At 65.7% G+C, this 115343-nt stretch carries 98 protein-coding genes, 1 pseudogene and 2 riboswitches (2 of these 101 running past the window's edge); of the genes and pseudogenes, 65 read left to right on the forward strand and 34 right to left on the reverse strand.

Annotation, left to right across the window (positions count from 1 at the left end):
- The 11 genes and pseudogenes from KYT87_RS01970 to KYT87_RS02020 all read left to right on the forward strand — a co-directional run.
- On the forward strand, positions 1-32 hold the final stretch of the coding sequence (locus KYT87_RS01970; RefSeq protein WP_120153622.1) for a fumarylacetoacetate hydrolase family protein. Its footprint begins 880 nt before the window's first position; only the last 32 of its 912 coding nucleotides appear in the window; its start codon lies beyond the left edge, outside the window; it ends in the stop codon at positions 30-32.
- Between the two features lie 48 nt (positions 33-80).
- Positions 81-1274 carry an ABC transporter substrate-binding protein gene (locus KYT87_RS01975; RefSeq protein WP_219991611.1) on the forward strand — a complete coding sequence of 398 codons (1194 nt, stop codon included), beginning with the start codon at positions 81-83 and terminating at the stop codon, positions 1272-1274.
- Complete coding sequence (locus KYT87_RS01980) at positions 1271-2185, forward strand: branched-chain amino acid ABC transporter permease (RefSeq protein ID WP_046806597.1); 915 nt, start codon at positions 1271-1273, stop codon at positions 2183-2185. The genes KYT87_RS01975 and KYT87_RS01980 overlap by 4 nt, the downstream gene beginning before the upstream one ends.
- Complete coding sequence (locus tag KYT87_RS01985; protein ID WP_046806596.1) at positions 2182-3168, forward strand: branched-chain amino acid ABC transporter permease; 987 nt, start codon at positions 2182-2184, stop codon at positions 3166-3168. The genes KYT87_RS01980 and KYT87_RS01985 overlap by 4 nt, the downstream gene beginning before the upstream one ends.
- Complete coding sequence (locus KYT87_RS01990; RefSeq protein ID WP_046806595.1) at positions 3158-3928, forward strand: ABC transporter ATP-binding protein; 771 nt, start codon at positions 3158-3160, stop codon at positions 3926-3928. Before KYT87_RS01985 ends, KYT87_RS01990 begins: the two co-directional genes overlap by 11 nt.
- Positions 3915-4607 carry an ABC transporter ATP-binding protein gene (locus KYT87_RS01995; RefSeq protein WP_046806594.1) on the forward strand — a complete coding sequence of 231 codons (693 nt, stop codon included), beginning with the start codon at positions 3915-3917 and terminating at the stop codon, positions 4605-4607. The genes KYT87_RS01990 and KYT87_RS01995 overlap by 14 nt, the downstream gene beginning before the upstream one ends.
- Before the next feature lie 74 nt (positions 4608-4681).
- Positions 4682-5443 (forward strand): GntR family transcriptional regulator, encoded by a 762-nt coding sequence (locus KYT87_RS02000; RefSeq protein ID WP_219992583.1) that lies wholly within the window; start codon positions 4682-4684, stop codon positions 5441-5443.
- On the forward strand, positions 5436-6320 hold the full coding sequence (locus tag KYT87_RS02005) for an alpha/beta hydrolase (protein ID WP_219991612.1): 885 nt from the start codon (positions 5436-5438) through the stop codon (positions 6318-6320). The genes KYT87_RS02000 and KYT87_RS02005 overlap by 8 nt, the downstream gene beginning before the upstream one ends.
- 11 nt (positions 6321-6331) lie before the next feature.
- Positions 6332-7246, forward strand: coding sequence for a LysR family transcriptional regulator (locus tag KYT87_RS02010; RefSeq protein ID WP_046806592.1), 915 nt, complete (start codon positions 6332-6334; stop codon positions 7244-7246).
- Between the two features lie 160 nt (positions 7247-7406).
- Positions 7407-8399 carry a tripartite tricarboxylate transporter substrate binding protein gene (locus KYT87_RS02015; protein WP_120153628.1) on the forward strand — a complete coding sequence of 331 codons (993 nt, stop codon included), beginning with the start codon at positions 7407-7409 and terminating at the stop codon, positions 8397-8399.
- A gap of 52 nt (positions 8400-8451) precedes the next feature.
- Positions 8452-9393, forward strand: a pseudogene (locus KYT87_RS02020) (succinylglutamate desuccinylase/aspartoacylase family protein); the annotation flags it as partial.
- Between the two features lie 64 nt (positions 9394-9457).
- On the opposite strand, the gene KYT87_RS02025 reads toward KYT87_RS02020, so the two are convergent.
- The 3 genes from KYT87_RS02025 to KYT87_RS02035 all read right to left on the reverse strand — a co-directional run bounded on the left by KYT87_RS02025 (position 9458) and on the right by KYT87_RS02035 (position 12574).
- Positions 9458-9976, reverse strand: coding sequence for a lipocalin family protein (locus tag KYT87_RS02025; protein ID WP_046806589.1), 519 nt, complete (start codon positions 9974-9976; stop codon positions 9458-9460).
- 85 nt (positions 9977-10061) lie between these two features.
- Positions 10062-11633, reverse strand: a complete 1572-nt coding sequence (gene gshA, locus KYT87_RS02030; RefSeq protein ID WP_219991614.1) for a glutamate--cysteine ligase — start codon at positions 11631-11633, stop codon at positions 10062-10064.
- Between the two features lie 32 nt (positions 11634-11665).
- Positions 11666-12574, reverse strand: a complete 909-nt coding sequence (locus tag KYT87_RS02035; RefSeq protein ID WP_082134598.1) for an alpha/beta hydrolase — start codon at positions 12572-12574, stop codon at positions 11666-11668.
- A gap of 43 nt (positions 12575-12617) precedes the next feature.
- Between KYT87_RS02035 and KYT87_RS02040 the strand changes: the two genes are divergently transcribed.
- Positions 12618-13190, forward strand: a complete 573-nt coding sequence (locus KYT87_RS02040) for a hypothetical protein (RefSeq protein ID WP_046806586.1) — start codon at positions 12618-12620, stop codon at positions 13188-13190.
- Here the strand turns inward: KYT87_RS02040 and KYT87_RS02045 are convergent.
- Positions 13180-13542, reverse strand: coding sequence for a helix-turn-helix transcriptional regulator (locus tag KYT87_RS02045; protein WP_082134597.1), 363 nt, complete (start codon positions 13540-13542; stop codon positions 13180-13182). The two genes, KYT87_RS02040 and KYT87_RS02045, sit on opposite strands and share 11 nt — an antisense overlap.
- A gap of 119 nt (positions 13543-13661) precedes the next feature.
- On the opposite strand from KYT87_RS02045, the gene KYT87_RS02050 reads away from it, so the two are divergent.
- Complete coding sequence (locus KYT87_RS02050; protein ID WP_046806585.1) at positions 13662-14558, forward strand: AEC family transporter; 897 nt, start codon at positions 13662-13664, stop codon at positions 14556-14558.
- A 22-nt stretch (positions 14559-14580) separates the two neighbouring features.
- Here the strand turns inward: KYT87_RS02050 and KYT87_RS02055 are convergent, their stop codons facing one another.
- Positions 14581-15588, reverse strand: coding sequence for an Ldh family oxidoreductase (locus KYT87_RS02055; protein ID WP_046806584.1), 1008 nt, complete (start codon positions 15586-15588; stop codon positions 14581-14583).
- A 150-nt stretch (positions 15589-15738) separates the two neighbouring features.
- A riboswitch (SAM riboswitch) is annotated at positions 15739-15820 on the forward strand.
- Here KYT87_RS02055 and KYT87_RS02060 point away from each other — a divergent pair.
- From KYT87_RS02060 to KYT87_RS02070, 3 genes are all read left to right on the forward strand, one after another.
- Positions 15810-17096 carry a homoserine O-acetyltransferase gene (locus KYT87_RS02060; protein WP_219991615.1) on the forward strand — a complete coding sequence of 429 codons (1287 nt, stop codon included), beginning with the start codon at positions 15810-15812 and terminating at the stop codon, positions 17094-17096. It overlaps the preceding riboswitch by 11 nt.
- Positions 17093-17707 carry a methionine biosynthesis protein MetW gene (gene metW / locus KYT87_RS02065; RefSeq protein ID WP_219991616.1) on the forward strand — a complete coding sequence of 205 codons (615 nt, stop codon included), beginning with the start codon at positions 17093-17095 and terminating at the stop codon, positions 17705-17707. Before KYT87_RS02060 ends, metW begins: the two co-directional genes overlap by 4 nt.
- A 143-nt stretch (positions 17708-17850) precedes the next feature.
- A complete protein-coding gene (locus tag KYT87_RS02070; protein ID WP_255594141.1) occupies positions 17851-19065 on the forward strand; it encodes a muropeptide transporter in 1215 nt (404 codons plus the stop codon).
- A gap of 71 nt (positions 19066-19136) precedes the next feature.
- On the opposite strand, the gene KYT87_RS02075 is transcribed toward KYT87_RS02070, so the two are convergent.
- Entirely contained in the window at positions 19137-20006 is an 870-nt protein-coding gene (locus KYT87_RS02075; protein WP_046806582.1) for a universal stress protein, read from the reverse strand.
- Between the two features lie 234 nt (positions 20007-20240).
- On the opposite strand from KYT87_RS02075, the gene KYT87_RS02080 reads away from it, so the two are divergent.
- Positions 20241-20879: a trimeric intracellular cation channel family protein gene (locus KYT87_RS02080; protein WP_046806581.1), complete on the forward strand. Its 639-nt coding sequence runs from the start codon at positions 20241-20243 to the stop codon at positions 20877-20879.
- A gap of 150 nt (positions 20880-21029) precedes the next feature.
- Positions 21030-21731 carry a GntR family transcriptional regulator gene (locus KYT87_RS02085; RefSeq protein ID WP_255444675.1) on the forward strand — a complete coding sequence of 234 codons (702 nt, stop codon included), beginning with the start codon at positions 21030-21032 and terminating at the stop codon, positions 21729-21731.
- Positions 21732-21768: 37 nt separating this feature from the next.
- Here the strand turns inward: KYT87_RS02085 and KYT87_RS02090 are convergent, their stop codons facing one another.
- Positions 21769-22200: a VOC family protein gene (locus tag KYT87_RS02090; RefSeq protein ID WP_046806579.1), complete on the reverse strand. Its 432-nt coding sequence runs from the start codon at positions 22198-22200 to the stop codon at positions 21769-21771.
- A 148-nt stretch (positions 22201-22348) separates the two neighbouring features.
- Between KYT87_RS02090 and KYT87_RS02095 the strand changes: the two genes are divergently transcribed.
- Positions 22349-23236, forward strand: coding sequence for a LysR substrate-binding domain-containing protein (locus tag KYT87_RS02095; protein ID WP_189371578.1), 888 nt, complete (start codon positions 22349-22351; stop codon positions 23234-23236).
- Between the two features lie 76 nt (positions 23237-23312).
- Here KYT87_RS02095 and serA read toward each other — a convergent pair whose 3' ends face one another.
- The 8 genes from serA to phoB form a co-directional block, all read right to left on the reverse strand.
- Complete coding sequence (serA, locus tag KYT87_RS02100; protein WP_046806577.1) at positions 23313-24509, reverse strand: phosphoglycerate dehydrogenase; 1197 nt, start codon at positions 24507-24509, stop codon at positions 23313-23315.
- A gap of 97 nt (positions 24510-24606) precedes the next feature.
- Positions 24607-25062: a DUF411 domain-containing protein gene (locus tag KYT87_RS02105; protein ID WP_219991617.1), complete on the reverse strand. Its 456-nt coding sequence runs from the start codon at positions 25060-25062 to the stop codon at positions 24607-24609.
- 119 nt (positions 25063-25181) lie between these two features.
- On the reverse strand, positions 25182-26144 hold the full coding sequence (locus KYT87_RS02110; RefSeq protein WP_370638744.1) for a copper resistance protein B: 963 nt from the start codon (positions 26142-26144) through the stop codon (positions 25182-25184).
- 3 nt (positions 26145-26147) lie between these two features.
- Positions 26148-27971, reverse strand: a complete 1824-nt coding sequence (locus KYT87_RS02115) for a copper resistance system multicopper oxidase (RefSeq protein WP_219992584.1) — start codon at positions 27969-27971, stop codon at positions 26148-26150.
- A gap of 124 nt (positions 27972-28095) precedes the next feature.
- Complete coding sequence (locus tag KYT87_RS02120) at positions 28096-29511, reverse strand: heavy metal sensor histidine kinase (protein WP_219991619.1); 1416 nt, start codon at positions 29509-29511, stop codon at positions 28096-28098.
- Between the two features lie 135 nt (positions 29512-29646).
- Positions 29647-30333, reverse strand: coding sequence for a heavy metal response regulator transcription factor (locus KYT87_RS02125; RefSeq protein ID WP_219991620.1), 687 nt, complete (start codon positions 30331-30333; stop codon positions 29647-29649).
- A gap of 155 nt (positions 30334-30488) precedes the next feature.
- Entirely contained in the window at positions 30489-31796 is a 1308-nt protein-coding gene (gene phoR / locus KYT87_RS02130) for a phosphate regulon sensor histidine kinase PhoR (RefSeq protein ID WP_046807661.1), read from the reverse strand.
- 12 nt (positions 31797-31808) lie between these two features.
- On the reverse strand, positions 31809-32507 hold the full coding sequence (gene phoB / locus KYT87_RS02135; protein ID WP_006227196.1) for a phosphate regulon transcriptional regulator PhoB: 699 nt from the start codon (positions 32505-32507) through the stop codon (positions 31809-31811).
- A gap of 163 nt (positions 32508-32670) precedes the next feature.
- On the opposite strand from phoB, the gene ubiE reads away from it, so the two are divergent.
- The 6 genes from ubiE to rfaE2 all read left to right on the forward strand — a co-directional run bounded on the left by ubiE (position 32671) and on the right by rfaE2 (position 38600).
- Positions 32671-33447, forward strand: a complete 777-nt coding sequence (gene ubiE / locus KYT87_RS02140) for a bifunctional demethylmenaquinone methyltransferase/2-methoxy-6-polyprenyl-1,4-benzoquinol methylase UbiE (protein WP_046807660.1) — start codon at positions 32671-32673, stop codon at positions 33445-33447.
- 177 nt (positions 33448-33624) lie between these two features.
- Positions 33625-34626 carry a Tim44 domain-containing protein gene (locus tag KYT87_RS02145; protein WP_046807659.1) on the forward strand — a complete coding sequence of 334 codons (1002 nt, stop codon included), beginning with the start codon at positions 33625-33627 and terminating at the stop codon, positions 34624-34626.
- A gap of 187 nt (positions 34627-34813) precedes the next feature.
- The gene (locus KYT87_RS02150) at positions 34814-35452 is read left to right on the forward strand and encodes an SCP2 domain-containing protein (protein WP_120153647.1); all 639 of its coding nucleotides are present in this window, start codon (positions 34814-34816) and stop codon (positions 35450-35452) included.
- 3 nt (positions 35453-35455) lie between these two features.
- Positions 35456-37009, forward strand: coding sequence for a ubiquinone biosynthesis regulatory protein kinase UbiB (gene ubiB / locus KYT87_RS02155; RefSeq protein WP_046807657.1), 1554 nt, complete (start codon positions 35456-35458; stop codon positions 37007-37009).
- 182 nt (positions 37010-37191) lie between these two features.
- Positions 37192-38070 (forward strand): ferritin-like domain-containing protein, encoded by an 879-nt coding sequence (locus KYT87_RS02160; protein ID WP_046807656.1) that lies wholly within the window; start codon positions 37192-37194, stop codon positions 38068-38070.
- A gap of 41 nt (positions 38071-38111) precedes the next feature.
- Positions 38112-38600, forward strand: a complete 489-nt coding sequence (rfaE2, locus tag KYT87_RS02165; RefSeq protein WP_219991621.1) for a D-glycero-beta-D-manno-heptose 1-phosphate adenylyltransferase — start codon at positions 38112-38114, stop codon at positions 38598-38600.
- A gap of 113 nt (positions 38601-38713) precedes the next feature.
- On the opposite strand, the gene KYT87_RS02170 is transcribed toward rfaE2, so the two are convergent.
- From KYT87_RS02170 to KYT87_RS02195, 6 genes are all read right to left on the reverse strand, one after another.
- Entirely contained in the window at positions 38714-40045 is a 1332-nt protein-coding gene (locus KYT87_RS02170; protein WP_046807654.1) for a TolC family outer membrane protein, read from the reverse strand.
- A gap of 79 nt (positions 40046-40124) precedes the next feature.
- Complete coding sequence (locus KYT87_RS02175; RefSeq protein WP_046807653.1) at positions 40125-40805, reverse strand: protein-L-isoaspartate O-methyltransferase; 681 nt, start codon at positions 40803-40805, stop codon at positions 40125-40127.
- Between the two features lie 180 nt (positions 40806-40985).
- Positions 40986-41828, reverse strand: coding sequence for a bifunctional hydroxymethylpyrimidine kinase/phosphomethylpyrimidine kinase (thiD, locus tag KYT87_RS02180; protein ID WP_046807652.1), 843 nt, complete (start codon positions 41826-41828; stop codon positions 40986-40988).
- A complete protein-coding gene (locus KYT87_RS02185; RefSeq protein WP_046807651.1) occupies positions 41825-42634 on the reverse strand; it encodes a thiazole synthase in 810 nt (269 codons plus the stop codon). The genes thiD and KYT87_RS02185 overlap by 4 nt, the downstream gene beginning before the upstream one ends.
- Before the next feature lie 302 nt (positions 42635-42936).
- Positions 42937-44019, reverse strand: coding sequence for a cobalamin-binding protein (locus KYT87_RS02190; RefSeq protein ID WP_255593832.1), 1083 nt, complete (start codon positions 44017-44019; stop codon positions 42937-42939).
- A 52-nt stretch (positions 44020-44071) separates the two neighbouring features.
- Positions 44072-46111 (reverse strand): TonB-dependent receptor, encoded by a 2040-nt coding sequence (locus KYT87_RS02195; protein WP_104144786.1) that lies wholly within the window; start codon positions 46109-46111, stop codon positions 44072-44074.
- Between the two features lie 100 nt (positions 46112-46211).
- A riboswitch (cobalamin riboswitch) is annotated at positions 46212-46413 on the reverse strand.
- A gap of 156 nt (positions 46414-46569) precedes the next feature.
- Here KYT87_RS02195 and metH point away from each other — a divergent pair.
- The 3 genes from metH to KYT87_RS02210 all read left to right on the forward strand — a co-directional run bounded on the left by metH (position 46570) and on the right by KYT87_RS02210 (position 53695).
- Positions 46570-50343: a methionine synthase gene (gene metH, locus KYT87_RS02200; RefSeq protein WP_046807666.1), complete on the forward strand. Its 3774-nt coding sequence runs from the start codon at positions 46570-46572 to the stop codon at positions 50341-50343.
- 464 nt (positions 50344-50807) lie between these two features.
- Entirely contained in the window at positions 50808-51260 is a 453-nt protein-coding gene (cynS, locus tag KYT87_RS02205; RefSeq protein ID WP_219991622.1) for a cyanase, read from the forward strand.
- Positions 51261-51385: 125 nt separating this feature from the next.
- Positions 51386-53695, forward strand: coding sequence for a tryptophan 2-monooxygenase oxidoreductase (locus KYT87_RS02210; RefSeq protein WP_219991623.1), 2310 nt, complete (start codon positions 51386-51388; stop codon positions 53693-53695).
- Between the two features lie 121 nt (positions 53696-53816).
- Here KYT87_RS02210 and iaaH read toward each other — a convergent pair whose 3' ends face one another.
- Positions 53817-55295 (reverse strand): indoleacetamide hydrolase, encoded by a 1479-nt coding sequence (iaaH, locus tag KYT87_RS02215; RefSeq protein WP_219991624.1) that lies wholly within the window; start codon positions 55293-55295, stop codon positions 53817-53819.
- Positions 55296-55509: 214 nt separating this feature from the next.
- Between iaaH and KYT87_RS02220 the strand changes: the two genes are divergently transcribed.
- Genes KYT87_RS02220 through KYT87_RS02235 form a run of 4 tightly spaced genes read left to right on the forward strand, consistent with a single transcriptional unit; the run spans position 55510 to position 60171 of the window.
- The gene (locus KYT87_RS02220; RefSeq protein ID WP_219991625.1) at positions 55510-56238 is read left to right on the forward strand and encodes a FadR/GntR family transcriptional regulator; all 729 of its coding nucleotides are present in this window, start codon (positions 55510-55512) and stop codon (positions 56236-56238) included.
- A 29-nt stretch (positions 56239-56267) separates the two neighbouring features.
- A complete protein-coding gene (locus KYT87_RS02225) occupies positions 56268-57305 on the forward strand; it encodes an L-idonate 5-dehydrogenase (RefSeq protein WP_219991626.1) in 1038 nt (345 codons plus the stop codon).
- A gap of 59 nt (positions 57306-57364) precedes the next feature.
- A complete protein-coding gene (gene manD, locus KYT87_RS02230; protein WP_046807817.1) occupies positions 57365-58576 on the forward strand; it encodes a D-mannonate dehydratase ManD in 1212 nt (403 codons plus the stop codon).
- The gene (locus tag KYT87_RS02235) at positions 58564-60171 is read left to right on the forward strand and encodes a mannitol dehydrogenase family protein (RefSeq protein ID WP_219991627.1); all 1608 of its coding nucleotides are present in this window, start codon (positions 58564-58566) and stop codon (positions 60169-60171) included. The genes manD and KYT87_RS02235 overlap by 13 nt, the downstream gene beginning before the upstream one ends.
- A gap of 92 nt (positions 60172-60263) precedes the next feature.
- On the opposite strand, the gene KYT87_RS02240 is transcribed toward KYT87_RS02235, so the two are convergent.
- Positions 60264-61034, reverse strand: a complete 771-nt coding sequence (locus KYT87_RS02240; protein WP_104144779.1) for a class I SAM-dependent methyltransferase — start codon at positions 61032-61034, stop codon at positions 60264-60266.
- A gap of 93 nt (positions 61035-61127) precedes the next feature.
- On the opposite strand from KYT87_RS02240, the gene KYT87_RS02245 reads away from it, so the two are divergent.
- Entirely contained in the window at positions 61128-61958 is an 831-nt protein-coding gene (locus KYT87_RS02245) for a helix-turn-helix transcriptional regulator (RefSeq protein ID WP_120153664.1), read from the forward strand.
- 30 nt (positions 61959-61988) lie between these two features.
- Here KYT87_RS02245 and mutY read toward each other — a convergent pair whose 3' ends face one another.
- Entirely contained in the window at positions 61989-63068 is a 1080-nt protein-coding gene (gene mutY, locus KYT87_RS02250; RefSeq protein ID WP_219991628.1) for an A/G-specific adenine glycosylase, read from the reverse strand.
- 173 nt (positions 63069-63241) lie between these two features.
- Between mutY and KYT87_RS02255 the strand changes: the two genes are divergently transcribed.
- Positions 63242-66853, forward strand: coding sequence for an indolepyruvate ferredoxin oxidoreductase family protein (locus KYT87_RS02255; protein WP_120153668.1), 3612 nt, complete (start codon positions 63242-63244; stop codon positions 66851-66853).
- A 514-nt stretch (positions 66854-67367) separates the two neighbouring features.
- Here KYT87_RS02255 and glpK read toward each other — a convergent pair.
- Both glpK and KYT87_RS02265 read right to left on the reverse strand, forming a co-directional pair.
- Positions 67368-68888, reverse strand: a complete 1521-nt coding sequence (glpK, locus tag KYT87_RS02260) for a glycerol kinase GlpK (protein WP_046807373.1) — start codon at positions 68886-68888, stop codon at positions 67368-67370.
- The gene (locus tag KYT87_RS02265; protein ID WP_370512782.1) at positions 68875-70257 is read right to left on the reverse strand and encodes a DHA2 family efflux MFS transporter permease subunit; all 1383 of its coding nucleotides are present in this window, start codon (positions 70255-70257) and stop codon (positions 68875-68877) included. The genes glpK and KYT87_RS02265 overlap by 14 nt, the downstream gene beginning before the upstream one ends.
- A 171-nt stretch (positions 70258-70428) precedes the next feature.
- On the opposite strand from KYT87_RS02265, the gene KYT87_RS02270 reads away from it, so the two are divergent.
- The 4 genes from KYT87_RS02270 to KYT87_RS29960 all read left to right on the forward strand — a co-directional run bounded on the left by KYT87_RS02270 (position 70429) and on the right by KYT87_RS29960 (position 73147).
- The gene (locus KYT87_RS02270; protein ID WP_046807375.1) at positions 70429-70617 is read left to right on the forward strand and encodes a DUF3460 family protein; all 189 of its coding nucleotides are present in this window, start codon (positions 70429-70431) and stop codon (positions 70615-70617) included.
- 17 nt (positions 70618-70634) lie between these two features.
- Entirely contained in the window at positions 70635-71525 is an 891-nt protein-coding gene (locus tag KYT87_RS02275) for a ScpA family protein (protein WP_046807376.1), read from the forward strand.
- 36 nt (positions 71526-71561) lie between these two features.
- Positions 71562-72416 (forward strand): pantoate--beta-alanine ligase, encoded by an 855-nt coding sequence (panC, locus tag KYT87_RS02280; protein ID WP_219991629.1) that lies wholly within the window; start codon positions 71562-71564, stop codon positions 72414-72416.
- A gap of 128 nt (positions 72417-72544) precedes the next feature.
- Complete coding sequence (locus tag KYT87_RS29960; RefSeq protein WP_304505146.1) at positions 72545-73147, forward strand: response regulator transcription factor; 603 nt, start codon at positions 72545-72547, stop codon at positions 73145-73147.
- Positions 73148-73233: 86 nt separating this feature from the next.
- On the opposite strand, the gene KYT87_RS02290 is transcribed toward KYT87_RS29960, so the two are convergent.
- Positions 73234-74001 (reverse strand): copper resistance protein NlpE N-terminal domain-containing protein, encoded by a 768-nt coding sequence (locus KYT87_RS02290; protein WP_046807378.1) that lies wholly within the window; start codon positions 73999-74001, stop codon positions 73234-73236.
- A gap of 205 nt (positions 74002-74206) precedes the next feature.
- Between KYT87_RS02290 and KYT87_RS02295 the strand changes: the two genes are divergently transcribed.
- The 7 genes from KYT87_RS02295 (at position 74207) to KYT87_RS02325 (ending at position 85677) form a co-directional block, all read left to right on the forward strand.
- Positions 74207-75070, forward strand: a complete 864-nt coding sequence (locus KYT87_RS02295) for an A24 family peptidase (RefSeq protein ID WP_219991630.1) — start codon at positions 74207-74209, stop codon at positions 75068-75070.
- A 23-nt stretch (positions 75071-75093) separates the two neighbouring features.
- On the forward strand, positions 75094-75711 hold the full coding sequence (coaE, locus tag KYT87_RS02300; RefSeq protein ID WP_104144771.1) for a dephospho-CoA kinase: 618 nt from the start codon (positions 75094-75096) through the stop codon (positions 75709-75711).
- 69 nt (positions 75712-75780) lie between these two features.
- On the forward strand, positions 75781-76533 hold the full coding sequence (gene zapD / locus KYT87_RS02305; RefSeq protein WP_219991631.1) for a cell division protein ZapD: 753 nt from the start codon (positions 75781-75783) through the stop codon (positions 76531-76533).
- A gap of 137 nt (positions 76534-76670) precedes the next feature.
- Positions 76671-77945 carry an MdtA/MuxA family multidrug efflux RND transporter periplasmic adaptor subunit gene (locus KYT87_RS02310; RefSeq protein ID WP_219991632.1) on the forward strand — a complete coding sequence of 425 codons (1275 nt, stop codon included), beginning with the start codon at positions 76671-76673 and terminating at the stop codon, positions 77943-77945.
- Positions 77946-77957: 12 nt separating this feature from the next.
- Entirely contained in the window at positions 77958-81056 is a 3099-nt protein-coding gene (locus KYT87_RS02315; RefSeq protein WP_219991633.1) for an MdtB/MuxB family multidrug efflux RND transporter permease subunit, read from the forward strand.
- Positions 81053-84166 (forward strand): multidrug efflux RND transporter permease subunit, encoded by a 3114-nt coding sequence (locus tag KYT87_RS02320; protein ID WP_219991634.1) that lies wholly within the window; start codon positions 81053-81055, stop codon positions 84164-84166. Before KYT87_RS02315 ends, KYT87_RS02320 begins: the two co-directional genes overlap by 4 nt.
- Entirely contained in the window at positions 84163-85677 is a 1515-nt protein-coding gene (locus KYT87_RS02325; protein ID WP_219991635.1) for an efflux transporter outer membrane subunit, read from the forward strand. The genes KYT87_RS02320 and KYT87_RS02325 overlap by 4 nt, the downstream gene beginning before the upstream one ends.
- 12 nt (positions 85678-85689) lie before the next feature.
- Here KYT87_RS02325 and KYT87_RS02330 read toward each other — a convergent pair whose 3' ends face one another.
- From KYT87_RS02330 to KYT87_RS02355, 6 genes are all read right to left on the reverse strand, one after another.
- Positions 85690-86355, reverse strand: coding sequence for a TetR/AcrR family transcriptional regulator (locus tag KYT87_RS02330; RefSeq protein ID WP_219991636.1), 666 nt, complete (start codon positions 86353-86355; stop codon positions 85690-85692).
- 141 nt (positions 86356-86496) lie between these two features.
- Entirely contained in the window at positions 86497-87459 is a 963-nt protein-coding gene (locus KYT87_RS02335; RefSeq protein ID WP_219991637.1) for a Nudix family hydrolase, read from the reverse strand.
- Complete coding sequence (locus KYT87_RS02340; protein WP_006217204.1) at positions 87452-88318, reverse strand: ATP-binding protein; 867 nt, start codon at positions 88316-88318, stop codon at positions 87452-87454. The genes KYT87_RS02335 and KYT87_RS02340 overlap by 8 nt, the downstream gene beginning before the upstream one ends.
- A 6-nt stretch (positions 88319-88324) precedes the next feature.
- Positions 88325-89551 (reverse strand): bifunctional glutamate N-acetyltransferase/amino-acid acetyltransferase ArgJ, encoded by a 1227-nt coding sequence (gene argJ, locus KYT87_RS02345; RefSeq protein WP_219991638.1) that lies wholly within the window; start codon positions 89549-89551, stop codon positions 88325-88327.
- Between the two features lie 145 nt (positions 89552-89696).
- On the reverse strand, positions 89697-90737 hold the full coding sequence (locus KYT87_RS02350; protein ID WP_046807389.1) for a hypothetical protein: 1041 nt from the start codon (positions 90735-90737) through the stop codon (positions 89697-89699).
- Between the two features lie 61 nt (positions 90738-90798).
- A complete protein-coding gene (locus tag KYT87_RS02355; protein WP_046807390.1) occupies positions 90799-91293 on the reverse strand; it encodes a MarR family winged helix-turn-helix transcriptional regulator in 495 nt (164 codons plus the stop codon).
- Positions 91294-91561: 268 nt separating this feature from the next.
- Between KYT87_RS02355 and KYT87_RS02360 the strand changes: the two genes are divergently transcribed.
- The 17 genes from KYT87_RS02360 (at position 91562) to KYT87_RS02440 (ending at position 111476) form a co-directional block, all read left to right on the forward strand.
- Positions 91562-92725, forward strand: a complete 1164-nt coding sequence (locus KYT87_RS02360) for an ABC transporter substrate-binding protein (RefSeq protein WP_120153687.1) — start codon at positions 91562-91564, stop codon at positions 92723-92725.
- 131 nt (positions 92726-92856) lie between these two features.
- Positions 92857-93777 (forward strand): branched-chain amino acid ABC transporter permease, encoded by a 921-nt coding sequence (locus KYT87_RS02365; protein ID WP_046807392.1) that lies wholly within the window; start codon positions 92857-92859, stop codon positions 93775-93777.
- Entirely contained in the window at positions 93777-94742 is a 966-nt protein-coding gene (locus KYT87_RS02370; RefSeq protein ID WP_219991639.1) for a branched-chain amino acid ABC transporter permease, read from the forward strand. The genes KYT87_RS02365 and KYT87_RS02370 overlap by 1 nt, the downstream gene beginning before the upstream one ends.
- Positions 94739-95530 (forward strand): ABC transporter ATP-binding protein, encoded by a 792-nt coding sequence (locus tag KYT87_RS02375; protein WP_219991640.1) that lies wholly within the window; start codon positions 94739-94741, stop codon positions 95528-95530. Before KYT87_RS02370 ends, KYT87_RS02375 begins: the two co-directional genes overlap by 4 nt.
- Positions 95530-96234 carry an ABC transporter ATP-binding protein gene (locus tag KYT87_RS02380; protein ID WP_046807400.1) on the forward strand — a complete coding sequence of 235 codons (705 nt, stop codon included), beginning with the start codon at positions 95530-95532 and terminating at the stop codon, positions 96232-96234. Before KYT87_RS02375 ends, KYT87_RS02380 begins: the two co-directional genes overlap by 1 nt.
- 252 nt (positions 96235-96486) lie before the next feature.
- On the forward strand, positions 96487-98475 hold the full coding sequence (gene siaA, locus KYT87_RS02385; protein ID WP_219991641.1) for a biofilm regulation protein phosphatase SiaA: 1989 nt from the start codon (positions 96487-96489) through the stop codon (positions 98473-98475).
- A gap of 24 nt (positions 98476-98499) precedes the next feature.
- Positions 98500-99039 (forward strand): biofilm regulation protein kinase SiaB, encoded by a 540-nt coding sequence (gene siaB, locus KYT87_RS02390; RefSeq protein WP_046807395.1) that lies wholly within the window; start codon positions 98500-98502, stop codon positions 99037-99039.
- A 40-nt stretch (positions 99040-99079) separates the two neighbouring features.
- Positions 99080-99457, forward strand: a complete 378-nt coding sequence (gene siaC / locus KYT87_RS02395) for a biofilm regulation phosphoprotein SiaC (protein ID WP_104144762.1) — start codon at positions 99080-99082, stop codon at positions 99455-99457.
- Positions 99454-100254, forward strand: coding sequence for a biofilm regulation diguanylate cyclase SiaD (gene siaD, locus KYT87_RS02400; RefSeq protein WP_104144761.1), 801 nt, complete (start codon positions 99454-99456; stop codon positions 100252-100254). The genes siaC and siaD overlap by 4 nt, the downstream gene beginning before the upstream one ends.
- Positions 100255-102870, forward strand: a complete 2616-nt coding sequence (locus KYT87_RS02405; protein WP_046807398.1) for an EAL domain-containing protein — start codon at positions 100255-100257, stop codon at positions 102868-102870. It abuts the gene before it with no gap.
- Positions 102871-103623: 753 nt separating this feature from the next.
- Positions 103624-105975, forward strand: coding sequence for a bifunctional salicylyl-CoA 5-hydroxylase/oxidoreductase (locus tag KYT87_RS02410; RefSeq protein ID WP_120153697.1), 2352 nt, complete (start codon positions 103624-103626; stop codon positions 105973-105975).
- Positions 105972-106763 (forward strand): SDR family NAD(P)-dependent oxidoreductase, encoded by a 792-nt coding sequence (locus KYT87_RS02415; RefSeq protein WP_046806570.1) that lies wholly within the window; start codon positions 105972-105974, stop codon positions 106761-106763. Before KYT87_RS02410 ends, KYT87_RS02415 begins: the two co-directional genes overlap by 4 nt.
- A 41-nt stretch (positions 106764-106804) precedes the next feature.
- A complete protein-coding gene (locus tag KYT87_RS02420) occupies positions 106805-107662 on the forward strand; it encodes an enoyl-CoA hydratase family protein (RefSeq protein ID WP_046806569.1) in 858 nt (285 codons plus the stop codon).
- Between the two features lie 2 nt (positions 107663-107664).
- Positions 107665-108834, forward strand: a complete 1170-nt coding sequence (locus KYT87_RS02425; RefSeq protein WP_046806576.1) for an acyl-CoA dehydrogenase family protein — start codon at positions 107665-107667, stop codon at positions 108832-108834.
- Between the two features lie 72 nt (positions 108835-108906).
- Positions 108907-110547, forward strand: a complete 1641-nt coding sequence (locus KYT87_RS02430) for an AMP-binding protein (RefSeq protein ID WP_046806568.1) — start codon at positions 108907-108909, stop codon at positions 110545-110547.
- 45 nt (positions 110548-110592) lie between these two features.
- Positions 110593-111018, forward strand: a complete 426-nt coding sequence (locus KYT87_RS02435) for a thioesterase family protein (RefSeq protein ID WP_046806567.1) — start codon at positions 110593-110595, stop codon at positions 111016-111018.
- A gap of 50 nt (positions 111019-111068) precedes the next feature.
- Positions 111069-111476, forward strand: coding sequence for a RidA family protein (locus tag KYT87_RS02440; RefSeq protein ID WP_006217230.1), 408 nt, complete (start codon positions 111069-111071; stop codon positions 111474-111476).
- Between the two features lie 51 nt (positions 111477-111527).
- Here the strand turns inward: KYT87_RS02440 and KYT87_RS02445 are convergent, their stop codons facing one another.
- Entirely contained in the window at positions 111528-112514 is a 987-nt protein-coding gene (locus KYT87_RS02445) for an AraC family transcriptional regulator (RefSeq protein ID WP_046806566.1), read from the reverse strand.
- A 277-nt stretch (positions 112515-112791) separates the two neighbouring features.
- Here KYT87_RS02445 and KYT87_RS02450 point away from each other — a divergent pair, with 277 nt between their 5' ends.
- The 3 genes in view from KYT87_RS02450 to KYT87_RS02460 are tightly spaced (at most 55 nt apart) and all read left to right on the forward strand, a layout consistent with a single transcriptional unit that may run on beyond the window.
- Entirely contained in the window at positions 112792-113970 is a 1179-nt protein-coding gene (locus KYT87_RS02450) for an ABC transporter substrate-binding protein (protein ID WP_219991642.1), read from the forward strand.
- A 55-nt stretch (positions 113971-114025) separates the two neighbouring features.
- Positions 114026-115270, forward strand: coding sequence for a dienelactone hydrolase family protein (locus tag KYT87_RS02455; protein ID WP_046806564.1), 1245 nt, complete (start codon positions 114026-114028; stop codon positions 115268-115270).
- Positions 115271-115279: 9 nt separating this feature from the next.
- A protein-coding gene (locus KYT87_RS02460; protein WP_046806563.1) for an aromatic ring-hydroxylating dioxygenase subunit alpha crosses the window boundary here: on the forward strand, positions 115280-115343 show its 5' portion. 1280 nt of this gene lie beyond the right edge of the window; only the first 64 of its 1344 coding nucleotides appear in the window; its start codon is at positions 115280-115282; its stop codon lies off the right edge, out of view.

Genomic DNA, 115343 nt, shown 5'->3' on the forward strand with positions numbered 1-115343 from the left:
GCACGCTGCGCCATCCGGTCGTGGCGGTCTAGCTCACGCCCGGCCGACGAGGCGGGCAACGCAGTCTTCAAGGGGAAAACATGATCAAGAAACAGAAACTGGGCGGTATTGCCGCCGCGTTGTCCGTCGCGCTGGGCGCGGCCTTGTCGATGAGCGCCGCGCGCGCCGCCGACCCCGTCAAGATCGGCTTCATCGCCACCTTGTCCACGCCGGCCGGCTACATCGGTGAGGACGAGCGCGATGCCTTCAACCTGGCCATCAAGCAGGGCGGCGGCAAGCTGGGCGGCGTGCCGGTGCAATTGGTGATTGAAGACGACGGCCTGAAGCCCGCCAACGCCAAGCAGGCGGCGGACCGCTTGATCCAGTCGGGCGTGAAGCTCTTTACCGGCGTCAACTTTTCCAACGTGCTGGCCGCCGTCGTGCCCAGCGTGGTGAAGTCGGGCGGGTTCTACGTCAGCCTGAACCCGGGGCCATCGAACTTTGCCGGCGAGAAATGCGACGCGAATTATTTCGTGGCGTCCTACCAGAACGACGCCTTCCACACGGCGGGCGGCGTGGCGGCCAATGAACTGGGCTACAAGCGCGTGGTGCTGCTGGCGCCCAACTACCAGGCGGGCCGCGACGCCATCGAAGGCTTCAAGCGCACCTACAAGGGCGAAGTGGTTGCCGAGATCTACACCAAGCTGGATCAATCGGACTTTTCGGTGGAGCTGGCGCGTGTGCGCTCGCTGTCGCCCGATGCCATCTATCAGTTTCACCCGGGCGGCACCGGCATCAACTTCGTCAAGCAGTACGCGGCGGCGGGCCTGAATAAAAGCATCCCGATGCTGATGCCCAGCTTCTCGATGGACGCGCGCATGATCCAGGCCACCGGCGACGCATCGCTGGGCTCGTACACCACCGGCATCTGGTCGCAAGACTTTGACAACGCGCCATCGCAAGCCTTCGTGAAAGCCTTCAGGGAAGCCTACGGCCGCGTGCCGACGGACTATGCGATGCAGGCGTACGACACCGCGCAGCTGATCGGCGTGGGCCTGAAAGCCACCGGTGGCGACTTGTCCAAGGCGGACGCCTTTCGCGCCGCGCTGCGCAAGCCCGACTTCACGTCGCTGCGCGGCAAGTTCAGCATGAACACCAACCAGCATCCGATTCAGGACCTGTACTTGATGCGCATCGAGAAGGACAGCGCGGGTGTGCTGGCGCCGCATCTGGTGCGCAAGCTGGTGGCCGACGATAAGGACGCCTATGCCCAATTTTGCAAGTTGCCATCATGACGCTTCTGTTCGAACAGCTGCTTAACGGCTTGCAGTTCGGCGCCATGCTTTTCATGCTGGCGGCCGGGCTGACGCTGATCTTCGGGATCATGGGCGTGGTGAACCTGACGCACGGGTCCTTCTACATGGTGGGTGCGTACTGCGCGGCCTACGCCATCGGCACCACGGGTTCGTTTCTGGCGGGCGTGCTGGCCGCGTTGCTTGGCGCGGGGCTGTACGGCATATCGGTCGAGGTGCTGGTGATCCGCAAGCTGTACAAACGCGATCACCTGTATCAGGTGCTGGCCACGTTCGGGCTGCTGCTGTTTTCGAACGAGGCCGTCAGCCTGATTTTTGGCCGGCGTCCGCCGCTGGTGGGCATCCCGTCTTTCCTGGAAGGCGCGGTGACGCTGGCGCCCGGTTTTCAGTATCCGGTGATCCGCCTGTCGTTCATCGCCATCGGCGCGCTGGTGGCGGTGGGACTGTGGTGGCTGGTCAACCGCACCCGCATCGGCATGCTGATCCGCGCGGGCGCGGATGACCGCGAAATGGTCGACGCGCTGGGCGTGGACATTCGCAAGCTGTACACGCTGGTGTTCGGCCTGGGCGCGTTGCTGTGCGGCCTGGCGGGCGTGATGGCGGCGCCGCTGCTGGCCGTGGAAATCGGCATGGGCGAACGCATCCTGATCACCACGTTCGTGGTGATCGTGATTGGCGGGGTCGGCTCGGTGCGCGGCGCGTTGGCGGGTGCCTTGCTGGTGGGCATGGTAGACAGCCTGGGGCGTGCGTTTCTGCCGCAGTTGCTGTCCAAGATGTTCTCGCCCGCCACGGCGGACCCCTTGGCCGCCGGCATGGCGTCGGCCAGTATCTATGTGCTGATGGCGATCGTGCTGATCGCCAAGCCCGGTGGCTTGTTCCCGGCGCGAGGATGATGATGGCAAAGACACTTTCCAATCGCGCCCGCTGGGGCCTCGCCGGACTGACGGTATTGATCCTGCTGCCGGCCGGTGCGCTGGCGTCGGGCTCGCCCTTCTTGATCGGTGTGGTGACGCGGTTTCTGATCTACGGCCTGGCCGCCGTCAGCCTCGACCTGGTGATCGGCTACGGCGCCATGGTCAGCTTCGGCCACGCCATGTTCTTCGGCCTGGGCGGGTACGCGGTGGGCATCATCGCGTTCCACACGGCCGAAGCGGGGCCCATCTTCGGCTGGGCCGGCAGCAATGCCGCGCTGGTCGTGTGGCCCATCGCGCTGGCGGTGTGCGCGTTGGCGGGCTGGGTGTTCGGCTACCTGGCACTGCGCACGCGCGGCGTGCAGTTCATCATGATTACGCTGGCATTCGGGCAGATGGTGTATTTCATCCTGGTGTCGCTGCAATTCTATGGGGGCGACGACGGGCTGATGATTCCGCAGCGCAATGTGCTGCCCGGCATCAACCTGGAAAGCCCGCTGGTTTTTTACTACGTGTGCCTGGCGCTGCTGACGGCGTGGACGCTGCTGTGCATTCGCGTCACCAATTCACGTTTCGGCATGGTGTTGCAGGCGCTGCGCCAAAGCGAACGGCGCGCCCTGAACCTGGGGGTGGCGCCCACGCCGTATCGCCTGAGCGCGTTTGTGCTGTCGGCGGTGGGCACCGGGCTGGCGGGCGTGCTGTGGGCAAACTATGCCGGGCTGGTTACGCCCGACATGGCCGCGTGGACCAAGTCCGGCGAACTGATGGCGATCGTGATACTGGGCGGTGTAGGCACGCTGCTGGGGCCGATCGCGGGCGCGGCCGTGTTCCTGGGCCTGGAACAGATGCTGTCGTCGCTGACCGAACATTGGCTGCTGTACATGGGGCCGATCCTGGTGCTGGTGGTGCTGTGGGGCCAGAAGGGGTTGTTCGGAAAATTGCTGGAGACGCGCCATGCCGACTGACGCGCAAGACTGCCTGTTGCGGCTGACTCAACTGCGCAAGGCCTTTGACGCGGTGGTGGCCACCAATGGGGTGGACCTGGATGTGCGGGCCGGCGAGATCCACGCCATCATCGGCCCCAACGGCGCGGGCAAGTCCACGCTGATCGCGCAGATCTGCGGCGAAATCCGGCCCGATTCCGGCACCATTCATCTGGACGGGCGCGACGTCACCGGGCTACGCGCGTTTGAACGCGCGCGACTGGGGCTGGGGCGGTCGTTTCAGATCACCGAGCTTTGCCACGAATACACCGCGCTGGAAAACGTGATCCTGTCGCGCATGCTCAAGGGCGGACGCGCGTTCGGCGCGTGGTCCGACCCGCGCCGCGACGCGGGTTTGAAAGCCGAAGCCATGCAGTGGCTGACGCACGTGGGCCTGGCCGAGCGCCGCCATGTGCGGTCCGCCGATTTGGCGCACGGTGAAAAGCGCCAGCTGGAATTGGCGGTGGCGCTGGCGCGGTCGCCACGGTTGTTGCTGCTGGACGAGCCGATGGCCGGCATGGGCCCCGAGGAATCGGCCCGCATGACGCGGCTGCTGCAAGGCATGAAGGGCGACTACGGCATCTTGCTGGTGGAACACGATATGGACGCCGTCTTTGCGCTGGCCGACCGCATCAGCGTGCTGGTCTACGGCCGCGTGGTGTTCAGCGGGCCGCCCGACGAGGTGCGCCGCCATCCGGAGGTGCGCGCGGCCTACCTGGGAGAAGAACATGTTGAAGGTTGACGGCCTGACGGGCGGCTACGGGTCCAGCAAGGTGCTGTTCGGCATGTCGTTCGAAGCCAGCGAGGGCGAAGTCATTTCGCTGATCGGGCGCAACGGCATGGGCAAGACCACCACGGTCAAGACCGTGATGGGCATGCTGCCGGCGACCGGCGGCGCGGTGCAGTTCCGGGGGCAGACGCTGGGGCGGTCCGCGCCCAGCACGGTCGCGCGCCTGGGGGTGGGGCTGGTGCCGGAAGGGCGGCGGGTGTTCGGGTCGCTGACGGTGCAGGAAAACCTGGTGGCCACCGCGCGCGCCGCGCCGGGCGGCTGGGACCTGGACCGCGTGTTCACGCTGTTTCCGCGCTTGAAAGAGCGGCGCGCGCAGTCCTCGCGCACGCTGTCGGGCGGCGAACAGCAGATGCTGGTGGTGGGCCGCGCGCTGATGACCAACCCCAAGCTGCTGATCCTGGACGAAGCCACCGAAGGGCTGGCGCCGCTGATCCGCCAGGAAATCTGGCGGTGCCTGCGGGCATTGAAGTCCGAAGGCCAGACCATTCTGGTCATCGACAAGAACCTGCCCGAAATGGCAACGCTGGTCGACCGCCATTACATCGTCGACAAGGGCCGCGTGGCCTGGTCGGGCAAGCCGGCCGAGCTGTCGGCGCAGCCCGAGCTGGCGCAGCGTTATCTGGGAATATGAGGCCGCCGCGCGCGAGTAGAATGAGCCGCCTGTGCGCGGATCGGCGGACGCGCCGCTGACATCTGGAGAGCATGTTGAAGCCAAGAATCAAAGCTTCCCGCCAGGACGATCCCGGATCGGACGGGAACGCCGACGTTGAAGACATCACGCTGTCCGAGCAGGTCTACCGCCTGCTTCGACGCGACATCATGAGCGGCGCCTTCGCGCCCGGCCAGTCGCTGCGGCTGGAATTGCTGCGGCAGCGCTACGGCAGCAGCTTTTCGCCGATCCGCGAAGCGCTGAACCGCTTGCGCAGCGAACGCATGGTCGTGAACACCACGTCGCGCGGGTTCAGCATCGCGCCCTTGTCGGTCGACGAAATGTGGGACGCCTGTGAAACCCGCATCCTGATCGACTGCGACGCGCTGCGGCGGTCGCTGGCCAACGCGGACGACGCCTGGGAAACGCGGCTGGTGGGCGCGTATCACGCGCTGACGTTGGCGGCCCAGCGCGCCGGCCAGGCCCCCGCGCCGTCCGACGAACTGGAAGAACTGCTGGAAGCCCGCCACCTGGATTTCCATCACGCCTTGATCGGCGCCTGCCGCTCGCACTGGCTGCTGGACCTGTCCACCCAGCTGTATGCGCAAACCGAACGCTACCGGCGCCCGGCGCGCGCGGGCGCCACCGCCTACGGGCCCGAGCGCAACGTTGACGACGAGCATCGCCAGCTGCTGGACGCCGCGATATCCCGCGACGTCGAGCGCTCGGTGGCCATGCTGGCCGCGCACTACCGCAAGACCGCGCAATTCATCGAACGGATCATTTCACAGCCCGACCCCCAGGCACGACATGCATAAGCCCGACATCGACCTTTTCTTTCCCACCATCGCCGAACGCGAGGTGCAATACAACGCGCGTGAATCGGTGGCGGACTTTGATGCCTGCGTGCGCCGCTACGCGGAGTCGTCCGCGCGCGTGCGCTCGCGCCGCCCGGCCGTGCTGGACCTGCGCTACGGCATGGGCCAGGACGAACGCCTGGACCTGTTCCTACCTGCCGCGGCGCGGGCGCCGGCGCCGGTATTCGTCTTCATTCACGGTGGCTACTGGCGCGCCCAGCGCAAGGAAGACGCGCCGGTCATGGCCGAGGCCTTCAACGCGGCGGGCGCAGCCGTGGCCACGCTGGAATACACCTTGGTGCCCGAAGCCACCCTGGGCGAAGTGGTGCGCGAAGTGCGCAGCGCGGTGGCCTGGCTGTACCAGAACGCGGCGGCCTATGGCGTGGACCCGGAACGCATCTACGTGGGCGGCAGCTCGGCCGGCGGGCACCTGGCCGGCATGCTGGTCGCGCCCGGCTGGCCCGCGCGTTATGGCGTGCCTGACGACATCATCAAGGGCACGCTGGCCTTGTCCGGCCTGTTCGACCTGCGCCCGCTGTGCGACATCCTGCCCAATACCTGGCTGCGATTGACGCCCGAGCAGGCCGCGCATCAAAGCCCCATCTTCAACCTGCCCGAGCAGGCCGGCCCCATGCTGCTGGCGGTCGGCGGGCTGGAAACACAGGGCTTCAAGAACCAGACGGCGGCATTTGAAGCCGCCTGGAATGCGGCGGGTCTTGCGTCCACGCGCATTGCCACACCGCACTGCAACCACTTCGACCTGGTCAATGAACTGGAAGACGCGGACAGCCCGCTCACCCGCGCCACCTTGGCGATGATGGGGCTGGGCGATCGCTGACGGCGTTGCAGATGGCGGACCTGAAACTTCTTGAAGACTTGATCGCGCTGGCGCGCACGGGCAGCTTCGTGCGCGCGGCCGAGCTGCGCCATGTGACGCACCCCGCGTTCGGCCGGCGCATCCGCGCGCTGGAAGCCTGGGCCGGTGCGCCGCTGGTCGAACGCCAGCACCTGCCCGTGACGCTGACCGCGCAAGGCGAGGCGCTGCTCAAGACGGCCACGCAGGTGGTCGAACAGATGGGCTTGGTGCGCCATCGCATCCGCAGTTCGGGCGCGGGCGGCGAGGCGGTGCTGCGCATTGCAACCGGCCGCAGCCTGGCGCGTACGCTGGTGGCCGACTGGATCGCCCGGCTGCGTCACCGCGCGCCCAAGGTGCTGACCGAGGGCACGCAGGTTGAGTTGTCCACGGGCCAGGCAAAAGACCTCGTGGTGCGCCTGGAGCAGGGCAAGGTGGACTTGCTGTGTTGCTACGAACACCCGGCGCTGTCGGTGCCGCTGAGCCCAGCGCGTTATCGCTACATGACGCTGGCCACCGACAAGCTGGTGCCCGTCAGCCAGGCGGACGCGCGCGGCCGCGCACGCTACGCGCTGAAAGACGGCGGCCCCGCCGTGCCGCTGATCACCTACACAGGCGGGCTGGCAATGGAACGCATCGTGGGCGACCGCCTGGAAACCACGCCGTACGCGTTGACGCCGTTCGTGCGCAGCGACTCGCTGGACGCGGCGCATGGCGCGGTGGCCAAGGGCTTGGGCGTGGCGTGGCTGCCATGGTCGATGGTGGCGGCCGATTGCCGTCGCGGCGCCTTGGTGGCCCTGGGTGGGCGCAGCGAAGAGATCGCCTTCGAGGTGCGGCTGTATCGGCCGCGCGCGCGCCTGACGGATCTGGCGGAGGCGGCCTGGGAGGCCACGGCGAACCGCAAGGCCTGAGGCCGGCATCGTGCCAGGCAAGCTTGCAGGCTGGGCAGGATAAGCACGGGCATGTGCCGTTTCGGCACGACGGTCTCACACGGCCGCCGCGAAAATACCAGCCTATACCTCCAACGAGACGGCCACGCCGTCCACCCCTCAGCACCCCAAGGAAGAAAACATGAAGTCCGTACTGCATCCGCTGCGCGCAGCGCTTGTTGCGTTTTGTGCCGCCTCGGCCGTGGCAACCGCCCCGGCCGCCTTCGCCGCCGATTACCCGGCCCGCAGCGTGTCGCTGGTGGTGGGCTATCCCGCCGGCGGCAGCCTGGATCTGACGGCGCGCCTGTTGGGCGAAGAGCTGGGCAAGCGCCTGGGCCAGACCGTCGTGGTTGAAAACGTGGGCGGCGCAGGCGGCACCATCGGCGCTCAGCGCGTGGCACGCGCCGCGCCGGACGGCTACACGATTTTCCTGGGCTCCACCAACGAAATGGTGATTGCCCGCATGATCAACACGGCGGTCAAGTACGACAGCGCCAAGGACTTCACGGCCCTGGGGCTGGTGGCCTCGCAGCCCATGCTGCTGGCGGCCAGCAAGAATTCCGGCGTCAAGACGGCCGCTGACTACCTGCAAAAGCTGCGCGGCGCGGAGCCGGGCACGTTCAACTACGGCTCGTCCGGCGTGGGCACCACGCTGCATCTGGCCGGCGAAATGATCAACCAGGCCACTGGCACGCGCGCCGAACACGTGCCGTATCGCGGCGTGTCGCCGCTGGTGACGGACCTGATGAGCGGCCAGCTGGACTACGGCATGCTGGTGCTGTCCTCGGGCCTGCCGCAGGTGCGCAGCGGCAACATCGTGGCGCTGGGCCTGACCGAGAACAAGCGTTCGCCGGCCGCGCCGGAAATCGCGCCGCTGGCCGCCACGCCCGGCTTTGAATCCGTCGACATCAACCTGTGGTTTGCGCTGTACGGCCCCGCCGGCTTGCCCGAGCCGGTTGTGGCAAAGCTGCGCACCGTGCTGGACGAAACGCTGAAGTCCGAATCGTTCCGCAAGAAGATGCAAGAGGCGGGCGGCGAAGTGGCCCAGCCGGGCGTCGACCTGGTGGCCTACCAAGCCGAAGAAACCAAGAAGTACGGCGCGCTGGTCAAGGCCGCCAAGATCGAAGCGCAGTGATCGGCCCCCAGTAATCGACCCCCAGCACCTACGTCAGAAAGCGGATCTCACCATGCAATTTCAGCTTCCCGTTCCCGACCTCGCCGCCGAACGCGCGGGCAATACCGATACGCCGGGCGTCTGGCATTTTGATTCCGGCGTGCCGGGGCGGGCGCTGATGGTAAGCGCGCTGGTGCACGGCAACGAACTGTGCGGCGCGTGGGCGCTGAAGGATCTGCTGGCGGCCGGCGTGAAGCCGCGCCGGGGCAGCCTGACGCTGGCCTTCTGCAACCTGGACGCGTTTGATCGCTTCGATCTGGCCAAGCACGATGCCTCGCGCTTCGTTACCGAAGACATGAACCGTGTCTGGAGCGCCGAGCGCCTGGACAACCCCACCACCGCCGACCGCCAACGCGGCGCGGCGCTGCGCCCCTGGGTGCAGCGTGCGGACTGGCTGCTGGATCTGCATTCCATGCACGAGCCGGGCGCGCCCTTGTTGTTGACGGGCGTCTTGCCGCGCAACATCGCACTGGCGCGCCGCCTGAAGGCGCCGCAGCATGTGATCGTGGACGCCGGCCACAAAGACGGTGTGCGCATGCGCGACTTTGCGCAGTTCGGCGATGCCGCGCGCGACGACGCGTGTGCCTTGCTGATCGAATGCGGTTTCCATGGCGAGCTGGCCTCGCGCGATGTCGCGCGAGACATGGTGGCTCGCATGTTGGTGGAATCCGGCGTGGTGGACGCGGCCGATGTGCCGGCCGGCTGGCTGCTGCCCGATCCCGATACCCAACGCGTGCTGGAAGTGACGGACGCCGTGGTGGCGCCGTCGATGGACGTGACGTTTGCGCAACCCTGGACAGGCCTGGAAACGCTGGCGCAAGCCGGCTCGGTGATCGGCTGGGCAGATGGCCAGCCGATCGTGACGCCCTATGACAACTGCACGTTGATCATGCCGTCGCTGCGCCAGCTGAAGCCCGGCGTGACGGTGGTGCGTCTGGCCCGCGACTACGCGGGCTGATCGCCGAGCCGCGCCAAGTAGGGCGACTCTTGGCGGGAGCCGGCGCTAGCCGGCGTTCTGCTTATTTCTGCGGGGTGTACCGCAGTTCGTCCAGCTCGTAGCCCTGCGCCTTCGCGGCAGCCAGCGCCTTGTCCAACTCTTCCTTGGGCAATTGCGGCGAGCGCGACAGAATCCACAGGTACTTGCGGTCGGGCGTACCCACCACGGACCAGCGGTATTCCGGGTCCAGGCCGATCACCCAGTAATCGCCCTTGAACGGCTTGAAGAAGGTGACTTCAAGCTTGGCGTTGTTGCTGCCTTCAACGACGGTGGCGGTGCCGGATGCGGAGTCGATATCGCCGTCCTTGGTGCGGCAGCGATTGTTCACGCCGATGGTGCCGTCGGGGTGCGCGGTGTATTCGGCGGTGGTATCGCCGACGCAATTGCGCTGGAAGAACATGGGGAAATTGGCGATTTCGTACCACATGCCGACATAGCGTTTCAGGTCCACCGAATCCACGGTCTGCATGGGCGGCGGCGCGGCATGGGCGATGCCCACGCTGGCTGCCAGGGCCATCAGGAATGTTGCGGTGCGGCGCATTGAAAAACCTCCAGAGTGAGACTGACCGAAGCGCGGCGCTTGCCCGTCAGGCAGGCGCCGCGTACGCAAACCCTAACGATACGCCTTATTTACGCGGGGCCTTCAGGGCCTCGTGGTAGCGCGCCACGTAGGTCGCGAAGTCCACTGTGTCCGACTGCTCGATGCGCTGCTGCTCTTCGGTGGACTGTGTTGCTGCCTGTTGATAGGCCGCCGCCAGATCCGACGGCAAGGCTTGTGCGCGCAGCGTGTCCGCATGCTTGCGGCTTTGCGCCAGCGAGTAGTCGTGAAACGACAGGCCGCTTTGCGTCAGCGACTGCAACAGGCGCGCGGACGGCGTGGCCTCGGGCTGGTCCAGCTTGACGCGCTGCGCGGTCAGCGCATCGGCGTAGGCAGTGCCGCCCAGGGCCGAATCAAACAGCGCGGCGTACGGCGCGATCTGGTCCAGCAATTCGTGGCCCCATTCTTTCAGCGCCACCGGCTTGCCTTCGCGGTCCAGCATCAGGCCGGGCTTGCGGCCTTCTTTGACGACGGTGGAAAAGTTGTCGGCGCTGCGCTGACAGTAGCCGTTGGCGGGAAAGAACGGGCTGTCCGATGCCGTGCAAAACAGCAGGAACGCGTCGACAAAGCGGCTGGTGTCGGCGTCGATGCCCACGGGCGATTCGGGGTCGATATCCAGGCAGCGCACTTCCACGTATTGCACGCCGCGTTCCGCCAGGGCGGTGATGGGGCGTTCGCAGCGGCCGGTGGCACGCTTGGGGCGGATGCTGGAGTAGTACTCGTTTTCGATCTGAAGCACGTTGGTGTTCAGCTGGATCCATTCGCCATTGCGATGCGTGCCGATCTTCTCGTAGTCGGGCCACGTTTGCGTCACGGCGTCGTACAGCCGGCCCAGGAAGGTATCCAGGTCGTTGTAGCAAAGCTTGAGCTGCGACTGCGCCTTGTTCTGATAGCCCAGGTCGCTCATGCGCAGGCTGGTGGCGTAGGGCAGGTACAGCGTGTGGTCGCCCAGGCGTTCCAGCGGGTGGTCAGGGCCATTCAGGAAGTCGCTGGACAGCGCGGGCGCCGCGCCAAACAGGTACATCAGTAGCCAGGAATAGCGCGTGAAATTTCGGATCAGCCCGATATAGCCGCGCGAACGGCGGTCTTGCGCGGAACCGGCTTGCGTGTCCAGCACGGACCACAAATCTTCGGACAGCGAGAAGTTGTAGTGCACGCCGGCGATGCATTGCATCCGCTTGCCGTAGCGCTCGGCCAGGCCGCGGCGATACACGTGCTTGAGCATGCCGGTGTTGGACTTGCCGTACCAGGCGATAGGGATGTCGGCTTCGGCCGGCAGCGTGGCCGGCATGGACTGGTTCCAGATCAGCTCGTGATCCAGCACGCTGTACACGTGGCGATGGGTGTTGGTGAGCTCGGTCAAGAGCGCATCGACGTCGGTGTGCGTGCCGGTGATCAGCTCAAGCAGGGATTCCGAGTAATCGGTGGTGACGTGTTCATTGGTCAGCGCCGAACCCAGGCCGGCCGGGTGGGGCGTGCGCGACAAAATGCCCTGCTCGTCCACGCGCAGGCCTTCTTTTTCAATGCCTCGCAACGTCTGGGTCAGCAGCGAGCGGTTGGCCTCTAGGCGGGAGAGGCGGTTGGCGGCGGTATCAGTCACGGATTCTTCTCGTTTGGGTCTGTCGCGGGATTTTACGGGGTGCCGGCCTCCTGTGCCGAGGGAGTCAGTACTGGGGGCAGGGACAATGCCTGCGCCGTGCGCGCCAGCCATTCGTCCAGGTCAGCATAAACCGGATCAGAAATTGGGGCCGTTTCATTGAAAATTTCGTGCCAGGCGGTGTCGTACCAGCGCAGGGTCAGCAATTGCGCGGGCGCGCGCTGGGCGAATTGGCGGCTGCCTTCGGCGGCCACGATGGAATCGTCGCCGGCCACCATCAACAGGGTGCGACAGGGCAGAAGATCGGCTTCACGCAGCGATTCCCGGCCGCCTTCGTCGACAAAGCGGGCCAGCCGGCCGGTCATGCGCCGGCGCACCAGCGGGTCGGATCGGTAGGCTTTGACGACGGCCCGGTCGTGCGAGATGCGGGCGGGCGCCAGGCCATGGGGCACGCGCAGGTCGGGCGCATGCAGCGACATCCAGGTGAGGGTGCGGCGCACCCACATCGGCACATTCACGACGAAAGGCGGCGAGCTGAGCACCAGCGCGTCCAGCTCGGCCAGGCGCCGCAGGGCGATGCGCACCGCCACCAGCGCGCCCAGGCTGTGGGCCAGCACAATGGGCGGGCGGCCTTGCAGCGCGGTCCAGGCGCGAAGGCGGTCGACGGCGTCCACGACCAGGTCGTCCTGGTGGGCCAGGGTAGCGGCCGGGCCGCCCGAACGCCCATGGCCGCGGTGATCGTGCGCGCCCACGGTCCAGCCGCGCGCGGCCAGCCAGCGGGCCAGGCGGTCATAGCGGCCGGCGTGTTCGCTCAGGCCGTGCATCAGGTACACGCTGGGCGTGCCTGGCCCGGTAACAGGGGGCGGCACATTGGGCGCGGCGGGCCAAAGATAGTTGGCCAATGGCGTGCCGTCGGGCGCGGGGGTGATGGAAATCGGCGACAATTTCAGCATTCCTCGAAATGAATGGGCCGTCGGGTCTACGGTAATGACGATTTCATCGCTGTTTCGTTTCATGTTCAAGAAAGCCGGCCTGTTTGTGGGGTTGGCCTTGTTGGTTGCCGCCTGCTCGCCCCGTTACAACTGGCGCGAAGTGGACGTGGCCGACGGCCACGTGCGCGCGGCATTCCCCGACCGGGTCTCGACCGATACCCGGGACTTGCGCCTGGACACCCATACCCTGCGTTTTACCCTGTCGAGCGCAACCGTGGGCGAGGCCGTGTTCGCGGTGGGCTCGGCCCCGCTGCCGCCGGACATTGCCGCCGACCCGGCCGCCAAGCAGGCGCTGGGCATGGCGCTGATGCATTCGCTGTACACGAATATGCAGGCCCCGCCGCCCACGGAATGGCCGGCTTATGGGCAGGACTTCGAAGTGCACGGCAAGGCCATGGGCAAGCCCGGCTGGCTGGTGGCCAAGGTCTGGGTCACCGACACCATGCTGATCGAGGCCGTGGCCGCCGGCACCCAGGAAAGCCTGCCCGCCGAACGCGCGCGCGAATTCCTGAGATCGGTGGTGGTCAACCCCGGCAAGCCGGGCCCGGCCAACCCGGTTACTCGATGACGCTGTCCAGCAGCCCGTGGCGCAGGGCCACCACCACGGCCGTGCGGCGCCCGCGTACGCCCAGCTTGGTGCAGGCGTTGCGCAAATGGAAATTCACGGTGCTTTCCGCGACGTCCAGGATGCGGCTGGTTTCCCAGCTGGTCTTGCCCGCCGCCGCCCAATACAGGCACGCCGCCTGGCGGTCGGACAGCGCTTTGTAGGGGGGCAGCTTGCCCAGCGAATGCATCGCGGGCATCGGCGGCCCCAATGATGATAGCGGCCCGCCGCGCTGGGCCAGGTCCGGATGGAAGGCGCACAAGCGCTGGAATGCGGATGATCCTCGAAGCGCGGCGAAGCGAAGCGGTGCGGTCATGGTGGCCCGGGGCAGTGCCCCCTTGTAGTGAAGTTGCTGCATGCTGCGGCCCGCGCGGCGGCCAAGCAAGCATTGATGCTTTCGCGCATTGATCCACTTATCTTTGACGGAATAGTTGTATGTTGGCCATCGCCCAGTTCTACCTGTCAGCCATCGTGCTGATGCTGCCTCTGTTGTCTTGCGTGGGCATCGGGGTGCTGTGGGGCAAGCGCGATATCCCCTTTGGCGGCGCGTTCATCACCACATTGGTGACGTCCGTGACCACGCCTGCGCTGGTGTTCCATACCTTTGTGACGACGCACCTGGATGACCGCGCGCTGGCGGATGTGGCGATCGCCACCGTCGCGGCGTTGCTGCTGTGTGCGCTGGTCGGCGCGCTGCTGCTCAAAGTGTGGAAGCTGCCGGTGCGCACCTTGCTGCCCACGGCAAGCCTGCCCAACGCCGGCAACCTGGGCCTGCCTATCTCTCAGTTGGCGTTCGGTGACGCGGGCCTGTCGGTGGCGGTGGCGTTCTTCGCGGTCAATTCTTTCGTCATGCACACCATTGCCGTGCGGCTGTTGCCGGGCGTCAATACCAAGGGCAGCTGGAAAAGCCCCATTTTGCTGGCCTCGGTGGTGGCGGTGGCATTGCGGCTGCTGCATGTGCCGGTGCCCGCCTGGGTCATTGATACGGCCCATATGCTGGGCGCGGTGACCGTGCCCTTGATGCTGTTGAGCCTGGGCCACGCCTTGGCCCTGATCCCGTCCAACGGCCTGCGCGACGGCGCCAAGGTGGCCGCGATACGGCTGGTGGTGGGCTTGGCGGCGGGGTTGGCCGTGGTGTGGGCGCTGGACCTTGAGCCCGTGCTGGCCGGCGCGCTGACCTTGCAGATGGCCATGCCGTGCGCGGTGGTCAGCTACATGTACGCCAAGCGCTACACGACGCTGGGCGACACGGCGGCGGGCGCCGTGCTGGTGTCGACCGTGGTGTTCCTGCTGCTGGCGCCGCTGATGCTCTGGTTCACCCACGGCGCCTGACGACGCAATACCCGCCGGGCAGTCAGGCCACGCCGGCCATGTCGCGCAGTTGCGCCATCAGCGGGTCAGGAACGTCCACGCCGTGCTTGATCGCTTCGTCGCGCAACTTGCGGCGGCGGTCGCCCGGCAGGCGCACGCCATCATCTTCCAGCATGGCGTCCACCAGCGTTTCGACACGTTCCAGATAGGCGTTGTTGCCCGCCAGCGCGCCGGGGTCGATCGCCATGAACGCCTGCCCCAGTTGAGCGGGGCCGCCGGCATCGACGAAGAACGATTCGGTTTCGAAACCGAAGTGCGCGCCCGTCAGCGCGCAGGCCAGCAATTCCACAATCAGCGCCAGCATCGCGCCCTTGACGCCACCCGCGGGCAGCATGCTGCCGGCCAGCCCGGCCTTTGGATCGGTAGTGGGTTCGCCATTGGCGTCCAGCGCCCAGCCCAGTGGAATGGGCTGGTTGTCGCGCGCGGCGATCATCAGCTTGCCGCGCGCCACTTGCGACAGCGACAGGTCGATGACCAGTCGGGCGCCATTGCGGCGGGGGAAGATCGCGGCGATGGGGTTGGTGCCGAACAGCGGCCGCTTGCCGCCCCAGGCGGGCATGGCGGCTGGCGAATTGCTCAGCGCCAGCGCCACCAGCCCGGCGTCCGCCAGCGCCTCCAGGTGATAGGCCGCTTCGCCAAAATGGTGGCTGTTGGCCACGCCGATGAAGGCGATGCCATGTTCGCGGGCGCGCACGGCCGCTTGCTCGACGGCCATCGCGCAGGCCGGAAATGCCAGCCCCGAGCCCGCATCGATCAGCGCCGCGCCGCCGCGTTCGTGCACGATGCGCGGCACGGCCGAACCGATGGCGCGCCCCGCGCGCAAATGCCCCGCGTAGAACGGCACGCGCGACAGGCCGTGCGAACTGATGCCCTGGCTTTCCGCGAAAACCAGGGCGCGCGCGGTGCTGTCGGCCATGGCCGGGTTGGCCCCAGCGGCAGCCAGCGCGGCGGCGGCCAGGTGTTGCAGTTCGTCCAGATAGATGTGAGCCATATCCTTCCTGTCAGAGGGGCGATTCGCGCGCCCGCGTAACGAAGGCGGGCAGGGGATGTCGCGGATAACACGCATTTTCGCACCAGGCCGGCGCCCTTGCAGCATCTGCCGGCAATGCTAGAATTCCTGTCGCTGCACCCAATGCAGCATCCATATTTCGGCGCCGATTTGCCTGATCCGCTTGCGGGCGCCTTCCAATAAATCCAGCTAAAGAGGTCCGTATGACCACTCCTGCCCAACATTTGGCCGGTGATTCGGCCGCTGATTTGGCCGCTGATCCGGCCAGCGGGTTCGCTCCCGCCACCGTCACGACCTCCGACACCGTTGATCCCGGTTCCGTCGGCCTGGTCGCACCCACCTTCATCCGCTTCGATGAACCGCTGCCGTTGCTTAGCGGCCAATCGTTGGCTGCCTACGAACTTGCCGTGGAAACCTACGGCACGCTCAACGCGCAGCGCACCAATGCCGTGCTGATCTGCCACGCGCTGAACGCGTCGCACCACGTCGCCGGGCAAGCGGCCGACAACCCCAGCGATGTGGGCTGGTGGGACAACATGGTCGGCCCCGGCAAGCCGGTGGACACCAATATCTACTTCGTCATCGGCGTCAACAACCTGGGCTCGTGCTTCGGTTCGACCGGGCCGGCCAGCATCAATCCGGCCACGGGCAAGCCCTGGGGCGCGGCGTTTCCGGTGCTGACAGTGGAAGACTGGGTACGCGCCCAAGCCCGCGTGGCCGACCACTTCGGTATCGAACGCTTTGCCGCCGTGATGGGCGGATCGCTGGGCGGCATGCAGGCGCTGAGCTGGGCCATCACCTTGCCCGACCGCGTGGCCAACTGCGTGGTGATCGCCAGCACGCCGCGCCTGTCGGCGCAGAACATCGGCTTTAACGAAGTGGCGCGCCGCGCCATCATTACCGACCCGGATTTCCACGGCGGCGACTACTACGCCGAAGACACGGTGCCGCGCCGGGGCCTGTCGGTGGCCCGCATGATCGGCCACATCACCTACCTGTCCGATGACGACATGGCCGAAAAATTCGGCCGCGCCCAACGCGCGCCGGCCGAAAACGGCGCCTACCACTACGGCTACGACGTCGAATTCGAAGTGGAGTCTTACCTGCGTTATCAGGGCGAGAAGTTCACCCGTTATTTCGACGCCAATACCTATCTGCTGATCACGCGGGCGCTGGATTATTTCGACCCGGCCCGCACCACGGGCGGCGACCTGGCGCGCGCGCTGGCGCCTGCCAAGGCCGATTTCCTGTTGGTGTCGTTTTCGACCGATTGGCGTTTCCCGCCCGAGCGATCACGCGAAATCGTGCGCGCGCTGCTCAAGAACGCCAGCCCCGTCACCTACGCCGAAATCGATGCGCCGCACGGGCACGACGCCTTCCTGCTGGAAGACGCCCGCTATCACGCGGTGGTCCGTGGCTACTACGAACGCATCGCGCGCGAACTTGGCCTGACCGCTGACGCCGCGCAGACCGAAGGACGCACCGAATGAATCCCGTGACCCCCCGCTATGCCCATGCCGCGCTGCGGCCTGACCTGGCGCGCATCGCCGGCTGGATCGAACCGGGCAGCCGCGTCCTGGACCTGGGCTGCGGCGACGGCGCGCTGCTGGCGCACCTGCGCGACCACTGCCAGGTGCGCGGCGCGGGCGTTGAACTGGACGACACCTGCGTGATCGCGTGCGTGCGGCGCGGGGTGGAAGTCATTCAGCAGAACCTGGAAGACGGGCTGGCGCTGTTTGACGACAAACAGTTCGATACCGTGGTGTTGTCGCAGACCTTGCAGTCCATGCACCGCACCGAACACATCCTGCGGGAAATGGCGCGCGTGGCGCGTCACGGCATCGTGTCGTTTCCCAACTTCGGCTACTGGCCGCATGGCTGGGCCATCTTGCGGGGGCGCATGCCGGTCACCGGCCAGATGCCCTATCAGTGGTACAACACGCCGAACATCCACCTGTGCACGCTGCGCGATTTCGAACAGCTGGCTGGCGAACTGAACCTGCGCATTCTTGAACGCGCCACGTTCAACGAAGGCCACGAGGTCAAGCTGTTTCCCAGCTGGCGCAGCACGCTGGCGGTGTACCGTTTTGCCACGCCCTGACATTCCGACACCGATCCTCCTGACGGCGCGCGGCAACAGGCCCTAAAATGCCGCAAGCCCGCGACGCAACGCCTGTTGCGCCGTGCGGCGCGTTTCAGGAGACCGTCATCACCGCTGTATCCAACGTCTATACCAGCCCCCGCGTGGCCCCCTTGCTGGTCCTGGGCTTTGCCAGCGGACTGCCCTTGGCGCTGACCGGCGGTACCTTGCAGGCCTGGGCCACGGTCGAAAACGTGCCGCTGCAGGAAATTGGTTTCCTCACGCTGGTGGGCACCGCCTACACCCTCAAGTTTCTTTGGGCTCCCTTCGTTGACCGCTATGTGCCGCCGCTGCTCGGCCGGCGGCGCGGCTGGATGCTGGTGACGCAGCTGTTGCTGGCCATCACCATCATGGCAATGGGCGCGCTGTCGCCGTCCAACGCCTTGATGCCGCTGGCTTTGCTGGCGGTGGTGGTCGCTTTCCTGTCCGCCACGCAGGACATCGCGTTCGACGCTTATTGCACTGACGTGCTGCGCAAGGAAGAACGGGGCGCGGGCGCGGCCGTGAAGGTGATGGGCTACCGGCTGGCGATGATCGCCTCCGGCGGGCTGGCGCTGATCCTGGCGGACCAATGGATCGGCTGGGGCTACACCTATGTCCTGATGGGTGCGCTGATGCTGCTGTGCGCGGTGGCCACGCTGCTGGCGCCCGAGCCCGAGCACGTCGCCCACGCGCCTCGTACGCTGGGCGCGGCCATTGGCGAGCCCCTGCACGAATTCTTCACGCGCCGCGGCGCGCTGGCGATCCTGCTGCTGATCGTGCTGTACAAGCTGGGCGACGCGTTCGCGGGTGCGCTGTCCACCACGTTCCTGATCCGGGGCGCGGGCTTCACGCCTACCGAGGTCGGCACCGTGAACAAGGTGCTGGGCCTGGCGGCCACCATCGTGGGGGCGCTGGCGGGTGGCTCGCTGATGGCTCGCTGGGGCTTGTATCGGTCGCTGATGGCCTTCGGGCTGTTGCAGGCGGTGTCGAACCTGGCGTATTGGCTGATCGCGGTCAGCCCCAAGAACCTGTCGCTGATGGCGGCTGGCGTCGGCATTGAAAACCTGTGTGGCGGACTGGGCACGGCTTCGTTCGTGGGCTTGTTGATGGCGCTGTGCCAGCGCCGGTTTTCGGCGACCCAGTTTGCGTTGCTGTCGGCGCTGTCGGCCGTGGGCCGTACCTATCTGGCGGGGCCGCTGACTCCGCCGCTGGTCGAGCGCCTGGACTGGCCGGGGTTTTTCCTGCTGACGGTGCTGATCGCGCTGCCGGGGCTCGTGCTGCTGCATAGGCTGCGCGGCACGATCGACGCGATGGAAAAGCAGGGCGACCAGGCCTGAAGGCAGGCCTCAGCCCATGAAAAAGGCGGCGCACCAGGCGCCGCCTTTTTATTGTCGACCCGCGTTCGGCGTCAGTCTTCGTCGTGCAGGCGGACGATCAGCACGTCGCTGGGCAACGATTCCAGCAGGCGTTCGGCCACGCTGCCGATGGCGGTGCGCAGGATGCCGGTGCGGCCATGCGTGCCGGTCACGACCAGGTCCGAGCGGTGGTGGAAGGAATATTCCGACAAGACCGTCTCCGGCTGGCCCGCTTCCAGCACCACCTTGGGCGGCGTCAGCCCCGCCAGTTCCGGCGTACTGGCCGTGAACTCGCGCGCGCTTTGCTCGGCTTCCTGGTGAAAGCTGCGCGAGACGGCGTCTTCGGGGGTGTGCTTGCCCTGGAACGGCACGTCATACGCGTGGAACAGCGTCAGGTTGGCGTTGGGCACCAGTTGCAGCGCCGCGCGCAACGCATGGCGCGAGCCGTCGGAGAAGTCAGTGGCGACCAGCACGTCGCGGTACGGCCGACGCGGCCGGGTCTTGACCACCAGCACGGGCTGGCGCGCCTGGCGCACCAGCTTTTCGACGGTGGTGCCCAACAGCAGCCGACCCAGCGTTTCGTCGCGCGCGGTGCCGGTGACGATCAGCGAGCAGCCAAAGCTGTCGGCCGTTTCCGTGATGTGCGCCAGCGGATCGCCCGACACCACTACCACTTCGGTCGGCACATCGGCGGCGGCCAGGTCTTCCGCCAGCTCACGTTCGGCCAGGGCCTTGTGGTCGCTGGACAGCCGCCGCCAGACCGGGGTGGTCAGGCGCGCCGAGTTGGCATGGTTCTCCATGACGTGCAACACGATCAGTTTGGTGCCCAGTTCTTTCGTCAACTGCAAGGCACGGTCCAGGGCGCGATCGCCGCGCGCGCTCAGGTCCGTGGCCAACAGGATGGGGCCGATTTGCTGTGTCATACGTTATCTCCCGGTTGTAGCCAGAGTGGCGACTCCCGCGTCCGCCAGCCTGGCAGGTACCTCCCTTGCGGGGGCAATGCCCCATTGTCTCGCCGCGACGCGGACTGGGGATTGATCGATATCAACGCACGGACCAGCGTAAGCGATGAGGTCGGGCGCCGCAATGGCCGCTTGCGCGGGGTCAGGCTCAATACAATGGGCGGGTTACATCACCGGCTTTCTTGATTCTTCCCCATGCTTTCTGACATTTCCCCCTTGTTGCTGCACACGTTGTACCTGGTCGCCATCGTGGCCGAGGCGATGACCGCGGCGTTGTCGGCCGGCCGGCGCGACATGGACTGGATGGGGGTGTGCATCATTGCGTGCGTGACGGCGCTGGGCGGCGGTTCGCTGCGCGACGTCTTGCTGGGGCATTACCCGCTTACCTGGGTCATCCACCCGGAGTATCTGTGGATGACCGGCGGCGCGGCGATTCTGACCGCCCTGATCGCGCCGGTGATGCGGCGCCTGCGCAGCCTGTTCCTGCTGGCCGACGCGCTGGGGCTGGTGGCGTTCACCGTGATCGGTTGCCAGGTGGCGCAGATGATGCAGCTGCCGATCACGGTCGTGCTCATCAGCGGCATGATCACCGGGTGCGCGGGCGGGGTGCTGCGCGACGTGCTCTGCAACGAGGTGCCGCTGCTGTTTCGCAAGGAGCTTTACGCCAGCGTGTCCGTGGTGACCGGGGCCTTGTATCTGGGCGGGCAGTCGTTGGGGCTGTCGGCCAACGCGGCCGTGCCGCTGGCGCTGGCGGCGGGCCTGGCCCTGCGCCTGCTGGCATTGCGCTTTAACTGGCAGATGCCCAAGTTCGTGTATCGCGACGACTGGGACTGAGCCTGCCGCAGTGCTCGCCGCAGTGCCTCAGGTTCCGCCTACCGGGGGGCCGCGCCGGGCCTCTGCAACAATTTTCTTATTTGTGTTTCAATAAATTTCTAGTATCTTTCGGTCTCTCAACACATGCCTCGGGCAGTCAAGGGGAGCCGATTGGACGTAAAAGCGCCCGCCACGATTCCGTATTTTCTTCAGGAACAGATTCGTGAATTGATAGTGGACGGCACTATCCGGCCCGGTCAGCCCTTGCGCGAGCAAGAGCTGGAACAGCGATTCGGCACCAGCCGCAGCCCCATCCGCGAAGCCTTGCGGCTGCTGGAATTGGGCGGCCTGGTCACGCATATCCAACGCAAGGGCTTTCGGGCCACGCTCTATACCGAAACGCAAATCCGCCATCTGTACCAGCTGCGCGCCGAGCTTGAGGCCTATTGCCTGCGGCAATTGGCCGACATGGACGACCTGGCGCCGCTGGTGGCCGAGCTGCGCGGCTACGACGAGGCCATCGCCACATCGATGGCCAAGCAAGACGCGCGCGCCTGCATCGCCGCCGCGCGCGAGTTCTATCTGGCTTGCGCCCGCTACACCGGCAACACGCCGCTGACCAGCATGTTGAGCAAGCTTTACGAGCAGGTCGAGCCGCTGCGATTCCTGCTGGCCCGCCGCTCGATGGAAAACCACACCATCCAGTCGTACACCCACGGCATTACGCTGGCGCTGGCCAACCGCGATGTGGACCGCGCGGCCCAGCTCACGCGCACCTATGTGCACGAAGTGCTGCCCAGCATTATCGAGGCGTATCTCGAAGCCGCCGAACAGGCCGCGCAAGAGGCAAACCCGCGTTATCGCAGCGCGTAAACCGGCCGGTCAGGCCGGTTGCGCGCGGTCGGCGGAATTACTTGGCGAACAGCGAATCCATGTTCTTGAACGCCTTGAATTCCAGGGCGTTGCCCGACGGATCCAGGAAGAACATCGTGGCTTGTTCGCCGACTTCGCCCTTGAAGCGGATGTAGGGCTCGATGACGAATTCCGTGCCCGCGTCGATCAGGCGCTTGGACATGGCTTCCCACTGCTCCATCGACAACACCGCGCCGAAATGGCGGACCGGCACGTTGTGCGAGTCCACGGCGCTGGTCGCGTTGTGGCCGCATTCGCTGGGGGCCAGGTGGGCAACGATCTGGTGGCCGTAAAAGTTGAAGTCGATCCATTCGGGCGAGCTACGGCCCTCCGGACAGCCCAGCTTTTCGCCGTAGAAGGCGCGGGCTTCGGCCAGGTCGCGGACCGGAAAGGCCAAGTGGAACGGCGGCAGGTTGGTTTGGGCGGTCATGAAAACTCCGGGTCATTCAAAAAGTCGGACTGCGGATCCCCGCAGGGTGCAGCGTGCTGTATTTAGCACCAGCGCCTAGTTTAGGGATTGTTTTTTTGATTGAAAAACGATATTTTTTGTGCCTTAGACCCAAAAAAATTGATTGTTCGTGATCAAAGAATTCAAGACCTTCATTGCCGTGGCCCGGGATGGCACTTTCACCGGCGCCGGCACGCACCTGGGTTTGACGCAGTCCGCCGTCAGCGCCCAGATCAAGCGGCTGGAGGAATATCTGGGGGTGGCGCTATTTGACCGGGGCGCGCGCGCGGCGGTGCTGAACGCCCATGGCCGCGAGATGCTGCCGCAGGCCGAAGAACTGGTGGCCATGGCCGAGCGCCTGGTCACCACGGCCGGGGCGGGACACGTGAGCGGGTCATTGCGCATCGGCGCCATCGCCTCGGTGCAGCACGATTTGCTGGTGGACGCGCTGGGCCGCTTTCGGGCGGTGTATCCCGACGTGCGGGTGCGCATCGTGCCCGGCGTTTCGCTGTCCCTGCTGGGTCAGGTGGACGCGGGCGAAGTGGACATGGCGGTGCTGATCCGCCCGCCCTTCGCGTTGCCGCCCGAGCTGGGTTGGCAGCGCCTGCTGAGCGAACCCGTGGTGCTGGCCATGCCCGAGGCCATGCCGCTGGCGCCGTGGCGCGATGTGCTGGCCACGCAGCCTTTCATCCGCTACGACCGGGCGTCGTTCGGCGGGCGCGTGGTGGATATCTTTCTGAAGAAACACCGCATCAATGTGCACGAGGCCGTCGAACTGGACGAGATTGACGCCATCGCCAACCTGGTGCGGCACGGCCTGGGCGTGGCGCTATTGCCGCAATTGCGTGGCCTGGATCTGACGGGCTTGCGGCTGGTGCCGCTGGAGGAACATGCGTTTCACCGGGACATCGGCATCATCGGCCGCCTGCCTTTCGACAGCGGCAGCGTGCGCGAGAAAATGGCGGAATGCCTGGTGGCGGCCGCGCAGACCCCAACACAGCCACCGCCACGATCCTGAGCGCGCAATAAAAAAGCGCGTGGCCCGAACCGCGTACTTTGCGGACCGGGCCACGCGCCTGTCGGGCTTTACTGCCTTACAGCCGGTCGCAGCGGACCGTGATGGGGTGGCTGCGCAGCGTCGTCATGACGATGTCATCCACCTGGCCTTCCACGTCGGTGATCACGTAGCCGATCTGACCCTTGGTTTGCAGCGTCTGGCTGACGATGTTCAGCCCGTGTTGCGCCATCAGGTTGTCCAGCGTGCCCAACGCGCCCGGCGCGTTGCGGTGCACGTGCAGGATGCGGGTGGCGCCGGCCGGTTCCAGGTACGGCAGTTCGGGGAAGTTGACCGCGCCCTTGGTGGTGCCGGCTTGCAGGAAACGCACCAGTTTTTCAGCCACTTCGCGGCCGATGTTCTCTTGCGATTCCTGCGTGCTGCCGCCGATGTGCGGGGTCAGGATGACGTTGGGCATGCCGATCAGCGGGCTGGCCAAGGGCTCGTCCGCGCTCTTGGGTTCGGTCGGGAACACGTCCAGCGCCGCCCCGGCCAGATGGCCGGACTTCAGCGCCGCGTGCAGCGCATCGATGTCCACCACGGCGCCGCGCGAGGCGTTGATCAGGATGGACCCGCGACGCATGCGCGCGATGGTTTCCGCGTTCATGATGTTTTCGGTCGACTTGCCGCCCGGCACATGCAGGGTGACGACGTCGGCCTGTTCCAGCAGCTCGTTCAGCGTGCCGGCGGGGCGCGCGTTGCCCAGCGGCAGCTTGGCTTCGACGTCGTGATAGACGACGCGCATGCCCAGGCCTTCGGCCAGCGTGCTGATCTGCGAGCCGATGTTGCCGTAGCCCACGATGCCCAGCGTCTTGCCACGGGTTTCAAAGGCGCCCGCGGCGCTCTTGTCCCAATGGCCCAGATGCACGCGGGCATTCTTTTCGGGGATACGGCGCAGCAGCAAAATGGCTTCGCCCAGCACCAGCTCGGCAACCGAGCGGGTGTTGGAAAACGGCGCGTTGAACACCGGGATGCCGCGCTGCATGGCCGCGTCCAGGTCGACCTGGTTGGTGCCGATGCAAAAGCAGCCCACCACGCGCAGGTCGGGGCTGGACAGCAGGGCGGCATCCAGGTGCGTGCGAGAACGGATCCCCGCCACCTGCGCGCCGCGCAGGGCGTCGTGCAGCTGCGACGCCGGCAATGCGGCGGCGTGCGTGACGATATCGGTGTAGCCGGCGGCTTCGAAGACCGCGCGGGCGCTCGGATGGATGTTCTCGAACAGGACGATTTTTGCCATGACTGCCAGGGGGTGGTGAGAAGTACGTGTTATTTATTGTGGCGCATTTTTGCTGCACTGCAAGGAGTAGCCATTGAGGCGGTGTGGATGAATTGTTTCAACGGTAGGCCTCGTACACCTGCGCGCCGCCTTGCTTGTCCACCAGCAGCACGTCGTGCGGCGTCTTTCGGCCGCCGTATTCGGGGCCGTCCATGCCGGGCGATCCCAGCGGCATGCCGGGGGCGGCCAAGCCGGCCGCGTCGGGCTTTTCCAGCAGCAGGCGGCGCACGTCGCGCACCGGCACATGGCCTTCGACCGCATAGCCGTCGACCATCGCGGTGTGGCACGACCCGTAGTCAGCCATGCCCGCGTTGCGGCGGATGGGGCCGGTGTCCTGCACATCGTGTGTGGTGACGGTGAAGCCGTTATCGCGCATGTGCTTGACCCAGTCTTCGCAACAGCCGCAGGCGGGCGTCTTCCAGACCTCGACCTTGACGGGGCCTTGGGCCATGACGAAGGTCGGCGCGCACAGCGCGGCGGCAAGAACCAGGCGGGTGAGGCGGGAAACGTTCATGATGCTCCGATCGGGAAGAGAAATGAAAAATAGGCGCCGCGACCATCACGCTGGCCGTCACCGTGACCGTGATGATGACTGTGATGGTGCCGGCAGCGGCGTTGATGCGGCCACGGCCGTCAAAACCAGAATCGCACGCCGGCCATCAGCGCAGTCTGCGATCGGCTGGCGCCTGCGTCGGACGCGTAGCGCGCTGTCTGGCCGAACTTCCGGTCAAAGGATACGCCGATATACGGGGCGAATTCGCGTGTGACTTCGTAGCGTAGCCGGAACGACAGCGAGCCTTCGGACAGCCCCGAACCGATGCCGCGCGCGGGGTCGGACTTGCCGTACAGGCTGGCTTCGAGTTCGGGCGTGAAGATCAGTCGTTGCGTCAACAACAGGTCGTACTCTGCTTTTAGCGCCAGTGCCGTGCGACCCGACGCGCCCACGTAGGCGGTGGTTTCCAGTTCGATGTTGTAGGGCAGCACGCCTTCGATGCCGATGGCGGCCCAATTGCGCTTGGGGCCGGTGCCGATGTCTCGGCGCGCGCCCAGTTGCAGGTCCCAGAACGGCGAGACGGCGTGGCTCCAGAACGCTTCGACTTTACCGTCCGAGCCCTCGCCGTTCTCGCGTTCGCCTTCCGATTTGACCAGCAGCCGGTCGGTGGCCGTGCCGAACCAGAAGCGCCCGTCCCATTGCAGCGTGTTCTGGCCATCGCGGTTGCGTGACACGCCGAATTTGTCGAACAGCACCTGCCAGGCCGGCATGTCGTCCATCATGTGCGGGTGTATGCCGTAGCTGTCGTAGCCGCGTTCGGCCGCCCCAGCGGGGGCCGCCCCATCGCTGGCAGGCAGGCTGCCCACGGGCGGCGCGGCGGGGGCCGTCGGGGCGGCTTGGGGGGGGCCGTCGTGCTCCATGTCGCCATGGTCCATGTTGCCGTGATCCGTTGCGGCGGGGGCGGGCGCTTGCGCCGCGCCGTGATCCATGCCGGAATGATCCATCGCGCCATGATCGACATCGGCGGATTGGGCCGAGGCGACCGTCGTGGCCAGCGTTATCGACAGGGCGCACAGGCCCATCAGAGAGGTAAGGGGTCTCATCATTTACTCCACCACGACCGCTCTGAACATGCCGGCCTCCATGTGATACAGCAGGTGGCAGTGATACGCCCAGAGTCCGCGCGCGTCGGCGCTGACGCGGTAGCTCAGGCGCTGCGCCGGGTTCAGCGTGATGGTGTGCTTGCGCACCTGGAACGCGCCGTCGGGCGATTCCAGGTCGCTCCACAGGCCGTGCAGATGGATGGGGTGCGTCATCATCGTGTCGTTGACCAGCACGAAGCGCACGCGTTCGCCGTAGCGCAGCAAGATGGGTTTGGCGTCCGAAAACTTCACGCCGTTGAACGACCACATGTAGCGTTCCATGTTGCCCGTCAGGTGCAATTCGATTTCGCGCGACGGCGCGCGGTTGTCCTCGGGAGGATGCACCGAGTGCAGGTCCGCGTAGGTCAGCACGCGGCGGCCGTTGTCGCGCAAGCCCACGCCAGGGTCGTCCAGGCGCGTGGATACGACGTCCGGCAACATGGAATTGCCCACGCCGCGCTCCGTCGGGTACGGGTGTTTGACCTGCACCATGCCACCTTGCGCGGATGGCGTGGCTGGCATGGCATGCGTGGCGTCCGTGGCTTCCGTGGGGTGCTTGGCGTGCGCGTCGCCGTGATCCATGGCGCCGTGGCCCGACGCACCGGTGTCAGCGGGCACATCACCCGGCGCGCCATGCGCCATGCCCATGTCCATCATGCCCAGCCATTGCACGCGGTCCAGTTGCGGCACCTCGGCCTGCATGCCGGCACGCGGCGCCAGCGTGGCGCGCGCATAGCCCGAGCGGTCCATGGCTTGCGAGAATATCGTGTAGGCCCGCGCGTCCTTCGGTTCCACGATCACGTCATACGTTTCGGCCACCCCGATGCGAAATTCCTCGATGTCCACCGGCCGCACGTCCTGTCCGTCGGCGGCCACCACCGTCATTTTCAAGCCGGGAATGCGCACATCGAAGTACGTCATTGCCGATCCATTGATGAAGCGCAGCCGGATGCGTTCGCCCGGATTGAACAGGCCCGTCCAGTTGCCGGCGGGCGTCGCGCCGTTGGTCAGGAACGTGTAGGTGGCGCCCGACACGTCGGCCAGGTCCGTGGGGTTCATGCGCATCTGTTCCCACATCAGGCGCTCGGACAACGCGGGACCCCAGCCCCGGCTTTGCGCGTCGGCGGACAAACTCTGCACGCTGGGCTGGATGCCGTTGTAGTAGTCGGGCATCACGCGCAGCTTATTGAAGACGCGCATGGGATCTTCGTCCGTCCAGTCCGACAACAGCACCGTGTAATCGCGGTCCGCGGCGATGGCGGGCGGATGGTGAGGGTCGATGACAATCGCGCCGTACAAGCCGGTCTGTTCCTGAAAGCCCGAGTGGCTGTGATACCAGTACGTGCCGCTTTGGCGCACGGGAAACCGGTAGGTGAAAGTCTGGCCGGGGTCGATGCCGCCAAAGCTCAGGCCGGGTACGCCGTCCATGTCCGACGGCAGCAGAATGCCGTGCCAGTGGATCGACGTCTGTTCACGCAGCCGGTTGGTCACATGCAGCGTGACGGTGTCGCCTTCGCGCCAGCGCAGAAGCGGCGCGGGCAATTGGCCGTTGACGGTGGTGGCGCTGCGGGACGCGCCGGTGAAGTTCACCGGCGTCTCGCCGATTTCCAGATGGAACTCGGTGCCGCGCAGTTCGGTGGCGGCAGGGCCGGTGGAGGCCGCCAGCGCCGAGCGCCAGGCGCCCAGCGACGCCAAGGCGCCACCGGTGGCAAGGCCCTGTACAAAGCGGCGGCGCGAGAGAGCCGCGCGTGGGGCGGCGAAGGGCGTGTCGTGGCCGATACGCGGCATAGCGTCTTTCACAAGAATCCTTGATGGAATGACCGTGATGACACTGTAGGAAGGCGGCGGTGACCCGATCCTGTCGCGTAGATTACGTTTTTGTAATGTTCGACGTCCCGCCCGGCGGATACTGCTACGCCACGTCGTGCGGGAAATCGGACCGGAAGGCCCCCGGTCCACGCAGCGTGATGCCCACCACCGTGCCGTTGGCGTCCGACGTTGCGTCGACGTCGCCGCCGTGCATGCGGGCGATGGCGCGCACGATGGCCAAGCCCAACCCGTGGCCTTCGCTGCGCGGGGCGCGGCTTTGGCCCGACCGGAAGAACCGGTCGAAGATGCGGGGCAGGTCGGCGGCAGGAATCGGGGTGCCGGGGTTGCACACTTCGACCCTCGCGCCGCCCGGCACGGCCGAGCACAACACCACGATGTCCCGGCCGGCCGGTGTGGCTTTGATCGCGTTGGCGATCAGGTTGGCCAGCGCGCGGCGCACCAGCCCGGCGTTGGCCACCACCTTGGCATCGCCCTCGCAACGCAGATGCACGCCTTGCTCTTCCAACATCGCTTCGTAATAGTCCGCCACGCGGCGCGCCTCGGCGGCCAGCGATACCGGCGCCAGGTCGGCGGCCAGTTCGCCACGGTCGGCGCGGGCCAGAAACAGCATGTCGTTGACCAGCGTTTTCAAGTCTTCCAGTTCTTCCAGGTTGGATGCCAGCGCGTCGCGCAGTTCGGCGGCATCGCGTGGCGAGGACAGCATGACCTGGGTGCCGTTAATGAGCGTGGCCAGCGGCGTACGCAACTCGTGCGCCACGTCGGCGTTAAAGCCTTCCATCTGCTGGTAGGCCGCTTGCAGCCGTTCCAGCGTGCGGTTGAACGATATGACCAGATCATGCAGTTCGCGGTCGGTGTCGGCCAGCGGCAGCCGATGCGCCAGGTTGTCGGGCTGGATACGCGCGGCCTGCTCGGACAGGCGTCGGGTGGGCGCCATGCTGCGGCGCACCGCCCAGGCCGCCAGCACGACCGTCGCGCCGACCCACAGCGCGCAGATCAGCACCAGCGCGGTGCCGTAGGCGTACAAAAATTGCCCGCTGGTGCGGGTGCTGACGGCCACCGTCAGGTGGGCGCCGGGCAGGATGCGGTCGTTCATGGCCACGCGCAGGCCACGCATGCGGCCGCCGTCGGCGCTTTGCAGCACCACCTGCCGGCCGTCCACCGTTTCCAGCGTGTCGGGCGGCGGCCCGCCGTAGACGGCATGGCCTTGCGCGTCCACGATCCAGATGCCCAGCTGGCCCTGCCCGGCGCGCATCTCGTCGAAGGTGGCGGCCAGGTCGTGCAGGCCGCTGGCGCTGTTCTGCATGTCGATCAGGTGGTCGATCAGTTCAAGCTTGCCGCTGACCTCGGTAATTTCCTGGCGTTCCACTTCACGCTTCAACGCCCAGAACAAGGTCGCGCCCGCCAGGCTGGAAACCAGCAAAGCGATGGCGCCCAGCAGCAGCGTCAGTCGCGCCTGCATGGAGCGGATGCGGGGCGGGCGAGAGCGGGGCGGCTTCATGGGGGTGGCGTCATGCGGGCAGCGTTATCGGGCTAGCGACATGGGGCAGCGACATGGGGCAGCGACATGGGAGCAGCGATATGGGAGCAGCGACATGGAGGCAGCTTCATCGGCGCGGCCACTGGGCAGCCCGCGTCATGCCGACAGTGGCGGGTGGCGCGATTCCAGCACGTAGCCCATGCCGCGCACCGTGTGCAGCAGCTTGGTGTCGTACGGGTCGTCCAGCTTGCCGCGCAGGCGGCGCACCGCGACGTCGATCACGTTGGTATCGCTGTCGAAATTCATGTCCCACACCTGTTCGGCCAGCGTGGTGCGCGACAGCACCTGGCCCTGGCGGCGCAGCAGCAGCGCCAGCAGGCTGAATTCCTTGGCGGTCAGGTCCAGCCGGCGGCCGCCGCGTTGGGCGCGGCGGCTGGCCAGGTCCAGCTCCAGGTCGGCCAGCCGCAGCAGCGTGGGTTCTTGCGCGCGGCCGCGGCGCAGCAGCGCCTGCACACGCGCCAGCAGTTCAGAAAAAGCAAAGGGCTTGACCAGGTAATCGTCGGCGCCGCCTTCCAGGCCGCGCACGCGGTCTTCCACCGCATCGCGTGCGGTCAGCATCAGGATGGGGGTGTTTTTGCGAACCCGCACGGCCGCCAGAATGCCGAAGCCGTCCACGCCGGGCAGCATCACGTCCAGCACGATCAGGTCGTAGTCGCCTTCCAGCGCCAGATGCAGTCCGTCCACGCCAGTGCGCGCCAGGTCCACGACATGGCTCTGCTCCGACAAGCCCTTCTTCAGGTAGTCGGCCAGCTTGGGTTCGTCTTCGATGACCAGGATGCGCATGGCCGGGAATTTACCACCCGCGCCCCACCCGCGCGGCGCCCGCGCGGGGCCGAAAGGCCGGGCGCTGGCCGTGGCGCTGGGGAAGACGGGGGCGATCCGGCGCCCGCCGTGCGCGTCTACGCCGGGTCGTCGGCCCGGCGTCGGCGACGCGCCTTCTATGCCGCTTCGCCGATCGCGATGCGCTCCGGCGGAAAACGCAGGGCGAACACGCTGCCCTTGCCCGGTTCGCTGGTGATCAGCAGTTCGGCGTCGTGGCGCATGGCGATGTGCTTGGTGATCGCCAGCCCCAGGCCGGTGCCGCCCACCGCGCGCGAACGCCCGCGGTCCACGCGATAGAACCGTTCGGTGAGTCGGGGCAGGTGGCGGGCCGGGATGCCGATACCGGTGTCCTGCACGCTGTAGCGCGCGCCGCCATCGGCCTCGCGTTCCCAGCGTACGGTGATCGTGCCGCCGTCCGGCGTGTAGCGCACCGCGTTGGTCAGCAGGTTCGATAGCGCCGAGGTCAGTTCGGTTTCCGCGCCCAGCACGTCCAGCGTGTCGTCGATATGCCATTCCAGCACATGGCGGCCGCCCGACAGCGCCTCGATCTGCTGGCGCGCCTTTTGCAGCAGCGCGCCCATGTTGATGGCGCGCGGGTCGCTGCCCGGCGACGATTCCAGCGTGGACAAGGTCAGCAGGTCTTCCACGATGGCCTGCATGCGCTGCGCTTGCTCATGCATCATGTCGATGTACTGCGCGCGCTGTTCTTCGGGCAGCGCGTCAGCCGGCATGTCGCGCAGCGTTTCCAGAAAGCCGGCCAGCACGGTCAGCGGCGTGCGCAGCTCGTGCGACACGTTGGCCACGAAATCGCGGCGCGTCGTTTCCAGGCGCTCGATCTGCGTGACGTCGCGGGTAATAAGCAGCCGCTGATTGCTGGCGTAGGCGGTCAGCTGCATCATCATCAGCCGTTCCTGGCCTTGCTGGCCCAGGCGCACCAGGATGGGCTCTGGCCAGGCCGGGCGATGCGCGTATTCCACGAACTCGGGCGCGCGCAGCAGGTTCAGCAGGTTGTGGCCCCGATCCGCCGGCAGCCGCAACCCCAGATGCTGGCGCGCCATGCGGTTGCACCAGTCAATCTGAAAGTCTTCATTCAGCGTGACCGCGCCGTCCGGCAAGGCCTGGGCGGCGGCCAGCATGCCTTGCATGGTGTCGCGGGTTTCGGCCAGTTCCCTGGCGCGAGCGCGGGTATAGCGGTAAAGGGGAGCAAGGATGTCGTCCCATGGCCCGACCGAAGCGGGGGGAGAGGTGTCCGGGTGATTGGCCCAGTGGGATACCAGCGTCAGGCGCCAGCTGCGCCAGAGCAACATGGAGGTCAGCGCGGCGCAAAACACCAGCCAGCCCCAAGGATCTCCTATGAGCCATTGCGCCAGTAATGCAATCACCGCCCACAGGGCGACCAGGAAAAGTGTGCGCAGCCAGATCATCGTGCGGCAGTTTTACCGCGTGGGCAGCTGTGCCGTAAACCGGTAACCGCTGCCGCGCACCGTTTCGACGTGCGCGTCGTGGCCGCTGGGTTCCAGCGCCTTGCGCAGGCGGCGAATGTGGACGTCAACGGTGCGTTCTTCAACGAACACGTGGTCGCCCCAGACCTGGTCCAGCAGTTGCGAGCGCGAGAACACGCGTTCCGGGTGCGTCATGAAAAAGTGCAGCAGGCGGAATTCGGTGGGGCCGATCTGTAGCGACTGGCTGTTGCCCGACAGGCGGTGCGTGACCGGGTCCAGCTTCAGGCCGCCCACGTCGATGACGTCGTCGGTCAGCTGCGGCGCGCGGCGGCGTAGCACGGCCTTGATGCGGGCCATGAGCTCTTTGGGCGAGAACGGCTTGGTGATGTAGTCGTCGGCGCCGGCTTCCAGGCCGTCGACCTTGTCTTGCTCGGAGCCCTTGGCGGTCAGCATGATGACCGGGACGGCGCGGGTACGCTCGTCGTTGCGCAGCTTGCGCGCCATCGCCAGGCCGGAAGTGCCGGGCAGCATCCAGTCCAGCAGTATCAAGTCAGGGAGTTCGGCGCGGATAAGGGTCTGAGCCTGGTCGGCGTCGAAGGCGCGCAGCACTTTGTGCCCCGCGAAGGACAGGTTGACGGCGATCAGTTCCTGGATTGCGGGTTCGTCTTCGACGACGAGGATGGTGCTGGACATGGCGAATTTGGCACGCTTCTGAGCGCCGGCGCGGCGCGAACATTGCGATAGTATGGCCGCAATATTTCAGGTATGTGACCGCAGGGCGTCCCGCAGGCAGGTTCTTCGCGCCGCCGCTGGGGGCCGATAGGCTACCATTGCCACGATATATCGGGAATTCACCATGCAAAACCCCTCCGAATCGCAACATTCCGCGCAGGACAACGCCCAGTCCACGCATTTTGGCTTTCAAACGGTGCCTGAAGGCGAAAAGGCCCGCAAGGTTGCCGAAGTCTTCCATTCGGTTGCCCAGCGCTACGACGTCATGAACGATTTCATGTCGGCCGGCCTGCACCGCGTCTGGAAAGCCTTCACCATTGGCCGCGCCGCCATCCGCCCCGGCATGAAGGTGCTGGATATCGCGGGCGGCACGGGCGACCTGGCCAAGGCCTTCGCCAAGCGCGCCGGCCCCACCGGCGAAGTCTGGCTGACCGACATCAACGATTCCATGCTGCGCGTGGGTCGCGACCGCATGACCGACGCGGGCCTGTTGCTGCCCACCGCCGTCTGCGACGCCGAGCGCCTGCCGTTTCCCACCGGTTATTTCGACCGCGTCAGCGTGGCCTTCGGCCTGCGCAACATGACGCATAAAGACCGCGCGCTGGCTGAAATGGCCCGCGTGCTCAAGCCGGGCGGCAAGCTGCTGGTGCTGGAATTCTCGCGCGTGGCCAAGCCCTTGGCCCCCGCCTATGACTGGTATTCCTTCAATGTGCTGCCCTGGCTGGGCAAGAAGGTCGCCAAGGACGAGGCCAGTTATCGCTACCTGGCCGAATCCATCCGCATGCATCCCGACCAGGAAACCCTGGCCGACATGCTGCGCAGCGCCGGGCTGGAACGGGTGCAGTACTTCAACCTGACCGCCGGCATCGCCGCCCTGCACGAGGGCGTGCGCCTGGGCTGAGCCCGGCGTGTCCATCGGATGATTTGTCCCCCCACGGGGAACTTGTGGGGCGGCATCTTGTCCGTTATTCTTACGACATTCAGATTACTGTAAGAAAAGTCGCGAATAGGTCCCGCTGTCCGTGGGACTCCTTGCTGCTCGGGGCAGCGGGGGCGCGAGTACGAGGGAGCTAACTCTATGACCAAATTCTGTCTTTCGCGGTTTGTCGCCGCAGCGCTCATCGCCGTTTCCGGCGCGGCGTTGGTGACGGCATCGTTTGATGCCGAAGCCCGTCGTGCGGGTGGCGGCAGCAGCGTCGGCCGCCAATCCTCCAATGTGACCCAGCAGCGCCAGGCCACCACGCCGCCGGCCGCCGCCAACAACACGGCCGGCGCCACCGCCGCCCCGGCAGCCGCCGGTGCAGCCACGGCCGGTGCCGCGGGCGCCGCCGCCAAGAGCGGCGCGTCGCGCTGGCTTGGCCCCATCGCCGGCATCGCCGCCGGCCTGGGTATCGCCGCCTTGTTGTCCAGCATGGGCCTGTCGGGCGCGTTCGCCGAATTCCTCGGTTCCGCGCTGCTGATCGCCGCTGTTGTGTTCGCCGTCATGTTCATCATCCGCCGCCTGCGTGGCGCGGGTCCGCGTACGGCAACGCAAGGCGCGTTCAATGGCGCCAACAACGCACCCGGCCAGCAACAGCAGCCGATGTGGCGTGAAGCGCTCAAGCCCACCGCCGCCGCCGCTCCGGCCGCTGCCGCTGCCGCCCCGGTGGCGCCTCCGGCCGTGCTGCCCAAGGCCGGCGAGGACAACAACTGGTTCGTGCCGGGTGATTTCGACACGCCCGCCTTCCTGAAGCAGGCCAAGGAGCAGTTCGTGCGCATCCAGGCCGTGTGGGACAGCGGCAGCACCGATGGCCTGCGCGACTTCCTGACCGATGACCTGATTACCGAGCTCAAGCCGCAACTGGCCGAGCGCGGCGCAGCGCCCAACAAGACCGAAGTGGTCTTGCTGAACGCCGAAATGCTGGGTATCGAAACCGTGTCCGACGGCCACCTGGCAAGCGTGCGCTTCTCCGGCATGCTGCGCGAGGCCCCGGGCGCCGAAGCCTTCCGCTTCGAAGAAGTCTGGAACCTGTTCAAGCCCGCCAATGGCGGCTGGCTCTTGGCCGGCATTCAACAGATCCCCGTGGATCTGGCCAGCTAAACGCTGTTTGATCGGGGCTGACTCTGTCCTCCGTTGCCGGATGCCCCAGGGCATCCACTCGAACCGGCCCTAGAAGGGCCGGTTTTTCCTTGTCCCGTTGTACTAAACGCGGTCCCATCTAACCCGTTACACTCCCGATTTAGCCACTAATTGCGGCAAGCCCTGCCCCGGGGTGTTGCACACCGTCATGTTGCCTTTTTCCTTCTTGCCCACGCCCTCTCGAATGGCTGTCAGTGCGCTCAACGCCCTGTTGAGGCGCGAAGAATGGGCGCGCGAGCGCTTGGCGCGGCACGCCGGCAAGACGGTGCGTTTTGCGCTGGGTGGCTTCACGCTGGGCCTGACGATCGATAGCGAAGGCCTGGCGTCCCAGGCCGACCCCGCCGTGGTGCCGGATGTGACGCTGACGGTGGCGCCTGAAAAGCTGCCCCTGCCGCGTTTGGGCGCTGACCGTGAAACGCCAGATTTCGCACAGGCCACGCATATTTCGGGCGACGCCGCGCTGGCCCAGGTCGTAGCCGACCTTGCCAAGCAGCTGCGTTTCGATCCCGAAGACGCCCTGGCCCGCGTGGTGGGCGATATCGCCGCACTGCGCATCGTGGGCGGCGCCCGCTCGGCGGCCGATGGCGCGCGTCACGCCGGCAAGCGCCTGGCGGAAAATGTGTCTGAATACCTGGCTGAAGAAAGCGGCGTACTGGTGGGCCGCCCGGCGCTGGAGCAATGGCGCCTGGATCTGGCCGAGCTCACCGCAAGCGCCGACGCCTTGGCGCGTTCGGCCACCGCCCTGCAAACCCGTCTGGCGTCCGCCAGCGCAAAGCGGGGCGCCTGATATATGTTTCCCCTGCTGCGCCTTATTCGCATCATCGTCGTATCGCTGCGTTATGGCCTGGACGAACTGGTCCTGTCCAGCCTGAATCATCCGCTGGCCACCTGCCTGCTGCGCGTCATCCGCCTGGGCACCCGCCCGCGCCAGCCGCGTGGGCAACGCCTGCGCCTGGCGCTGGAATCCCTGGGCCCCATCTTCGTCAAGTTTGGCCAGGTGCTGTCCACGCGCCGCGACCTGATCCCGGCGGATATCGCCAACGAACTGGCCTTGCTGCAAGACCGCGTGCCGCCGTTCCCGTCCGCGCAGGCCGCGGCCTGCATCGAGGCCGCGCTGGGCGCGCCGCCTGAAAAGCTGTTCGCGCAGTTCGACGTGGACCCGGTCGCGTCCGCCTCCATCGCCCAGGTGCACTTTGCCGTGCTGCACGACGGCCGCGAGGTCGCCGTGAAAGTGCTGCGCCCGGGCATGCTGGGCATCATCGAAAAAGACCTGTCGCTGCTCAAGATCGTGGCGCGCATCATCGAGCGCCTGGGCGCCGATGGCCGCCGCCTGAAGCCGCGCGAAGTCGTGGCCGAATTCGACAAGTACCTGCACGACGAGCTGGACCTGGTGCGCGAAGCGTCCAATTGCAGCCAGCTGCGCCGCAATTTCGGCCCGGAATCGGGCCGCGGCGACATGCTGATCGTGCCCGAAGTGATCTGGGAATACACGGCGTCCACCGTGTTCACCATGCAGCGCATGTACGGCATGCCGGTGGGCCAGGTGGAACGCATGCGCGAGGCCGGGATCGACATCCCGACCCTGGCGCGCACCGGCGTGGAAATCTTCTTCACGCAGGTCTTCACCGACGGCTTTTTCCACGCTGACATGCACCCGGGCAACATCTACGTGTCGGATCGCCCCGACACGCTGGGTAGCTATATCGCGCTGGACTTCGGCATCGTCGGGTCGTTGTCCGAATTCGACAAAAACTATCTGGCGCAGAATTTCCTGGCCTTCTTCCACCGCGATTACCGCCGCGTGGCGCAGTTGCACATCGAGTCCGGCTGGGTGCCGGCCGACACGCGCGAAGAAGAACTGGAAGGCGCGGTGCGCGCCGTCTGCGAACCGTACTTTGACCGGCCGTTGTCCGAAATATCGCTGGGGCAGGTTCTGCTCCGCCTGTTCCAGACGTCGCGCCGGTTCAATGTCGAGATCCAGCCGCAGCTGGTGCTGCTGCAAAAGACGTTGCTGAACGTCGAGGGATTGGGCCGCCAGCTCGATCCCGACCTGGATCTCTGGAAGACCGCCAAGCCCTATCTGGAACGTTGGATGCGCCAGCGTGTCGGATTCAAGGGGCTGCGTCAAAGCCTGGAAAAAGAAGCCGTGCAGTGGTCGCAAATGCTGCCCGCTTTACCCAGGCTGGTCCATGACCACCTGAGCCGCCCGAACGTCTCGCCCGCGCTGCTGGCCGAGATGATTCACCTGCGGCGCGCCCAGGAACAGAACAACCGGCTGGTTGCAGCGCTGGTTGGGGTGTTGGCTCTTGCGATCGGGGTCGCAATCTGGGCCTTGACCCGATAGGCGGCGCGATGGTCTAGACGAACTCTGTCATGTTTCATTCATGAAACGGTCATCATAGCTTCGCGGGAAACGGCGAAAAATAGCGCTGCGGTGGATGAAAGCAGCGTCACTCGCCGGAAAGACGCGCGCGCCATTCATTAATTTCTATCGCCCCACAAGCGGGACGAATACAAGGGCAGACCATGCTTTATCCTGAACTCTTCAAGACCATGGAAGCCGTGCGCTGGAACATGGCGCACGACATCCCCTGGGGAGATTTCGATCGCAGCAAGCTCTCTGACGAGCAAGCGCAAACGATCAAAATGAACGCCATCACCGAATGGGCGGCGCTGCCCGCCACGGAGATGTTCCTGCGCGACAACCGCGGGGACAGCGACTTCTGCGCATTCATGTCGGTGTGGTTCTTTGAAGAGCAAAAGCACTCGTTGGTGTTGATCGAATACCTGCGCCGCTTCCGGCCCGACCTGGTGCCCACCGAAGAAGAGCTGCACAACGTGCGCTTTGAATTCGACGCGGCGCCCGAGCTGGAAACGCTGATGCTGCATTTCTGCGGCGAAATCCGCTTGAACCACTGGTATCGTCGCGCTGCCGAATGGCACACCGAGCCGGTCATCAAGGCCATCTACAAGACCGTGGCGCAGGACGAAGCCCGCCATGCCGGCGCGTACCTGCAATACATGCGCCGCGCGCTGCACGACCGTGGCCAGGACACCAGCGAGCAAGCCCGCCTGGCGTTCTCGAAGATCGGCGTGCTGATGGCGTCGGCCGGGCGCACGCAGCAGGCGCTGCACCCGACCAACCTGCACGTCAACAAAGACCTGTTCCCCAACGACACTGTGCAGTCGCGCCTGCCTGAGCCGGGCTGGCTTGAGCACTGGCTGGACACGCAGATCCGCTTTGACGGCATCTGGGAACAGAAGGTGGCCAGCCGCATTCTGCACATCCTGTCCAAGCTGATGGATCGCAGCTTTGAAACGGTGAAGGACCTGAACCGCTACCGCAAGGAAATGACGGCGCTGGTCGTACCGAAGGAAAAGCAGATCATCCTGGGCGGCGCCTGAACGCTAGTTTCGGGCGGTGGGCGCGCGGATATAATCGCCGCATGTCCGCCGCCCGTTTTGAATCCAAAGTCCTGTCCCGCGACGAATGCGTCGCCGCCGTTGCCGCCGGCCGCCTGCCCAGGCCGCTGGTGTTCACCAACGGGGTCTTCGACATCCTGCATCGTGGCCATGCCACGTATCTGGACCAGGCCGCGCAGTTGGGCGCGACCTTGGTGGTGGCGGTGAACACCGATGAATCGGTGCGCCGCCTGGGCAAGGGCGCCGAGCGCCCGCTGAACCGCATGGAAGATCGCGCCGCGCTGCTGGCCGCGCTGGGCTGCGTGACCGTGGTCACGTCGTTTCACGAAGACACGCCCGAAGCGCTGATCGGCCAGATCAAGCCCGACCTGATCGTCAAGGGCGGCGATTACGACATGGAAACGTTGCCGGAAACGGCCCTGGTCAAAAGCTGGGGCGGTCGCGCCGTGGCCATACCGTTCGAATTCCAGCGGTCCACGACGGCGCTGGTGAAAAAGATCCAGGGCGGCTGAGGCCGCGGGGCGTTGAGCCTACGCAGGGCATAAAAAAAGGCGGCTTGTGCAAGCCGCCTTTTTTGTCCGTAGCCCGTAGCCGATCCCACCGCATCCAAGCCCGATCCCCCGCCTCAGCGCGGTTCCCGCAGCAACCGGTTGATCGCTTCCAGATCCGTTTCCGCCAGGATGCCGCTGGTGGCCTTTAGCCGCAGCCCCGACAGCACCGTGCTGTAGCGGGCCAGCGCCAGATCGCGCTGCGTCGCGTACAACTGCTGCTGCGCATTGAGCACGTCCAGATTGATCCGCACGCCGACTTCGTAGCCGGTGCGGTTGGCCTCGACGGCGGCGCGGCTGGATTTTTCGCCGGCTTCCAGCGCCTGGATGCGGGCCAGTCCGCTGGTGACGCCCGTGTAGTACTGGCGCGCGGCCTGGATGGCCTGGCGGCGCGCGGTTTCGAAGTCGTGGCGGGCCTTTTGTTCCAGCTGCACCTTCTCGGTCACCTGGGACGACACACCGCCACCGGAATACAGCGGAATGGACAGCACCACGCCCACCGTGTTGTCGATGGGCTTGCCCGGCGCCGCGTTGCGCATGATGGCGTCACTGGCGCTGCCGCTGGTGGCGCGCAGGTTCAGGGTGGGATAGTGGCCGCTCTTGGCGATCTGGATTTCGCGGCCCGCGATGCGGGTCAGCAACTGCGCGCGCAGCACGTCCAGGCTGGACGACTCGGCTTGCGTGCTCCAGTCGTTCACGCGGGCCGGCTGTGGCGACGGCAGTTGCACGCCGTAGGGCAGTTCGGCCAGCGCGCCGGGCGCCGTGCCGATGATTTTGGCCAGTTCGTCGCGGCGCACGTCCAGGTCGTTTTGCAGACGCAATTCCTGTGCGACCACCAGGTCGTAGCGCGCCTGCGCTTCATAGGTGTCGGTAACGGTGGAATTGCCCAGCTCGAAATTGCGCTTGGCCGACTCCAGCTGACCCGCCACGGCTGCCTTCTCGGCCTCGGTCGCGGTCAGCGCGTCTTGCGCGTACAGCACGTTGAAATAGGCGTCCGCCACGCGCAGCAGCAGGTCTTGATAGGCCTGCTGCAACTGCACTTCGACATCGGCCACGATCAGCTTGGACTGCTCGTAGTTCTGCCACCGGCCCCAATCGAACAGCGGCTGCGTCAGCGCCAGATCCCAGACGCCACGGCCGCCGCTGTAGGCCACGCCCAGGCCGCGCGTGCTGCGCGTTTCCTGATATGCGCCGCCGGCTTCGGCCGAAATGAGCGGCAGCAGCAGCGAGCGGGCTTGCGGTTCTTTTTCCAGCCCGGCGCGATAGTTGGCGCGGGCGGCGGCATAGGTGGGGTCATTGCCCAGGGCGGCTTGCCAGACCTGGATCAGGTTCTGCGCAAATGCAGGCAACGGGCCGACGCTTGCGGCGGCGGTAAAAACCAGTAAAGCCGTAAGCAATCGGACGCGCATGATTTTCAACGATACGCCGGGCCGCCCCAGGGTGCCCGGGCCCCGATGCGGGGCTGGCACGGGGCGGCGGGGATAGGGTTTAGAACTTGAACTGGGATACCGCGACGCCGCGCAGCGGCTTGATCACGGTTTCAAACAGGTTCACCGTTTCAAAGCTGGCGGCGGTGGTGCGGGTGATGCGACAGGCCGTCATGACGGGGGCTTGGCCCACGATCACGACCAGACGGCCGCCCACGCGCAACTGGTACTTGAGCGCGTCCGGCACGACGGGCACCGAACCCGTGACCAGAATCGCGTCGTATTCGGTCGAGCCCCAGCCGTTGCGGGCGTCGCCGGTTTCGACCTTGACGTTGGTGACGTTGTTCATTTGCAGGTTTTGCTGCGCGAACGTCACCAGGCGGCTGTCGATTTCAACCGAGGTCACCTGTTGGGCCAGATAGCCCAGCAGCGCGGCCTGGTAGCCCGAACCGGTGCCGATTTCCAGCACGCAGTCGGATTTGGTCAATTGCAGGTCTTGCGCCAGACGCGCTTCAACCTTGGGGGCGAGCATGGTCTGGCGGGTGTTGACCGCATTGATTTCAAGCGGGAGTTCCAGGTCGGAAAACGCCAAGGCGCGCAGGGCCGGCGGAACGAATTGTTCGCGGCGCACATCGAACAGCGCTTGCAGCACGTTGGCGTCCAGGACGTCCCACGGGCGGATCTGCTGTTCCACCATATTGAAGCGGGCTTGTTCTACGTCGGGCAGGGTCGAAGCGTTCATGACGGTCAGGAAAAAACAGAGGAATCAGGCGGCCATTGTACCGATTCGTAGCGTCCTGTGACGGCGCTCGGGCCAAGCAGGCGTTTCAGCCCGGGTGACGATGCCTGAAACGACCGCGGCGCTTCGAAAAGCGCCGCGATAATCCGCAACCCCTGCTTGCATGGCGGGGCGCCGGGCCTGCTACCACCAGGCGTGAAAGTGGTGGACCGGCCCGTGGCCCGATCCTACCGACAGCCGTTCGGCGTGGCGGATCGCTTCGGTCAGGTAGGCCTTGGCGCGGCGCGCGGCCTCTGGTACGTCCCCGATTTGTGGCAGCAAGGCCGCCAGCGCGGCCGACAAGGTGCAGCCGGTGCCGTGGGTGTTGGCCGTTTCGATGCGGTGGCCGGGCAGTTCGATCATGCGGTCGCCGTCGTGCAGCAGGTCGATGGTTTCGTTGCCGGGCAGATGGCCGCCCTTGACCAGCACCCAGCGTTCGCCCGAGTGCGCCAGCTTGTTGCGCAGGCGTTCGGCCACGCGCCGCATTTCCTTGACGGTTTCCACTGGCCGCTCTTCCAGCAGCACGCCGGCTTCGGGCAGGTTGGGCGTCAGCATCGTGCACTGCGGCAGCAGCGCCTCGCGCATGGCGCCCACGGCATCGTTCTCCAGCAGCAGGTCGCCGCTTTTGGCCACCATGACCGGGTCCAGCACCACGTGCGCCGGGGTCCACTTGGCCAGCTTTTCGGCCACCATTTCAATCACCGGGTACTGGCCCAGCATGCCGATCTTGACGGCGTCGATGCGCACGTCGGTGAACAGCGTGTCGATCTGCAAGCCCACGAAGGCGGGCGGCACGGCCGAGATGCCGGTGACGCCCTGGGTGTTCTGCGCGGTCAGCGCCGCGATGACGGCGCAACCGTACGCGCCCAGCGCGCTCATGGCCTTGACGTCGGCCAGGATGCCGGCGCCGCCGGAGGGGTCGACGCCCGCGATGGTCAACGCGTTGGGAATGGGACGGGCGTTGCCGTCCTGTTGGCGCGAGCTCATTTCTGCGCGCCCGGGCCGCCGGTGATCAGCCCTTCGGTGGGCGAGCTGGGCGCGCCGCTGTACAGCTTCTTGGGCATGCGGCCGGCCAGGAAGGCCTCGCGGCCGGCTTCCACGCCCTTCTTCATGGCGCTGGCCATCAGGATCGGGTCTTGCGCGGCGGCGATGGCGGTGTTCATCAGCACGGCGTCGCAGCCCAGTTCCATGGCGATGGCGGCATCGGACGCAGTGCCCACGCCGGCGTCCACCACGACCGGCACGCGGGCCTGGTCGATGATCAGGCGCAGGTTCCAGGGGTTCAGGATGCCCATGCCCGAGCCGATCAGGGACGCCAACGGCATCACCGCCACGGCGCCCATGTCTTCCAGCATGCGGCACTGGATGGGGTCGTCGGTGCAATAGACCATGACCTTGAAGCCGTCGTCGACCAGGGTCTTGGTGGCCTTCAGGGTTTCCGGCATGTTGGGGAACAGCGTGTGCGGGTCGCCCAGCACTTCCAGCTTGACCAGGTCATGGCCGTCCAGCAGCTCGCGCGCCAGGCGCAGCGTGCGCACGGCGTCGTCGGCGCTGTAGCAGCCGGCCGTGTTGGGCAGCAGCGTGAATTTCGACGGCGGGACGTAGTCCAGCAGGTTCGGTTCACCGGCGTTCTGGCCGATGTTGGTGCGCCGGATGGCAACGGTGACGATTTCCGTGCCGCTGGCATCCAGCGCCGCGCGGGTCTGTTCGAAGTCTTTGTACTTGCCGGTGCCGACAAGCAGGCGCGACGAATAGGCGCGCCCGGCGATGGTGAGGGTGTCTTGTGTGGTCATGGCGGTGTTTCAAAGGGCGGGTGCGCGCAGCGATACCCGCGGGAGGCTGACTGAAAGGCTTTCGCGAATGATAAAGCACGATGTCGCGCCGCATGCGGATGTCCCTGGGAAGCCGCGTTCCGTTTTTCAAGGATTGCGGCAATTACCAAGCAGGGATCAGCAAGAAGGGATTGCCAAGAAGGGATCACCAGGAAGGATTCAGCAAGAAAGGATCAGCAAAGAACGGATCAGCAAGGAACGGATCAGCAAAGAAAGGATCAGCAAAGAAAGGATCAGCAAAGAACGGATCAGCAAAGAACGGATCAGCGCAGCCGGTCCAGATCGGCGCAGATGGCCTCGGCCGCGTCGATCAGGCGCGGGCCCGGCCGATACAGCGCGTCGGCATCCACGCCGTACACATGCCCCAGGCGGGCGGCGGGTAGCCCCAGCGCCTGCCACGCGGCCAGGTTGCGGGCGGTGTCTTCAGGCCGGCTCACGCCTGCCAGCACGGCCTCGGGCCGCGCGGTCAGCACGCCTTCCAGGCTGACCTGGGGGGCCACGACGGGCGCCTGGCCAAAGACGTTGACGCCGCCGCAGATGCGCAGCGCGTCGCTGACGATGCTGCTGTCGTTCAGGGTGTAGATCGGGTCCAGCCCGGCCTGGACGAAGACGCGCACCGGGCGGCGTCCAGCGTAGCGAGCGGTCAGGGCGGCCAGGCGCGCGCGCAGTTGCGCGGCGGCCGGTCCGGCTTGCGCCTGGGTGCCGAACAACACGCCCATGCGTTCCACGGCGTCGGGAATGGCGGCCAGCGTCAAGGGGTCGCTGTAGAACACCGGCACGCCCAGCTTGTCCATGACACGCACGACAGGTTGCGCGGCGCTGGGTTGCCAGGCGATCAGCAGGTCGGGGCGGACGGCGGCCACGCGCTCGGCGTCGGGTTGCGTGCCGTCGCCGATCACGGGCACCTGGCGCGCGGCCGGGGGGTAGTCGCTGCCGCGGATGGTGGCGGCAAGATAGTCGCCCGCGCCGGCCGCGAATACCAGTTCGGTCGCATGCGGCGCCAGCGTGATGGCGCGGCGCGCGGGCGCGGCCAGCGCCACGGCGCGGCCCTTGTCGTCCTGCGTGTGGATGGCGGTGCCGGCGGGCGTTGCGGCCGGGGTAGCGGCCGGGGTACTGGCCAAGGGTGCGGACGACGTTGCGGCCGAGAGTACGGCCGACGTTGCGGCCGAGGATGCGGCGGAGGATGCGGCGGAGGATGCAGCGGAGGATGCAGCGGAGGATGCGACCGACGTTGCGGCCATGGTCGTCGCCGAAGCCAGCAGGGCGCCCTGGGCCAGCACAAGGCCCAGGGACCGCTTCAGGGACCGCCCCGGGCGGGGGCGGGTCAATGCGCGTGCGAACGTCATGCAAGAGCCGATAAGGTCAGCAAAGAACGCCGACTATATCGGATGTCCGCCATCAATAGCGCAGCGTGAGCGAGGCGTAGAAATTGCGGCCCGGCGCCGGGTACAGGTTGTAGTTGGCAACCGGCCCCAGCATTTCGAACGACGCATTGCCGCCGCGTATGCCGTAGGTGGCGTACTGGCGATCAAAGATGTTGTTCACGCCGATGGCGCCTTCGACGTTGCGCGTGAACTTGTACGCGACCTTCGTGTTGAACAGCACGTAGGCGTCCAGTTCCTTGTCGAACTGGTTGGCCTGGTCGTTGTCCATGCGCGACTTGCCCACATACTGCGCCGACACGTTCCACAGGAACGCATCGGTGGGGCGCCACGTCACGCCCGCGTTGGCCAGCCACTTGGGCGCCAGCGGCACGGTCTTGCCGGCCAGGTCCACGCCCGCGTAGTTGCCCGAGCGGAACTGCGCTTCCATCCAGGTCAGGTTGGCGTCCAGCGTGACGCTGCTGGACACGGCGGTGCGGCCTTCCAGTTCGATGCCTTGGCGGCGGGTCGGGTCCAGGTTGGTGTTGGCGCCGGTGCCCGGACCCCACATGCCGTCGGCCAGCGGGTTGTACTGGATTTCGTTGGTCAGGTCATAGCGGAAGTACGACAGGCGGGCGCTGCTGGCGGCGCCTTGCCACGTCACGCCGATTTCCTTGTCGGTGGACGTTTGCGCGGCCAGCGGGCTTTGCACCGACAGCAGTTCGTCGGCGTTGGGCAGGCGGAAGCTGCGGCCGACCTTGCCGTACAGGCCGAAGCCGGCGGACAGGTCCTGGCGCACGCCCAGTTGCCAGGCGGTCAGGTGGTTGCTGCGATCCGACGGGGTGCCCGAACCGCTGAGCACTTCCAGGTCGTCCGACGCGTACTGACGGCGCACGCCGGCCGTGACCGTGGTGCTGTCGGTGGCGCGGAACAGGCCTTCGGCGAACAGCCCGTACTGGTGCTGGCGCGACTGCCACTTGGACGGTTCGAAGTCGTAGTAGGCGTTCTGGTTGGCGGTGGTCTTCGATTCTTGCGCGTCGGCGCCGAACACCAGGCTGTGGCCGCCGTTGATCGGCAGGCGATAGCGCACGCTGGCGATGTTCTCTTCCAGCTTTTGGTCGCGCAGCGTGTCGCCAAAGCCGTCATACGTCAGGCCGTTCAGCTTCTTTTCGCGGGTGGACAGGTCGGCGTACAAGGTGCCCACGCCAATGGCCTGCTCGACTTGCAGGCCGAAGGTGGTGGACGTGGTCTTGACGAAGTCCACATCGTTCTTCGCGCCGCGCGGGTCGTCCTGGAATTCGTTCACGCCGGTCGACGGGCTGATCAGGCGCGGGCCGGGCAACTCCAGCTTTTGCGTGGTGGTGCGGCCGTACAGCCGGATCGAGCCGTTGTCGTGGCGCAGCGTGATGCCGCCGCCGCCACCTTCGCGGCGCTCGCCGCTGTGGTCGCGGTAGCCGTCGGTGTGCAGCGATTGCAGGTAGGCGTCAACGCCCACCTTCTGGTTGTTCATGGCGACGGCCGCGTCGTACTGGCGCAGGCCATAGCTGCCGAACGTGGCGGTGGCGCGGGCGGTGACCGGTTCTTTCGAGAAATCGGACCGGGTGATGATGTTGATCACGCCGCCGGTCGTGCCGCCGCCGTATTGCACCGAACCGCTGCCGCGCACGATTTCAATGCGTTCCACCTGGTCCAGCGGCACCACGCCCAGGCTGGGGGCCGACAGGTCGTTGGTGTTCTGCTTGACGCCGTCGATCATGATCAGCGTGTTGCTGGCGCCCGTGATGCCGAAGCCGCGCAGGTCGACAATCGCGTTGTCGCTGGAGCTGCTGGTGTTGATCAGGTTGACGCCGGCCTGCGTCGACAGCAGGTCCTGCATGGTGCGCGCGCTGCTGGCGGCGATGTCCTGGGCGGTGATCACCGAAATCGATATTGGCAGCGTGCGGCCGTCGGTCGGCACGCGCTGGGCGGTCACGATGACCGGGTCGAGTTCGGAGGGGGCAGCTTGCTGGGCGGCGGCGATGGCCGGAGCGGAACAGAGCAGGGCGCCGGCGTAACGCCGGATAGAGCGGGCTTTCATCTACATAACCTCGATGCGACCCGCGACCCCGCAGGCCAATCACGATGGAAGGACGTCCGCGCGCCACGGCGCACCAGGCTGGCCTGGCGGCGGCGACGGACTTCCTGACGAGCGAACTGGCCGGTATCGGGCTGCCATGGGCTTGAAAAGCGCATGGGGACCGTTGCGGGGGCAGCACAGGCTGGACGCGGGGCTTGCCGGCTGCCTGCTGGGGGGCAAAGCGGCGCGGCGGCCCGGGCGGGCATCTTCCTGTTTCCCGTTTACCTTTCGCACGCGGACAGGCAAGTGTTGTGTTCTTGCCAGCCTGATGCGCCGAAAGCACCGGTTCGGGGCCGAAACTGTATCACCCGAGGGCGCGAGAGACCCCGTTTTGTTACGATCAGGGCTTGTTTTTTCGGCGTTTTTCGCTTTTTAGCCACATCCGCGCCGCTGTTGGCCAACTTTATCTGGACCTGCCCGTGTCGTATCCCCGCCTGCCGTACCCGCCCGAAGCCTATACCCAGGGTGGCGAATTCGCCCGCCTGCTGGGCAAGCGCATCCTGATCCTGGACGGCGCCATGGGCACCATGATCCAGCGCTACAAGCTGGGCGAAGCCGACTTCCGGGGCGAGCGTTTCGCGGCCCACGGCAAAGACGTCAAGGGCAACAACGAGCTGCTGTCGCTGGTGCGCCCCGATGTCATTTCCGAGATCCATCGGCAATACCTGGAAGCGGGCGCCGACGTCATCGAAACCAACACCTTCGGCGCCACCACCATCGCGCAGGGCGACTACGACCTGCCGGAACTGGCCTACGAACTGAACTTGGTTTCCGCGCAATTGGCGCGCCAGGCCTGTGACGCCTACAGCACGCCGGACAAGCCGCGCTTCGTGGCCGGCGCCCTGGGCCCGCAGCCCAAGACCGCGTCGATCTCGCCCGACGTGAACGACCCCGGCGCGCGCAACGTCACGTTCGACGAATTGCGCGTGGCCTATATAGAACAGTTGAACGGCTTGCTGGACGGTGGCATCGACATCGTCCTGATCGAAACCATTTTCGACACGCTGAACGCCAAGGCCGCCATCTTCGCCACCGAAGAAGTGTTCGAAGCGCGTGGCATCCGTCTGCCCGTCATGATCTCGGGCACCGTCACCGACGCGTCCGGCCGCATCCTGTCGGGGCAGACCGTTGAAGCCTTCTGGAACTCGGTGCGCCATGCGCGCCCCATCACCATCGGCCTGAACTGCGCGCTGGGCGCGGCGCTGATGCGCCCGTATGTGGCCGAGCTGTCCAAGATCTGCGACACCTACGTCTGCGTGTATCCCAACGCCGGCCTGCCCAACCCCATGGCCGAAACCGGCTTTGACGAAACGCCGGCCGACACGTCCGCGCTGCTGGAAGAATTCGCCCGCGCCGGCTTGGTCAACATGTCGGGCGGCTGTTGCGGCACCACGCCGGACCACATTCGCGCCATCGCCGACAAGGTCACGGCGCTGACGCCGCGCGTCGTGCCGGACATTCCCGTCAAGACGCGCCTGTCCGGCCTGGAAGCGTTGAACATCGACGAGGACACGCTGTACGTCAACGTGGGCGAACGCACCAACGTGACGGGCAGCAAGATGTTTGCCCGCCTGATCCGCGAGGAAAAGTACGACGAGGCGCTGGCCGTGGCGCGCCAGCAGGTCGAGAACGGCGCGCAGATCATCGACATCAACATGGACGAGGCCATGCTCGATTCGGTGGCCTGCATGCACCGCTTCCTGAACCTGATCGCGTCCGAGCCCGACATCGCGCGCGTGCCGGTGATGATCGACAGTTCCAAGTGGGAAGTCATCGAAACCGGCCTGAAGTGCGTGCAGGGCAAGGCGGTGGTCAACTCCATTTCCATGAAGGAGGGGATCGAGCCCTTCCGCCATCACGCCCGCCTGTGCCGCCGCTACGGCGCGGCCGTGGTCGTCATGGCCTTTGACGAATTGGGCCAGGCCGACACGCTGGAGCGCCGCAAGGAAATCTGCGGCCGCGCGTACAAGATCCTGGTCGAAGAAGAAGGCTTTCCGCCGGAAGACATCATTTTCGACCCGAACGTTTTCGCGGTCGCCACCGGCATCGACGAACACAACCATTACGCGGTGGACTTCATCGAAGGCACCCGCTGGATCCGCCAAAACCTGCCCCACGCCCGCATCTCGGGCGGCGTGTCCAACGTCAGTTTCTCGTTCCGCGGCAACGAGCCGATGCGCGAGGCCATCCACACCGTGTTCCTGTATTACGCGGTCAAGGAAGGCATGACGATGGGCATCGTCAACGCCGGCCAGCTGGGCGTGTACGCCGACTTGGACCCCAAGCTGCGCGACCTGGTCGAAGACGTGGTGCTGGACCGCCCCGACCCCGTCGGCAAGACGGACCCGTCCGACGAACGCACGCCCACCGAACGCCTGGTGCAGTTTGCCGACAGCGTGAAGGGCTCGGGCGCCAAGCGCGAAGAAGACCTGACCTGGCGCAAGGCCGACGTCGAGCAGCGCCTGTCGCACGCGCTGGTGCACGGCATCACCACCTTCATCGTGGAAGACACCGAAGAGGTGCGCCAGAAGATCTTTGACCGGGGCGGTCGCCCTATCGAGGTCATCGAAGGCCCGCTCATGGACGGTATGAACGTCGTGGGCGACCTGTTCGGCGAAGGCAAGATGTTCTTGCCGCAAGTGGTGAAGTCGGCGCGCGTCATGAAGCAGGCCGTGGCCCATTTGATTCCCTTCATCGAAGAAGAAAAGCGCCAGATCGCGGCGGCCGGCGGCGACGTGCGCGCCAAGGGCAAGATCGTCATCGCCACCGTCAAGGGCGACGTGCACGACATCGGCAAGAACATCGTGTCTGTCGTCTTGCAATGCAATAACTTCGAAGTCGTGAACATGGGCGTGATGGTGCCCTGCGCGCAGATCCTGGAAAAGGCCAAGGAAGAAAACGCCGACATCGTCGGCTTGTCAGGCCTGATCACGCCCAGCCTGGAAGAGATGGCCTACGTGGCCAGCGAAATGCAGCGCGACGATTACTTCCGCAGCCGCAAGCTGCCGCTGATGATCGGCGGCGCTACCACCAGCCGCGTGCATACGGCCGTGAAGATCGCGCCCAACTACGAAGGCCCGGTCATCTATGTGCCCGACGCCAGCCGCTCGGTCGGCGTGGCCACCAACCTGATGTCGGACCAATCCGAAACGTACCTGGCCGAGCTGGCCAAGGAATACGAGGAAGTGCGCCGCCGCCACGCCAACCGCAAGGCCACGCCGATTCTGCCGCTGGCGGACGCGCGCGCGTCGCGCCCCGTCATCGACTGGGACAACTACACGCCGCCGCGCCCCAAGTTCATCGGCCGTCGCACGTTCAAGAGCTATGACTTGGCCGAGATCGTGAAGTACGTGGACTGGGGCCCGTTCTTCCAGACATGGAGCCTGTTCGGCCCGTTCCCCGCCATTCTTGATGACAAGGTCGTGGGCGAGCAGGCCCGCAAGGTCTATGCCGATGGCCTGGCCATGATGAAGCGCATTGTCGAAGGCCGCTGGCTGACGGCCAACGGCGTCGTGGGCTTCTACCCGGCCAACAGCGTCAACGACGAAGACATCGAAATCTACAAGGACGAAACGCGCAGCGAGGTGCTGTTCACGTATCGCAACCTGCGCCAGCAGGGCGCCAAGCGCGAGGGCGTCAGCAACAAGTCGCTGGCGGATTTCATTGCGCCCAAGTCGTCGGGCAAGATGGACTACATCGGCATGTTCGCCGTCACGGCGGGCATCGGCATCGAGAAAAAGGAAGCGGAATTCGAGAAGGCGCTGGATGACTATTCCAGCATCATGTTGAAGTCGCTGGCCGACCGCCTGGCCGAAGGCTTCGCCGAATGCCTGCATGCCCGCGTGCGCCAGGACCTGTGGGGCTACGCGCCCGACGAGGCCCTGTCCAACGAAGACATGATTGCCGAAAAGTACGTGGGCATCCGCCCCGCGCCAGGCTACCCGGCGTGCCCGGAACACGTGGTCAAGACCGATATGTTCCGCGTGCTGGACGGCAGCGACATCGGCATGATGCTGACCGACAGCTACGCCATGTACCCGGCGTCCAGCGTGTCGGGCTTTTACTTCAGCCACCCGCAATCGCAGTACTTCAACGTCGGTGTGATCGGCGAAGACCAGCTTGAAGACTACGCCAAGCGCAGCGGCCGCGGCATTGAAGACCTGAAGCGTACGCTGGCGCCAAACCTGGGGTGATCCCCGCAGGCGCGCCGGGGCGCGCCTGAGTTCCTTACCAGTCTGTTATAGGCGGGCCGGCCCAGTCGATGGGCCGGCCCGCCGTGCTTTGGTTCGCGGGAAGAGGCCAAAAAGATATCTGAGCCCTTTCGGACCGGTATCGGACTGGTATCGGAGTGGTATAGGACTGGTATAGGAAGAATCAGAATATATATGTCTACGTATGTATTCCAGTTAATAAGCAGAAGCCGCAAGTAACATCCCCTTCAAGCTTGAATGTCTATTTAAATTCAACGCTTTACGTTCATGTGCGGTCGATGGTGGTATCTGCTGGCGTCGAATCACAGTTGCAACATCAATAATAAAAAACGCCGGCTTGTCCGAGTACGTAAGGCTTTACTTTCAATTTCCCTGTAGTAATCGGATGCTGTGCCGTTATCGGTCGTCGTGTCATTTCCTGTGCTTTTCAATGCTAGGAGAACGAGATGAAGATGCGCGCTGCGCTTATCGAAAAGATCCTGATCAAGAAACTGGAAGCGAATATCAAGTGGCAGGCGATTGCAGATGCGCTCGGACTGCCCCTTGCCAAGGCCACCGCGGCATGCCTGGGCCAGATGCCGTTGTCCGAACTCAACGTCGGCAAATTGGACGGCCTGCTGAGCTTGGGCCTGACCAACACGGAAAAGCTGATTCTTCAGACGTCGCCCGACCGGGGCTCGCTGGAAGCCCTGATTCCCACGGATCCCGCCGTCTATCGCTTCTATGAGTTTCTGCTGATCTATGGGTCCACCCTGAAGCAGCTGATCTCGGAAAAATTCGGCGATGGCGTCATGTCCACTACGGATTTTGACCTGGTGGTGGACAAAACCGAAGACGCGGGCGGTCCCCGCGTGCGGCTTCAGATGACGGGCAAGTTCATGCCGTTCACGATGAACTGAATCCCGTGCCGCGCGGGGCCGTGACAGGCGTCGCGGCCCCGCCTTTCATAGCTGGTCAGGCCCGCGAGGCCATCCCTCGATCAGACCCCTGCAAGCCCCTTCCGTCACTCACCAAGGAGGACGAGATGAGCGTCACTGTAATCCGCAATCTTGCCAAAGCGCCCGATGGAAAAACCATCGCCGACGTGGCCAAAGTCGGCCGGTATTTCCGCCATCCCGATTCCGCGCGGATCGTTTATCCCACCATCGTGCAGCAACCGCTTGGCACCTTGCCCGCCGGCAAGAGTCTGCGTGTCGCAATCGTGGGCGCGGGCGCGGCAGGCATCGCTGCCTTGAACGAGCTGTCGCGCATGGTGAACGACACGACGGGGACGGTGAACGTCTCGCTGTATGAATCGGACCCGGACAGTTTTCTGTTCGATCTGGCCCGAGGCTTGACCGTCAAGGGTAAGAAGGCAGGCCGTGTCCTGGCCGTGCAGTCCGATGACCGCACGGTGTACGAGGTGGGCGCGATGCGCTTTCCGGAAAGCGCCGGCCTGACCTGGCAGTATGCGCAGCGCGTGTTCGGCGCGGCAGCGAAAGTGCAGGTGTTTCCCAATCCGGGCAAGATCGCTACGGAATTCGTATTCGGGCACCGCGCCGACCGCTACAAGGGCAATGCGTGGCAGGACCCCGATTCGCCCACGCGGGCGGTCCGCGACCTGGTGTCGTCGCGCTTGGTCGGCGACGGCGTGCCGGCGCTGCTGCCCATTGGCCCGCGCACGCCGCTCGATGTCATTCGGATCCTGACCACGGATACCAGCTCCGATGCGCTGTTGCAGGAAGTCGACCGGGACTGGAAACGATTTATCGCGGACAACGATGGCACCACACTGGAAGGCGCCGTGCGCACCATCATCCGGGAGTACGGCGCGTCTTTGCCCGCACTGCCGGGCCTGAGCCCCGACGATACTGAAAACTACTATGTAGAACTGTTTGCCCGATTCGGATTCGGCACGGGCGGATTCAAATCGCTGTTCGGCATCTCCATCGTCGAAATGATGCGGCTGGTTCTTTGGGATTATTCCAACGAATACACCTTGCCCGTGGTCGAGAACGTCGACTTCATCCGCCAGCTTTACACCACCACGCTGGCCAGTGCACCGGCAAATAAATTCAGCGTCACCCCGATTCAAGGTCGCGTGTCCGACGTGTTCCACCGCAAGGTTTCCGGGGCGAACACCGCCGTGGTCGCGCACTATGCGCCCGGCGGCGACAAGCTGCTGGACCAGTCATTCGATTACGTGATTCTGGCGCTGCCGCACGAACAACTGATCGGCCTGGTGACCCGGGCCGGCTATGCCACGCAGCCCAGTGCCAGCGTCACGTTCGGCGATCAAACTATGGGGCTGGAAGGACGCGCGTTTACCGACGTGTTGCCGCCCTTGCTGCTCAGCACCACCAGCGACATTCCGAACGCCCGCGCCGTCACCGCGATCAGCATGTTGCGCATGGTGCGGTCCTCGAAAATCTTCGGCACGATCAGCAATGCCGATCTGGCTAACCTGCCGATGCTGACACTACCGGGCGGTGTTTCGGAACCCATCAAGGCCGTCGTGTCCGATAGCGGCCTGGCCACGAGCTACATCGTGCCAAGCTCGATCAGCGCGGATTATTCCAGCGTGCTGGCAAGCTACACCTGGGACGACGACTCCACCCGCCTGCAACGCGACTTCGGTGCGTATCCGCAAAACCCGCCGGCAAGCGCGGGCGAAAACGACGCCAACGGCATGTTTACGCGCATGATCAATCGCGCCGACAAGGACATCAAGTTTCCCGGCGAAGACGTCTACAAGCGCTGGTGGTTTGTCGATATCCTGAAAAAGATCCAGGTGCAGAACCGCTTTGTGTTCGACTGGACGACCAATGGTTCGGCCGGCGGCTTCAAGCTTGACCTGAGCGGTGACCACTACCAAAGCAATTTCTGCTTTCGCTATCACACGCACGCCCAGCATCCCGAGCTGGACAGCCGCTTCTTCATCGCGTCTGACAGCTTCAGCCACCTGGGCGGCTGGCTAGAAGGCGCGTTCATGAGTTCGGTCAACGCGGTGGCGGGTCTGGTGTTGTCGGCTAACGGGGGCAATGCCGCCAGCCTGAACAATGAAGCCGCCAAGGTCTTCACCACGCTGGAGTCGGTGGTCTACACCGCGCCGCCAACGCCGCCTGCGGGAACGTCGGCCCTTGTCCGGCTCGGTCCCAACGACCCGTTGATGCGCGCTTTCAGAGAGATCTTTGCCATGTACGGCCCGACGATGAAGACGCTGCTGTCCGAACGGTTGGGCGATGGCGTGATGTCGACGACGGACTTTCGGATAAGCGTCGACCGGATTCCCCACGCGGACGGCGATCGCGTGGCAATCGAACTGAGCGGTCGCTTCGAGCCTTTCGATGCGTGACACATAACGGGCGCAATCATGCGCGCCGTGGTGGGCGCCGCAGCAGGTAAGACCAGGTCGAGGCGCACCGGCGCAAGCACGATGCCTCGACCCGTTTGTTTGTCACGCGTGTCGTCTATCGTCAGGCCGACGGCGGGGCGATGCGGCCCAGGATGCGTTCAAGGGTCAGCCCAATCGCCAGCACCGCGCGGTCTGCGTTCGGCAGCGCGTCTATCTCCAAGCCCACGGGCAAGCCTTCTTTCGACAACCCGGCCGGGATGCTCAAGCCCGGCAGCCCGGCGTTGCTGCCCGGGTCCACGTTGCGGGCCAGTCGGCTGAACGCTTCGAAGCTGCTGGCCTGCGGCGTAGCGGGCAGCGGCAGGATCGGCAGCGTGGGAAACAGCAGGCCGTCCAGCCGGTGTTCCTTGAACGCGCGGCGATAGACGTCGATGAGTTCATCGCGCTGGTGCGAGATCACGCGCTCGTACAAGGGTTGCAGCGCCAGTACCTGACCATCCGGGGTGGGCAATACGCCGGGCACGATCAAGCCTTCAAAAATGCCTTTGACGTCGGGGCTGGATATCCGCGCCACCACCTCGTCAAAGCTCACGCCCGTGTCGTAGCGTTGCAGGTAGTCGGTCAGGTCCGGCTTTTGTTCATACAGGCATAGCGGCATGCCGACCGCGGCGTTGGCGGCAGGCAGCTCGGGCATGTCGATCTCCACCAACTGCACGCCCGCGTCGCGCAGCTTTTGCAGCGCGGCGTGGGTGACCTCGCGCACCTGGGGTTCCAGGTCGTTCCAGAAATAGCTGGCCAGGCCCAGGCGCACGTTTTCAGCGGCAAGGGGCGCAAGCGGTGCGTTGTCGTCGGCCAGCACGGCATCCAGCAGCACGATGTCGTCCATGCTGTTGGCAATGGGGCCCGGGGTATCGCGGGTATGCGAAATGGGCGTGATGCCCGCGCCGTCATAGCGCCCGACGGACGGCCGGAACCCCACGGCGCCGTTCACCGACGCCGGCAGCCGCACCGATGCGCCGGTGTCGGTGCCCATGGCGGCCGGCGTCAGGCGCGCGCCCACGGCGGCGCCGCTGCCCGACGACGAGCCGCCTGCGATGCGGCTGGTGTCATAGGCGTTGCGCGTGCCGTCTCCCAACGGGCCGGGAAACGCGGTGTTGTAGCCCGACACGCCAAACGCCAGTTCATGCATGTTGGTCTTGCCAACGATGACCGCGCCCGCCGCGCGCAGCCGCTGCACCACCGGCGCGTCCTCGGCCGGGCGGAACGATTTCAGCGCGGGCGTGCCGGCCGTGTTGGGCAGGCCGGCAACGTGGATGTTGTCTTTGATGGCGATGGGTACGCCGCCCAACGGGCCGCCGTGCGGTTGCGCATCGTAGGCGCGGGCCTGGGCCAGTGCGCCATGGTGGTCCACGGTAATGAAGGCGTTCAGCGCGGCGTGGGCGTCGATACGGGTCAGGCTGGCCTGGGTCAGCGCTTCGCTGGACAAGCGGCCCTCACGGATCAGGGCCGCGGCCTGGCCGACGGTCAGGGCGGCCAGCACGTCGTCGCCGTGAGCATGGGGCAAGGGCGGCGCGGACGTGATCTGCTTGGATGAATCGGACATGGCGCGGTTCCCTTATGCACGGTTGATGGAACCGCCATCTATACCGTTAGCGGGCGGGCGTGTCGAGCGCCGCCGCTACGCCTGGCCGCCCAGGATCTGGTTCACCGGGGGTGTGCCGACGGTTTACCGACGGTTTGCCGACGGGCTACTGGTAAACCAGGATGCCTAGGATTGGTGAACCAAATATTATTTGGTCAGACCACTTCAATATGCCATGACGCTGCAACTCATCCCCAAACCCGAAGAGCCGGCCAGCAAGCCCGCGCCGGACCGCGCCTACGTGCGGCTGGCCGCGCAGATCCACGCCCTGGTCGCCCAAGGCGAATTCGCCGCCGGCAAGCGATTGCCGGCCGAACGCGCGCTGGCTGAACGCTTTGATGTCAGCCGCACCGCGCTGCGCGAAGCCATCATCGCGCTGGAATTGCAAGGGGTGGTGGAAGTGCGGGGCGGGTCGGGTATTTATGTCTGCGAACCCAAGCCCGGCGTGGCCCGCCTGCCGCCCGCGCAGGAAGCGGGGGCCGGGCCGTTTGAACTGCTGCGGGCGCGCTGCCTGATCGAGTCCGAGGTGGCGGCGCTGGCCGCCACGACGCGCAGCGATGCCGACCTGGACCGCATCTTCGAGGCGCTGACCACCATGCGCGAGCAGATGACGGACAAGGCGGCCAACCAGGAGGCCGACCGGCGCTTTCACCTTCTCATCGCGCAGTCCACCGGCAATAGCGTGTTGCTGGCGACGGTAACGTCAATGTGGGACCAGGCCCAAGGCCCGATCTGGGAAAAGATAGAACAGCATTTCCATTCGCAGGATTTGCGTCAGGCATCGCAGCAAGACCATCAGCGAATTTTCAGCGCGCTGGTTGCGCGCGATGCGCAGGCGGCCAGGCTGGCGATGCGTGCGCACCTGGAACGCGTCATCGGCGAATTCGCCCAGGGGTGGCGATAGCGCATCCCGTCACATAGGGGCACACCAGCATGTTGAATTGCGCAATTCATGGTGCACAGGATCTGCGTCTGGACGTACAGGCGCCTGAAGCGTTGGGCGCGACGCAGGTGCGCGTGGCCATCAAGGCGGTGGGCATCTGCGGGTCGGACCTGCATTACTACCGTCATGGCAGGGTGGGCGACTTTGTCATCCGCGAACCGCTGACGCCCGGCCACGAGGCCTCTGGCCAGGTGCTTGAAGTCGGCGCCGCCGTTACCGCCGTGAAGCCGGGCGACCGCGTGGCGCTGGACCCGGCCCGCACCTGCGGCGTGTGCCGCTATTGCCGTCAAGGCGACTCCAACCACTGCGAAGCGGTGCATTTTTTTGGTAGCGCCAGCCGCTATCCGCACATGCAGGGCGCCATGCGCGAACAGGTTGTGGTGCAGGACGCGCAATGCCTGCCCGTGCCGGATAGCTTGTCGTTCGAACTGGCGGCCTTTGGCGAACCCCTGGCCGTGGCGCTGCACGCGGTGCGCAGCGCTGGCAGTCTGCTGGGCAAGTCGGTGATGGTGGTGGGGGCCGGCCCCATCGGCGCCTTGATCCTGATGGCGGCGCGGCTGGCCGGCGCCAGCCGCGTGACGGTGGTGGACATCGTGGATGAAACACTGGCCGCCTGCGCCCGCGTGGGCGCCACGCGCACCATCAATGCCGCTACCGACCCCGGCGCCATCGACGCGCTTGCCGCGGGCAAGGGTACGGTCGACGTGTGCTTTGAAGCGTCCGGTAATTACGCGGGGCTGGCCAACTGCATCCGCGTCACGCGCCCGCGCGGCGTCATCGTCACGGTAGGCACGTTGAACGGCAGCAGCGAGCAATGCCCATTCAATCAGATCATGGTGAAAAGCCTGTCGGTGATCGGCAGCTTTCGCTTCGTCGACGAGTACGCCTGGGCGGTGGATTACCTGAGCCGTGGCGTACTGGATGTGTCGCCGCTGCTGACGGCGGCGGTGCCGGTGCGCAACGTGCATGACGCTTTCGCGCTGGCGGCCGATCGGCATTTGGCGATGAAGGTAATGGTGACGTTCTGACGCGGCCTGCTCCGGCCAACCCCTATCCCTGCCCCCCGCTGTCTACTCGGAAAACCACAATGAAAATTACGAATGCACGCGTGATCGTTTGTTCGCCGGGCCGCAACTTCGTGACCCTGAAGATAGAGACCGACCAGGGGCTGACGGGCATCGGCGACGCCACCTTGAACGGGCGCGAACTGGCGGTGTCGGCGTACCTGACCGAACACGTGATCCCCTGCCTGATCGGGCGCGACGCGCATCAGATCGAGGACATCTGGCAGTACTTGTACAAAGGTGCGTACTGGCGGCGCGGCCCGGTCACCATGACCGCGATCGCCGCCGTGGACACCGCGCTATGGGACTTGAAGGCCAAGGCGGCCGGCATGCCGCTGTACCAGCTGCTGGGCGGCAAGAGCCGCAGCGGCGTGATGGTCTACGGGCACGCCAACGGCTCGGACATCGAGCACACGCTGGACGAAGTGCTGCGCTATGCCGACATGGGCTATCACGCCATCCGCGCGCAAAGCGGGGTGCCGGGGCTGGACAAGGTCTATGGCGTGGGGCGCGGCAACCTGTTCTACGAGCCCGCCGACGCCGACCTGCCCAGCGAACATGACTGGTCCACCGAAAAATACCTGCGTCACACGCCGCAACTGTTCGAACGCATCCGCGACAAGCTGGGCTTTGATCATCACCTGCTGCACGACGTGCATCACCGCCTGACGCCGATCGAAGCCGGCCGGCTGGGCAAGTCGCTGGAACCCTACAACCTGTTCTGGATGGAAGACGCGACCCCGGCTGAAAACCAGGACGCCTTTCGCCTGATCCGGCAGCACACGACCACGCCGCTGGCCGTGGGCGAGATCTTCAATTCCATCTGGGATTGCAAGGACCTGGTGCAGAACCAGCTGATCGACTACATCCGGACCACCGTGGTGCACGCGGGCGGCATCACGCATCTGCGCCGTATCGCTGACCTGGCCTCGCTGTACCAGGTGCGCACCGGCTGCCACGGCGCTACCGACCTGTCGCCGGTGTGCATGGGCGCGGCGTTGCACTTTGACCTGTGGGTGCCAAACTTCGGCATCCAGGAATACATGCGCCACACCGAGGAAACCGACGCCGTCTTTCCGCACGCCTATACGTTCAACCAGGGCATGCTGTACCCCGGCGACGTGCCGGGCCATGGCGTGGACATCGATGAAGCGCTGGCGGCCAAGTACCCCTATAAACGTGCTTACCTGCCGGTCAACCGCTTGCAGCAGGACGGCACGCTGTGGAATTGGTAGCGGCCGACGCCGCGCGGCTTGCGCCTGAGCGATTGGCCTCATTGCCCGATGCGGTGACGCGGCCCACGTATGACCGGGCCGCCTTGCGCGTGGGCATCGTGCATCTGGGCTTGGGGGCATTCGCGCGCGCACATCTGGCGGCGGTCAACGAGGCCGCGCTGAATGCGGGCGCGGGCGTGGACGTGGACGTGGACCGGGGCTTGGGCTGGGGCCTCTGCGGCGTGTCGTTGCGGCAGACGGACACGCGCGATGCGCTGGCGCCGCAAGCCGGGTTGTACGCGTTGGCGCTACGCAGCGCGAGCCAGGGCACAGGTTTGGGCGCAGGCGCGCGCGGCGGCCTGCAACAGCAGATTGCGGTGATCGGCTGCGTGATCGAAACCCTGGTCGCGCCCGAAGATCCTGAAGCCGTCCTGACGCGCATCGCCCATGCGGACACGCGCATCGTCAGCGTGACCGTGACCGAAAAGGGCTATTGCCACGATCCGGCCACTGGCCGGTTGAACCTGCAACACCCCGACATCGTGCACGACCTTGCCCATCCGCTGGCGCCGCGCAGCACCATCGGTTATCTGGTGTGGGGCTTGCAGCAGCGGCGCGCGGCGGGGCGGGGCGCAATCACCTTGATGTCGCTGGACAACCTGCCCGGCAACGGGCATCTGCTGCGCGGCATGGTGCTGGCGTTTGCGCGGCAGCTTGACCCGGCCCTCGCGGCATGGATCGATGCCTCGTGCGCGTTCCCGTGTTCCATGGTGGACCGCATCGTGCCTCGTACAACCGACGAGGATCGCCGCGCCGTGGCACGCGCGCTGGGCCTGCACGATGCGTGGCCGGTAGTGGGCGAGCCCTATCTGGAATGGGTGGTCGAAGACCGGTTTGCCGCCGGCCGGCCGGACTGGGCGGCGAGCGGCGCGCGTTTCGTGTCGGATGCCGCGCCGTTTGAAACCTTGAAGCTGCGCACCGTCAACGGCCTGCATTCGGCGCTGGCCTATCTGTCGGTGATGGCGGGCTGGGCGACGGTGGACGAAGCGATGGCCCAGCCGGCGCTGAAGGCTTATCTGGCCGCGTTGATGCAGGACGAAATCATGCCGACGCTGCCCGCCTTGCCGGGCCTGGACCTCGCGCATTATCAGCAGCGGCTGTTGCAGCGCTTCGAGAACACGGCGTTAAAACACCAGACCCGGCAGATTGCGATGGACGGTTCGCAGAAGCTGCCGCAACGCTTGCTGGACACCGTGGGTGCCCGCTTGGCGGCGGATTTGCCGATCGACAAGCTGGCGCTGGCGGTGGCCGCGTGGCTGCATTTTTTGCGCGGCGTTGATGAGGCGGGGCGGCGTTACGACATCCAGGACCCGATGGCGGCCGAGTTGGCGCAACGGCTTGCCGAGGCGGAGCGTGCCGTTGATGCCCGCAGCGCCGGGCCGGCCGCCATGCAAGTCTGGACCGAAACGCTGACCGGCGTGACGGCGGTGTTTGGCGACTTGGGCGGCGACCCGCGCTTTGTGCTGGCCGTATCGCAAGCCGCGCATGCGCTGCGCACGCGGGGCGTGGCGGGGGCGCTGAGCGCGCAGGGCCTGCTTACGCAGGCCTGCACCTAGGCCTGCACCTAGGCCTGCACCTAGGCCCGTTTACGTATGGCCTGTTTCGGTATGGCTATTTCCGTATGGCCTTTTTCCGTAGGCCGTGTTCATCACCCCGGCTTTTTCACCACGATCGTCGCCGTGTCGCTGGTGAACGAGCCGTCGTCCTGCACATCGAAATGCGCGCGCACCACATCGGGCGCAATGCTGAACATATGGCGCAACGCCGCAACCAACGTGTCCGGCGTGCGCATGCGCGTCACCCAGGTCTGGAATTCCAGCGGCAGGCGGCGCGGCGACAGGCCCTGCAAGGTGAAGCCTGCCTCGGTCAGCATCCGCGTCCATTCGGCCACGGAATAGTCGCGCACGTGGGACGTGTCGCGCAACACTTCAATCGTTTGCAGCCAGGTGTCCAGCAGCGGCTCGCCGGGCGAGACCACGTCGGCAAACACGGCGATGCCGCCGGGCTTGAGCACGCGGAACGCTTCGCGCAGACCACGGCCGGCGTCCTGCCAGTGGTGGGTGGAATAGCGCGACATCACCACGTCGAATTCGCCATCGGCAAAGGGCAGGTATTCGGCCTTGCCCTGGCGCGTGGCCACGTTGGCCAGCCCGCGCTTGGCGGCTTCACCGGCCACCACGTCCAGCATCTGCTGGGACAGGTCGTAGGCGGTGACGGCCTGGACTTCGGGCGCCACGTGAAACGTCACGTGGCCGCCGCCACAGCCCAGGTCCAGCACGCGTGCCTGCGGGTGTTCGCGCGCGATGCCGGCCATTTGCAGCAGGTCTTCGCCCTGGGCGTGGACGGCGCTGGTCAGGTACGCCGTGGCGCGGGGGCTGAACTGGCGGTCGACGGCGGCGTCGTGGGTGCTGGCGGTCATGAAATTCCTTGGTTGGCGTTGTGCGGGGTGTAAGGTGCAGGCGCTAAGATAGGCCGGCCTTTATACACGTACAAGTCCATTGCTTATCCTGGTATGACTACTTCCCCCCAAAGCGCGGCCAACCAAGATGGATCGCCCCTGCGCCGCCAGGCGCTAGGCGAATTCGTGCGCAGCGCGCGGTCGCGCATTACGCCCCAGATGGCGGGTCTACCCGAAGGCATGCGGCGCCGCACGCCGGGCCTGCGACGCGAAGAAGTGGCGCAACTGTGCGGGATCAGCGTCACCTGGTACACGTGGATCGAGCAAGGCCGGGAAGTCTCGGTGTCGCCGTCCGTGTGGTCGCGCATCGCGGGTGTGCTGCAACTGGCGCGCGCCGAACGCGCCTACCTGTTCGACCTTGCCGACTGCGCCGACCCCCAACACGCGCGCGATGACGCAGGCGCCGCGCCCGGCCCTTTGCAGGAATGCGTGGACGCCATCAACGCGCCGGCCTATGTGCTGGACCGCGCGTGGAATGTGCTGGCGTGGAACGAGCCGCTGCGCGACCTGTTCGACAACTGGCCCAAGCGCGATGCCGAACCGAATCTATTGCGCTACATCTTCCTGGACCCGGCCGCCCGTGAGCTGGTGGTGGATTGGGATCAGCGCGCGCGCCGCGTGGTGGCGGAATTTCGCGCCGACGCGGGCGCGCATCTGGATGAGCCAGCCGTGCTTGGCCTGCTGGACACGCTGAATCGCCAAAGCCCGGTGTTCGCCCATTGGTGGACGCGCCATGCGGTGGTGGAACGCGAAGGCGGCCTGCGTGAATTCCAGCATCCCCGCGACGGCAAGCTGGCGTTTCAGCAGATCACGTTCCGACTGGCCACGCACCCCGACCTGAAACTGGTGATGCTGTTGAGCGGCTCGGCGCCTGAAGACAGATAGGTCGCGGGGCGGCGGCGAGCTGCCTTTTTTTCAGCGCTTGGCCGTGGAGAACAGGCTGTCCTGCATGCCCGCGTCGACCAGCCCCTGCAATAGTTTCTTGACCGGCGCGGGCAGCGCCATGGATGCCAGCTTGTCGGCGGGCACCCAGCGTTCCGGCACGGGCGATTCGCGCAAGCGGGCGGCGCGCACGGGCACCAGCCACGGACGGATGTGCAGGCGATAGTGCGTGAACGTGTGGGCGAAAGCGGCCAGTTCGAAGCGCTGTTCCGGTTCCAGTCCCAGCGCCCGCGAGGCGGCGTCGGGGTCGCCGGCCACGTCGAATTCAGGCAGGCTCCACAGGCCGCCCCAGATGCCCGGTTCAGGCCGCTGCTGCAACAGGAAAGCGCCCTGGTGCTGCAACACCAACATGCCGGTCTCGCGTTCAGGAATCGCCTTGCGTACCTTGGGTGTGGGCAGTTCGGCCTGGCGGCCTTCGCGGCGGGCGACGCAGGTGTCCGCCATGGGGCAGCGTTCACAGGCGGGCTTGCCGCGCGTGCACAGCGTGGCGCCCAGGTCCATCAAGCCTTGCGTGTAGGCGGCCATGTCCAGCCCGGGGGCCGCTTCGACCTGCGCGTCGGCCAATGCCCACAAGCGGGTTTCGACCTCGCGCTTGGCGGGGTCGCCGGCAATGCCGAAGTGGCGCGTGAAGACGCGCTTGACGTTGCCGTCCAGGATGGGCGAGCGCTCGCCGTAGGCGAACGCGGCGATGGCGGCGGCGGTGGACCGGCCGATACCGGGCAGCGTGGCGATGGCTTCGGCCGAAGGCGGAAAGCGTCCGTTCCACAGTTCAGCGATCTGCACCGCGCAGCGATGCAGGTTGCGCGCGCGGGCGTAGTAGCCCAGCCCGGCCCAATACGGCATCACGTCTTCCTGGCTGGCGGCGGCCAGCGCGGCCACGTCCGGAAAACGCTGAAGGAAACGTTCGTAGTACGGGATGACGGTGGCCACTTGCGTCTGCTGCAACATGATCTCGGATAGCCAGATCCGATAGGGGTCACGCGTGTTTTGCCAGGGCAGATCGTGGCGGCCGTGCTGGCGTTGCCAGGCGACGATTCTAGGGGCGAAGTCCATGGCGGCAATTATCGCATCGCCCTATTGCCGGGGTGGGGGCGACCGGTTACAACTATCGGCACTACAGCGCTAACGCGCCACGACTTCACTTTCACGGCCCTTGTTGGCCCGCGTGACCGTCAAGCGAGGCGGCTCGCGAAGCTGGAGGGGGCCTCCAGGATTTTGGAGTACACATGAATGCCCCCCTGCCAGCCGCCGTACGCACGGCGCTTGAATCCGTCCAACTTGACGACAAGTACACCCTGGAATCCGGCCGCGCCTGGATGAGCGGCATCCACGCCCTGGTGCGCCTGCCCATGATGCAGCGCGTGCGCGATGCGCGGGCGGGGTTGAACACCGCGGGCTTCGTGTCCGGCTACCGGGGTTCTCCGCTGGGTGGGGTGGACCAGAACATGTGGAAGGCGGCCAGGCACTTGAAGGCGCACCACATTGAATTTCAGCCGGGCGTCAATGAAGACCTGGCCGCCACGGCGGTCTGGGGCTCGCAACAGGTGAACCTGTTTCCGGGCGCCAAGTACGACGGCGTCTTCGGCATGTGGTACGGCAAGGGGCCGGGCGTGGACCGCTGCGGCGACGTCTTCAAGCATGCCAACGCCGCGGGCACGTCGCGCCATGGCGGCGTGCTGGTGGTGGCGGGCGACGACCATCCGGCCAAGTCTTCGACCTTGCCGCACCAAAGCGATCACATCCTTAAGGCGTGCATGATTCCGGCGCTGTTTCCGTCCAGCGTTCAAGAGGTGCTGGATTACGGGCTGCACGGGTGGGCGATGAGCCGCTATGCGGGTGTGTGGGTAGGCATGAAGTGCATTACCGACATCGTTGAAGTGTCGGCGTCGGTGGACGTGGACCCGCATCGCGTGCAAATCCAGTTGCCGGAAGATTTCATCTTGCCGCCCGACGGCCTGAACATCCGGGTGCCCGACACGCCGCTGCAACAAGAGGCGCGGCTGTTGGACTACAAGCTGTACGCGGCGCTGGCGTACGCGCGCGCCAACAAGCTGAATCGCGAGCTGTGGCAGGTGCCGCAACGCGATGCGCGCTTTGGCATCATGACGTCGGGCAAGGCGTATCTGGACACGCGCCAGGCGCTGTCGGACTTGGGCTTGACCGAGGCCGTGTGCCAACGCATCGGCCTACGCTTGTACAAGGTGGGTATGGTGTGGCCGCTGGAGTCCGCCGGCATGCAGCAGTTTGCCGACGGGCTGGACGAGATTCTGGTGGTCGAGGAAAAGCGCCAGGTGCTGGAATACCAGCTGAAGGAAGAGTTGTTCAGCTGGATCGGCAGCGGCAAGAAGATTCCCCGGGTAGTGGGTAAATTCGACGACAAGGATGGCGGTGAATGGTCGGTGCCGCAGGGCAACTGGCTGCTGCCGGCGCATTACGAGTTTTCGCCCGCGATGGTGGCGCGCGCGATTGCGGCGCGGCTGCTGCGCTTTGCGTTGCCGGACGATGTGCGCGCGGGTATCGAGGCGCGGCTGCAATTTATCCAGGATCGCGAACAGGCGCTGGCACGGCCGCGCGTGGTGCAGGAGCGCAAGCCATGGTTCTGTTCGGGCTGTCCGCACAATACGTCGACGCGTTTGCCGGAAGGTTCGCGCGGGATGGCGGGCATTGGCTGCCACTACATGGTGCGGTGGATGGACCGCAATACCGAGGTGTACACGCAGATGGGCGGCGAAGGGGTGCCGTGGATAGGGCAGGCGCCGTTCACGGAAGAAAAACACGTGTTCGCGAACCTGGGCGACGGCACGTATTTCCATTCGGGGCTGTTGGCGATCCGCGCGGCGGTGGCGGCAAAGGTGCCCATCACCTACAAGATTCTGTTCAACGACGCGGTGGCGATGACGGGCGGGCAGCCGGTGGACGGACCCATCAGCGTGCCGATGATTTCGCGGCAGATGGCGGCCGAGGGAATCGAGAAAATCGTGGTGGTGACGGACGAGCCGGACAAGTACAAGGACGCGCCGGGTTTGGCGCCGGATGTTCCGGTGCTGCATCGTGATGAGCTGGACGCGGTGATGCGCGACTTGCGCGAGCATCCGGGCGTATCGGTGCTGATCTACGATCAGACCTGTGCAACGGAAAAGCGGCGTCGCCGCAAGCGCGGCGCGTATGCGGACCCGGCGCGGCGCGTGGTCATCAACGAGCGCGTGTGCGAAGGCTGCGGAGACTGTTCAACGGCGTCGCATTGCCTGTCGGTGGAGCCGCTGGAAACGGAGTTTGGGCGCAAGCGCAAGATCAATCAATCCAGCTGCAATAAGGACTTTTCCTGTTTGAAGGGCTTTTGCCCCAGCTTCGTGACGGTGGAAGGCGGCAAGCTGAAGAAGCCGCAGGCGTTGTCGCAGGAAGGCGTCGTCGACGAGGGCGTGCCGGAGCCGCGCGTGCCGGTGCCGGATCACGCTTATGGCGTGTTTATCGCGGGGGTGGGCGGCACGGGCGTGGTGACGATCGGGCAGTTGTTGGGCATGGCGGCGCATCTTGAGGGCAAGGGCTGTTCGGTGCTGGACATGGCGGGCCTGGCGCAGAAGGGCGGCGCGGTGTATTCGCATGTGGTGCTGGGGCAATCGCCGGAACATCTCTTGAATACGCGCGTGGCGATGGGCGAGGCCGATCTGGTGCTGGCGGGCGACTTGGTCGTGGCAACCAGCGCGGACAGCATGGCGCGAGTGTGCCCGGGCCGCACGAAGGTGCTGTTGAACAGCGACACCGCGCCCACGGCGGCGTTTGTGTCGAACCCGGACTGGACGCTGCCGGGCGCGGACCTGACGGCGGATCTGCAAGCCGCGTGCGGCAAGGACAATTTGTACGCGGTGGATGCGGCGGCGATGGCGGTGGTGTTGTTGGGCGACGCGATCTACTCCAACCCCTTGATGATGGGATATGCGTATCAAAAGGGCTGGCTGCCGTTGTCACGCGAGGCGTTGCTGCGGGCAATTGAATTGAACGGTCAGCAGGTGGCGAACAATCAGGCGGCGTTTGCGTGGGGGCGCCGCGCGGCGCACGACCCGGCGGACGTGATGCGGTTGATGGCGAACGGCGGGGTGCCGTTGGCGGGGCCGCAAGACATCATCGAGCTCAAGCGGCCGCGCAGCGCGGCGCCGGTGACGGACTTGAAAAAGCCAACCGGTGAATTGGCGCAGGTGGTGGCGGTGCGCAAGGCGTTTCTGACGCAATACCAGGACGCGGCGTATGCCAAGCAGTACACGGACCTTGTCGACAAGGTGGCGCGCGCGGAACAGGAAGCGACGGGCACGCATCGGTTGGCGGTTGCCGTGGCGCGCAACTATTTCAAGCTGATGGCCTACAAGGACGAATACGAGGTGGCGCGGCTGTATTCGGATGGGGAGTTCGTGAAGAAGATCGGGGAACAGTTCGAAGGGGACTGGAAGCTGCACTTCCATCTGGCGCCGCCGCTGTTCTCGCGGCGCGACAAGGCGGGGCATTTGGTCAAGCGTGCTTATGGGCCGGGGATGCTGAAGGTGTTCGGGGTGCTGGCGAAGATGCGACGGTTGCGGGGGACGCGGTTGGATGTGTTCGGGTATACGGCGGAGAGGCGGGCAGAGCGTGAGCTGATACGGGAGTATCGGGAGACGTTGTCGGCGATTTTGGTGAAGTTGAATCGGGGGAATCTGGAAAGGGCGGTGGCGTTAGCGCGGGTGCCGGAGGAGATTCGGGGGTATGGACATGTGAAGGAGGAGGCGGTGGCGCGGGCGGCTTTGGTGCGGGAGGAGTTGTTGAAGGAATTTAGTGCGAGGGTGGTGGCGATTGGGGTTCGGGCGGCTTGAGGGGGGATGGGGGGCTGGGGTGGGAGTTGAGGTGGGGGGGGATGCTGGGATTTGATGCTGAGATTTGAAGCTGGGATTTGATGCTGGGATTTAGGGTCAGGGGCTTTTGGAGCGGAGCAGGTTCTTTTGACGCCTGGCGCGGCGGCGGCGCGGGGCGGCGGGTCAACGATTGCGGTCCGGAGCCTTCGCTCCGGACTGCCCCGTCGTCATCTTCGTCCGCCTTCGGCTCCCTTCAGATTCCCTCGGGCTTATCGACTCCCCGCCACCCCGCGCCACCACCACGCCAGGCTGCGTCAGTTGGCGCTGAGGGGGGCTGGGGAGGGGGGGCGTTCTTTTGGTTCTTGCCTACTGGAGGGGTGGGGCGGAAGGGCTTGCGGGGCCCGCCCCAGGCCGGCCGCGCGGGCGGCCTTTTGGGGCTTACGCGGTTGTGGTGCGTCGGGGCGGGGGCGCTGCGCGAATGCGGGGATTGTGGTGCGTCGGGGCGCGGGCGCTGGTTTTGCGCCCCGGTCCGCCTTCAGGCGGGCGCGCTCCAACCTTTGGAGAGGTCTACGGCTTGGCGCCAGCGTTTCATTCTGGCGTCGCGTACGGCTTGGGGCCAGGTGGGGGTGAAGGTGCGTTCGGCCTGCCATTTGGAGGCGAACTCTTCCAGGTTGCTCCAGAAGCCTACCGCCAGGCCCGCCAGGCCGGCGGCGCCCAGGGCGGTGGATTCGGGCACGCGGGGGCGGACGACGGGGACGCCTAGCAGGTCGGCTTGCATTTGCATCAGCAGGTCGTTGCGGGCGGCGCCGCCGTCTACGCGCAGTTCGGTCAGCGCGATGCCGCTGTCGCCGTTCATGCAGGTCAGCAACTCAGCGCTTTGCAGGGCGATGGATTCCAGTGTGGCGCGGGCGATGTGGGCGCGGGTGGTGCCGCGGGTCAGGCCGACCAGGGTGCCACGGGCGTAAGGGTCCCAGTGGGGGGCGCCCAAGCCGGCGAAGGCGGGCACCATGAAGACGTCGTCGGTGTCGGAGACGCTGGCGGCCAGGGATTCGATTTCTTCGGAACGCTGGATGATGCCCAGGCCGTCGCGCAGCCATTGGACGGCGGCGCCGGCAACGAACACGCCGCCTTCCAGCATGTAGGTGGGCTTCCACTTGCCGGCGTCGGCTTGGGGCAGGCCCCATCCTACGGTGGACAGCAGGTGGTTCTTGGATTGCACCGGTTGGTCGCCGACGTTCATCAGCATGAAGCAGCCGGTGCCGTAGGTGTTCTTTGCCATGCCGGGCGTGAAGCAGGCCTGGCCGAAGGTGGCGGCCTGCTGGTCGCCGGCCACGCCCGCAATGGGGATCGAACCGCCCAGCCATTCGGGCAGGGCGTCGCCCACGACCGCGCTGCTGGGCGCGATCTTGGGCAGCACGCTGCGCGGGATGTTCAGCAAGGCCAGGATGTCGTCGTTCCAGTCTTGCGTGTGCAGGTCGAACAGCATGGTGCGCGACGCGTTGCTGCAATCGGTGCTGTGGACGGCGCCGCCAGTCAGTTGCCAGATCAGCCAGGTGTCGACGGTGCCGAATGCCAGTTCGCCGCGTTCGGCCATCTTGCGGGCGCCGGGCACGTGGTCCAGCAGCCAGGCAAGCTTGGTGCCGGAGAAGTAGGCGTCCACGACGAGGCCGGTGCGCGATTGCAGGAAGTCGGCGTGGCCGTCGCGGCGCAACTGGTCGCACAGCGGGGCAGTGCGGCGGTCTTGCCAGACGATGGCGCGGGCCAGCGGGCGGCCGGTGGCGCGTTCCCAGATCAGCGTGGTTTCGCGCTGGTTGGTGATGCCGATGGCGGCCACGTCGGCGGCGGTGGCGCCGGCGTTGCGCAGGGCTTCGCGGGCCACGTCCAGTTGGCTGTGCCAGATTTCGTTGGCGTCGTGTTCGACCCAGCCGGGCCGGGGGTAGTGCTGGCGGAATTCACGCTGGCCGACACCGCGGACCACGCATTCGCGGTCGAACACGATGGCTCGGGAGCTGGTCGTGCCCTGGTCCAGGGCTAGGACAAATTCATTCGTCGTCACTTTTTTTGGCGCCGTTCAGGTGTGCCCCGGCTTGCGGATCGAGGCGTCTAAAGGAAAGGGTCGAGACCATGCACATCAGCCCGATGACGATAAAGCCGGCGACGACGTCGCTGATCGCCAGCGTTTCGGCGCCGCGCAACGTCATGCTGACGTTCAGCGTCACCGCGGCCACGCCCACGCCCAGGCTGATGCCCAGTTGCTGCGCCATGGCGGCAAAGCTGCTGGCGCGGCTCATCTGGGACGGCGGGATGTCGGCATAGGTTAGCGTATTTACCCCGGTAAATTGCAGCGACCGGAAGAAGCCGCCGACAAGCAAAATGGCGATCATCAGCCACACCGGCGTGGTGGGCGTGAAGGTGGCGCAGACCATGATGAACACGCCGGTCAACAGCGCGTTCACGGTCAGCACGCGCCGGAAACCGAAGTGGCGGACGATGGGCGTGGCCACGAATTTCATCAGCAGGGCGCCGGCGGCGCTGGCAAAGGTGATGAGGCCGGCAGAAAACGGGGTCAGGCCAAAGCCCACTTGCAGCAGCATGGCCAGCAGGAAGGGGGTAGCGCCCACCGCAAAGCGGCACAGGTTGCCGCCCAGCGTCGAGATGGCAAAGGTGGGAATCCGCATCAAGGACAGGTCGATGATGGGGTGGTCGATGCGCCGGGCGTGCCAGGCGTAGAGGAAACCGCAAGCGGCGCCCACGGCGATCAGGCCCAGCAGCATGGGCAGCGGCATGATGTCGCGGCCGATGGCTTCAAAGCCGCTGACCAGCGCGGCCAGGCACACCGCGCTGAGCAGAAAGCCCAGCCAGTCCAGGCGCGGGGCGGATGCTTCCTTGATTTCAGATACATAGCGCAGCACCAGCGCAATACCCAGCACGCCGATGGGGATGTTGATCAGGAAAATCCAGTGCCACGACATATAGGTGACCATGAAGCCGCCCAGCGGCGGGCCGATCACCGGACCCAGCAGGGCCGGGATGGACAGGAACGACATGGCCTTGAGCAGGTCTTGCTTGGGCACGGTACGCAGCAGGATGATGCGACCCACGGGCACCATCATGGCGCCGGCCATCCCCTGGACGATGCGGGCCACGACCAGCTGGGGCAGGTCCTGCGACAGGGCGCAGGCAACGGAACTGAGCGTGAACAGCCCGATGGCGGCCACAAATACGCGGCGCGCGCCGTAGCGGTCGGCCGCCCAGCCGCTGACGGGCACGAACACGGCCACCGAGAGCAGGTAGGACGTAATGGCCACGTTCAGCCGCACGGGGGTGGAGCCCAAGGCGCGGGCCATGGCGGGCAGGGCGGTAGCCACCACGGTGGCGTCCAGCATCTGCATGAACAGCGCGCAGCCGACAATGAAGGGAATCATGCGCGCTGCGCGCACCGCATCCGGGGTTGAAGGGGGGGCGGGATTGGCTGCGGCGACGGATTCGGCTGACATGGCGGAGGGGGGCGTTGGGTGCCTGACGATTGTAACGCCGGGGAATTGGCCCCGCGTGAAGTAAACTCGTCGGATCTGCAACCTACTGAAATTGGCGTCATGGCGACCAACTACGAATCCGAGATCACCCTTTTCCTGAAAGACTTCAAGCAGTCACACCCTGGCACGGAAGAACGCCAGCGAGAAGGCCGCGCGCGTCTGTGGGACAAACCGCAAGATCCGGAACTGCTCGAAGGCTTCCGCGCGGCCCGCGTGCCGCAAAAACCGTACGTGTATTCGGCAGACTGATTCCCGTTGCGGCAGACATGTCCCGTAACCCTTCAGTCCCTGGCGAGGCACTGGCCAAGCTAGTGGAGCCGCCTGTGGACAGCACGCCAGACACCGTCGACAGCGTGGCGTTCGCGCGCCTGTACGGCGAGCCGCTGTTCCAGATGCCGACGGATCTGTACATTCCGCCGGACGCGCTGGAGGTGTTTCTTGAGGCGTTCGAAGGGCCGCTGGACCTGTTGCTGTACCTGATCCGCAAGCAGAACTTCAACGTTCTGGACATCCCGATGGCGGATGTCACGCGGCAGTACCTGTCTTATGTGGACCAGATCCGCATCACCAATCTAGAGCTGGCCGCCGAATATCTGCTGATGGCGGCCATGCTGATCGAGATCAAGTCGCGCATGCTGCTGCCGGTCAAGAAGACCGACACCGGCGAAGAGCCCGAAGACCCGCGCGCCGAACTCGTGCGTCGCCTGCTTGAATACGAGCAGATGAAGCTGGCGGCGCAAAAGCTGGACAAGCTGCCGCAACTGGGCCGCGATTTTGTCAGCAGCCAGGCCGTGGCGGACCTCAGCGTTGAACGCATGATGCCCGAGGTCAGCGTGGACGATCTGCGCCTGGCCTGGGCCGACATCATGAAGCGGGCCAAGCTGAACCAGCACCACCACATCACGCGTGAACAGCTGTCGGTGCGCGACCACATGACGCATATCCTGCGGCGCCTGAACGATGTGCGCTTCATGGAATTTGGCGACCTGTTCATGGAGCGCGTCCGCGAAGGCGCGCCGGCGGCTGTCGTCGTCGTGCATTTCATCGCCATGCTGGAACTGGCTCGCGAATCCCTGCTGGAAATTACGCAGGCCGAGCCTTATGCGCCCATCTATGTCCGCCTGGCTTATACCAGCGTGGCGGCGGTCGCGGCCTGATCCTGACCGGGCTGCCCCCAACCCCGGAGAGTTCCCTTGAAAGTCGTACACACCATCCAGGAATTGCGCGATCACCTGCGCGGCCAGAACCGCGTGTCGTTCGTGCCCACGATGGGCAATCTGCACGAAGGCCACCTGTCGCTGATGAAGCTGGCCCGCCAGCATGGCGACCCTGTCGTCGCCAGCATCTTCGTGAACCGGCTGCAATTCGGTCCGAACGAGGACTTCGACCAATACCCGCGCACGCTGGCGGCTGATATTGAAAAGCTGGAGCAGGCGCGCGACGTCTACGTGCTGTTCGCGCCGAATGAGCGCGAGATGTATCCCGAGCCGCAGAACTACAGTGTGCAGCCGCCGGACGATCTGGGCGACATCCTGGAAGGCGAGTTCCGTCCGGGCTTCTTCGAGGGCGTCAGCACGGTGGTGCTCAAGCTGTTCTCGTGCGTGCAGCCGCGCGTGGCCGTCTTCGGCAAGAAGGACTACCAACAGCTGATGGTCGTGCGCAATATGTGCCGCCAGTTTCAGCTGCCGGTCGAGGTGCTTGCCCATGAAACGGTGCGCGCGGATGACGGCCTGGCGCTGTCCTCGCGCAACCGCTACCTGACTCCGGAAGAACGCGCCGAAGCGCCCGCGCTGTATGCGGGCTTGCAGAAGATCGGCCAGCGTCTGACGCAGGGCGAGCGCAATGCCGAAGCCCTGGAGCGCGACGCCATTGACGAGCTGACCCGGCGCGGCTGGACGGTCGATTACGTGGCTCTGCGCCGCCAGCGCGATCTGAAGCGCCCCGAAGCTGCCGACTTGCAGGCCGGCGAGCCGGTCGTGGTGCTGGCCGCCGCGAAGCTGGGCGCGACGCGTCTGATCGACAACCTGGAATTGGCCTACACGGCCTGATCCCGCATGAACAGGGTAGGGGCCGCAGATTGCGGCATCCCGACCCCTGACAGAATTGCTAGCTTTCGCCGTTATTAGGGGGAGGGCAGACTTCTTGTAATCCTACATTGCAAAAAACGAGTCGCCCCATGCGTGTTCCCCGTCCCGACCTTGATGCAGCGCTTGTCGCCTTGACGCCCCGCGAAAGGCAGATCGTCGACTATGTGGCGGCCGGCAGGCCGAACAAAGTGATCGCCATCGACCTGGGTATTTCGCTGCGCACGGCGGAAGCCCATCGCGCCCGCATCTTCGCCAAACTACATACCCGCAACGCCATGGAGCTGGCCTGCCGCCTGTGCGCGCACGGCCGTTCCGGGGCGTCGCCCATTCTTGAAGCCGCGGCAGTGGATGCGGCGTTGGCTGCCGAGCGGGGTGCTGGGGTGGCTGCTGAGCGGGGTGCTGAGCGGGGTGCGGCCACGGCTTCACGGCCCGCGCTGGGTATGGCTGGAGGCAGGCCGATGACTGGCTCTCCCACGCTGCCCGCCGACGCAAATTTGCCCATCGTCTCGCAGCCGATCATCCCCGGGATTTATTCCGCCGCCATGTTCCCCCCTATGGCGTCCAGCACGACGCTGCACGAACCGCCGCTGGGATATGGAGTCGATCCCGCAGCAGCTGATGACCCGACGGACGACCCGACGGATGACCCTACGGATGATCCCTCGGACGACCCTGCGGACGCTCATGATTAGCCGGCGCGGGGCCCAAAAAAACGCCGGGCCCGCGAACAAGGTGTTCGGCGGGCCCGGCGGGATCGGGTTGTTGCGTTATGCCGGCGTTACGGGCACTTGGGCGCCGCGGCCTTGGCCAACTCGTCGATCGGGTCCAGATCCGGCTGGCGGGTCAGGTTGTAGTTCAAGTTGGGCGTTTGGCCTGCGATCGAACGCACGCGCAGCACGTTGTTGGCGGCCACCACGAACTCGGCGCGGACGTTACCGTTGCCGTCCATCATGATGACGCGCGGCGGGCGTTCGTCGGTGGCGTCCCAGCAACCCTGTTCGGTTACGGCGGGGCCCTTGTTCGGGTCGTTTTCCAGGTAGGCCGTGCGGCCACGCCAACGGCCGTTGGGCGCCAGGGTCAACGTCACGCGCTGCGCCGTGCATTGCATGGCGGGCGAGAAACACGGCAACGTGCCCATGTAGGTCTGCGGCTGTGGCACCAGGCTGTGGGCCGCGGCATTGGGCGGGGCAGCCGGGGCGGGCGTGGAAGCGGCAACGGCGGCGCTGTTGTCGGCGCCTTCCGGAACGGGCTGGCCGTCTTCGGTGGTCTGGCCACCGGCAGCGGCTTGCGCGGCTTGGTTCTGGGGTTTGCGAGCGTCGGGCTTCAGGGCGATTTGCACTTGCGACGGCGCGCGGATGACGCTGCGGTAGCCGGCGCCCGAACCCTGGTACTGGGCATCGGTCACCGTGCTTTCAGCCGGGGGGTCGTAATAGCCTTCGGTTTTTTGCTGGGCGCAGCCTGCCGCACCTAGTGCGGTACCGGCCAGCAGCAGCCCCATGACGCTGAGTTTGCGGGATCGGGTAACGATGTCGACGCGGGCGGTCATGGCAGCTTATCCGTGAATTGAGTCTGTCTCCGATTTTACGCACTTATGCGAAGATTCGATACGTTCCCTTAGCCACTCTTGGGTGTAGTCAGCACTTTATGCACAATAAACGACACGGCCGCCGTTTTGCTGTCGGCCTTTTGGCCGACGGACGGGGCGCGGGATCTGGCGCTGGGTCTGGCGCGCGCCTTCGTCGCGGGCGGGCATGAACGTGCTGCGACACGCTTTCGATATTCCCTTGGGCGCCTTCATTGCGCTGGCCGCGTTGGCGGGCTTGTTCGTCGGCAATTGGCTGACCGTGCTGACCTATCGGCTGCCTCGCATGATGGAACGCGAATGGCAGGCGCAATGCCTGGACGCGGTAGGCCGGGCGCGGCCCGACAGCCCCGACGGCCTGTTCCATCCGGCATCGCATTGCCCTGCCTGCAACGCGCCGGTGCGTGGCTGGCGGCGGCTGCCGGTGTTGGGCTGGCTCTTGCTGCGGGGCCGCTGCGCCGAGTGCGATGCCGTGATTGCGTGGCGCTACCCCGCCATTGAATTGCTGACCTGCCTGGTGTTCGCCGCCTGCGCCTGGCGCTACGGCGCCACGCCCGTCGCCCTGTGCGCCATGGGCTTGTCGGCCATGCTGATCGCCTTGGGCTGGATCGATTTTGAAACCACGCTGCTGCCTGATGTGCTGACGCAGCCGCTGGTCTGGGCCGGCCTGGTCGTCAACCTGTTCGGCACCTTCACCACGTTGCCGCTGGCGGTGATCGGCGCGGTGGCCGGCTATGTGTTCCTGTGGGTTATCTTCCATCTGTTCCGGCTGCTGACCGGGCGCGAAGGCATGGGCTATGGCGACTTCAAATTGCTGGCCGCGCTGGGCGCCTGGTTTGGCGCCGAGTCGCTGCCGATGCTGTTGCTGGCGGCCTCGTTGGTGGGCGTCTTGATCGGCGGCGCGCTCACGCTCAGCGGTCGCGCGGGCCGGGGGCAGCCGCTGCCTTTCGGACCCTACCTGGCATTGGCCGGTATCGTGATGTTGCTGTTGGGTGGCGACGAGGGCTTGTGGTTGTTGATGCGCCAGGCGTGAGCCGGCGGGAAAGGATAGGCATCATGTTCAAGATTGGGCTGACGGGCGGCATCGGGTCGGGCAAGTCCCGCGTGGCCGACATGCTGGCGGACTGGGGCGCAACGCTGGTCGACACCGATGAAATCGCGCGCGCGCTGACCGCCGCGAATGGCGCGGCGATGCCCGCCATCGCGACCGAGTTCGGCGCCGATGCGTTGACCCCGGACGGTGCGCTGAACCGCGACTGGATGCGCGAGCGCGCCTTCGCCGACCCCGCCGTGCGGCAGCGGCTTGAAGCCGTGCTGCATCCCATCATCTCCGAAGAAACACGGCGCCAGGCGGCGGCCGCGACCGGATCGTATCTGGTCTTTGTGGTGCCGCTTTTGGTGGAGTCCTTAAAGCGGTGGCGCGGGCGCGTTGACCGCATCTGCGTGGTGGACTGCGACCCCGACACACAGGTGGCTCGCGTGCAGGCTCGCAGCGGGCTGACGGAGCCCGCCATCAGGCGTATTATGGCGGCACAGGCTGCGCGGCAAGTCCGCCTGGAGTCCGCTGACGACGTCATCATGAACGACGGCGCCACAACACCCGAGCAATTGCGCGCGCAGGCAAAGACCTTGCATGACCGCTGGCTTGCGCTGGCGACCACCCAGGGCCGGTAAGCGCAAGCGGGCCGGCACCCTTCCACATCCCGGCCGGCTGGCTGACCACTGATGGGCCTGTAAAAAAGCGTGATTGTTTACGAATACCCCTTCAATGAGCGCATCCGCGCCTACCTGCGATTGGAATACCTGTTCGACAGGTTGTTCTTCTTTGCTCAGGCAGGGGATTCACGCCAACATCAGATTGCCGTTACTTCTCTTTTCGATTTGCTTGACGCCTGCGAACGCACGGACGTGAAAGGCGCGGTGCTGCAAGACCTTGAACGCCAGCGCATGGCGCTGGTGGGTCTGCGCGATCACCCCGGCGTGGCGCAGGATGCGCTGGAAGCCATGCTGCGCGAACTGGAAAAAGTGGCCACGGCATTGGCCGCGCCCGGCAAAACCGGCCAGTCGCTGCGCGAAAACGAATGGTTGACCAGCCTGCGTGGTCGCTTGTCCGTGCCGGGCAGCGCCACGCAGGTCGACATGCCGTCCTACTTTGCCTGGCAGAACAAATCCGAAGCCGCCCGCCTTGCGGACCTTCAGGCCTGGATCTCACCGTTTCTTGCCCTGTACGACGGGCTGACGCTGGCGTTGCGGCTGCTGCGCGAGTCCGGCCGCAAGACCGACATCGTGGCCGAGCAGGGCGCCTACCAGCAGATGCTGGGCGGCAAGCAGTTTCATCTGCTGCGCGTGTGGGTCGACCCCGAGCAAGGCGTATTCCCCGAGATCAGCGCCAATAAGTACATGATCTGGATACGTTTTTCCACGCAAGACGGCGAATTCAAGCCCCAGCAGGTGGCCCGCGACGTCGCCTTTCAGATGACGTTGTGCAGCTCGTAGGCTGCTGCCTTGCCCGCCTACGGCCGCCGCAAGGCTGATTCTTGTTGCGGCCAGTTTCAACTGGCGCCCGCGATGCGCGAAACGGAACCCGACTAGTAGACAATACGGCTTTCTGCATTAGTGCCGGAACCGTTTCCATGTCCGAAAGTCGTCCTGTTTCCCCACCGTCCCGCTGGACCCGCCGCCGCATTGGCGGCTTGGTCGTGTTGCTGCTGGTGGTTGCCGGTATTGCCTGGCTGGTGCTGCGGCCCTCTGCCAAGCAGGGCGGTCCGGCCGGCGCGCGAGGCCCGGGCGGCGGCCGGCCCCCCGCGGCCGCGATGGCCAATCTGCCCGTCCCGGTGCGCATCGCCACCGCCACCAAGCAGGACATCGACATCTACCTGAAGTCCCTGGGCACCGTCACCGCGTACAACACGGTCACGGTGCGCAGCCGCGTCAGCGGCGAACTGGTCGATGTGAAATTCCAGGAAGGCCAGCAAGTGAAGGCCGGCGATGTGCTGGCGCAAGTCGACCCGCGCGCCTTCCAGGTGGCGCTGGACCAGGCGCGCGGCACGCAGATGCAGAATCTGGCCCAGCTTGAAAACGCGCGGCGCGACCTGCAACGCTATCAAGCCCTGTTCAAGCAGGACTCCATCGCCAAGCAACAGGTCGACACCCAGGCCGCGCTGGTGCGCCAATACGAAGGCACCGTCAAAAGCGACCAGGCCAACGTGGACAACGCCAAGTTGCAGCTGGATTACGCCCGCATCACCGCGCCCATCAGCGGCCGGCTGGGCCTGCGCCAGGTGGACCGGGGCAATCTGGTGTCCAGCTCCGATACCAATGGGCTGGTTGTCATTACCCAGACCCAGCCCATCTCCGTCGTCTTCACGCTGCCGGAAACCCAGCTGCCCGAAGTGCGTGGCGAAATCGCGGCCGGCCGAACCTTGGCCGTTGACGCGTACGACCGCGCCGACACGCGGCGTATCGCCACCGGCGTGCTGGAAACGCTGGACAACCAGATCGACGTCACCACCGGCACCTTGAAACTGAAGGCCAGGTTTGAAAACGCGGACGACGCGCTGTTCCCGAACCAGTTCGTCAACGTGCGCCTGCACGTGCTGACGCGCAAGGACGTCACCGCCGTCCCCACCGCCGCCATCCAGCAAGGCTCGGCCGGCGCCTTTGTGTTCCTGGTGCAGCCGGACAACACCATCGCCGTGCGCCAGGTCAAGCTGGGCGCCATCAACAACGGCATGGTCGCCGTGAACGAAGGGCTGCAACCGGGCGACCGCGTCGTCACCGAAGGCACCGACCGCCTGCGCGCCGGGGCCAAGGTTGAAATCGTGGGCGGCGCCGAAGTCATTCCCGCCACCCGCGACAAGACGCTGGGCGCGGGCGCCCCTGCCGGCACCACGCCGCCGTCCAAATAAGCCGAGCGCATCGTGAGTCCGTCGCGTCTGTTCATCCTGCGCCCCGTCGCCACCACGCTGGCGATGGTGGCCATCCTGATTGCCGGCTTCATCGCCTACCGCATGTTGCCCGTGTCGGCGCTGCCCGAGGTGGACTACCCGACGATCCAGGTAGTGACGCTGTACCCCGGGGCCAGCCCCGACGTGATGACCTCGCTGGTCACGTCCCCGCTGGAACGGCAGTTTGGGCAGATGCCGGGCTTGAACCAGATGTCGTCCACCAGTTCGGGCGGCGCGTCGGTCATCACCATGCAGTTCAACCTGACCTTGCCACTGGACGTGGCCGAGCAGCAGGTGCAGGCCGCCATCAACGCGGCATCCAACCTGCTGCCCAGCGACCTGCCGGTGCCACCCACGTACAACAAGGTCAACCCCGCCGATGCCGCCGTGCTGACGCTGGCGATCACATCGCCCACCATGCCCTTGCCGCAGGTGCGCGACCTGGTCGACACGCGGGTGGCGCAGAAGCTGTCGCAGATTCCCGGCGTGGGCCTGGTCAGCGTGGCGGGCGGGCAGCGCCCGGCCGTGCGCGTGCAGGTCAATCCGCAGGCGCTGGCCGCCAACGGCCTGGCCATGTCCGACTTGCGCACCGCCATCGTGGGCGCCAACGTCAATCAGCCCAAGGGCAACCTGGACGGCCCGCTGCGTTCCACCACCATCAACGCCAATGACCAGCTGAAGTCGCCCACCGACTACAACGACCTGATCATCGCCTACAAGAACAACGCGCCGCTGCGCCTGTCCGACGTGGCGCGCGCGGTCGAAGGCGCCGAAGACACGCGCCAGGCCGCATGGGCCGGCGACAAGCCCGCCATCCTGTTGAACATCCAGCGCCAGCCCGGCGCCAATGTGATCGACGTGGTCAACCGCATCCAGACACTGTTGCCGCAGCTGCGCGCCGCGCTGCCGGCCACGCTGGATGTCACCGTGGTGTCCGACCGCACGCAGACCATCCGCGATTCCGTCGAAGACGTGAAGTTTGAAATGCTGCTGGCCGTGGGGCTGGTGGTGATGGTGACCTTTGTGTTCCTGCGCAGCCTGACCGCCACGCTGATCCCCAGCGTCGTGGTGCCGCTGTCGCTGGTGGGCACGTTCGGCATCATGTATCTGGCCGGGTTCTCTATCAACAACCTGACGCTGATGGCGCTGACGATCGCCACCGGCTTCGTGGTGGACGACGCCATCGTCATGATCGAGAACATCGCGCGCCACATCGAAGAAGGCGAAACGCCGATGCAGGCGGCGCTCAAGGGTGCCTCGCAGATCGGCTTCACGCTGATCTCGCTGACGTTCTCGCTGATCGCCGTGCTGATTCCGCTGTTGTTCATGACCGAAGTCGTGGGCCGGCTGTTCCGCGAATTCGCCATCACGCTGGCGGTGTCCATCCTGATTTCACTGGTGGTGTCGCTGACCCTGACGCCGATGATGTGCGCACGCCTGCTGCGCGCGGAATCGGAACAGAAGCACGGGCGTTTTCACACCGCCACCGGCAACTTCATTGACCGCGTCATCGCCGGCTATGACCGGATGCTGCAAGTGGTGCTGCGCCATCAGCCGCTGACCTTGCTGGTGGCGCTGGGCACGTTCGCGCTGACCGTGGTGCTGTACATGGTGGTGCCCAAGGGCTTTTTCCCGCAGCAGGACACCGGGTTGATCCAGGCCATCACGCAGGCGCCGCAATCCATTTCGTTTCCGGCCATGGCCGAACGCCAGCAGGCCGCCGCGCGGCTGGTGCTGCAAGATCCGGACGTGCAGGCCGTGTCCTCGTTCATCGGTGTCGACGGCAGCAACGCCACGCTTAGCGCCGGCCGCATGCAGATTTCCCTAAAGCCGCAAGCCGAGCGCAGCGGCGATTTGCGCGCGGTGATGGCGCGCTTGCAGGAATCGCTGGGCAAGCAGGACGGCCTGACCGTCTACATGCAGCCCGTGCAGGACCTGACCATCGAAGACCGCGTCAGCCGCACGCAATATCAGATGACGCTGTCCAACCCCGACCTGAAGGTGCTGAGCGAATGGACGCCCAAGCTGGTGGACCGGCTGCGCCAGGTGCCGGGCCTGAAGGACGTAACGGATGACTTGCAGGACGACGGCTTGCAGACCTGGGTCGAGATCGACCGCGATGCGGCCTCGCGCCTGGGCATTACGGCCGCCGTCATCGACGAAGCGCTTTACGACGCGTTCGGCCAGCGCCTGATCTCCACGATCTTCACGCAATCGAACCAGTACCGCGTGGTGCTGGAAGTGCAGCCACAGTTCCAGATGAACCCGTCCGCGCTGGGGCAGATCCATGTGCCCACGGCCGCGGGCACGCAGGTGCCGCTGTCGTCCGTGGCGCACATCACCGAAGGGCGTACGGTGCTTGCCGTGAACCGGCTGGACCAGTTCCCGATGGTCACGGTGTCGTTCAACCTGGCGCCGGGCGCGTCCTTGTCCAACGCGGTCGAAGCCATCACCGCCGCCGAAGCCGAGATCGGCATGCCCGCCGGGGTCGAGACCCGCTTCCAGGGCGCCGCGCTGGCGTTCCAGAATTCGCTGACCAGCACGTTGTGGCTGATCCTGGCCGCCGTGGTCACCATGTACATCGTGCTGGGCGTGCTGTACGAAAGCTACATCCATCCCATCACCATCCTGTCGACCTTGCCGTCCGCCGGCGTGGGCGCCTTGCTGGCGCTGTTGATCAGCGGCACCGAGCTGGACATGATCGGCATCATCGGCATCATCCTGCTCATCGGCATCGTGAAAAAGAACGCCATCATGATGATCGACTTCGCGCTGGACGCCGAGCGCAAGCGCGGCCTGAGCCCGCGCGCCGCCATCCATGAAGCCGCGCTGCTGCGCTTCCGGCCCATCTTGATGACCACGCTTGCCGCCCTGTTCGGCGCCTTGCCGCTGATGCTGTCCACGGGCACCGGCGCGGAATTGCGCCAGCCGCTGGGCCTGGTGATGGTGGGCGGCCTGCTGCTCAGCCAGGTGCTGACGCTGTTCACCACGCCCGTCATCTACCTGATGTTCGACCGCCTGTCGCGCCGCTGGCGTGGCGTGCGCGCGCCCGCCGCCGGGGACGCGTCATGATCATGTCGGCGCCCTTCATCGTCCGGCCGGTAGCGACCACGCTGCTTAGCGTGGCGGTTGTGATGGCGGGGCTGCTGGCGTTTTTCCTGTTGCCGGTGGCGCCCTTGCCGCAGGTGGATATCCCCACGATTTCGGTGTCGGCCAGCCTGCCCGGCGCCAGCCCCGAGACCATGGCATCCAGCGTGGCCACGCCGCTTGAGCGGTCGCTGGGCAGCATCGCGGGCGTGACTGAAATGACGTCCAGCAGCTCGCAGGGGTCTACCCGCGTGACGCTGCAATTTGATTTGTCGCGCGATATCAACGGCGCGGCGCGCGACGTGCAGGCCGCCATCAACGCGGCGCGTTCGTTGCTGCCTTCCGGCTTGCGCAGCAATCCCACGTATCACAAGTCCAACCCGTCGGACGCGCCCATCATGACCTTGGCGCTGACGTCCGACACGCTGGGCCAGGGCCAGCTGTACGACATCGCCTCCACCATCGTGGCGCAGAAGCTGGCGCAGGTGGACGGCGTGGGCGAAGTCACCGTGGGCGGCAGTTCGCTGCCGGCCGTGCGCGTCACGGTGCTGCCCGGCGCGCTGGCCAATCGCGGCGTGTCGCTGGACCAGCTGCGCAGCACGCTGGCCAACGCCAACTCGAACCGGCCCAAGGGCGTGCTGGAAAACGACCGCTACCACTGGCAGATCATGGTCAGCGACCAGCTCAGCCGCGCCGAGCAATATCGGCCGCTGATCGTGGCCTGGAAAGACGGCGCGCCGGTGCGCGTGTCGGATGTGGCCAAGGTCGAGGATTCCGTCGAAGACCTGTACCAGACCGGCTTCTACAACGACCGCAAGGCCATCCTGATGATCGTGCGTCGGCAGGCCGACGCCAACATCATCGAAGCCGTGAACGCCGTGCGCGCGCAGCTGCCCGTGTTGCAGGCGCTGATGCCGGCCGACGTGAACATGACGGTCGCGCAAGACCGCACGCCCAGCATCCGCGCGTCGCTGCACGAAGCCGAACTCACGCTGATCATCGCCGTGGGCTTGGTGGTGCTGGTGGTGCTGCTGTTCCTGCGCCGCTGGCGCGCGGCCATCATCCCCAGCGTGGCCGTGCCGGTATCGCTGATCGGCACGTTCTGCATCATGTATATGTGCGGCTTCACGCTGAACACCATTTCGCTGATGGCGCTGATCGTGGCTACCGGCTTTGTGGTGGACGACGCCATCGTGGTGCTGGAAAACATCATGCGGCATGTCGAGAACGGCATGTCGCCCATGCGCGCGGCGCTGCGCGGGTCGCGCGAAGTGGGCTTCACGGTGCTGTCCATGAGCCTGTCGCTGGTGGCGGTGTTCATCCCCATCCTGCTGATGGGCGGCGTGGTGGGGCGGCTGTTCCGCGAATTTGCCGTGACGTTGTCGGCCGCCATCATGGTGTCGCTGGTGGTGTCGTTGACGTTGACGCCCATGATGTGCGCGCGGCTGTTGCGTCCCGAGCCCAAGGACGCCAAGCCGCCCGGACGGCTCGCGCGTTGGTCCGAACGCGGCTTTGAAGCCATGCTGGACGGCTATCGCCGCAGCCTGCGTTGGGCGCTGGCGCATGGGCGCCTGATGATGCTGACGCTGGCCGTGGCCGTGGGCCTGAACGTGTACCTGTACATGGCGGTGCCCAAGGGCTTTTTCCCACAGCAGGATACGGGCCAGCTGCTGGGCTTTTTCCGGGTCGACCAGGGCACCTCGTTCCAGGCCACCGTTCCCAAGCTGGACGCGCTGCGCAAGGTGGTGCTGGCGGACCCGGCGGTGCAAAGCATGACGGGGTACGCCGGCGGGCGCGGCGGCAGCAACAGCAGCTTCATGCAGATCCAGCTCAAGCCGCTGGAAGAGCGCAAGGTGTCGGCCGATGTGGTCATCAACCGGCTGCGCGGCAAACTCCAGAATATGCCGGGCGCGCGCATGTTCCTGGTGTCGCAGCAGGACATCCGCATCGGTGGGCGTCAGAGCCAGGGCTCGTACGACTACACGCTGATGTCGGGCGACCTGCAATTGCTGCGCACCTGGATGCCCAAGGTGCAGCAGGCGATGGCGAAGATTCCTGAAATCACGGACGTGGATACCGATGTCGAGGACAAGGGCCGCCAGATCAACCTGGTGATCGACCGCGAGGCCGCAACGCGGCTGGGCGTCAGCATGTCCACGATATCCACGGTGCTGAACAATTCGTTCAGCCAGCGGCAGGTGTCGGTGATGTACGGGCCGCTGAACCAGTACCACGTGGTACTGGGGCTGGAGCCCAGGTTTGCCGAAGACATTGAATCGCTCAAGCAGGTGGAAGTCATCACGTCGACCGGCGCGCGCGTGCCGCTGCTGGCGTTTGCAAGCCTGGAAAACGGCAACGCGCCACTCAGCGTGCAGCACCAGGGTTTGTTCGTGGCGGACACGGTGTCGTTCAGCCTGGCGGCCGGCGTGTCGCTGGGCCAGGCCACCGCCGCCATCGATGCGGCCGTGGCGCGCATCGGCCTGCCTTCCGACCAGATCCAGGCGGGCTTCCAGGGCACCGCCGCCGCCTTGCAGCAAACGCTGGCGCAGCAGCCGTGGCTGATCCTGGCGGCGCTGGTCACGATGTACATCGTGCTGGGCATTTTGTACGAGAGCTTCGTGCATCCGCTGACGATCCTGTCCACCTTGCCGTCCGCCGGGCTGGGCGCGCTGCTGGCGCTGCTGCTGGTGCGGCAGGACTTCACGCTGATTGCGCTGATCGGCGTGTTCTTGTTGATCGGCATCGTGAAAAAGAACGCCATCATGATGGTGGACTTTGCGCTGGAAGCGCAGCGCGTGCAGGGCATGGCGCCGCGTGAAGCGATCTTCCAGGCGTGCGTGACGCGCTTTCGCCCCATCATGATGACGACCATGGCCGCCATCTTCGGCGCGCTGCCGCTGGTGCTGGCAACCGGCGCGGGCGTCGAGATGCGCCAGCCGCTGGGTATCACCATCGTGGGCGGCCTGGTCCTCAGCCAGATCCTGACGCTGTACACCACCCCCGTGGTCTATCTTTACCTGGACCGTTTTCGCCTGTGGGCATCGCGCTGGCGCGCCCGGCGAAATGACGCCCCTGCTTCCATAGAACCTACATGATCCGACCCAAGCCGTTTGCCGCATCCTTCCTACCCCGCAGCGCCGTCACGCTGGCGCTGTGCGCGCTGCTTGGCGCGTGCGCGGTCGGCCCTGATTACCAACGCCCCGCGCTGGATGTGGGCGCGTCCTACAAGGAAGGGCAGGGGCAAGAGCAGGTAGACGGCTGGAAGCGGGCGGAACCGCGTGACGTGGCCGACCGTGGCAAGTGGTGGCAGGTGTATGGCGACGACACGCTCAATACGCTGGTCGAGCGCTTGAACACGTCGAACCAGACCATTGCCCAGGCCGAGGCCAATTACCGTCAGGCGCTGGGCCTGGTGCGCGCCGCCCGCGCGGGCTTCTATCCCACCGTGGGCGCCAGCGCCGGCATGTCGCGCGCGGGCGTCGGCACGGGCTCGTCATCGTCGTCAGGCAATGGCAGCAATGTGTCGAACCAGTATTCCGTGACCGGCAGCGTCAGCTGGGAACTGGACGTGTGGGGACGCGTGCGCCGCAGCACGGAATCGTCCGAGGCCAGCGCGGCGGCCAGCCTGGCCGACTTGGCCGCCACGCGCCTGAGTGCGCAGGCGGCGCTGGTGCAGACCTATCTGCAACTGCGCGTGCTGGACGAACAGAAACGCTTGCTGGACGCTACCGTGGCGGCGTATGAAAAGTCGCTGCAACTGACGCAGAACCGCTATGAAGTGGGCGTGGCCGGGCAGGCCGACATCGCCGTGGCGCGCACGCAGGTGGAAAGCACGCGCGCCCAGTCGATTGACCTGGACTGGCAGCGCGGCCAGTACGAGCACGCCATCGCCGTGTTGATGGGGCAGGCCCCCTCGCAGTTCAGCCTGCCGCCGGCGGTATTTGCCTTGCAGCTGCCGCAGATTCCGGTGGGGCTGCCGTCCGAACTGCTTGAGCGGCGGCCGGACATCGCCGCGGCCGAGCGTCGCGCGGCCGCGGCCAATGCGCAGATCGGCGTGGCCGAGGCCGCGTGGTTCCCCTCGCTGATCCTGTCGGCCGACGGCGGCTTCCGCAACGGCCAGTTCGCCGACCTGCTGACGGCGCCCGCGCGCTTCTGGTCGTTGGGTCCGGCGTTGGCGCTGACCCTGTTCGATGGCGGCGCGCGCGCCGCACAGGTCGAACAGGCGCGCGCCGCCTACGACTCGCAAGCGGCCGCCTATCGCCAAGCGGCGTTGGTGGGCCTGCGCGAAGTTGAGGACTATCTGATCCAGCTGCGCGTCATGGAAAACGAACAGACCGTGCAACGCCGCGCGCTGGAGTCCGCGCGCGAGTCGTTGCGCCTGATTCAGAACCAGTACAAGGCCGGCCTGGTGGACTATCTGAGCGTGGCGGTGGTGGACGCCACCGCGCTTAACAGCGAGCGCAATGCGCTAAGCCTGTTGGGCACGCGGCTGGTGGCCAGCGTGAATTTGATTGTGGCGTTGGGTGGGGGGTGGGATGGCCTGCCAGCGGTGCAGGAGGCCGACGCGGCGCCAGCGCCCGCTTCGACGACGGCCCCCGTGAACTGAGCGCGCAGCCGTTCACACGACGGGTTCGCCGGACGCCGCGCTGCTTTGGCGGCGCGCTTCCAATGTCGATAACGCTTCGGCATTGAGCTCATCCGGAAAGCTGTGCGCGACCAGGTATTCCAGCGCTTTGTCGATGCGCGCCCAGCCTTCAGGCTCATGCAGCGGCAAGCCTAAAAAGTGCGTGGCGGTTTTGGCGCGCAATGTCAGGTAGACCGCCCCGGCCAGTATCACGCCCGCTACGGCGGGCACGTCTACATCAGGCGCAAGTTCGTCAACGCGCTCGATGAATCCGCGCGCGGCATTTTCGCGGCGTTCGGCCAGGGATGCGGTGACGTCGTTCTGTTCGATCAGCTCCCAGCGCCGCACCTCGCGCAAGGTTTCATTGCCTGATAGCGTTTCAATCTGCGCGCGCAGCATCGTCAGAATCAGATCGGCCGGCGTGCGCTGGCTGGATTCCTCCGTGGTCAACAAGCCGGGGTTGCGTGTCCAGAAATCTTGTTCTTTCATCCACGCCAGCAGCAGGCCCGACATGCCGTCAAAGTAGCGGTAGATGAGTTCTTTGCTGACGCCTGCGCGCTTGGCGATGGCGTTGATGCCGACTCCGCCCATGCCTGTTTCCAGGATCTGGGCTTCAAGGGCTTGGAGTATTTGGCGCTCGGTATTCGCACGGCGGGACATGACAGGTTCCTTCATGACGAGAGAGCTGTCGTGGCCCGCCGCGCGGGGCACCCGGCTATCAGGACCGGAGCGGCGCCGGACGAGCCGGCGGCGGGGCCGATAAGACTTACATCTTGCCAGACTTCCGGCCCCGCAGGGTAGTTAGATCACGCCACGTATACCCGCGATGCCGTGCGCACCATGACGTAGTGCGTGCGACACGGTGGCGGTGGACTGGCCGCCCAGCGCGAATACGGGTATGCCCGCGTCGCGATTGCCCGCCACAAAGCCTTCCCAGCCGAGCGTCGCGGCGCCAGGGTGGCTGGGCGTGTCCAGCACGGGACCCAGCACGGCAAAGTCGGCGCCGAGTTCACGGGCGTGGACGACTTGCGCGTTGTCGTGCGCGGACACGCCAACCAGCGCGCCGGCCGGCAATTCGGGCCGTGCGTGCAAGCGGGCGGCATCCGCAGTGCGCAGGTGTACGCCGTCGGCTTCTTTCCACCATGCGGCGGGGTGCGCGCTGTTGACCAGCACACGCGCGCCGGCGGCGCGGCAGCGCTTGATCACTTGCTGAAAAACTTCATGCAGCGATGCTGCACCGGCGCCATCGGGCCATTGCGGTTCACGCAGTTGCACGAGCTTCACGCCACGCGCAAGCGCTGCGTCCAGCCGGCCCAGGAACGCGGCCACGCCCGCACGCGAGCCGATCGAGCTGATGCCATAAGTGGTGGGCAGTTGCAGCCAGCGCAGCGGCGGCAGCGTGGCGGGCAGCAAGTCGCCGACCGATGCCGCGTTGGCGGGGTTGACCCATTCCAGGCGCTGGTTTTCCAGTCCTTGCGGTTCGCCTTCCCAGGCGGTGACGTGGCAGAACGCCAGGCGCACCGTGGTGTGGGGATAGACGTGCACATAGGTCACCCACGGGCGCGACTGCGTCACGCGGATGCCCAGCTCTTCCTGCAATTCGCGGGCCAGCGCTTGCAGCACCGTTTCGCCGGGTTCCAGCTTGCCGCCCGGCAGCTCCCACCAGCCCGACCAGGGCTTGCCCTCGGGCCGCTGGCCCAAGAGCAGCATGCCGTCGGGACGCAGGATCAGGCCCGCTGCAACGTCAACGATCTTTTCAGACATGGCGGGCCGCCCAATCGCGCGCGAACTGATAGGCCACGCGGCCCGAACGCGATCCGCGTTCAATCGTCCATTGCAGCGCCTCGGTGCGCGAGGGCTCGATGTGCGCCTCCGGGCAGCCCAGCTCGCGCAGCCAGTGGTAGACGATGTCCAGGTAGTCATCCTGCTTGAACGGATAGAACGACAGCCACAGGCCGAAGCGTTCCGACAGCGAGATCTTTTCCTCGACGGTTTCGCCGGGGTGGATTTCGCCATCGGGCTGATGCTTGGCCTGAAGGTTTTCGCTCATGTATTCGGGCATCAGATGACGCCGGTTGGACGTGGCGTAGATCAGCACGTTGTCGCCCGAGGCCGACACCGAGCCGTCCAGCACCGACTTCAACGCCTTGTAGCCGGGCTCGCCTTCTTCAAACGACAGGTCGTCGCAGAAGACGATGAAGCGTTCGGGGCGCGGCGCGACCAGTTCGACGATGTCGGCCAGGTCGCCCAGGTCGGACTTGTCCACTTCGATCAGGCGCAGGCCCTGGTCGCCGTACGCCGCCAGCATCGCCTTGACCAGCGAGCTCTTGCCGGTGCCGCGCGCGCCGGTCATCAGCACGTTGTTGGCCGGCTTGTTCGCCAGAAACTGCTGCGTGTTGCGGTCGATGGTGGCCTTCTGGCGCTCGATGTGCTGAAGGTCCTGCATGTCGATGCGCGCCACGTGGCGCACCGCATCAAGCCAACCGCGCGAGCCGCGCTTGCGCCAACGGAACGCGTGCGCGCTCCAGTCGATCTCGGGCGTGGCCGGCGGCAGAAAGGCCTCAAGCTGCGCCAACACGCGCTCGGCGCGCTGGATAAGGGTGGTGAACTCGCTAGCGCTCATGGCCGATCACGAACGGTAGTCGGCGTTGATGGACACGTATTCGTGCGAGAAGTCGCAGGTGTAGACGGTGTCCGACACCTGGCCCCGACCCAGCGCGATGCGCACCAGGATTTCGGCCTGCTTCATCACGCGCTGGCCATCGGCTTCCTGGTAGTCGGGGTTGCGGCCGCCGTTCTTGGCCACCAGCACATCGTCCAGCCACAGGCGGATGTTTGACACGTCCAGGTCGTCGATACCGGCGTAGCCCACGGCCGCCAGGATGCGGCCCAGGTTGGGGTCCGACGCGAAGAACGCGGTCTTGACCAGCGGCGAATGCGCCACGGCGTAAGCCACCTTCAGCGCTTCTTCGGTGGTGCCGGCCTCTTCGACGCGGATGGTCATGAACTTGGTGGCGCCTTCGGCGTCACGCACGATCTTGGTGGCCAGCTCCAGCGCGGCGGCGGTCAGCGCGTCGCGCACGGCGGCGTAGGCGGCGTCCGATTCGCTGTTGACGTTCACGCCCGATTTGCCGGTGGCGGCGATGATGAAGGAATCGTTGGTGGACGTGTCGCCGTCAACCGTGATGCGGTTGAACGACGCGTCGGCGATTTCACCGGCCAGCTTGCGCAGCAGCGGCTGGGCAATGCCGGCATCGGTGGCCAGGAAGCTGAGCATGGTCGCCATGTTCGGGCGGATCATGCCCGCGCCCTTGCTGATGCCGGTGAAAGTGACGGTTTTGCCGTCGATCAGCACCTTGGCCGACGAGATTTTGGGCAGCGTGTCGGTCGTCATGATGCCGTGCGCGGCGCTGGACCAATGGTCGGCGCCCAGGTTGGCGATGGCGCCCGGCAGGCCGGCGACCAGGCGGTCCAGCGGCAGGGGCTCAAGGATGACGCCGGTGGAGAACGGCAGGACTTCGGCGGCGGGCACGCCCAGCAGCTTGCCCAGCGCTTCGCAGGTGTCCTGCGCTTTCTTCAAGCCTTCTTCGCCCGTGCCGGCGTTGGCGTTGCCGGTGTTGATGACCAGCGCGCTGATGGCGCCGCCGGCGGCCAGGTGGGCCTGGCAGACCTGCACCGGGGCGGCGCAGAAGCGGTTGCGGGTGAACACGCCCGCCACGCTGGTGCCTTCGGCCAGGCGGAACACGGTCAGGTCACGTCGGTTGGCTTTGCGGATGCCGGCCTCGGTGACGCCGATTTCAACACCGGCTACAGGAAAAATTTCGGACTCGGAGGGGATCTGCAAATTAACGGCCATGACTTCGTCTCTTGAGTAGGCAGGACAAAATCGCCGCCGGTAAGGCGGCGCGCGGGGGAAAGCTTCGTATTATCCCACCGGTTTGCGGCAGGGGTTTGTCAGGCGGCGGCCGGTGGGGCAGGGTGGCCCCTGGCGGGCAAGGCGGTCAGGGGGCCATCCGCATGGCCGCCACGTCCAGCACGCCGGCCTGGCGGTTGGTCAGCACGCTGCGTACCGTGCCGTCCGGCGCTTGCAGCACCGAGTTGCCGGCGTCGACATCTTCACCCCCATTGCGGCGCGCCGAGCGCCCGCGCGACGGCGAAAACAACAGGTCGCCTGCTTGCGCACCGGGCAGGCGCGGGTTGGCGGCCAGCACGCGGGTGCCGGGCGGGTAGGTCATGGCGCCCAGCGTGGTCTCGCGCGCCAGCAGGCCTTCAAAATCCAGCAGGCGGCGCTGGCTGTCCAGCCGCATGTCCACCTTCAGCAAGGGCAGTTGGCGCAACGTCACCGCGTCGCTGCCCTCGGTACGCAGCAACCAGCGCGGCGTGCTGGCGCCCGCGTCGGGCGGCGTGCCGCGCGCGGCCTCGTCCACTTTCAACCAGGCGCCCGGCGGCACCGGCTGCTGGTCCAGGGTATTGCCCACCGCCAGATGGCAGCTGGCAAAGCGCGGCTGGCCGCCTTGCAACACGAATTCCAGCCGATGTCCGTGCGCACACAGCCAGCCTTCCTGGGCCTGGTCGCGCGCAATTTCCACGGACAGGGTTTCGGGTTGCTTGGGGGTGGCGGCGTAGCGGAACAGGCGGGTGGCGGACACGCCCAGGATGGCGGCGGGTTGCGCGTCGGGAAAGACGGCGCGGTCGAACGAGGCCAGTTCCCCCGGGCGGGTCAGGCTGAGCACGGTGCCGGCGGGCATGTCCACGCCGGACAGGCGCGTGGCGTGGGCCAGCGTTGTCTTGCGGCCGGCGTCGGCCTCGGCGTCGCGGTGGGCGGCAAACCACAGGCTGAACTGCTGATAAGGAAAGATAGCGCCGACCAGCGCAAGAATGGTCATCAGCGTCGTGCCGATGCGCCGGTGGTCGCCCAGCCACAGCCGCGCGCTGGGCGTGGTCGCCAGCACGGCCAGCCAGGTCAGCAAGGTCGCCAGGCAGGCCAGCGACGCCGCCATCAGCACATAGAAATTACCGCCAGGAAGGGAAACCGGAATCATGGCGGCAATTATGCGCCAAACCGGGGTCGGTTTTCAGCGCTGGCGGGGGGCAAAGCGTGGCTTATGGCTTGGCGGATTCCGAGCGGGTGGCCACCACTTGCAGCTTCAGTTCGCCCAGCGCCTGGAACAGCGCGTTGCGGGTGGACTCGGGCAGGTCGCCAAACATGGACTTGACCCAGGTTTCATGGGCGCGCGCCATGCGGGCAAAGCTTTTCTTGCCCTGCGGCGTGAGCTTGATGAGCGAACTGCGGCGGTCGGACTCGACCTTCGTGCGCACCACCAGCCCTTCCTTTTCAAGCTGGTCGGTAATGCCGGTGATATTGCCGTTGGTGACCATCATGTGCCGCGAGAGCTCGCCCATCTTCATGCCCTTGGGCGCGCGTTGCAATTGCGCCATCAGGTCAAAGCGGGGCAGGGTGGTGTCGAACTCGTTACGCAGGCGGCTGCGGATCTCGCTTTCGACGAGATTGGCGCAGGTAAGCATGCGCAGCCAGAGGCGCAACGCATGGTGGTCGTCGGGCGCGGCGCGGGATTCGAGATCAGGAGCGTCAGTCATCGGCGTTTTCTTGAGGTTCGGCAAGATGTCGGGTACTGTCGCGCGTGCGCCGTACCCAGCGTGTCGTCGAAGTGGTCATCGTTGATGGGGGGCTGGTAAACCCGCGGTAGAAACCCCGCTGGTAAAAACCCTAGTCTTGTTTTGAAGAATACTTTAAACCTAAACTATGAACCGCGCCAGCTTTCCCTATGCCGCGCGCAGAAGTCATTCGAATCGCACCCTCAATAAGAACACCCTCTGCGCGGGCTCGCGCACGGAGCACACCACCATGCGTTTGATCACTTCCCTTATCGCCGCCGCCGCGCTGGTTCCGGCCGTGGCCATGGCCGACGCCGTCAAGGTCGGCATCGCCAACGATATCTCCGGCCCGTTCTCGGCGCTGGGCGCCGAAGCGCGCGATGGCTTCAACCTGGCCATCAAGCAACTGGGCAGCAAGCTGGGCGGCCAGCCCGCCGAATTCGTGCAGACCGACATGGGCGGCAACCCTGACCAGGCCCGCCAATTGGTCACGCGTTATATCCAGCGCGAGAAAATCGATTTCTTCACCGGCCCGATCGGCTCGAACGTGGCGCTGGCCGTCGGCCCCGCCCTGTTCGCCGCCAAGGTGCCGTACCTGTCGAACAACCCGGGCCCCAGCCAGTTCGCCGGCGCCCAGTGCAATAACTACTGGTTCGGCACGTCGTACCAGAACGACGCCTTCCACGAAGCCGCCGGCAAGGTCGCCGCCGACCGAGGCTTCAAGAAAATGTTCATCATGGCCCCCGACTATCCGGCGGGCAAGGACGCGTTGACGGGCTTCAAGCGCGGCTACAAGACCGCCCCGGGCGACGAGGTCTACACCAAGCTGGGCCAGATCGACTACGCCGCCGAGATCGCGCAGATTCGCGCCGCCAAGCCGGACGCCGTCTACATCTTCCTGCCGGGCGGCATGGGCATCAACTTCGTCAAGCAGTTCGTGTCGGCCGGCCTGTCGCAAAGCGTCAAGCTGATCGGCCCGGGCTTCTCGGCTGACGAAGACGTGATCCAGGCCGTGGGCGAACCCATGCTGGGCATGTACAACACCGCCCAGTGGGCGCATGACCTGGACGTGCCGCAGAACAAGGCGTTCGTGGACGCCTTCCGCAAGGAATACAACGGCCGTTACCCGTCGGTTTACGCCGCCCAGGCGTACGACGTGATCATGGCCATGGACGCCGCCGTCAAGCAGGCCGGCGGCAAGGCCTCGGATCGCGCGGCCGTCATCGCCGCCCTGGAAAAGGCCGACTACCCGTCGGTGCGCGGCAGCTTCACCTACGGCAAGAACCACTATCCGATCCAGGCCTATTACCTGCGCGTCGTCGACAAGGACGGCAGCGGCCGCATCACCAACAAGCTGGTCGGCAAGGTGTTCGACAAGTACCAGGACGTCTACGTCGGCGAGTGCAAGCTCTGAGGTAAGACGCCCAAGCGCGCGTCAGCCGTGGTTTCCGGCCCAGCCGGACGCGGCCGGCGCGCGCCGCCGTCCCATGTAGGTTTGAATCGCACGCGCACCGCCATCAAGGCGCGCGGCAGGGGGAAGTGTTCATGACGTTTACGCTGATCGTCGAGCAATTGCTGAACGGTCTGCAGTTTGGGTTGATGTTGTTTTTGATCGCGGCCGGGCTGACCCTGGTTTTCGGCATCATGGACATCATGAATCTGGCTCACGGCTCGCTCTACATGGCCGGCGCCTATGTCGCCGCCGAAACCATGCAGCGCACAGGTTCATTTACCGCCGCCGTCCTGGTGGCGGCCGTCGCCACCGGCCTGGTCGGCGTGGTGCTGGAACTGACGCTTATCCGCCGCCTTGCGCTGCGCGACCATCTGGCCCAGGTGCTGGGCACCTACGCCGTCATCCTTATCGCCAATGACCTGGTCAAGATGATCTGGGGCCCGGCGCCCGTCATGCTGAACATGCCGGCTGTGTTGTCAGGTCCGGTGCGGCTGCTGCCCGACCTGCTGTACCCGGCCTATCGGCTGATGATCATCGTGTTCGGCGTGGCCGCCGCTGCGGGGCTGTACTGGTTCGTGACGCGCACCCGTGCCGGCGTGCTGGTGCGGGCCGGCGCGTCCAATCGCCAGATGGCCACGCTGATGGGCGTGCGCGTGCCCTTGCTGTTCCTGGGCGTGTTCGTGCTGGGCGCCATGCTGGCCGCCGTGGCCGGCGCGTTGCTGGGGCCGATCACGTCGGTGCAGGTCGGCATGGGCGAAGAAATCCTGATCCTGGTGCTGGTGTGCATCGTCATCGGCGGCATCGGATCGATTCGTGGCGCGTTTGTCGGCGCCTTGCTGGTGGGCATGGTCGACACGGCGGGGCGGGCCTTCCTGCCCATGTTGCTGCGCCAGGTCTTTTCGCCCGCTGTCGCTTCCAGCGTCGGTCCGACGCTGGCCGCCATCGCCATCTACGTATTGATGGCGGCCGTGCTGGTGTTCCGGCCCTCGGGCCTCTTTCCGGCGCGGGGTTGATGATGAAAAGCACAATCTGGACGGTGGTCCTGTTGTTGGCGCTGGCGGCATTCCCGCTGGTCGCGCCCGCACTGGGCCTGGATTTCTACATTTCGTTCGTGCGCCGCGTGCTGATCTACGCCCTGGCCGCGACCAGCCTGAACCTGATCCTGGGTTACGGCGGCATGGTGGCGCTGGGTCACGCGGCCTTCTTTGGCGCGGGCGCCTACGCCGTGGGCATCCTGGCGATGTCGGGCATCACATCGGCGTTTATCGTCTGGCCGGTGGCGATGCTGCTGGCGGCCGTGCTGGCGGCGATCACGGGGGCGATCTCGCTGCGCACGCGTGGCGTCTACTTCATCATGATCACGCTGGCGTTCGCGCAGATGCTGTTCTATATCTTCATTTCGCTACGCCAGTACGGCGGGGAAGACGGGCTGAACCTGCCCGGCTATTCCACCTTGCCGGGCATCGACCTGGCTAATGACGTCAGCTTCTATTACCTGGTGCTGGTGCTGTTTGCGCTGCTGATGTGGGTGTTCAGCCGCGTGGTGTCGTCGCGCTTTGGCACCGCCTTGCAGGGCATTCGCGAAAACGAATCGCGCATGGAATCCATGGGCTATCCCGTCTACCGTATCAAGCTGGTGGCGTTCACGCTCAGCGGTGCGGCGGCGGGCCTGGCGGGCGCGCTGCTGGCCAATCACAACCTGTTCATTTCTCCCAGCCTGATGCATTGGACGCAGTCGGCCAACCTGCTGATCATGGTGCTGGTGGGCGGCATCGGGCTGCGTTGGGGCGGTGTGGCCGGCGCGGTCGTGATGCTGACGCTGGAAGAAGTGCTGCGCTTGTGGACGGAATACTGGCACCTGCCGCTGGGCGTGTTGCTGCTATGCGTGGTGTTCGGCGCGCCGCGCGGTCTGGTGGGCCTGTTCGGCCCGATGTTCGGCGGACGCGCCGCTGCCCAATCCGGCAAGGTGGGATCATGAGCCTGTCATCCATTGCCCAGGCCACCTCGGCAAATACGCCCGCCTTGCAAGCCACCGGCCTGGTGCGCCGCTTTGGTGCGCTGGTGGCCACCGACAATGTGTCGCTGTCCTTGAATCCGGGTGAGATCCACGCCTTGATCGGGCCCAACGGCGCCGGCAAGTCCACGTTGATCCATCTGTTGTCCGGCACCTTGGCGGCCGACTCGGGCACGCTGACGGTCGGCGGACGCGACGTGACCGGCCTGAACGCGCACCAGCGGGTGGCGGCCGGTTTGTCCCGGTCGTACCAGATCACCAATATCTTCAAGCAGTCCAACGTGTTGGATAACCTGGTCCTGGCGGTGCAGGCGCACGCGGGCAGCAGCTTCCGGTTCTGGAAGCCGCGCGCCGCCGAGGCCGCGCTGTACGAACAGGCGCGCGAGCTGGCGCGTGAATGCGCCATCGACGCCAGCCTGCTGGACCGCCCGGCCGGCACCCTGCCGCACGGCGAGCAGCGCAAGGTGGAATTCGCGCTGGCGCTGGCCGCGCGTCCCAGTGTGCTGTTGCTGGACGAGCCCATGGCCGGCATGGGGCCGGACGAAACCGTCCGCCTGACCGAACTGATCGAAAGCCTGCGCGGCCGGGCCGCCATGCTGCTGGTCGAACACGACATGCAGGCGGTGTTCCGCCTGGCCGACCGCTTGTCGGTGCTGGTGTATGGCCGCGTCATCGCCACCGGCACCCCCGACGACATCCGCGCCAATCCCGAAGTGCGCCAAGCCTACCTGGGCGACGAGGAGACCGCATGATGCTGACCATTGAATCGGCCAAGAGCGGCTACGGCGCCAGCCAGGTGCTGTTCGGCGTGGACCTGCAAATTGGCGCGGGGCAGGTGGTGACGCTGCTGGGCCGCAACGGCATGGGCAAGACCACGCTGCTGCGCACCCTGTTCGGCCAGTTGCCGCTGCGCGGCGGCAAGATTCACTTTGCGGGCCAGGACATCAGCGGCTGGAGCACGGACCGTATCGCGCGGGCCGGCGTGGCCATCGTGCCGGAAGGTCGCCAGTGCTTTCCGAACCTGAGCGTGCGCGAACACCTGACCGCTTTCGTGGCGGGCCGCAACCCCGACATTACCGACCCGTGGACGCCCGACCGCGTCTTCGACCTGTTCCCCCGCCTGCGCGAACGCGCCCGCAACATGGGCAACCAGTTGTCGGGCGGCGAACAGCAGATGCTGGCTATCGGCCGGGCGCTGGTGACCAATCCGCGCCTCTTGATCCTGGACGAAGCCACCGAAGGGCTGGCCCCCAAGATCCGCGAAGAGATCTGGCATTGCCTGGCGCGTCTGCGCGAAGCCGGGCAGACCATCCTGGTCATCGATAAATATGTCGAAAGGTTGCTCAGCCTGGCGGATCAGCACGTCATCCTGGAACGCGGCAAAGTGGTCTGGACGGGCGACTCGCCCGCGCTGGACGCCGACCGTGGCCTATGGGAACGCTATCTGGGCGTGTAGTAATAAAGCTGCACAGGGGCGGGTGAGCGGAAAAATAATAAGAAAAAAGTAGGAAATAAAACGCAATAAACCGCCATTTTCATTGCTGCGTTGAAACACAAGGTGTCTGGCCGGAATCCAGACGTTTGCAGCTGTTTCAAAAGCCCCCGCTGTTCTCTACACTTGTCGCGCCTGTCCCCATCGCGTGTGCTTGCCGACTGGGTACGCACGTGACGCACGTTATGTCCTATCAAGTTGTCAGGAAGACTTCGCATGGCGAAATGGGGTTTGCGCAAAAAATCATTGATGGCGCTGTTGCTGGCGTGCGTGGTCGCCTTGGCGCCTGCCGCCGTCATCGGTTGGTTGGTGCTGGACGGCGTCCGGGACCACTTCGGACGCGCCTTCGCCGATAACTTCACGCAGCTGAACCGGCAACGCATCCTGGCGCCGGTGTCGCGCGAACTGGCCTTGTCGTTGCGGCTGGCCGACAGCGAAGTCACTCGCCGCTGGCTGCGCAACGAAAACGATCCCGCCGCCCGCGAGCTGTTCTTTCGCGAGGCCGACGGCTATCGGCGCGACTTGCTTGGGCGCGCCTACTTTATCGCCAGCGCCGCCTCCGGCAACTACTACTTCAACGACGACCAGCCGCTGTCCGAGGCGCCGCGCTATAGGCTCAGCCCCTCGGCAGCGGACGACGGCTGGTTCTACGCCACGCTGAAGTCGCAGGCCAAGTACAACATCAACGTCAACCCGGACCTGAAGCTCAAGACCACCAAGGTCTGGATCAACGCGCAGGTGCGCGACGGCGACAAGGTGGTGGGGCTGACCGGTGCGGGGCTGGACGTGGGCGGCTTCCTGCGCGAATTCGTCAACAGCGGCCAACCTGGCGTTACGCCGATCATCGTTGACGAAGACGGCGCCATCCAGGCGCACATGGACCCCACGCTGATCGCCTATAACTCGGGCGCGGGCGGCGGCGCGGCGGACCGCGGGCGGGTGTTCAGCCTGCTGGACGCGGGGCCGGGCCGGGAAGAATTGCGCGCGGCCATGCATGCCGCGCAGGCGGACCCGCAATCGGTGCAGACGGCCTGGGTGGTCATGGACGGCGCGCGCCAGCTGGTGTCGGTGGCGTATATGCCCGAACTGCACTGGCACGTGCTCACTCTGGTGGACCTGGGCGCCGCGCGCGTGCTGGACACCGACTGGCTGTGGCCGGCCGCCATCGGCCTGGTGGTGCTGTTCGCCGCCATGCTGCTGTGCTTTGGCTACGCCATTGAACGCCTGATGCTGCGCCCCTTGCGCCGCTTGCAGCAATCGGCACGCGCCATCGCCGACGGCAGTTACGACGTGCGCCTGCCGCCGGGCGGCCAGGACGAAATCGGCGACCTCAGCCGCGCGTTCGGCGTCATGGCGGACAAGGTCCGCCAGCACACGGCCGAACTGGAAAGCAAGGTGCGCGAGCGCACCTCTGCCCTGGAAGACGCCAACCGCGCCATGGCGGCCGCGCACAAGAAGATCGGCGATTCCATCGACTACGCCAGCCTGATCCAGCGCGCCATCCTGCCCGACCGTCAGATGACGCAATCGCTGGGCGCGCACCACTTCGTGCTGTGGAAGCCGCGCGATGTGGTCGGCGGCGACTTCTACGTGTTCCGTTCCGATGGCGCCAACTGCCTGTTGGGCATCATGGATTGCGCGGGCCACGGCGTGCCGGGCGCGCTGATGACGATGCTGGCGCGCGCCGCGATCGATCTGGCGATTACCGAGGTCGGCCCCAGCGACCCGGCCGGGGTGCTGACCCGCACCGACGGGGCCATTCGCGCGATGCTTGCGGATGCGCAATTGCCGCGCGCGCTGGCCACGAATACCGATGCGGGGCTGGTATATATTGACCGCCAATCCGCGCGCCTGCGCTATGCCGGCGCGAAGATCAGCCTGTACGCCAGCGATGGCGAGACCCTGCGCGAAATCCAGGGCGGCAAGCGCGCGCTGGGCGACAAGCGGGTGGGCGTCTATGAAAACATCGACGTGCCGCTGCAATCCGGCTGGACGTATTACCTGGCCACCGACGGCTTCCTGGACCAGGCCGGCGGCGAGCACGGATTCGGTTTCGGCAACACGCGTTTCGCGGAAATGCTCAAGAGACACGCGCGGCAGCCGTTAACCGAGCAAGCAGCCGCGTTTTCGCAGGCGCTGGCGCAGTACCAGGGTGGCCGTCCCCAACGTGACGACATCACCCTGCTGTCTTTCCGTTTCGAATAAACGTTATCAGGGCGGTAACCCCCTATGAATGCCTCCGATCTCTACGCGTTGGGCGAACGGTTCAACCAGAACCGGACCCTGCTTTGCTTTAACGGGCCGATCTCCCGCAGCCTGATCGAGGAAATCGGCAATGCGCTCAAGAATTACCTGAACGCGGAACATGCGCGGCCGGCCGAAGCCATGGACGTCTTTTCGGTCTATATCGAAATGATCCAGAACATCCGCCAATACGCCACCGCCAATGGCGATGCCGAAGCCTGCGCCACGGTGGTCATAGGCCGCCGCGACGAAAGCCGCTACGTGGTGTCGGCGGGCAACCGGGTCAAGGCCGAGGACGGCCACGCGCTGGTTGCGCGCATCCGCGAACTGGCCGCGCTGGACAAGGCGGCGCTCAAGGCCGAATACAAGGCGCAGCTGCACAAGCCGCGCGCCCAGGGCGTGGCCTCGGGCGCGGGCCTGGGCCTGATCGATATTGCGCGGCGCGCCGGCGCTCCGCTGGAAGCCAGCCTGACGCCCACGGCGGGCGAGGGCATTGCGTTCTTCAGCCTTAGCGTTGTGATCTGAAGGCTACGCGCGCAGCCAAGAATCATTTTCGGAGTATCTGATGAAAGACCTGAACATTCCCGGGACGCAGTCCACGCCCGCCATCACCGCCGACGCCGCTGCCGGCGTGCTGGCGATGCGCGGCGACTCCTACCCCGAGAATTCGTTTGAATTGTTCGGCCCGGTCATTGAATGGGTCGAAGCCTATCTGCTGGGCACGACGGCCCCGTTGCGCCTGGAACTGGAGCTGCTGTACCTGAACACCAGCAGCATCAAATCCGTCATGGACATCTTCGACCTGCTGGAAGCGGCCCATTGCAAGGGCCAGCCGGTCAGCGTGACCTGGTTCTACGACAAGCGCAACGAGCGCGTCGGCGAGCTGGCCGAGGAATTCAAGGAAGACTGCACCTTTCCGTTTTCGGTGGTTGGCCGCGAATGAAGCCGGGCGCCGCCGAGCTGGATCGCCGCATCGCCGAACTGCTGGCGGACCCTGCCCATACCGGCCACCCGCTGCGCGAGGCGCTTGAAGCGCTGTGGCGGCACACGGCCGAACAGATGGCGCGCATTGAACGCGTGACGCAGCTGTCGGACGCGTACCAATCGATGGCGCACGAGCGCGAGCTGGGCCTGTGCGACCAGTTCGACCGCCAACTGCGCCGATTGACGCGCATTGCCCGCATTTCCGATCACTACCAGAACATGATGCGGGACTTGAACACCGCGCTGGAGGAAACGTCCAGCCGCGATCCGCTGACGGGCCTGCTGAACCGGCGCGCGCTGATGGACATGATCAAGCAGGAAGTGGGCCGCGCCTCGCGCAGCAACGAGAGCTTCGTGGTTGCCATGCTGGATGTGGACCACTTCAAGGCGGTCAACGACCGCTATGGGCACGAAACCGGCGACCGCGCGCTGGTTGAACTGGCCGGGGTGCTGCGCGAAAGCCTGCGCGCCGGTGATCTATGCGGACGTTGGGGTGGCGAAGAATTCCTGGTGATGCTGCCCAACACGCAACCCGAAGCCGCCCAAGGCGTCATGGACAGGCTGGTCGGCGCGGTGCGCGGGCTGGCGGTGGCGGCCGGCGAGCACGACGTATTGAGGCTGACGGTCAGCATCGGCATGGCGCACTACCAATCCGGAGAAACCTTTTCCGAAACGCTAAGCCGAGCGGACCAGGCGCTGTATCTGGCCAAGCAGGACGGACGCGATCGCGTCGCCCTTGGTTTTCCAAAGCGCTGAATGAAACCGGATCTGCTGTTTTCCGGTATGGAGCCCCTTATGCTTGACACTCATCAGGCAAGCGTTTCAAGCGCGGGCCCCCAGGGCGCCGCGTGGCATACCCAGAATTACCTGGCGTCGATGGATCGGGCGCTGTTGCTGTTCGACTTTGACGCTGATGGCGCGCTATTGAAGGCCAACGCCAATTTCCTGGCGGCGGTTGGCTATACCCGCGAAGAGGCGCTGACGCTGCGCCACGACATGCTGTGCGACAGCCTGGACGAAGGCAAGGGCATCGCCAGCGGCGAACGCATCTGGACGCGCTTGCGTCGGGGCGAACATTTTTCCGGCACGTGTCGCTACCGCATGAAAGACGGCGGCAGCCTGTGGATCGAAGCCACGTACCTGCCTTTGCCCGACGAGGACGGCGCCATCACGCGCGTGTCGGTGGTGTCGCGCAAGTCGATTGCCGACGCGGAACGGCAGGAAGAGATTCGCTTGCTGCTGCTGGGCATCAACGAAACGGGCAACGCGGTGGCAGTGTCCGGTTGCGATGGCCGCATCGTCTACGTGAACGACGGCTTTCAGCGCATGCTGGGCTTTGCGCGCGGCGACGCGCTGCATCAGGAACTGGGCGAGTTGCTGGCGGGCGGACGCCCGGACGGCGGCACGCGCGAAGAACTGGACCGCCGCATCGCTTGCCGCGAAGGCTTCCATAAAGACGTGCTGGTCTATGACCGCTGCGGCAAGCCGTTGTGGGTGTCGGTCATGGCCAACTCGGTCTTCGATGACCGTGGCACGCTGGTCAACATCGTGGATGTGCTGACCGACATTACGCCCACCAAGGTGCACGAGGTGCTGCAACGCCGCGTGCTGCAAGCCATGGTGAACGAGGCGTCGGTGGTCGAGGTCATGAACATGGTGTGCCGCGAGGTCGAGCGCCTGGCGCCCGAAGTGGCGGCGACGGTGTTGCGGGTGGACGATACGGGGCATCTGCGCCCGCTGGCGTCTCCCAGCATGCCGGACGCCTACTCCAGCGCGCTGGACGGGGTGAAGATTGGTCCGAATGTGGGCGCCTGCGGCACGTCGGCGTTCCTGGGTCGGCCGGTCATCGTGCCGGACATCGCGACGGACCCGCTGTGGGACGACTACCGCCATCTGCCGCTGCCTGAAGACATCAAGGCATGCTGGTCGTCGCCCATCAAGTCCAGCGATGGCCGGGTGATCGGTACGTTCGGCTTTTACTTCCGCGAACGCCGCCTGCCGGACGATTTTCATCATCGGCTGGTGGATGTGTGTGTGTATCTGTGCGCGCTGGCGCTGGAACGCGAGGAAGCGCGCGCGCGGATTCGTCAGTTGGCGTTCTATGACGAGCTGACGGGCTTGCCGAACCGCAATCTGTTGCTGGCGCAGGCCGAGCAGGCGATTGCGCGGGCGGAGCCGGAACGCAAGCGGGTGGCGGTGTTGTTCCTGGACCTGGATCGGTTCAAGCAGGTGAACGATACGCTGGGACATCCCATCGGCGATGCGTTGCTGCGGGATGTGGCGCAGCGTTTGCGCCGGCTGGCGCGGGCGTCGGACATCGTGGGCCGCTTGTCGGGCGACGAGTTTGTGATGCTGATGCCGGACTTCGAGCATGGCCGTCTGACGGCGGCGGCGGAACATGTCCTGGTGGCGTTGGCCCAGCCGTTTTCGGTGGGCGGCGTGACGTTGAATCCGTCGGTCAGTATCGGGATCAGCGTGTTCCCGGAGAACGGCCGCGATATGGATACGTTGCTGCGCCATGCGGACATGGCGATGTATCAGGCGAAGACGGCGGGGCGGAACCGCATTTCTTTCTTCAGCGCGGAAATGAACCGTCAGGCGCAAGAACGTCTGGCGCTGGAAGCGGCGCTGCGGGATGCGTTGGAAGCGAAGGCGTTGCGGCTGCATTATCAACCGCAGGTGGGGTTGAAGAACGGCAGTCTGTATGGAATTGAGGCGCTGGCGCGATGGCGCCATCCGACGTTGGGCGATATTTCGCCGGCGCGGTTCGTGCCGTTGGCCGAGGAATGCGGGCTGATCGGCGACCTGGGGGACTGGGCGCTGCGCGAGGCGTGTTCGCAGTTGGCGATCTGGCGCAATAACGGTTTGCGGGTGCCGTCGGTGTCGGTGAACTTGTCGGCCACGAATTTCCATAATTTGAATCTGCCCCGGATGATTGCGGCGACGTTGGCGGAATTTGGGCTGGCGCCGGCGGATCTGATGCTTGAGATCACGGAAGGGGTGGTGCTGGATGCCACGGCCGGGACGCTGCGCACGATTGCGGAGCTGCATCGCCTGGGGGTGCGGCTGTCGATGGATGACTTCGGAACCGGGTATTCCAGCCTGGGGCACTTGCGGCGACTGATCGTCGATGAGCTGAAACTGGATCGCAGCTTTGTGCAGGGGCTGGAAAGCGATGATGCGGCGCGGGCGTTGACCAGTGCGGTGATACGGATTGGTGAAAGCTTGAGCCTGCCTGTGGTGGCTGAAGGCGTCGAGAATGAAGAGCAGCGACGGTTTTTGATCGAGCAGGGGTGTGCGGCGGGGCAGGGGTTTTTGTTTTCGCCGCCGTTGCCGGCGGGGGAGTTGGAGGAGTGGTTGCGGGGGAGGTAGGTGGCTGTTTTGGGTTGGCGTTCTAGGGGCGGGTGTTGGGTTCTTTTGACGCCCGGCGCGGCGACGGCACGGGGCGGCGGGTCAACGATTGCGGTCCGGAGCCTTCGCTCCGGACTGCCCCGTCGTCATCCTCGTTGTCGCCTGCGGCGACTGCCTTCGGATTCCCTCGGGCTTATCGACTCCCCACCGCCCCGTGCCGCCGCCGCGCCGGGCTGCGATCGGGCATTGTGATCGGTCGCTGGGGCGGGTGGGGTTCTTGAGGGTTTAGCCACGGGTGGGGTGGGGCGGAAGGTCTTGCGGGGCCCGCCCCAGGCCGGCCGCGCGGGCGGCCTTTTGGGGCTTACGCGCTTTTGTGCGTCGGTGGGGGGCGCTCTCGCGCTTTTCGGGGCGGGTCTTGCGTGCGTTGGCGCGCTGGCGCTGGCTCTGGCTCTCGTTCTCTGCTTCTCTCCCCTGCCTCTCTCCCCTGCCTCTCTCCCCTGCTTCTCTTCCCTGCTTCTATTCCTTTCTTTCAATTTGCCTTGCTGGCTCCGCGCGGCGGGTGCGGCACTATTTTGTGGTCCGTGCGGTTTGTCTTTTTTGCGGTGACGTTCGTTGCCGTGTCCCTTTTTTATGGTTTTCCTAATAGCTTTCCCGCATTTGCGCACCCCTCACTTCAGGTATATATTTCAAGCCTAAACTATCCAGACCTAAATATCCGCGGCGCCCCGCTCCGATACACGAGCGACTGTCGCGTACCTCGGAGCGTATACGGCAATGAAAATAGTCTGCATCGGCGGCGGTCCCGCCGGCCTGTATTTTGGTCTGCTCATGAAGTTGCAGAACCCCGCGAACGAAGTGACGGTCATCGAACGTAATCGTCCGTATGACACCTTTGGATGGGGCGTGGTGTTTTCGGATGCCACCATGCAGAACTTGCGTGAAGCCGATCCCGTGTCCGCTCAGACCATTGGCGATGCGTTCAACCATTGGGATGACATCGACATCCATTTCAAGGGCCGCAGCATCCGCAGCAGCGGGCACGGTTTTATCGGGATTGGGCGCAAGAAGCTGTTGAACATCTTGCAGGCGCGTTGCGAGGATGTGGGCGTGAAGCTGGTGTTCGAGAACTTTGTTCAGGACGATCAGGCCATTGCCCGCGAGTACGACGCGGACCTGGTGATTGCGTCGGACGGCATCAACAGCCAGATCCGTACGCGTTACGCGGATACGTTCCACCCGGATATTGACCAGCGCCGTTGCCGCTTTGTGTGGCTGGGCACGAAGAAGGTGTTTGATGCGTTCACGTTTGCGTTCGTGCAGACGGAACACGGCTGGTTCCAGGCGCATGCCTATCGTTACGAAGATGGCATGTCGACGTTTATTGTCGAGACGCCTGAAGAGACGTGGCAGGCGGCGGGCATTGAGCAGATGAGCCAGGAAGAGGGCATTGCGTACTGCGAAAAGCTGTTTGCGCCCTGGCTGGATGGCAATGCGCTGATCAGCAATGCGTCGCACCTGCGCGGCTCGGCGATCTGGATACGTTTCCCGCGGGTGATCTGCAACACCTGGGTGCACTGGAATACGCTGGAGACGGCGCGCGGTCAGCGTCGGGTGCCGGTGGTGCTGATGGGCGATGCGGCGCACACGGCGCACTTTTCCATTGGCTCGGGCACCAAGCTGGCGCTTGAGGATTCCATCGAGCTGGCGCGCTGCCTGAGCGGCGCCGAGGGCAGCGTCGAGGCGGGGCTGAAGCACTATGAAGAGGTGCGCAGCGTCGAGGTGCTGAAGATTCAGAACGCGGCGCGCAATTCCACCGAGTGGTTCGAGAACGTTGAGCGTTACGCGGAACTGGAGCCGGAGCAATTTGCGTATTCGTTGCTGACGCGTTCGCAGCGCATCTCGCATGAAAACCTGCGCTTGCGTGATCCGGCGTGGTTGGAAGGGTTTGAGCGCTGGATTGCGGAACGTGCCGGTGCGCCGGCGGCGCCGGGTCAGCGTCCGGCCATTCCGATGCTGACGCCGTATCAGGTGCGCGGCGTGCGCTTGAAGAATCGCATTCTGGTGTCGCCGATGGCGATGTATTCGTGCACGGACGGCGTGCCGGGTGATTTTCATCTGGTGCACCTGGGGGCGCGCGCCATGGGCGGCGCGGGGCTGGTCATGGTTGAGATGACCTGCGTGTCGCCGGATGGGCGCATCACGCCGGGGTGCCCGGGCCTGTGGAACGACGAGCAGACGCAGGCGTTCAAGCGCATTGTGGATTTCGTGCATGGCAATAGCGATGCGCGGATCGGTGTGCAGCTGGGCCATGCGGGCCGCAAGGGGTCAACGCAGCTGGGCTGGCAGAAGATCGATCACCCGTTGGCGGAAGGGAATTGGCCGTTGCTGTCGGCCTCGGCGCTGCCGTACATCGAAGGGGTGTCGCAGACGCCGCGCGCGATGACGCGTGCCGACATGGACGATGCGCGCGACAACTTTGTGGCGGCGGCTCGCCGCGCGCAAGCGGCCGGTTTCGATTGGCTGGAGCTGCACTGCGCGCACGGCTACCTGCTGTCCAGTTTCATTTCACCGCTGACGAACCATCGGGACGACGAGTACGGCGGCAGCCTGGAAAACCGCTTGCGCTTCCCGTTGGAGGTCTTCAAGGCGGTGCGCGAGGTGTGGCCGCAGGACAAGCCGATGTCGGTGCGCATTTCGGCCAGCGATTGGGTGGAAGGCGGCATCACGGCCGACGACGCGGTGGAGATCGCGCGCCACTTCAAGGCGGCGGGCGCCGACATGATCGACTGCTCGTCGGGTCAGGTCAGCAAGGAAGAGAAGCCGGTTTACGGCCGCATGTTCCAGACGCCGTTCGCGGACCGCGTGCGCAACGAGGCGGGCATTCCCACCATCGCGGTGGGCGCCATTTTCGAAGCGGACCATGCCAACGGCATCATCGCCTCGGGCCGGGCGGACCTGTGTGCACTGGCGCGTCCCCATCTGGCCGATGCCTCGTGGACGCTGCGTGAAGCGGCGCGCGTCGGCTACCGCGATGTGGCCTGGCCCAGCCAGTACTTTGCAGGCAAGCGCCAGCTGGAAACCAACTTCGAACGCGCTGCCGCGATGGCGCAACTGGATATCAAATGACAAGTCTTGCGCAACCGCTGGCGGGGCGCCACGCCTTGGTGACGGGGGGCGCGCGCGGCATCGGGCTGGCCAGCGCGCGTGCGCTGCTGGCGCGTGGCGCGCGCGTGACGCTGCTGGGCCGTGATGGCGCGGCGCTGGAAGCGGCCACGGATAGCCTGGCCGCGTTGGGGCAGGTGCAGTCCGTCAGCGCCGACATCGCGGACGAAGCGTCGGTACGCGCCGCGTTTGCACAGGCAGAAGCAGAATTCGGCCCGGTGCTGGTGTTGGTGAACAACGCGGGCCAGGCAGTCAGCCAGCGCTTTGACCGCACCGACGCCGCGCTGTGGCACCAGATGATCGCGGTGAACCTGACCGGCACGTTTCACTGCATCCAGGCTGCGTTGCCCGGCATGCTGCAAGAAAAATGGGGCCGCGTTATCAACGTGGCCAGCACGGCGGGCCTGATCGGCTATGGGTATGTCAGTGCTTACTGCGCCGCCAAGCATGGCGTGATCGGGCTGACCCGTTCACTGGCGCTGGAAACCGCGCAGAAGGGCGTCACCGTGAACGCGGTGTGCCCGGGCTACACCGAGACCGACATCGTGCGCGGCGCGGTGGCCAATATCGTCGACAAGACCGGCATGACGCCGGACGCCGCTCGCGCCAAACTGGCCGAACGCAACCCGCAGGGCCGCCTGGTGCAGCCCGAGGAAGTGGCCGAAACGGTGGCATGGCTGGCGTTGCCGGCCTCTGCCTCGGTCAACGGGCAGGCGATCGCCGTGGACGGCGGCGAAGTGATGACCGGCTAGGCCGGCGCCCCATCAACCCCTGGATAACGAACGGAGACACCATGAGCAAGCAGTCCGAAGAGCACACCATGAAGCACCACAAGCGTCCGCTGGCCGGCTATCAGGCGCAGACGTTTCTGTGGGAGGTGTCGGCCGACGGCAAGATCGGCACGGTCACGCTGAACCGGCCCGAACGCAAGAACCCGTTGACGTTCGATTCGTACGCCGAACTGCGCGACCTGTTCCGTTCGCTGGTGTATGCCACCGACGTGAAGGTCGTGGTGGTGACGGGCGCGGGCGGCAACTTCTGCTCGGGTGGCGATGTGCACGAGATTATCGGGCCGCTGACAAAGATGAGCATGCCCGAGCTGCTGGACTTCACCCGCATGACGGGCGACCTGGTCAAGGCGATGCGCGCCTGCCCGCAGCCCATCGTGGCGGCGGTGGATGGCGTGTGCGCGGGTGCGGGCGCCATGGTGGCGCTGGCCGCCGATATGCGTTTGGGCACGCCGGCCGCGCGCACAGCGTTCCTGTTCACCCGCGTGGGTTTGGCGGGCGCCGACATGGGCGCGTGCACCTTGCTGCCGCGCATGATCGGCCAGGGCCGCGCATCCGAATTGCTGTACACCGGCCGCGCCATGACGGCGGACGAAGGCGCCAGCTGGGGTTTCTTTAACGCGCTGCATGATTCGGCCAAGCTGGCCGAAGCCGCGCAGACGCTGGCCGCGCAACTGGCCGCCGGCCCGACGTTCGCGCATGGCGTCACCAAGAAGTTGCTGCATCAGGAATGGAACATGGGTGTGGACGAGGCCATCGAGGCTGAAGCCGAGGCCCAGGCCATCTGCATGCAGACGCGCGACTTCCATCGCGCCTACGAGGCCTTCGTGGCCAAGCAAAAGCCGGTCTTCGAGGGGAACTGATGATGCGTGACGCAAGCTGGCTGGACTGGCCTTTTTTTGACGATGCGCACCGCAAGCTGGCGCACGAGGTGGACGCCTGGTGCGAGGCGTCGCTGGGCGACGTTGATCATCACGACGCGGACGCCGCGTGCAAGAAGCTGGTCAAGGCCATGGGCCAGGCCGGCTGGTTGCGCTACGCGGTGGCGGGCGGCCCGGGCGGTGCCTGGGGCGGCGCGCTGCCGGAAGTCGATTCGCGCGCCGTGTGCATCCTGCGCGAAACGTTTGCGCGCCACGAAGGCTTGGCGGATTTTGCCTTTGCGATGCAAGGGCTGGGCAGCGGCGCCATCTCGTTGATGGGCTCGGACGAATTGCGCCAACGCTACCTGCCGCGCGTGGCGCGGGGCGAAGCCATTGCCGCCTTTGCGCTGTCGGAACCCGATGCCGGTTCCGACGTGGCCGCGCTGGCCTGCGAAGCCAGGCAGGAAGGCGACCACTACGTACTGAACGGCACCAAGACGTGGATCTCGAACGGCGGCATCGCGGATTTCTACGTGGTGTTTGCCCGCACCGGCGAGGCGCCGGGCGCGCGCGGCATCAGTGCCTTTGTGGTGGATGCCGACACACCGGGGTTTGACGTCAGCGAACGCATCGAACTGATCGCGCCGCACCCGCTGGCCACGATCACGTTCGACAACTGCCGCGTGCCGGCCTCGCATCGTTTGGGCGATGCGGGCCAGGGCTTCAAGCTGGCCATGATGACGCTGGATATTTTTCGCGCCTCGGTGGCGGCGGCGGCGCTGGGGTTTGCGCGCCGCGCGCTGGACGAAGGCCTGGCGCGCGCCAAGTCGCGCCGCATGTTCGGCCAGACGCTGGCCGACCTGCAACTGACGCAAGCCGCGCTGGGCGACATGGCGACCGCCATCGACGCCTCGGCGTTGCTGACGTATCGCGCCGCGTGGATGCGCGACGTGCAAAAGCTGCGCACCACGCGCGAAGCCGCGATGGCCAAGATGACGGCCACGGAATCGGCGCAGACCGTGATCGACCGCGCCTTGCAGATGTTTGGCGGCGCGGGCGTGGTATCGGGGATGCCGGTGGAGAAGCTTTACAGGGAAATCAGAGCGCTGCGTATTTACGAAGGCGCCACCGAAGTGCAGAAGTTGATCATTGCCCGTGAATTGTTGAAGTCGTAAGGGGCCATCGAGCCCTCGCCTTCCAGCAAGAAAAAACCACACCGCACCGCATCGCACATCAAGGGGAATTTCATGGAAGTATCCGCCCACATCGACACCTTTGCCCGGGACAATCTACCCCCGGGCGATCAATGGCCCGAGTTCCTGCTTGATGGCCCCGACGTGGCCTACCCCAAGCGGTTCAATTGCGCTGTTGAACTGGTGGATGCCATGGCCGATCGCGGCTTTGGCGATCGCGTTGCGCTGCGCTGGCGCGACGGCGACAAGCAAGCCACGATGAGCTATCGCGAGCTGGCCGCGCTGACCAACCGCATTGCGCGCGTGCTGACCGAGGACATGGGCCTCGCGCCCGGCAACCGTCTGCTGCTGCGCGGCCCGAACAACCCGATGATGGCGGCGGCCTGGCTGGCCGCGATCAAGGCGGGGCTGGTGACGGTGCCGACGATGCCGCTGCTGCGCGCCAAGGAACTCAAGCAGATCATCGAAAAGGCGCAGATCCAGGCGGTGCTGTGCGATGCACGCCTGAAGGAAGAAGCGCAGTTCTGCGCGCAGCCCGACCACGAGCATCATTGCCCGCAGCTGACGCAGGTCATGTTTTTCAATGACGCCGCGCCCGATGCGCTGGACGCGCTGGCCGCCACCAAGCCCGACGATTTCACCGCTTGCGATACCGCCGCCGACGACGTGTGCCTGATCGCCTTTACCAGCGGCACCACGGGCTCGCCCAAGGGCTGCATGCACTTTCATCGCGACGTGCTGGCGATGTGCGACCTGTTCCCCAAGCATGTGATCAAGCCTGGCCCCGACGATATCTTCTGCGGCACGCCGCCGCTGGCCTTCACGTTTGGCCTGGGCGGGCTGCTGTGCTTTCCCCTGCGCGTGGGCGCCAGCACGGTGCTGGCGGAAAAGCTGTCGCCGGAAAGCCTGCTTGAGCTGATCCAGGACTTCCGCGCCACCATCGTTTTCACCGCGCCCACGTTCTACCGCCAGATGGCCGCGCTGGTCGGCAAGTTTGATTTGTCGTCGCTGAAGAAAAGCGTGTCGGCGGGCGAAGCGTTGCCGGACGCCACGCGTCAGTTGTGGAAGCAGGCCAGCGGCATCGAAATGATCGATGGCATCGGCGGCACCGAAATGATCCATGTGTTCGTGTCCAGCCCGCCCGAGGCCGTCAAGCGCGGCGCCATCGGCAAGGTGGTGCCGGGCTATGTGGCGCAAGTGGTGGACGACGATATGAAGCCGGTGCCCAACGGCACGGTCGGCCGACTGGCCATCAAAGGCCCCACCGGCTGCCGCTACCTGGCCGACGAGCGCCAGCGCCGGTTTGTACAGCAGGGCTGGAATCTGCCGGGCGACACCTTCATGCAGGACGATGACGGCTATCTGTACTATCAGGCGCGCAACGACGACATGATTGTCTCGGCCGGCTACAACATCGCCGGGCCGGAAGTGGAAGACGCGCTGCTGCGCCACGAAGCCGTGGCCGAGTGCGGCGTGGTCGGCGCGCAGGACGACGAGCGCGGCCAGTTGGTCAAGGCGTTTGTGGTGCTCAAGCCCGGCTACACGGCCAGCGATGCGTTGGTGGCCGACATGCAGGCGTTCGTAAAGGCCAGCATCGCCCCGTACAAATATCCGCGCGCCATTGAATTCGTGGCCGCATTGCCCCGTACCGAAACCGGCAAGCTGCAACGCTTCGCGCTGCGCAAGATGGCTTGAACGCGAAGTCGGGAAATCAGGAAATCAGAAACTCAGGAACTCATCATGGCCGCAGCATTCACCAGCCAGGTAGAAGTCCGCTTTCGTCATTGCGACCCGGCGGGCATTGTGTTCTACCCCCGCTATTTCGAAATGATCAATGACTTTGTCGAAGAATGGTTCGACAAGGGCATGGGCCTGCCTTTCCATGCCCTGCATGTGGACCGGCATATCGGCACGCCCATGGCGTCGGTGACGTGCGATTTCAGCGCGCCCAGCCGCTGGCATGAACGCCTGCGCCAAACGCTTGAAGTCCAGCGTATCGGCGGCGCGTCGTTCAAGGCGCTGGTGCGCTTTGAAGGGCCGGACGGACAGTTGCGCTTGTCGGCCACGCTGACGATCGTGACGGTGGATTTACGGACGATGAAGTCCATGCCCATGCCTGCGGACCTGCGGGAACGCATGCAGGCTTATCTGGTTCCCGCGGCCTGACGCCGCGAGACCACCCAGTCGTTTGTTTTTTATAAATAGGATGAGACGTTATGAAGATTCTGCAACCGCCGGATTGGATGGCGCCCCGGGGCTATTCGAATGGTGTGCTTACCGAAATGACGGTGGGCAGCAAGCTCGTGTTCGTGGGCGGGCAGGTGGGGTGGAATGGGCAGCAGCAATTCGAATCGGATGATCTGGCGGACCAGGTCCGCCAGACGCTGTCGAACATTGTCGCCATCCTGGCCGAAGGCGGCGCCAAGCCCGAACACATCGTGCGCATGACGTGGTACGTCACCGACAAGGAGGCCTATGTGGCGGCGTATCCGGCCATCGGCAAGCACTACCGCGAGTTCATCGGCCGGCACTTTCCGGCGATGACGGCGGTGGAAGTGGCGGACCTGGTCGAGGACCGCGCCAAGGTTGAAATCGAAGTGACGGCGGTGGTGCCCGCCGCCTGAGCCGGGGCCAAGGGCGGCTTGATTCCGGGGGCTATGCCCCCGGGCCGCGTTCTACCCTTGCCCACGCCGCGTCTCGCGCGGCAGTTCGCCAAACCGTTCCCGGTAATACTCCGAGAACCTGCCCAAGTGCCCAAAGCCCACGCCCAGCGCCACGTCGGTGACGCTGGCGTGGGCGTCTGTCTTGAGCTTTTGTCGCGCCGTGTCCAGCCGCAACGCGCGCAGCGCAATCATGGGCGTGGTATCCCGGTGTTCCTGAAACAAGCGGGTCAGCGCGGTGGCGCTGGCGCCGGCGTGGCGGGCGATGTCGGTCAAGGTCAGCGGGGCCGACAGGTGCTCGCGCATATACGATTCCGCCAGCGTCAGGCGGCGCGGCAAGCGGGGCGACTGGCCCGCGTGCGACTGCCAGCTATTGGGCTGGTTGTACAGCAGGTGCAGCACCAGCGTGTCTTCCAGGTGTTCCAGCCATGCCGAGGGCGGGCGCAGGGCGCCGTCATCCAGCGTGGGCAGCAGGTGAATCATGCTGGTGACCATGCTGCGCCAGGCCGCGCCCACGGGGTTGTCCAGGCGCAGCGCGGGGCTGAAGTCCAGCGGCAGGGTGGCGGCCTCGCCAAAGGCGCGGCGGCCGATGGCTTCGAGCTTGCCGCGTGGAATTTTCAACAGCAGCTGTTCGCAGCCGGCCTCCCAGTGCAGCCGCAGCGGGCGATTCGGCGCGATGACGGCGGCGCAATCGGGGTGGGCGTCCACGCAGTCGTCGCCGCATTCAATGCGCGCGCGGCCCCGCAGCGGCACCTGCACCAGCATGAAATCCTGCAAGCGGTCGGGCTCAATATGCACTTCGGCCCCGTAGCGCAACGTACAGACCGTCAGCGCGCCAAACCGGCCCCGGTTCAGCTCGGCGTCCACGCGGCCGCCCTTCCAGGTCAGCCGGTGTTCCTTCAGCGCTTCGGACACGCGCGTGCGTGTCTCGTCCTGTTGCGTGGAGCTGAACACGCGGCGCTTGAATAGCGGCGCAAGTTCTCGTCGTGACCAGCCGTGCATGGAAGCCTCCGGAACGGGAACGCTCCCGTATCTGGGGCCAGAATAAATTAATCGTCCAGGGTTTGGAATTAAGTGAATCCCGGATAAGGCTGGGCGGAAACGGATAGAGCGGCGCGCCCGGGCGGCATACGCTAGCCCAAGCTCTCTTGCGGGTATTGGAGGGCGTCGTCACGGCGCGTAAGCTTGGCGACTTCGATCGGCGGCATGCGTGTACCGACGGCAGACGGGATCTGTCAGCTTTGCGCCAGCGTGGCTGGCGGCGAAAACGGGGTAGCCCATGATTCAACATCTTTGGAGCCGGCGCGCGCTGGCGGCGCTGGTCTGTATGTCCGCCATGGCAAGCGCCGGGGCGGCCGACAAGGTCAAGGTGGGGTTGCTGACGACGTTGTCCGGGCCAGGGTCGGCGCTGGGCAATGAGATCCGCGACGGCTTCAATCTGGCGCTGCAACATACCGGTGGCAAGCTGGGCGGCCTGCCTGCCGAAGTCATCGTGGCCGATGACCAGCAGAAGGCGGACGCGGGCCGCCAGGCGGTGGAACGCCTGCTCAAGCGCGACCGCGTGGATGTCATGACGGGCATCGTGTTCTCGAACGTGCTGCTGCCGGTGATGCCCGCCATCTTGCAATCGAACACGGTGTACCTCAGCACCAACACGGGCCCCGAGAACTACGCGGGCGCCGGCTGCAACCCCAACTTCTTCGCGGTGGCCTGGCAGAACGAGGACATCCCCGCCGCCATGGGCAAGTACGCCATGGACCAGGGCTACAAGCGCGTGGCGCTGATTGCGCCCGACTACCCGGGTGGCCGCGAATCGCTCAACGGCTTCAAGCGTCTGTACAAGGGCGGGCTGTCCGAGGAGATCTACACGCAGCTGGGCCAATTGGACTACGGCGTAGAGATTACCCGGCTGCGCGCCAGCAAGCCCGACGCGGTGTTTTTCTTTTTGCCCGGCGGCATGGGCGTGAACTTCATCAAGCAATTCAACGGCGCGGGCCTGTCCAAGGACATCGCGCTATTGGCCCCCGGTTTCTCGGGTGACGAAGACACCATCGCGGCGGTGGGCGCGCCGATTGCGGGCATGCGCAACACGTCGCAGTGGGCCGCCGACCTGGACAACCCGGCCAACCACAAATTCGTCGAAGACTTCAAGAAGACCTACAAGCGCACGCCCACGCTGTATGCCTCGCAGGGCTATGACGCGGCCATGCTGCTGGACAGCGCCGTGCGGCAAACGGGCGGCAAGCTGGACGCCGACGCGCTGCGCCCGGCGCTGCGGCGCGCGGATTTCAAATCGGTGCGGGGCGACTTCAAGTTCAACCGCAACCAATACCCCATCCAGAACTACTACCTGCGCGTCGTTGAGGCGGGCGCGGACGGCAAGCTGGCCAACAAGCTGTCGGGCACGGTGCTGACGCAGTACCAGGACCCGTTCGCCGCCGCCTGCCAGATGAAATAGGCGCCGGCCGCCACGGCAATCGCGCCGCGGGCACGTTGCAACACAGGAGAACCGCATGACCCCATCCATCACGACGCGCGAGGTGACCGTTCCCTCGCACGACGGCAAGACCTTCAGCGCCTATCTGGCCGTGCCCGCCTCGGGCCATGGCCCGGGGCTGGTGCTGTGCCAGGAAATCTTCGGCGTGAACGACTTCATGCGCCGCGCCGCGCAGCTGCTGGCCGAAGAGGGCTACGTCGTGCTGGTGCCCGACCTGTTCTGGCGCCAGCAACCCGGCATTGAACTGACCGACGGCCCGGCCGACATGCCGCGCGCGTTCGAGCTGTATCAGGGCTTTGACGTCGAGCAGGGCTTAAAGGACATTGCCGCCACCATCACCCTGCTGCGCGACTTGCCCGAGCAGCAGGGCGGCGTCGGCGTATTGGGCTATTGCCTGGGCGGCAAGCTGGCCTATCTGGCCGCCTGCCGCACCGATGTGGACGTGGCCGTGGGGTATTACGGCGTGGGCATCGAAGACAGCCTGGACGAAGCCGCCAACCTGCGCGGCCGCCTGGTGCTGCACATTGCCGAGCAGGACGGTTTCTGTCCGCCCGCCGCGCGCCAGCGCATCCTGGACGCGCTGGGGGGCAAGCCCGGCGTCGAGCTGTACGTGTACCCGGGCATGGACCACGCTTTTGCGCGCACGGGCGGCGATCACTACGACAAGCCCGCCGCGTTGATGGCGCACCAGCGCAGCATGGCCGCGCTGCAACGCGCCATCGGCCCCGAGTTCGATTATTCGTACTTGTGGGACAAGCACTGCGAATACGAATTCGGCACGCGCGACGTGGCCGCCACGATGGCGACGATGGTGGCCGAACCCTACGTGAACCACATCCCCACCATGACGGGCGGCGTGGGCCACAAGGAACTGTCACGTTTCTACCAGCACCATTTCGTCAACGGCAACCCGCCCGACACGCGCCTGATTCCGCTGTCGCGTACCGTGGGCGCCACCCAGATCGTGGACGAACTGCTGTTCTGCTTCACGCACACCACCGAGATCGACTGGATGCTGCCCGGCGTGCCGCCCACCGGCCGCACCGTGGAAATTCCGCTGCTTGCCGTGGTGAAGTTCCGGGGCGACAAGCTCTATCACGAGCACATCTATTGGGACCAGGCCAGCGTGCTGGTGCAGGTGGGCCTGCTGGACCCCACCGGCTTGCCGGTGGCGGGCCGCGAGACCGCCGCCAAGTTGCTGGATGAAACCCTGCCGTCCAACACGCTGATGGCGCGTTGGAAAGACAGCGAGAACAAGTAGGAGCGCCTGATGTCTTACACCGACCAACAACTGTCCGAGATGGTGCGCGGCGACAGCGTGCACCGAGGCGTCT

Origin of the sequence: Achromobacter sp. ES-001 (assembly GCF_019448355.1) — a bacterium.
Classification (GTDB): domain Bacteria; phylum Pseudomonadota; class Gammaproteobacteria; order Burkholderiales; family Burkholderiaceae_B; genus Achromobacter; species Achromobacter spanius_B.

What these genes read in the sequence shown, in the direction of transcription:
- KYT87_RS01975 (WP_219991611.1), top strand. Translation starts at nt 81, where the DNA reads ATGATCAAGAAACAGAAACTGGGCGGTATTGCCGCCGCGTTGTCCGTC.
- KYT87_RS01980 (WP_046806597.1), top strand. Translation starts at nt 1,271, where the DNA reads ATGACGCTTCTGTTCGAACAGCTGCTTAACGGCTTGCAGTTCGGCGCC.
- KYT87_RS01985 (WP_046806596.1), top strand. Translation starts at nt 2,182, where the DNA reads ATGATGATGGCAAAGACACTTTCCAATCGCGCCCGCTGGGGCCTCGCC.
- KYT87_RS01990 (WP_046806595.1), top strand. Translation starts at nt 3,158, where the DNA reads ATGCCGACTGACGCGCAAGACTGCCTGTTGCGGCTGACTCAACTGCGC.
- KYT87_RS01995 (WP_046806594.1), top strand. Translation starts at nt 3,915, where the DNA reads ATGTTGAAGGTTGACGGCCTGACGGGCGGCTACGGGTCCAGCAAGGTG.
- KYT87_RS02005 (WP_219991612.1), top strand. Translation starts at nt 5,436, where the DNA reads ATGCATAAGCCCGACATCGACCTTTTCTTTCCCACCATCGCCGAACGC.
- KYT87_RS02010 (WP_046806592.1), top strand. Translation starts at nt 6,332, where the DNA reads ATGGCGGACCTGAAACTTCTTGAAGACTTGATCGCGCTGGCGCGCACG.
- KYT87_RS02015 (WP_120153628.1), top strand. Translation starts at nt 7,407, where the DNA reads ATGAAGTCCGTACTGCATCCGCTGCGCGCAGCGCTTGTTGCGTTTTGT.
- KYT87_RS02025 (WP_046806589.1), bottom strand. Translation starts at nt 9,976, where the DNA reads ATGCGCCGCACCGCAACATTCCTGATGGCCCTGGCAGCCAGCGTGGGC.
- KYT87_RS02040 (WP_046806586.1), top strand. Translation starts at nt 12,618, where the DNA reads ATGACGATTTCATCGCTGTTTCGTTTCATGTTCAAGAAAGCCGGCCTG.
- KYT87_RS02045 (WP_082134597.1), bottom strand. Translation starts at nt 13,542, where the DNA reads ATGACCGCACCGCTTCGCTTCGCCGCGCTTCGAGGATCATCCGCATTC.
- KYT87_RS02050 (WP_046806585.1), top strand. Translation starts at nt 13,662, where the DNA reads ATGTTGGCCATCGCCCAGTTCTACCTGTCAGCCATCGTGCTGATGCTG.
- KYT87_RS02055 (WP_046806584.1), bottom strand. Translation starts at nt 15,588, where the DNA reads ATGGCTCACATCTATCTGGACGAACTGCAACACCTGGCCGCCGCCGCG.
- KYT87_RS02060 (WP_219991615.1), top strand. Translation starts at nt 15,810, where the DNA reads ATGACCACTCCTGCCCAACATTTGGCCGGTGATTCGGCCGCTGATTTG.
- metW (WP_219991616.1), top strand. Translation starts at nt 17,093, where the DNA reads ATGAATCCCGTGACCCCCCGCTATGCCCATGCCGCGCTGCGGCCTGAC.
- KYT87_RS02075 (WP_046806582.1), bottom strand. Translation starts at nt 20,006, where the DNA reads ATGACACAGCAAATCGGCCCCATCCTGTTGGCCACGGACCTGAGCGCG.
- KYT87_RS02080 (WP_046806581.1), top strand. Translation starts at nt 20,241, where the DNA reads ATGCTTTCTGACATTTCCCCCTTGTTGCTGCACACGTTGTACCTGGTC.
- KYT87_RS02090 (WP_046806579.1), bottom strand. Translation starts at nt 22,200, where the DNA reads ATGACCGCCCAAACCAACCTGCCGCCGTTCCACTTGGCCTTTCCGGTC.
- serA (WP_046806577.1), bottom strand. Translation starts at nt 24,509, where the DNA reads ATGGCAAAAATCGTCCTGTTCGAGAACATCCATCCGAGCGCCCGCGCG.
- KYT87_RS02105 (WP_219991617.1), bottom strand. Translation starts at nt 25,062, where the DNA reads ATGAACGTTTCCCGCCTCACCCGCCTGGTTCTTGCCGCCGCGCTGTGC.
- KYT87_RS02110 (WP_370638744.1), bottom strand. Translation starts at nt 26,144, where the DNA reads ATGAGACCCCTTACCTCTCTGATGGGCCTGTGCGCCCTGTCGATAACG.
- KYT87_RS02115 (WP_219992584.1), bottom strand. Translation starts at nt 27,971, where the DNA reads ATGCCGCGTATCGGCCACGACACGCCCTTCGCCGCCCCACGCGCGGCT.
- KYT87_RS02120 (WP_219991619.1), bottom strand. Translation starts at nt 29,511, where the DNA reads ATGAAGCCGCCCCGCTCTCGCCCGCCCCGCATCCGCTCCATGCAGGCG.
- KYT87_RS02125 (WP_219991620.1), bottom strand. Translation starts at nt 30,333, where the DNA reads ATGCGCATCCTGGTCATCGAAGACGAACCCAAGCTGGCCGACTACCTG.
- phoR (WP_046807661.1), bottom strand. Translation starts at nt 31,796, where the DNA reads ATGATCTGGCTGCGCACACTTTTCCTGGTCGCCCTGTGGGCGGTGATT.
- phoB (WP_006227196.1), bottom strand. Translation starts at nt 32,507, where the DNA reads ATGTCCAGCACCATCCTCGTCGTCGAAGACGAACCCGCAATCCAGGAA.
- ubiE (WP_046807660.1), top strand. Translation starts at nt 32,671, where the DNA reads ATGCAAAACCCCTCCGAATCGCAACATTCCGCGCAGGACAACGCCCAG.
- KYT87_RS02145 (WP_046807659.1), top strand. Translation starts at nt 33,625, where the DNA reads ATGACCAAATTCTGTCTTTCGCGGTTTGTCGCCGCAGCGCTCATCGCC.
- KYT87_RS02150 (WP_120153647.1), top strand. Translation starts at nt 34,814, where the DNA reads ATGTTGCCTTTTTCCTTCTTGCCCACGCCCTCTCGAATGGCTGTCAGT.
- ubiB (WP_046807657.1), top strand. Translation starts at nt 35,456, where the DNA reads ATGTTTCCCCTGCTGCGCCTTATTCGCATCATCGTCGTATCGCTGCGT.
- KYT87_RS02160 (WP_046807656.1), top strand. Translation starts at nt 37,192, where the DNA reads ATGCTTTATCCTGAACTCTTCAAGACCATGGAAGCCGTGCGCTGGAAC.
- rfaE2 (WP_219991621.1), top strand. Translation starts at nt 38,112, where the DNA reads ATGTCCGCCGCCCGTTTTGAATCCAAAGTCCTGTCCCGCGACGAATGC.
- KYT87_RS02170 (WP_046807654.1), bottom strand. Translation starts at nt 40,045, where the DNA reads ATGCGCGTCCGATTGCTTACGGCTTTACTGGTTTTTACCGCCGCCGCA.
- KYT87_RS02175 (WP_046807653.1), bottom strand. Translation starts at nt 40,805, where the DNA reads ATGAACGCTTCGACCCTGCCCGACGTAGAACAAGCCCGCTTCAATATG.
- thiD (WP_046807652.1), bottom strand. Translation starts at nt 41,828, where the DNA reads ATGAGCTCGCGCCAACAGGACGGCAACGCCCGTCCCATTCCCAACGCG.
- KYT87_RS02185 (WP_046807651.1), bottom strand. Translation starts at nt 42,634, where the DNA reads ATGACCACACAAGACACCCTCACCATCGCCGGGCGCGCCTATTCGTCG.
- KYT87_RS02190 (WP_255593832.1), bottom strand. Translation starts at nt 44,019, where the DNA reads ATGACGTTCGCACGCGCATTGACCCGCCCCCGCCCGGGGCGGTCCCTG.
- KYT87_RS02195 (WP_104144786.1), bottom strand. Translation starts at nt 46,111, where the DNA reads ATGAAAGCCCGCTCTATCCGGCGTTACGCCGGCGCCCTGCTCTGTTCC.
- cynS (WP_219991622.1), top strand. Translation starts at nt 50,808, where the DNA reads ATGAAGATGCGCGCTGCGCTTATCGAAAAGATCCTGATCAAGAAACTG.
- KYT87_RS02210 (WP_219991623.1), top strand. Translation starts at nt 51,386, where the DNA reads ATGAGCGTCACTGTAATCCGCAATCTTGCCAAAGCGCCCGATGGAAAA.
- iaaH (WP_219991624.1), bottom strand. Translation starts at nt 55,295, where the DNA reads ATGTCCGATTCATCCAAGCAGATCACGTCCGCGCCGCCCTTGCCCCAT.
- KYT87_RS02220 (WP_219991625.1), top strand. Translation starts at nt 55,510, where the DNA reads ATGACGCTGCAACTCATCCCCAAACCCGAAGAGCCGGCCAGCAAGCCC.
- KYT87_RS02225 (WP_219991626.1), top strand. Translation starts at nt 56,268, where the DNA reads ATGTTGAATTGCGCAATTCATGGTGCACAGGATCTGCGTCTGGACGTA.
- manD (WP_046807817.1), top strand. Translation starts at nt 57,365, where the DNA reads ATGAAAATTACGAATGCACGCGTGATCGTTTGTTCGCCGGGCCGCAAC.
- KYT87_RS02240 (WP_104144779.1), bottom strand. Translation starts at nt 61,034, where the DNA reads ATGACCGCCAGCACCCACGACGCCGCCGTCGACCGCCAGTTCAGCCCC.
- KYT87_RS02245 (WP_120153664.1), top strand. Translation starts at nt 61,128, where the DNA reads ATGACTACTTCCCCCCAAAGCGCGGCCAACCAAGATGGATCGCCCCTG.
- mutY (WP_219991628.1), bottom strand. Translation starts at nt 63,068, where the DNA reads ATGGACTTCGCCCCTAGAATCGTCGCCTGGCAACGCCAGCACGGCCGC.
- KYT87_RS02255 (WP_120153668.1), top strand. Translation starts at nt 63,242, where the DNA reads ATGAATGCCCCCCTGCCAGCCGCCGTACGCACGGCGCTTGAATCCGTC.
- KYT87_RS02265 (WP_370512782.1), bottom strand. Translation starts at nt 70,257, where the DNA reads ATGATTCCCTTCATTGTCGGCTGCGCGCTGTTCATGCAGATGCTGGAC.
- KYT87_RS02270 (WP_046807375.1), top strand. Translation starts at nt 70,429, where the DNA reads ATGGCGACCAACTACGAATCCGAGATCACCCTTTTCCTGAAAGACTTC.
- KYT87_RS02275 (WP_046807376.1), top strand. Translation starts at nt 70,635, where the DNA reads ATGTCCCGTAACCCTTCAGTCCCTGGCGAGGCACTGGCCAAGCTAGTG.
- KYT87_RS29960 (WP_304505146.1), top strand. Translation starts at nt 72,545, where the DNA reads ATGCGTGTTCCCCGTCCCGACCTTGATGCAGCGCTTGTCGCCTTGACG.
- KYT87_RS02290 (WP_046807378.1), bottom strand. Translation starts at nt 74,001, where the DNA reads ATGACCGCCCGCGTCGACATCGTTACCCGATCCCGCAAACTCAGCGTC.
- KYT87_RS02295 (WP_219991630.1), top strand. Translation starts at nt 74,207, where the DNA reads ATGAACGTGCTGCGACACGCTTTCGATATTCCCTTGGGCGCCTTCATT.
- coaE (WP_104144771.1), top strand. Translation starts at nt 75,094, where the DNA reads ATGTTCAAGATTGGGCTGACGGGCGGCATCGGGTCGGGCAAGTCCCGC.
- KYT87_RS02310 (WP_219991632.1), top strand. Translation starts at nt 76,671, where the DNA reads ATGTCCGAAAGTCGTCCTGTTTCCCCACCGTCCCGCTGGACCCGCCGC.
- KYT87_RS02320 (WP_219991634.1), top strand. Translation starts at nt 81,053, where the DNA reads ATGATCATGTCGGCGCCCTTCATCGTCCGGCCGGTAGCGACCACGCTG.
- KYT87_RS02325 (WP_219991635.1), top strand. Translation starts at nt 84,163, where the DNA reads ATGATCCGACCCAAGCCGTTTGCCGCATCCTTCCTACCCCGCAGCGCC.
- KYT87_RS02330 (WP_219991636.1), bottom strand. Translation starts at nt 86,355, where the DNA reads ATGTCCCGCCGTGCGAATACCGAGCGCCAAATACTCCAAGCCCTTGAA.
- KYT87_RS02335 (WP_219991637.1), bottom strand. Translation starts at nt 87,459, where the DNA reads ATGTCTGAAAAGATCGTTGACGTTGCAGCGGGCCTGATCCTGCGTCCC.
- KYT87_RS02340 (WP_006217204.1), bottom strand. Translation starts at nt 88,318, where the DNA reads ATGAGCGCTAGCGAGTTCACCACCCTTATCCAGCGCGCCGAGCGCGTG.
- argJ (WP_219991638.1), bottom strand. Translation starts at nt 89,551, where the DNA reads ATGGCCGTTAATTTGCAGATCCCCTCCGAGTCCGAAATTTTTCCTGTA.
- KYT87_RS02350 (WP_046807389.1), bottom strand. Translation starts at nt 90,737, where the DNA reads ATGATTCCGGTTTCCCTTCCTGGCGGTAATTTCTATGTGCTGATGGCG.
- KYT87_RS02355 (WP_046807390.1), bottom strand. Translation starts at nt 91,293, where the DNA reads ATGACTGACGCTCCTGATCTCGAATCCCGCGCCGCGCCCGACGACCAC.
- KYT87_RS02360 (WP_120153687.1), top strand. Translation starts at nt 91,562, where the DNA reads ATGCGTTTGATCACTTCCCTTATCGCCGCCGCCGCGCTGGTTCCGGCC.
- KYT87_RS02365 (WP_046807392.1), top strand. Translation starts at nt 92,857, where the DNA reads ATGACGTTTACGCTGATCGTCGAGCAATTGCTGAACGGTCTGCAGTTT.
- KYT87_RS02370 (WP_219991639.1), top strand. Translation starts at nt 93,777, where the DNA reads ATGATGAAAAGCACAATCTGGACGGTGGTCCTGTTGTTGGCGCTGGCG.
- KYT87_RS02375 (WP_219991640.1), top strand. Translation starts at nt 94,739, where the DNA reads ATGAGCCTGTCATCCATTGCCCAGGCCACCTCGGCAAATACGCCCGCC.
- KYT87_RS02380 (WP_046807400.1), top strand. Translation starts at nt 95,530, where the DNA reads ATGCTGACCATTGAATCGGCCAAGAGCGGCTACGGCGCCAGCCAGGTG.
- siaA (WP_219991641.1), top strand. Translation starts at nt 96,487, where the DNA reads ATGGCGAAATGGGGTTTGCGCAAAAAATCATTGATGGCGCTGTTGCTG.
- siaB (WP_046807395.1), top strand. Translation starts at nt 98,500, where the DNA reads ATGAATGCCTCCGATCTCTACGCGTTGGGCGAACGGTTCAACCAGAAC.
- siaC (WP_104144762.1), top strand. Translation starts at nt 99,080, where the DNA reads ATGAAAGACCTGAACATTCCCGGGACGCAGTCCACGCCCGCCATCACC.
- siaD (WP_104144761.1), top strand. Translation starts at nt 99,454, where the DNA reads ATGAAGCCGGGCGCCGCCGAGCTGGATCGCCGCATCGCCGAACTGCTG.
- KYT87_RS02405 (WP_046807398.1), top strand. Translation starts at nt 100,255, where the DNA reads ATGAAACCGGATCTGCTGTTTTCCGGTATGGAGCCCCTTATGCTTGAC.
- KYT87_RS02410 (WP_120153697.1), top strand. Translation starts at nt 103,624, where the DNA reads ATGAAAATAGTCTGCATCGGCGGCGGTCCCGCCGGCCTGTATTTTGGT.
- KYT87_RS02415 (WP_046806570.1), top strand. Translation starts at nt 105,972, where the DNA reads ATGACAAGTCTTGCGCAACCGCTGGCGGGGCGCCACGCCTTGGTGACG.
- KYT87_RS02420 (WP_046806569.1), top strand. Translation starts at nt 106,805, where the DNA reads ATGAGCAAGCAGTCCGAAGAGCACACCATGAAGCACCACAAGCGTCCG.
- KYT87_RS02425 (WP_046806576.1), top strand. Translation starts at nt 107,665, where the DNA reads ATGCGTGACGCAAGCTGGCTGGACTGGCCTTTTTTTGACGATGCGCAC.
- KYT87_RS02430 (WP_046806568.1), top strand. Translation starts at nt 108,907, where the DNA reads ATGGAAGTATCCGCCCACATCGACACCTTTGCCCGGGACAATCTACCC.
- KYT87_RS02435 (WP_046806567.1), top strand. Translation starts at nt 110,593, where the DNA reads ATGGCCGCAGCATTCACCAGCCAGGTAGAAGTCCGCTTTCGTCATTGC.
- KYT87_RS02440 (WP_006217230.1), top strand. Translation starts at nt 111,069, where the DNA reads ATGAAGATTCTGCAACCGCCGGATTGGATGGCGCCCCGGGGCTATTCG.
- KYT87_RS02445 (WP_046806566.1), bottom strand. Translation starts at nt 112,514, where the DNA reads ATGCACGGCTGGTCACGACGAGAACTTGCGCCGCTATTCAAGCGCCGC.
- KYT87_RS02450 (WP_219991642.1), top strand. Translation starts at nt 112,792, where the DNA reads ATGATTCAACATCTTTGGAGCCGGCGCGCGCTGGCGGCGCTGGTCTGT.
- KYT87_RS02455 (WP_046806564.1), top strand. Translation starts at nt 114,026, where the DNA reads ATGACCCCATCCATCACGACGCGCGAGGTGACCGTTCCCTCGCACGAC.